The sequence below is a fragment of the Staphylococcus sp. Y174-1 genome (assembly GCF_049897865.1).
Classification (GTDB): Bacteria; Bacillota; Bacilli; order Staphylococcales; family Staphylococcaceae; genus Staphylococcus; species Staphylococcus saprophyticus.
This window is the reverse complement of sequence record NZ_JAFCXB010000001.1, coordinates 230,685-346,027: the sequence shown is the minus strand read 5'-3', so window position 1 is coordinate 346,027 and position 115,343 is coordinate 230,685. Positions and strand designations below refer to the sequence as shown.

Here is a 115,343-nt window from a genome sequence, read left to right as displayed (position 1 = left end):
AAATGTTCTTGTTATACATACCGGTGGAACGATAAGCATGTCACAAGATGAAGCTAACAAAGTGGTGACAAATAAAGATAATCCTATATCTAATCATCAAGATGTGATTGCGCAATATGCAAATGTGACAGAAATAACACCGTTCAATGTACCTTCACCGCATATGAATATTGAATATGTGGAAAAGTTGAAAGAAATTATTGAGGAAGCAACTAAAAATGAATCTTATGATGGATTTGTTATTACTCACGGTACAGATACGCTAGAAGAAACAGCTTATTTACTGGATTTAACAACAGATATTTCAAAACCTATTACGATTACTGGTGCTATGCGTTCTTCAAATGAAATAGGTTCAGATGGTTTATATAATTTCATATCTGCGATTCGTGTTGCAACAAGTGACGAGTCTTCAGATATGGGTGTCATGGTAGTGTTTAATGATGAAATTCATACTGCGCGTAACGTTACGAAAACACATACATCAAATACAAATACTTTTCAAAGCCCTAATCATGGCCCACTAGGTGTTGTCACTAAAAATAGCGTTCAATTTCACCATAAACCATATGAGCATCTTATCTTAAATGAAATAGACCATACTTTAAATATTCCATTAGTTAAGGCATATATGGGAATGAATAGTGATGTGTTAACGTTTCATAGTGATAATAATGTTGATGGCATCATCATTGAAGCGCTTGGACAAGGTAATTTACCACCAACAAGTTTGGAAGGACTAGACAAATGTTTAGATAAAAACATACCTATAATTTTAGTATCTAGATCATTTAACGGTATTGTAGGACCAATTTATGCTTATGAAGGTGGCGGTGCAACCTTAGCAGATAAAGGTGTTATTTTCTCAAATGGTTTAAATGGTCCTAAAGCTAGGTTAAAACTTCTAGTTGGATTAAGTAATGATTTAACATTTAAACAATTAAAACGATACTTTGAATCACAACTTTAAAATGATTAAGTATACTATTTGAATTATAAAAAGCTGAGACAATTTTTAGTTGTCTCAGCTTTTTATATCTTAGGAATTTAAGATTCTAAAGGTGTTTGTTTTTTTGATAAGATACTTTGTGTAATAATACCGCCATGGTATTTGCCATTTTCAATAAAAATTGTATTTGCATCATTACCAGCAGCTATGACACCAGCTATATAGCAATTTTCAACATTAGTTTCATATGTTTCTTTATTATATACAGGTGCAGTACCATATTCATTTTGATTAATTTCAATGCCGATAGATTGTAAGAATTCGTAATCTGGGTGATAACCAATCATGGCAAACACATAGTCATTGGCTATCTCAAATGTTTGGCCACCCTGTTCATAGAAAACACTATCCTCAGTAATTTTAGTGACATTTGCATTAAATGCCATATCGATTTTTTCATGTCGTACAAGCGATTCGAAATTAGGAAGTATCCATGGTTTGATCGCTTTTGGATATTCATTGCCACGATAAATAACTGTGACATTTGCGCCTGCTTTTTCAAGTTCTAAAGCAGCATCGACTGCTGAGTTTTTACCGCCTATGATGACAACATTTTGATCGAAGTAAGGATGCGCCTCTTTAAAATAATGCATTACTTTTGAAAGTTCTGCACCTTCGACTTCAAGTTGATTGTGATGTCCATAGTATCCTGTTGCTACAGTGAGAAATCTACATTGATAAACATCTTTCGTAGTTGTAATTGTGAAACGGTTATTGATTTTTTTTACAGTGAGGACTTCTTCGAAAGCATTGATTCGTAACTGATGGTGTTTAACTACAGCTCTATAATAAACCAGTGCTTGATTTCTATGCGGCTTGCTTTCTTCAACTATAAAAGGTATGTCCCCAATACTTAATTTGTCACTAGAAGAAAAGAATGTTTGGTGTGTAGGATAATTATAAATCGCGTCTACAACATTACCTTTTTCAATAACTAATGTATCTATTCCTTTTTTCTTTTGCTCAATGGCAGCACTTAATCCACAAGGACCGCCACCTATTATGATACTTTCAACTGTTTGCATACTTTATTCGTCCTCCTTTTACCACCCATACATTATACCAATAGTTTTAAAAATTCCAAATTAAAGAATTTGAAAACTTTATAACAATTGAATTCATAAGGTTTATGCTTGAAAGAAAATTATATTATTTAATATTTAACTCGATAAATAAACATAGATAAACCCTACGCAAATATGTGCGCAGGGTTTATCTATAATTTGATAGCTACTCTATTTAATAGTTATCCATAAAAATTATCAGTAGTAAAGAAAATTATTGTGGTATCACAAGACGTTGACCATTATGAATGTCGTTGCCTTGAATATTATTTGCTTCCCTGATTTTTTCTACATTTTCTGGAGTACCTTCACCATAGTATTGGATTGCAATTCTATATAAATTTTGTCCATTTACAACGTGAGTGCGTTGTCCAGAATTGCTATTTGAAGATTGATTATTTTGTTGGTTGCTATCGTTTGATGCATTTTGTGACTGGTCTGATGAACCATTTTGATTGCTATTAGCTTGATCATTTTGTTGTGATTGATCGCTTTGTTGATCTTGATTGTTTTGACTATTTTGTTCATCTTGTGTGCCTTGGTTTTGATCGCTGTTAGCTTGATCTTGTGAATCGTTGTTACCTTGGTCAGAATCAGAATTGGCATTATCAGAGCTATCACTACTATCAGAATCTGTTGTAGCTTGATTATTGTCATCATCTTTAGCTTTGTCTTTATCTTTAGCTGATTTACTGTCTTTATCAGAATCAGCATCTTTAGCTTTATCAGAATCTTTATCTTTGTTGTCAGCTACTTTTTTGTCATCGTCGCTGCCTTTATCATCGTTGTTACCTGTTAACGCCATACCACCAAAGATACCTATAGCGGCTAAGATTAAAATAGCTGCTATAATTGGGAGGAGTTTACCAAGTAAACCACCTTTTTTCTTGTTGTTATCTTCAGAATCATGGTTATTGTCACCATTATTACCATTTCCGCCGTTGCCACCATTACCATTACCACCATTGCCAGTACTTGATTTAGAATGTGAAGCAGCGGCAGCGCCAGTACCAGCAGCTGCTGCACCGCCTGCTACAGCAGCACCTTTTTTCTTAGAACCATGTTTTTCTTCGTTTTTAACGTCAGATTTGGATTCATTTTGTTCTGGTTCATTATCATTTTTATCTTTTTTGCCTTTATGCTTGCCAGCTGCATAAGCACCAGCTCCAGCAGCGGCAGCGCCACCTGCTACAGCAGCACCTTTTTTCTTAGAATCATGATTGTTTGTATTTTCATCTTGCGTTTCTGTCGAATCATTCGTTTGATTGGATTGTTCCCAATCTTGATTTTGTTGATGCGCTTTATCGTTATGGTCTTTAGAACTTGAAGCTGCATCGTTATGTTTACTAGCAGCATAAGCACCAGCGCCTGCAGCACCACTACTGGCGATAGCAGCACCTTTTTTATTATTGCTATCTTCGTCAGATTGAACTTTTTCATTATTTATATCATGACGATTTTCAGATTGCTGATCGTTTGATGATTCGTGAATCAAATTGTTATTTTGTGAAGGATCATTAGATTCTTTGTCTGCATTTGAATCTCTTGAAGAATTGTCTTCGTGTTGTAAACCATTATCACGATCACCAACATCATTATTTTCGTTGTGATGTTCTTGGTTAGACTGCTCATCTTCTCTTTGATTTGTTGCTGTGTCTCTTCGACGTTGTCTGCGTTGAGCATTTCTAGGAGGAAATTGTTCATCTGATTTATTAGACACTTCCTCTTTTACATTGTCAACTGAATCGTTAACCGAGTCTTGAGTATTTTCTTGGTGTTCTTTTGGATCAATGGATTGACGATTTTTTTCAAAATCATCTTTAAAATTGTTGTTAGACAAATTCATCATCCTTCCTTTTTTTATTTAAGTATATACTGTTTTACCCTGAAAGATTGTAAATATGTATAACTTTTTGAAGAAAAATTACTATTAAACAAGTGTATACACCGTATTATAGCTTGATTGAAAATATGAAGTAAAGTGATTGTCTATTATTTAAATAAATTTTGTATTTTTTCATTAAAATCCATTTTTCTTTTAACTTTTTTTCTATTTAATATATTTATTGCATTAATTTTAGAATCATTATCACAGCACTGGTTTGGTTTTTCGCTCAATTGTTCGTTAAAGAATTCTATCATATAAGCACGTCGACATTGATCAAGATGCTTATAGCCTAACATGCGCATATATCCTAAATGTTTACGTTTGTATGAAATCTCGAATATATTACGTAATTGTTGATATGTATAATAGCTATAAAGTATTTGTAGAACTTCTGATTTTTCAGGAGGCAAAAATTGACCGAGTTCGAATGTTTCAACATCCTCCATCGTTATCATATCGGTAAATAATAGTGTTTCTAATAAAAAGCGATCATCTGGTTGATAAAGACTAATGGCTTGACTTTGTCCCCCGTCACGACCAGCACGACCTATTTCTTGCATATAATTAGAAGGACTTGTAGATAAATGAAAATGGATAATTGTTCGGATGTCTTTTTTATTAATGCCCATACCAAATGCACTTGTAGCAACAATGATTGGGATTTCATTATTTAAAAATTGATGTTGTACCGTATGACGCTCCTGATAAGATAAGTCACCATGATAAATACCAGTTAAAAAGCCATAGTTGTATATTTGTTGCGCTAATAATAGACACATTTTTTTAGATGATACATAGATAATTGTTGGACCAGCGTGTTCTAATGAAGGTAGTAACCATTTCAACTTCTCATCATCATCAGCAAAGTTTTTATGCGATAACGAAATATTATCTCTATTCATGGTTGTCTTTACGATATGAAAAGATTTATTTAATATTTGCTCTAAATCAAATGTTAAATAGGATGGTGCTGTTGCTGTTAAAGCTAATACAGTAGCGTTATGAAAATGGTTGACGATTTTGCCAACTAAGGCGTAATGCGGTCGGAAATCATAACCCCATTCTGAGAGACAGTGTGCCTCATCTAATACGATGATTCCTAGATTTATATGTTTTATTAATTTAAAGTTATGAGGTTGTAGCAGAAATTCAGGACTTAAGAAAATAAAGCGACTTTTCGTCAATTGTTTAATGTTTTGAGCCCTTTCATGTTCATCCATTCCTGAGTGAATGCAAGCTACATGATGCTCACAATGTAGTTTAAGTTGCATGACTTGATCATCCATTAATGAGATTAATGGAGAGATGATTAGTGTTGGTTGTTGATTTATATATGTTGGCAATTGATAGCATAGGCTTTTGCCACTTCCAGTTGGTAAAATACCTAATGTATCTTTCTTTTCAAGTACATGCGTTATGATTTCTTTTTGTCCAGGTTTAAAAGTATCAAAACCAAAGTGTTTTTTTAACGCTTCATTAAGCATGCAAATCACCTCTTTCAATGCCAACAATGATTAATTTAATTTCAAAATAACTAAGATCTGGAAATATAGTTTTATAGTTTCTTAAACGTTCACTGCGGTTTGACAAGTAATGTGGAATAAATTGTTCATAAGTTTTATGTATTAAAAATGAATGATAATCTGTTAAATAACCTTTGATAAATAATTCTAAGATATGATCTTGTATCGTATTTTGTTTAACATTTTGTTGAGCTGCTAATTTATCAAAATGCATGCCTTGTTTTATACCTTCATAAGTTAATGTTGTCTTATGTAATAAAGCAGGTAATATAATAAGTTGATTTAATAAAGGATATTGTGAATCATCTTCTATTTCATACATTAAAGTAACTAAATCTCTTATTTCCAATTCATATAAGTGTTCTTGAGATACAGATTCAATTAAACTTACTTGTTGTCTAGTGTACATGCTTTCTTCAAAACCTTGTAAATAGTAATGGAGATAAACATGATTGTTTTTTTCTGATAACGTATGAAATAAGTTTGTAAGTTCTTCGATGAATCGAGATTTTAAATCTTCATCAGTTATTTTTTTATATAGTTGTTTAACTTGTTTTTGCACAGTACGATGTTGTGTGATCGGTATAAATTCATAAATAGCATGGCCAGTATTGGAAAGTGTCTGAGTTAACAATTGAATTGCATTAAACGTGTTCACAAGACTGTCGTATGTGTGTCGAGGATGATTAATGATACTTTGATATTGCGCTGTTTCAATGTTAAAATTATTATAATATCGCTCAAACGACGGATATTTTAAATTAGGTAAGCTATGATACAATGACAATAGTTGTTGACTACAGGCGTCAAAAAAGGTTTGATGAGACTTTTTCCCTGTGATAATATTAAATATACTTTTTTCGGTTTTGTAATTATGTGCATTTGTGTATGCAAAATGAATTATATTATACATAGACGCTCCCTCATCTTATAAATCGAAAACATTTGAAAAAACGATAAACTGTGATTACAATAATATTTGTGTAATTATTGTAGCATTTTTGTCAAAGGAGGCGAAGAAATTGGCTAAATATACAATTGTAGATATGGATACATGCATTGCATGTGGTGCTTGTGGTGCCGCTGCCCCTGATATTTATGACTATGATGACGAAGGTATTGCATATGTTATTCTAGATGATAATCAAGGTACTGCGGAAGTGCCAGAAGAACTATATGAAGACATGGAAGATGCATTAGATGGTTGTCCTACGGATTCAATTAAAATTGAAGAGGAATCATTTGATGGCGATGCATTAAAATTTGAATAATGCTATTATTGCAAAATAGTAATTATATACAACCATGTTAGTAACGTCATCACTGTGACATTTGCTAACTTTTTATTTTTTTAAAGCGATAGATAAAACGAGCCGTGATATCAATATATAATGGCTCGTTTTATCTATCTTTCTTTTATTAAATTTTATTTAGGTAAGACATTTTTTAGTCTGTTGTATAACAAAATAAATATGATAGAGATGACAATACCTTTAATGATATTAAAGGGAATCACACCAGATACAATGACGATTTTTACATTTTCAACAACGTCAGATAGATTCATAATCATGCCATACAGTGGGAGTAAAACGAAATAGTTCAGTATACTTAATACAATTGTCATAACTACTGTCGCAATACTTAGTCCAACAATTTGTGACTTAATTTTATCTTTATATTTCGTTACAAAATAAGCTGTTAATAAAAAGCTAGATGCTGCTAAAAAATTTGCAACTGGTCCAACTGGATCACCTATGTTAAATAAAAAGTTGAGTAAATTTTTTATGAATTCTACAATAAGACCTGCTACAGGTCCTAAAATAAATGTTGCTAATAACGCGGGAACATCACCAAAATCTAACGTTAAATAAGGTGGCAAAAATGGTATTGGAAATTTTATAAACATTAAAATGAAAGCCACCGCACTCAACATACTTATGGTAATGAGTCTTTTTGTTTGTTGATGCATATTTAATTGTCTCCTTCCATTCATCTTACATAGAATAGGAGGAATAAATTGCACAACAAATCATGTCCTCCATCTTCTCCCATCCAGACTTTACTGTCGGCTCTAGATTTTCACTAGATCAGCCATTTTATTATATATAATAAAATGGGTCGCAGGCTTTATTTACTGCCGGTTGGGAATTGCACCCTACCCCGAAGATGAATTTCTTAAATTTTATAAATTTATCATAGCTTATTAGTCAGATAAAAACAATAGAATTGCTTAAAATAACTCATTGCCTAGCCATTGTGTGTACTACACATGTGATAAAATGATTAAAAATAAAATTAAATTCAAGCTACCAACGAAAATAATCCGTCACAAGCCGTAGTAGTACCACGCTTGTAACGGATTTGTAATAGATTAGAATTATTAAAGATAAATCAGTTTGTTTTAGGTTTTGGTAAAGTGATGATAAATGTAGTCCCTTTACCAAGCGTACTTTTAACATCGATAGTACCACCATGCTCGTGTATAATCATGCGACATATGAACAATCCTAATCCTGTTCCTTGTTTACCTCTTTTACGAGCAGTGTCTACTTTATAGAATCTATCAAATACTTGTTGTAAATGTTCAGGTGCTATGCCTGATCCAGTGTCACTAATATAAAGGATATTTTCAGTTTGCGTTTCTCCATACTCAATCTTTATTTCGTCACCTGGTTCAGTATATCTTGAAGCATTGTCTATAAGATTGGTTAATACTTGTTCAATTCTATCAGAATCATAATACCACATCTGATTGTGAGTATTTGGACTTAAATTCATATTTAAACCTAAATCTTTAGCATGTTTTTGATACTTTTGTTGCACCTTATCAAGCAAATGATCAATGGGTTGAACAACTTTTTCTACAGTTAATCCTTCTGCGTCCATACGAGCAACATTTAATAACTCATTCACTAATCTGTTCAAGCGTTTTGTTTCATCTAACACAATTGAAAGTGACTCATGAATTTCTGCAGGTTCGGTGACGATACCATCAACGATGGATTCTGTATACCCTTGCAGTAAAGATATAGGCGTGCGTAATTCATGTGATACATTCGCAATAAAGTCTTTTTTCATTTGGTCCATATTATGTTCGTTAGTCATGTCACGAATGATAGCTACAATACCACTACGACCATCAGGTTGAATTTGTTCGATATAACTTGTAATAATTACAAAATAGCGCGTGTTAATTTCATAAACTTCAAATTGCGTTTTTTTATTTTTAAATGTAAGTTCATTTTGTTCATCAAGTTTTTCTAAAGCAAAATCATCTAACATTTGCAATGTAGTATTAGCCATTTTGTTTGAAATGATAATTTCTTTTTTATCATTAAAGCCTAATACGCCTTCTACCATTGAATTGATTAGACTATCGCGTATATTTTTAGATGAAGATAACGCGTCAATGTGTTGCTGTATTTCGGAACTCATTGTATTAAATGCGCGTGATAATTCCCCTATTTCATCTCGCGAATTGACTGGGACAACTTGCGCATAATCACCTTTAGATACTTTTAACGCTTGTGTTCTTAAATTTCTTAAAGGCTTTGTAATTCTAGAAGATAAGAAGAAGGCAAAGATAGTTGTTATCGCTAAAAAGATAATCGCAATAATTAAAATGATAACGGTAATGACATTGTTTGTGTCTTCAATCGTTTTTAGGTCTTGATAAATGAATACACCACTAAACTTATTTGTGTGATTATCCGCTGATGAAATGGCTTTTGTAGGATAACCGATTAATACATAAGTTCGTTGATTTCCATTCATATTTAAGGTGACATGTTCAGAAACTTGTTTACCATTATTAAATACTTGATTGTAATCATTGCTTTTTTTAATTTCTTTGACCATTTTGTTTTTCGTTTTATCTTTATCCTGTCTATCTATATGCTTATCATTCATTATGATAAGTCCAACTGGTCCTTCGATTAATTTTCTACTATGTTGAATTGCAGTTTCTCTATTATCTGCGCTTTCTAAAAGTTGACTAATTCGTTTTGCATCTTTTAATAATGAGTCTTCTGTTTCTTGCGTGAAATAAGATTGTATAAACGTTATAAGCGCTGCACTTAATAAAATTAAAACTGTAGTCACTATAAAAATAATAGTTAACCACAGTTTAATGACGACGCTATTGAGTTGATTCATTATTTGATTTGATTTCAAATTTATAACCAACACCCCATACAGTTTGTATCATATGTGCAGCGTCCTCTGATACACGATTTAATTTCTCTCTTAAACGTTTAACGTGAGTATCTACAGTTCGCAAGTCACCATAGAACTCATAATGCCATACTTCTTTTAGTAATTGTTCTCTATCAAATACTTTATTAGGTGTTTTTGCTAGGAAAATCAATAATTCATATTCTTTAGGTGTTAAATTCACTTGACTACCATCTGCCAACACTCTGTGTGCATCGTTATCAATCACTAAGTGATCAAATTCTATTAAATCACGTGCATGTGGTTCGCTTTGTTCGGCAGTTGCCACTTGTGTACGTCTTAATAATGCTTTAACACGTAGGACCACTTCTCTTGGAGAGAATGGTTTTACGATGTAGTCATCCGCACCAGATTCAAATCCTTCTACACGATTTGTTTCCTCACCTTTAGCAGTTAACATGATAATGGGTGTTTCCTTATGCTCTCTTAATTTAGACGCAACGGTAATGCCATCCATTTCAGGTAGCATCAAATCTAATAAAATGCAAGCATAGTCATGTTCCATTGCCATTCTATATGCTTCATTTCCATCATTTGCTTCATGTATTTCAAAAGATTCTCTTTCGAGATATAGTTTCAATAATCTTCTAATACGATCTTCATCGTCTACAATTAGTATTTCGTTTGACATACGTATATACCTCCCACACGACTAACTTTCTAATTCAACCATATTATATCATAGCTTTAAGGTTAAAAGTGGTTATGAAGAAAAAGTTTGTGAAAAAATTATCATAGTTGATAATTTAAATTCAGATTAATTACCGTGTTCTGCAATTTGGCGTATCATTTTAACTTCGTGTGGCGTAAGTACTCTACCTTCACCAGCATTTAAACCTTTCAAGTTTAATGGTCCAAATTCAATGCGTTGCAATTTGGTTACTTGATGTCCAAAATGTTCAAACATGCGACGCACTTGTCGATTACGTCCTTCAGTAATAGTGATTTCAACTAATGTTGTGTTTTTATCTTTATCTTGATTTTTCACTTTAATTATAGCAGGTTGAGTAACACCATCTTCTAGTTGGACACCTTGTTCAAGCGATTTCACTTCTTCACGCATGAGATAACCTTTTAATTTTACTACATATTTTTTCTTTATTTTATAACGTGGATGTGTCATAAGATTAGTGAATTCGCCGTCATTTGTCAGTAATAATAAACCAGATGTATCATAATCTAAACGGCCAACTGGATAAATTCTTGTTTTAATTTGTTTAAAGTAGTCAGTTACAACTTTACGCCCTCTGTCATCTGAAACACTGGTGATGACTTGTGCAGGTTTATAAAATAGTATATATAATTTGTCTTCTTGTTCTAATTTGATACCCTCTACTTCGATGCTATCAGAAGGTTTAACTTTAGTGCCTAATTCAGTTTCAACTGTGCCATTCACTTTTACTTTGCCTTCAGTAATTAAAGTTTCTGCTTTTCTACGTGAAGTATAGCCACTGTTGGCAATACGTTTTTGAAGTCTTTCTGTATCTTTATTCATGATTATCTCCTTTTTGATTAACTAAGTTACTAAAGAACGCTTCGATTTCTTCATCTTCTTCGTCTGTAGTAGGTAAATCGTCTAAATGTTCAATACCAAATACGTTTAAAAATAGTTCAGTGGTATAAAGTTGATGACTTCTAGAATCGGCTTCCTCTTTAGCTTCTACTAAACCGCGAGCGATTAATGTTTTAACAGCGCCGTCTGAATTAATACCTCTAATTAGTTCAATATCACTGCGTGATAAGGGCTGATTATATGCAATGATGGATAAAGATTCCATTGCAGCTTGTGATAATTTCATTTTTGATTTTTGTTCAATTAATTGTTCGATATAATCAGATGCTTCTTTCTTGGTAGTTAATACATAAGTATTACCGTAGTGTTGAATCGTTAAACCGGGTGAATCATACGCTTCAATTAATTCTGTTAATGTTGTTGGTTCAATTTCTAAAATTTCTAGTAGTTGCTGTTGATCCAAACCTTCGTCTCCGGCTGTGTATAGTAGTGCTTCTAATATGCCTTTATCTTGCAACGCCATAGTTTACTCCTCTTAAAATATTAATATCATCAAAACTTTTTGCTTGTTCAATATTTACTATACCGGATTTCGACATTTCAAGTATAGCTAAGAAATGTGTCACTACCATTTCTATCGGTTCTGTAAAATTAAATAAGCTAAAGAAGTTAAAGGACTCATGCTGCTTTAATTTATCAGTGACTTGTGAAGTTGCTTGTTGTATTGTGAATGTTTCTTTACGTATATCTACTGTTTTAGGTGTATGGAACTCAACTCTGTTTTTTACTTTTTGATAGGCAATGATTAATTCTGTTAAATCAATTGTATTATCTGGGCTCCATGTTTCATTGGATTCTAAATGGGATAAATCCGTTGGATGTTTAGAAAAATATAAAGCACGTTCGACTTTACGTTCATTTAAAAATTCAGTGTAGGCTTTATAATTTTGATATTCGATTAAACGACCCACCAATTCGTCTCGTGGATCATCATCTAAATCTTCCACTTCATTCGTTTGAGGTAGAAGCATTTTACTTTTTATCATCAATAATTCTGAAGCCATGACTAAGTATTCACTAGCAATATTAATTTCTAATTGATTCATCGTATGTATATATTGCATATACTGCTCAGTTAATGCTTTCATAGGAATATCATAAATATCAATTTCAATTTTTTGTATAAGATGCAATAATAAATCTAATGGTCCATTAAAGGCATCTAGTTTTACTTCGTACATTTTATCTACCTCATATCGCAAGTTAAGTGCGTAATTCACTAAAGTATTATAGCATGTTTAATGAAAACATTTAAATTTGGAGCGGTTTTTTATGGAAAATGCATTAAAGGAATTTTATTTTCAATTTCATACGAATCAACATTACTTTTTATGTCATGACATTTTAGAGGAAGCTTGGAAGGAAAATAAATCTTTCAGTAAGGATGACGCTGTCGTCAGTTTAATTTTATTTGCAACTGGATGTTATCACTTTCGTAGAGAAAATGATAAAGGTGCTATCAAATCTTTTAGAAAAGCATTAAAAGTTATTGAACCTTACAAAGAAGAAATCAATCTAGGTATTGATATCAAAGCATACCAAAAAGTGATTGCTGAATTAGTACATGCTATTGAAAATGGTCAACAATTTGCACCAGTACAGTTACCAATCACTTCACAAATGCAACAAAAAATTTTAACAACGTATCCAAACTATATCATGACGGAATATGTTATTAGAGATAGTTACATTGTTAATCATCATTTAGAAAGAGATAGAACAGAAGTGAATGAGGCTCGTTTAAACGCATTATATCAAAAACAACAAGATAGAAAATAAAAGTACTAAACCAATTGTTTGCATATAAAAACACAGGCGAGTTATTCAACGAATCAACTTGTCTGTGTTTATGCACGTGGATGAAATTCATTATACATTTTTCTAATTTGTGATTTGGATACATGTGTATACAATTGTGTGGTAGATATATCAGAATGTCCTAACATTTCTTGAACTGCACGTAAATCCGCCCCATTTTCTAGTAAATGCGTGGCAAATGAATGTCTCAATGTATGTGGTGTTAATGATTTTGTGATATTAGCTTTGATAGCGTTTTGTTTAATCATTTTCCATATAGCTTGTCTTGATAAAGGTTTGCCATGCATATTTAGAAATAAGGTATTCGTCACTGTTTTCTTCAACAATTGAGGACGAATGGTTTCTATGTACGTCTTTAAATATTCTATTACTGTGTCACCTAAAGGTACAATACGCTCTTTATTACCTTTTCCAAATACTTTGACAAAGCCCATAATTAAATTTACATCTTCTAACTCAATTTTGATGAGCTCAGAAACACGCATGCCTGTCGCATATAATAACTCTAGCATTGTGCGATCTCGATAGCCATTTATTTTAGCCAAATTGGGCGTTTCCAATAGTGCTAACACTTCATTTATTTCTAATACATCAGGTAATTTGCGATCATATTTGGGTGTCTCGATAAGTACAGTTGGATCTTTTGCAGCATACTTTTCTCTCAACGCAAATTGATGAAAGCTTCTAATTGTTGAAATAAACCGTGCTAACGATTTAGCAGAAGCGCCATTATCATGTAAATACCCCAGACATTGTTGAATGGATGCTCTATCAATAAAATCAATATGACTAATCTTTTGTAACTCTAAAAACGTATTATATTTTTTTAAATCTCTCCGATAAGCTCCTATTGTATTCGAGCTTAATCCTTTTTCTAATTGAATGAATTTCAAATATTCTTCAATAATCGTATCCAAGATACCACCTCTATCTTTAAAATGGTGTACGTAGCTGAGTTATTTACCCAATGCCTGGCAATCAGAACATACACCATGGAATGTCAAACGATGATCAGAAATTCTAAAATTAAAATCATTTTCGACACGTTCTTCAACTTGTGGCAATAAGTCTTCTTCAATTTCTTCTACTTTGCCACATTCCATACAAACAAGGTGGTGGTGAAAATGTTTTGCGCCTTCTTTACGTAAATCAAAACGAGCGACGCCATCTCCGAAATTAATTTTATCAACAACTTTTAATTCTGATAATAGCTCTAACGTACGATATACTGTTGCTAGACCTATTTCAGGTGCTTTGTCCTTCACTTTTAAATAAACATCTTCAGCACTTAAATGATCTTTTTCATTTTCAATTAAAACACGCAACGTAGCTTCACGTTGAGGTGTCAATTTATATGAAGATTGTTGTAATTGTTGCTTCACGCGATTTAAACGTTCTTCCACGGAAGCCTCACTCCCCTACTAATAATTATAATCATTTTAATTTACATAATGATTTATATATAAAATACCAGTAATTGATAAAATACGCAAGTCAACTTGCTTCTTATTTATAATCATTATAATTAAGGAGTAAATGTTGTAATGCAATAATCGTTTTAGCATCTTCGAAATACTTATTTTTTAACATATCTTTAATGTCGTCTACATCGTAATATACTAATTCAATAAATTCATCATCATCGAGATGCATTTCTCCAACTTTTAAACTATTAGCCATATATATGGAAATTTTCTCATTTGAAAAACCAGGAGAACCGTACATTTCTGTAATTAGTTCTAAATCTTCAGCTATATAACCTGTTTCTTCTTCTAATTCACGCTTAGCTGCAGAAAGTCGTTCTTCGCCTTTTTCTAATTTGCCTGCTGGAATTTCTAATAATGGCTTTTCAGCTGGTTTACGAAATTGTTTTACTAAGATGACTTTGTTATCAGGTGTCACCGGACAAACTGCGACTGCCCCATTATGATAAACTAATTCACGTTTAGATGTGTTGCCATCGGGTAATTCAACATCGTGGACTTCTAAATCAATAATTGCGCCTTTATAAATGGATTCTTTATGTATTGTTTTCTCATATAAATTCATTTTAATCACGTTCCTTTAATTTGATTTAAGTTACTGTTAAGATAAATACGTTAGTATATAGGGAGCAATTAAAATAAGTATTTCAAATGACAAATAAATCGTATTTAGTAAATTTATTTTTAATCCCTATGATTTGAGTGTATCGAAAGGAGAAACGACATGCAAAAAAATGTTTTAAAAAGTGGTATTGAACTCTCAGAATTAGGATTAGGTTGTATGAGTTTAGGCACAGATATTAACCAAGCTGAACCAATTATAGAACGTGCAATAGAACATGGTATTACTTACTTTGATACAGCAGATATATATGATAAAGGTGTAAATGAAGATATTGTAGGTAAAACACTTAAAAAATATCAAGATAGAAGTGACATCGTCATTGGTTCTAAAGTAGGAAATCATTTAGCTGATGATGGTTCTACATTTTGGGACCCTTCGAAAGCATACATTAAAGAAGCAGTAAAAGGTTCATTAAGTCGCTTAGGACTTGACCATTTAGACTTGTATCAATTACATGGTGGAACGATAGATGATCCCCTAGATGAAACGATTGCTGCATTCGATGAATTGAAACAAGAAGGCATCATCCGAGCATATGGTATTTCTTCAATTAGACCCAATGTTATCAATTATTATTTAAAACATAGTGATATTGAAACACTCATGTCTCAATTTAATTTAATAGATAACAGACCGGAAGCTTTATTAGATGATGTACATGCTAAAAAAGTAAAAGTTTTAGCTCGTGGTCCAGTTTTTAAAGGATTGTTAACTTCTAACAGTAATCAAGCCTTAGATCGTAAGTTTTCAGAAGGTATTTTTGATTACACATATCCTGAATTAGGCGAAACTGTTGCATCTATTAAAGAAATCGAAAGCAATCTCTCCAGTTTAACATTTAATTACTTAACCTCTCATGATGCGTTAGGTTCAATCATTGTAGGGGCAAGTAGTGTGAATCAACTGGATGAAAATGTTGAAAATTATAAACTGTCTAAAGATATCAGCTTAGAAAAATTGAAAGCAGCACGTGATCGCGTTAAAAATTTAGAATACACGCAACATTTAAAATAAGTTAACCAATTAAAGCGTATGAGTTATTTTAGATAGGAAAGTGAACTAAACTGTATCCTATTTAATCTTACTCATACGCTTTTAATATTGTATAACTACTCATATTGATTAAGATTTGTTATTAAATAAAAAAGTGAAGTGTTTTTCAATAAATCGAGGTGCTAACTGATAAATACGTAAGAGATGATGCATCCAACTGGGTGCATTAATTTCTTCTTTTTGAGTGATTATCGCATTAACAATACGTTGAGCTAATTTATCGGAGTTTAGCATGATTTTTTTATATTTTTTTGAATATGTTAATGAAGGATCTGCTTTTTCATGGAATGGTGTTGCTATCGGTCCTGTATTAACTGTTAGTACATGGTAATTGGGTTTTTCAATACGGAGTGCATTTAGTACTTGATTAAATGCAGCTTTACTAGCACCGTAATGGGCAGCTGAAGCTTGTGTCAAAAATGCAGACTGACTTCCAATGCCTACGATTGTAGGCATGCGACTGAAATGTGGTTGTAATGTAGTTAATAATGAATTAAAGCTAATTACATTTAACATATATGTTTCTTGCATTTCTTCTATTGTGTGTTGATCAATTGATTTGAAATAACCTAACCCAGAACTATAGATGATACCATCGATGGATTGTCCTTTAAAATGGTTGCTAAGTTGGACGATTTGCGATGTGGACTGTAAATCACATTGGATAATCTTTAAATGTGAGGAGCCATATTTTAATTGAAGCGGCTTTAGCTTATTAACGTCACGTACCAGTGCAGTCACATAGACCTGTTTTTGTAATAGAATGTGTAAGATAGATTTACCTAATCCACCTGATGCGCCTGTTAAGACATAATGTCTACCTATCATATGTATCCCTACCCTTTGTTAGTATATGGATAGTATATATGAAGTCATTACGTTATGCCATTTATTATGGAAATATTAGGCATATTGTGAAACTATGTTACTATAGATACATAAATGAAACATAAAAACTCAGAGGAAGTGAAATGTTCACATGAAACTAGTATTTTATGGTGCTGGTAATATGGCACATGCAATTTTTACAGGTATCGTTAATTCTAAAGTTATAGATTCCAATGATATTTATTTAACAAATCGTTCTAATGAAGTTGCACTTAAAGAATATGCTGAAAAGTTAGGTGTCAATTATAGTTATGATGATGAAGCGTTATTAAAAGCGGCAGATTATGTATTTTTAGGAACTAAACCTTATGATTTCGAATCATTAGCAGAAAGAATTAAACCATTTATAACAGACAAAAATAAATTTATCTCTATCATGGCTGGTTTACCTATTAGTTATATAAGAGAAAAATTGGAAGCGGACAATCCAATTGCACGTATTATGCCAAATACCAATGCACATGTAGGTCATTCAGTTACTGGAATTAGTTTTTCAAGTAATTTTGGTCCAAATTCTAAAGATGAAGTCGATGAATTAATTAATGCCTTTGGTTCAGCAATAGAGGTTCCAGAGGACAATTTACATCAAGTGACAGCCATTACAGGAAGTGGTCCAGCATTTTTATACCATGTATTCGAACAATATGTTACAGCTGGTACACGCTTAGGTTTGGAAAAAGCACAAGTCGAAGAATCGATTCGCAACTTAATTATTGGAACAAGTAAAATGATTGAACGTTCTGAATTAAGCATGGAACAACTTAGAAAAAACATCACATCTAAAGGTGGCACTACTCAAGCAGGGTTAAATGCCCTTTCACAACATGACTTAGAAAGTGTTTTTGAGGATTGTTTGAGAGCTGCAGTGGATCGTAGCGTTGAACTTTCAAGCCAGGATGAAGATTAAGGACTGACATTTTACAACAATAATAAATAGAAACATGTTTTTTCATAAAATTATAAATACCCTTTAAAGTAGAAGTTCTAAAAATTTCACTTTAAAGGGTATTTTATATATGAGATTTTAATTTCCACTATATTCATTATTATAAGCAAGTTTTAAAAAGACCACGAATCAAAATCTTTCACAAATTTAAATGGAGGTGTAGTGGGAAGTGATTTAAGTGATTTACTAATCGTTTCAACTTCTTCAATTGTGTAACGATTACTCATGTGTGTAATCAAGCTATAATCTACGTGGGCATTTTCTATTAGTGTAAATACATCCTCAATATGGCTATGATGATAATTGTTTGCTAATGATTTATCACCTTCTATATAAGTACTTTCATGAACCATAACATTAGCATGATCGGCGATGATTTCTTCATTTTGACACGGCATTGTATCACCAAATATAGCGATAACAGGTCCTTTCACAGCATCCCCTTTAAAATCTTTGGAATTATAAATAATGCCATTATATTCAAATGTTTCATTATTTTTTACATCTTGATATTTAGGCCCAGGCTCTAACCCAATTTCTTTAAGCGCCGATACATCTATTTTTCCAGATGTATAGGGTGCTTCGATACGATATCCGAAAGAAGGTATACCGTGATTTAACATATGCGCTTCTACATTAAAACCATTATTTTGATAGGATAAGTGGTTTTCGATTTCTATATATGTAATTGGATAATTTAATTTAGATTCAGATAAACGTAAAGTCGTTTCTATATATGCTTTAATTCCTTTAGGTCCAATGAGTGTTAGTGGCTTACCTTCACCACCTTGAAACGACCTACTCGTTAATAATCCTGGTAACCCAAAAATATGGTCGCCATGCATATGCGTTATAAAAATGTGATCTACCTTTCCTAATTTAATAGAATGATGCAATATTTGGTGTTGTGTACCTTCACCGACATCAAATAGCCAGATATTATTAGAATATGGTTCCAAGTTTAATGCAATTGCTTGTGTATTTCGTTCTTTTGTTGGTAGACCAGCACTCGTACCAAAAAATGTTATTTCCATGCATATGCCTCCTCTTCTTGTTCACATTTTATCATAGAAAAGAATAAAAAATATATTAAAATTTTCTTATCTCAAGCAAAAAGGTATGAACTAAACAGATTATTGTTCTATAATATAAAGAGATTTATAAAAAGAATTGAGGTTTTGATCTTGAATACTAAAAATAAAGACATTCCATGCTTAATAACAATATTCGGAGCAACGGGTGATTTAAGTCACAGAAAATTATTCCCATCATTATTCCATCTATATCAACAAGAAAATTTAAATGAACAAGTTGCTATAATTGGTATAGGTCGAAGAGAGTTAACAAATGATGATTTTCGTAGTCAAGTGAAATCATCTATTCAAGAACATGTTAAAGACACGAAGCATCTTGATAAATTTATGGAACATGTATTTTATCATAAACACGATGTAAGTGACGAAGCAAGCTATCAATCATTACTAGAAGTTAGTAATAAACTAGACACTGAATTTAATTTAAATGGTAATAGATTGTTCTATTTAGCTATGGCGCCAAAATTCTTTGGTGTAATTTCTGATTATTTAAAATCATCTGGATTAACAGAAACGACTGGTTTCAAACGTTTAGTCATCGAAAAACCATTTGGCTCTGATTTAGCCTCTGCTGAAGATTTAAATGAACAATTACGTCGTTCATTTAAAGAAGAAGAAATTTATCGTATTGATCATTACTTAGGTAAAGATATGGTACAAAATATCGAAGTGTTACGTTTTGCTAATGCAATGTTCGAACCACTATGGAATAACAAATATATTTCCAATATCCAAGTAACCTCTTCTGAAGTATTAGGTGTAGAAGATAGAGGTGGTTATTATGAATCAAGTGGTGCATTAAAAGATATGGTACAAAACCATATGCTACAAATGGTTGCCCTACTTGCTATGGAAGCGCCTATCAGTTTACACAGTGAAGATATTAGAGCAGAAAAAGTAAAAGCGCTTAAATCATTACGAAAATTAGAACCAGAAGAAGTGAGACAGAACTTTGTCCGTGGTCAATATGATGAAGGTGTAATCCAAGGTCAAAAAGTACCAAAATATAGAGATGAAGATCGTGTTGCTGAAAATTCAACTACCCCTACTTTCGTAGCAGGTAAATTAACGATCGATAACTTTAGATGGGCAGGCGTACCTTTTTATATTAGAACTGGTAAACGTATGAAGAGTAAAACAATACAAGTTGTTGTTGAATTTAAAGAAGTGCCAATGAACTTGTATTATGAAACTGATAAAAAATTAGACTCAAACTTACTTGTAATCAATATTCAGCCTAATGAAGGTGTGTCATTACACTTAAATGCTAAGAAAAATGTACAAGGCATAGAGACAGAACCTGTTCAATTATCATATGCAATGAGTGCACAAGATAAAATGAACACAGTCGATGCATATGAAAACTTATTGTTTGATTGTTTAAATGGTGATGCTACAAACTTTACACATTGGGAAGAATTAAAATCTACATGGAAGTTTGTAGATGCAATTCAAGAAGAATGGAATCAAAATGAACCAGAGTTCCCTAATTATGAGTCAGGTTCTAATGGTCCGCTTGATAGTGATTTATTATTAAGTAGAGATGGTTTCAAATGGTGGGACGATATTCATTAAATAATATATTGCTAATCATACGAGCATCAACATTTGTAACTTTACAATGTTGATGCTTTTTTGTTAACTATTTTTTTATGTTATGATTTAAGCTATTGAGTAAAAAAAGTGAATGCCAAATAACTTATTTACATTTTACCCTATTTAATATTTTTAAGATGTAAGCGGAATGAAAATGATGTAGAATATACTTAATCAGTTAAAAACATATTATATTATGTAGTCATTTTTTAAGAGTAGTAAAACACGGATCATATGTTTTTTGTGTTATTCAGTTGATACATCGGCTGATAAATATAGAGGGTTACTTCGTGAGAAAAGTGATTCGTTGTGAATTTGATTCGTGCTCTATCAGTAGATAGTTTATGGTTTGTTATTTGAATGGAAAATCTAGTTTAGGAGTGAAAGTTTTGGACGTTATCAAGCAAATACAACAGGCAATTGTTTATATAGAAGATCATTTATTAGTGCCTTTTCATTTGCAAGCACTCAGTGATTACGTTGGTCTTTCACCATATCACCTCGATCAATCGTTTAAAATGATTGTTGGTCAATCTCCGACAGAATATGCTAGGTCTCGTAGAATGACATTAGCAGCGAATGAAATTATAAGTGGATCTAGTCGATTAATGGATATTGCTAAAAAATATCATTACAGTGACACAAATGCTTTTGCAAATGATTTTAGTGACTTTCACGGGGTTTCACCTATTCAAGTCAACACAAAACGTGAAGAGCTAAAGATGCAACCACGTTTATATATTAAATTAACAACAACAGAAAAACCGCCCAATGCATATCGTTTAGAGGATACAGCGGGCATAGCTTTAGTTGGTTATGCACAATTTATCGATTCAGAACATTTAGAGAATCCTTTTAAGGTACCAGATTTTCTTGAGGACTTAATGGAAGATGGAAAAATCAAGGAGCTACAACGTTACAATGATATTAGTCCACATGAATTGTTTGTAGTAAATTGTCCGCTAGATGAAGGTATGGAAATATTTGTTGGTGTGCCTAGTGAAAGGTATCCGTCTCATTTAGAAAGTAGATATCTTCCAGAAAGGCAATATGCAAAATTTAATCTACAAGGTGAGTTAGACTATGTTGTGAATGAGGCATGGTATTATATAGAAACAAGCTTACAAATGACTTTACCTTATGAACACAATAGTCTTTACGTTGAAGTATATCCATTTGATATCTCATTTGATGATCCATTTTGTAAAATTCAATTATGGATGCCTGTAGATCAAGAACAATACTTAGATTATGATGAAACAAACCGATAAAATATAAATAGATAGACCCACCACTCATTATTGTGGTGGGTCTATCTATTGGCTAAGCTGAGACGTTTGTAGGCTCGGTTTATTTTTATTTGTTTGTTAAATCAAGGACAAATGCTTCAAAAGGTCGTAATGCATTCATGTTAATAGCGCGGTCTTTATAGTTATGAAGTAAAATATGATTGCTATGATTGGACATATAATCAGGCATATTTAAAGATGTTATTTGATCAGTAAGATTACCGACAATTAAGACCTGCTTATCATCTAATGTTCTTGTATATGCGAATACTTGTTCATTATTTGTATCAACAAGATCAAATTTACCATATGTGTAGACATCATCAGATTTTTTCAATTGAATCATTGCTTTATAAAAATTGAGTATTGAATTTGGATTATCTTGTTGTTCAGCAACATTGATTTGTTGATAATTAGGATTTACTGGGAACCACGGTTGATGATCAGAAAATCCAGCATTTTTATTTTGGTTCCATTGCATAGGCGTTCTTGAATTATCTCTATTTTCCATTTTATGTTTTTCTAATAATGCAGACGTATCACCATTTTGCGCTTTTACAATATTGTATTCATTAACTACGGCGACATCATTAAAAGTCTCGATGCTTTCAAATGGATAATTTGTCATACCTATTTCCTGTCCTTGATAAATAAATGGGGTGCCTTGTTGTAAGAAATAAACAATTGCATGGCTTGTTGCAGATTCATACCAATACGTTTTGTCATCTCCCCATGTAGATACACGTCTAGGTTGATCATGATTTTCTATAAATAACGCATTCCAACCTACATTTTCTAGTTTCTTTTGCCATCTATTTAATATAGTTTTGTATGATTTTACATCAAATTTTACGTCACCGGTGTTCCATAAACCTAAATGTTCGAATTGGAATATCATGTTAAATTTGCCTTTATCTTCCCCTACCCAATCCTCTGCATTATCTGGATTAACACCATTGGCTTCGCCTACAGTCATAATATTATACTGACTTAGTGATTTATCTTTCATTTCCTGTAACCATGTTTGAATGCCAGGTTGATTCATATCAACATCAAATGCCGGTGCATATGTTTTACCTTCAGGTACGGATAAATCTCCAGCCTCGAATGATTTTTTTATATGTGTAATTGCATCTACTCTAAAACCATCAATTCCTTTTTCAAACCACCAATTCATCATATCAAATATTTCATTACGAACTGCTGGATTATCCCAGTTTAAATCAGGTTGTTTTTTACTAAACAAATGGAAATAATATTCTTGAGTTTGCTCATCAAATTCCCAAGTTGAACCATTAAATATGCTTTCCCAATTATTTGGTTCAGAACCATCTGATTTTGGCTTTTTCCAGATGTACCAATCTCGCTTGGGGTTGTCTTTGCTTGATTTTGATTCAATGAACCAAGGATGTTCATCTGAAGTATGATTAACAACAAGATCAAGGATTAATTTCATGCCACGTTTATGTACACCTTCTAGTAATTGATTAAAATCATGCATCGTACCAAATTCATCCATAATATCTTTATAATCACTAATATCATATCCGTTATCATCATTTGGTGATTTATACATTGGGCTTAACCAAATAACATCGATACCTAAGTCCTTTAAATAATCCAACTTTTCTATAACACCCGGTAAGTCACCGATACCATCATTGTTTGAGTCATTAAAGCTTCTTGGATAAACTTGATATGCGACAGCTTCTTTCCACCATTGTTTATTCATAATGTTTCCTCCTAATATTTTTTGGTTGAGCAACGATTAATGATATGCGTTGGTATGATTTTATTCATATATTCAATGTGGCTATCTTTTACTAATTTAATAATACTTTCACCTGCAGCTTTACCTAGTAATTGAGGTTGAATATCTACAGCAGTTTGTGGTGGTGCTGCGTATGCTGATATATATGAGTCATTAAAAGTTGCAGTTTGTATGTCTTCAGGAATAGTAATATTCAATTCATATAGTGCACTTAAAACGAGTTGATTAAGCATAGTGTCGGAGGTAATAATGATAGTTGGTAAAGCGTTTTCAGTAACAAGCGCCTTTAAGTGATTTATAATTTGTTGGCGACTCAAATCTGTAAACATTATACTCGGTTTTAAATTAGCAACCTTCAATGTTTGTTTATAACCTTTAATGCGATCTTTCACTACCTCATAATCACCCATCTCCGCTAAAAATAGAAACGTTTTATGTCCTAAATCTATTAAATAGCGCGTTAATAATTGTGATGCCAAAATATTATCATTATCTATATGTACCACATTTTCATTGTTGATTGGTTTACCTATAACAACATAAGGTATGGCATGTTGTTTTAATAAATTAGCAATCTCGTCGTTTTCTTTTGAATAAAGCAATATAAATCCTTCAACTGCATGAGACTGAATCATATGTTTTACTTCAGCTATGATTTCACTAGTTTGCTCACCTGTTGTAGATATGGTTGCATAATCATAGTATTTACATTCAATATAAACACCAGACAATACTTCTATAATAAATGGATTTTGTCTTGTTGCTTTGTCACCTTGCTTTTGAATAATACCAATTGTTTTTGATTTTTTTGTTATGAGCGTTCTTGCAGCATGGTTTGGCTGGTAATTAAAATCAGCCATTATTTTTTTCACTTTTTCCTGTGTGGCTACACTTATGCGACTATTACCACTAATCACACGGGAAACAGTAGAAGGAGACACATTTGCTACATTTGCAATATCCTTTATAGTTACCAATATAACGACATCCTTTAATTAACTAATAAAGCGCTTTCTCTTGCTAAAATAAATAATAAAGAAAATATAAACCAAAGTCAAAAGATTTGTGCAAACGTTTGCGCAAAAATATTTTTTCTTTCTCTAAAATCTACTAGCATATAAAAAAAGAGCCAAGACATTATTATTTAAACAATAATGTCTTGGACTCCTCTATGATACAAATACAATTAGAATTTTAAAATCGTATTATTCTTCAATCCATTGTGTATGGAAGACACCCTCACGGTCTTTACGTTCATAAGTATGTGCTCCAAAATAATCACGTTGTGCTTGAATTAAGTTAGCTGGTAAGTTTTCTGAACGATAACTGTCATAATAGTTAATACTTGCAGAGAAACCAGGTGTTGGAACACCATTTTGTACACCAGTTGCAACAACATCACGTAATGCGTCTTGATAATTAGTTACAATATCTTTGAAATATGGATCTAATAATAAGTTTTGTAACTCAGTATCATTATCATAAGCTTCTTTAATTTTTTGTAAGAATTGCGCACGAATAATACAACCTTCACGCCAAATCATGGCTAATTCGCCTAATTTTAGGTTCCATTCGTTATCTTCACTTGCTTTTCTCATTTGAGCAAAACCTTGTGCATATGAACAAATTTTACTCATATATAGTGCTCTACGTATTTTTTCTAAGAATTCATCTTTATTACCTTCGAATTTAGCATTAGGTCCATTTAATTGTTTTGAAGCATTTACACGTTCTTCTTTAATTGATGAAATGAAACGCGCAAATACTGATTCAGTAATAATTGTTAATGGAATACCTAATTCTAAAGCGTTAATTGAAGTCCATTTACCAGTACCTTTTTGACCAGCTGTATCTAGTATTTTTTCAACTAAAGCATCATCAGCGTTATCGTCTAATTTTGTAAAGATATCACCAGTGATTTCAATTAGATAACTTGATAATTCGCCAGCGTTCCAATCTTTAAATGTTTGAGAAATTTCTTCATGAGACATACCAAGTAAATCTTTCATCATTGCATAACTTTCAGCAATTAATTGCATGTCTGCATATTCAATACCATTGTGAACCATTTTGACGTAGTGTCCAGCGCCATTTGGTCCAATGTAAGCTACACAAGCAGCACCATCATCTGCTTTGGCAGAGATAGATTCTAATATGTCACTTACTTTCTCAAAAGCAGCCTCTTGACCACCAGGCATTAATGAAGGACCAGTTAACGCGCCAACTTCTCCGCCTGATACACCCATGCCGATAAAGTTAACGCCACTTTCAGCAAGTGCTTTATTTCGTCTGATTGTATCTTGATAGTTTGTATTACCACCATCAATTAATATATCATCATTGTCTAATAATGGTAATAAGCTATCAATTGTTGCATCTGTTGCTGGACCAGCTTTAACCATTAATAAAATTTTACGTGGTTTTTCTAGAGAATTAACAAATTCTTCTATAGAGTATGTTGGATGTATGTTTTTTCCTTCAGATTCCTTAACCATTTCATCAGTTTTTTCTGAAGAACGATTAAATACTGAAACACTATATCCACGAGATTCAATATTCCAAGCAAGGTTTTTACCCATTACGGCTAAACCTACTACACCAATTTGTTGTGTCATTTAACTAACCTCTCTTATTAAAGTTTTCTATTATATTATATCACAAAGCGATAATAATAATCACTTAATCAGTTCGTAGATTGTTGAGTAATTATTTCTACAATTTTAAGTAATTGTTTTGTTAATAAATTTAAAGCATTTATTGGCATGCGTTCTTCAGTTGTGTGAATGTTTTCATAACCTACGCCTAAAATAACAGTAGGAATTCCCAATTGATTAATGATATTACCATCTGATCCTCCACCTGCCATCACAGTGTTAGGTTTTAAGCCTAATGCAGTTGCACTTGCCTTTGCTACTTGAGTTACTGTAGCTTCGTCATGAATTTTAAAACCAGGATAGCTCTTAATGATTTCAACTTCAGAAGTACATCCATATTTTTCTGTCGTTTCTTCAAACACTGTTTTCATATGCTGTACTTGAGATTCAATACTTTTATCTGAATGAGAGCGTGCTTCAGCTTTAAGTGTAACTTTATCTGCAACAATATTTGTAGCAGAGCCACCTTCAAATCGTCCAATATTTGCAGTAGTATAGTCGTCTATTTGTCCTAATTTCATTTCACTTACTGCTTTAGCTGCTATATTAATCGCGCTTACGCCTTTACTTGGGGTACTCGCATGTGCGGTCTTTCCATAGATTGTAGCATTTACTTTCATTTGAGTGGGGGCATGTGTCACAGTTGTACCTACGCCAACACTGGCATCAATAGCATATCCATAATTGGCATCTAATAAGGTTTGATCTAATGCTTTTGCACCCTCAAGTCCTGATTCTTCACTAACAGTAATAACGAATTGGATTTGACCATGAGGTATGTTTTGTTCTTTTAAAACGTTTATACATTCTAAAATAGCAGCTAACCCTGCTTTATCATCAGCACCTAAAATTGTAGTTCCATCAGAATATATGTATCCATCATCTTTAATTTGAGGTTTTACATTTAAACCGGGGACAACAGTATCCATATGACTAGTAAAATAAATTTTATCTATATGATCTAAATTTGATGTAGCAGGTAAAGTGCAAATCAAATTGTTAGCACCTAAATTTTCATTTTTACTAGCATTATCTTCTTGAACTAATAATCCTAATGATTCAAATTGTGATTTGAGATGTGATTGAATCATTTGTTCATTACCACTCTCAGAATTTATTTGGACTAATTCTAAGAATGTGTCTAAAAGTCGTTGTTCGTTAATCATCTATAATTCCCCATTCTAATATTTATATGTCTTATAGTTCAGTTTAACGAATTATATAGAGCAGTAAAACTAATATGATTCAACGTATGTAGATGCTATGTGATATAATATGTATATAAATATATATTGATGCGTATTTAACTATGTGCATGATATTGATGAAATTAGATAAGTTGGAGGAATAATTTTGAATAATAATAAAGTATTAAGAGTTATTATCGTAGTTATGTTAATAGCTGTCGTTCTTGCATTAATCTTGACGAGCGTCGTGCCATTAGTAAATTAATCGTTAATGTATTAATAAATGTGTGTAAGTAATATAATTTAATAATCGCATTTAAAATGACTGAAACATGAGTATAATCTTTACTCAAATCTCATTTGAATTATATGAGTGTAGTAATTTGCTATTAGAAAAGCATATTAAAAATATCATCAATTTAGTTACTTATACCTCAAATCAATGAAACAGGCCGAGACAAATTGTTGTCCCGGCCTGTTTCATTGATTTGTTTAAATGGTAACTTTTTAATCGCTATGTAACCTTAATGAACCGAATTGTGATTTAACAGCCAAATAGGCTTCTAATTCATTTAATAATTGTAATAAACTTGCTCTCGTTCTAAATGATTCGTGTGTTGTGGGTAACTCTGCCTCATTCAGTTCTAATCTTATTTCATATAAAGAATGTAAACGTAATGCAGTATAGTCATTGCTATTTACATTCGTAGCTACTTCGGCAAATAAATTAGAAATCTTAGTTAACATACAGTCCTTTGTTTCAATATTTTCTATAATTAAAGCCATACGATGCAATAATTCTAATTGTTCTTCTCTCATATCAAAATAATGATAATAAGAGTTTTCGTTTCTAACAAAATGGTTTTTAACATCTCTAAACGCAATAGATTTTGCTTTACGAATCGTGAATTTTAATTGTTTGAAAGAAATATCAATCGATATATTAGGTTTTTGACATGTTTTGCTAAATGTTTCAAAAATTGCTGTGAACTGTTGTTCAATTTGTTGTTTATAATGCTTTAAATTGCTATCTAAACTAGGCATAATACTATTCATTAAAAAAGCTATTCCTAATCCGACAACGAGCAATAAAATTTCATTTATAAATAAATGTAAATCGATTGTTTGAGCATTAAACACATGTAATAAAATAACACAACTTGTTACCACGCCTTCTTGAACTTTAAATACCACAGTTAGTGGTATAAAAAACAATACGATGATGCCTAATACGATTGCATGTTGCCCTAAAAGGCTGAAAGCAATAGAGCCAAATATTAAAATCATAAAGCAAGATACAAAGCGTGATACAATGGCTTGTAGTGAATGTACTTTCGTATGCTTAATGCATAAAACAACTAAAATAGCGCTTGAAGCAAAATTATCAAGGCCAATTAATTTGGCAATAATGATACCAAGCGCCATTCCAACAGCAGTTTTAATTGTTCTAAATCCAATTCTATAGGGATTTAAACTAATCATTTTTTACGCCTCTATTTTTCGACACAATAATTATCGAATAAATTTTGTAATTGTGTGATGACGTTCATTACGTCATGACCTTCTATTTGATGTCTTTCTATCATTTCAGTTACTTTACCATCTTTAATCAATGCGAATGAAGGACTTGATGGTGCATAACCTTCAAAGTAATCTCTAGCACGTTGAGTTGCTTCCTTATCTTGACCCGCAAATACTGTTACTAAACGATCAGGTAATTTATCATAATGTAAAGCATGTGTTGCTGCTGGTCTAGCAATACCGCCTGCGCAACCACATACAGAATTGACCATTACTAAAGAAGTGCCTTCTTGTTTTAATACATTATCCACTTCATCTGCACTAGTTAATTGTTCATAACCAGCTTCTTCAATTTCATTTCTAGCTTGATTAACAACGTCTGTCATATATAAATCAAAATTTAAGTCCATAATCAACTTCACCCTTCATTTCTAGATTAATACTTTTATTCTACTAATATATATAGAATACTTCAACAGGTGTGCGTTATATTGTATCATTTCCTAATATTTAAATAATCATTTTAAATCAAACCTGTTCATTTAATTAATGATATAAAAAAAGCACAATCACATGATATATAACATTAAGTTTGATATCACATGATTATACTCTTATCTAACATTGGTCAATTATTTTATATATTAATAAATGCTCGTATGTTCTATTGAATATTGTTCAATACGTGTTTTAACGAAATTCATAAATCTACCAGCTTGTAAGCCATCTAAGATACGGTGATCAATTGAAATACATAAATTGACCATATTACGAATAGCTATCATATCATCAATAACAACTGGTTTTTTAATAACTGATTCAATTTGTAGTATCGCCGCTTGAGGGTGATTGATGATACCCATTGATGAAACTGAACCAAATGTTCCAGTATTATTTACAGTGAATGTTCCACCTTGCATATCTTCTGAGCGTAATTTTTTATTTCTAGCTTTTTGTGCTAACTCATTTATTTCTCTAGCAATACCTTTAATTGATTTTTCATCAGCATTTTTAATCACTGGCACATATAATTTATCTTCATCTGCCACAGCAATCGAGATATTCACATCTTTATGCATAACGATTTCTGAATCTTGCCAACTACTATTAAGTAATGGATATGCTTTTAATCCTTCAGCCACAGCTTTAACGAAGAATGCGAAAAATGTTAAGTTGTAACCTTCACTTTCTTTAAAACTTTGCTTATGATAATTTCGCGTTTTTACTAAGTTAGTGGCATCTGCTTCTACCATCATCCATGCATGTGGTATTTCATTTACACTATTGACCATATTTTGCGCGATTTGTTTACGAACGCCATTTACAGGTATAGATGAACCAGGTGATGGTTCATTATATACTGCTTGTTTAGAAACTTTAGGCGAATCTTTAGGTGAAATGATATTAGAAGACGTTTTACTTGTACCTTCTTTGATTGCTTTTTCAATATCTTTTTTAGTTACACGACCTTCGAAACCAGTACCAACAACTTGTGATAAAGCGATATCATTTTCAGAAGCTAATTTAAATACAACTGGAGAATAACGACCATTATTTTTAGCTTCATTACTTTGAGCATTAGCAGATTGATTTGTTAATTCACTATCCTGATGATCTTTTTCAATATCTTCATTTGATGTATTATCTTGCGTTTCTGATTCTGTCTCATTTTCAGTGGCAGTTTCAAGTGTTTGGTCGTCTGCATCTAATATGCAAATGACTTCGTCAACAGCAACAGTAGTACCTTCATTTACGATTATTTCACGAATTGTGCCGGCGTATGATGAAGGTACTTCTGCAGTTACTTTATCAGTAATAACTTCGCATAGTGGATCATATTCTTCAACTTTATCGCCTACTGAAACTAACCACTGTTCTATTGTGCCTTCATGCACACTTTCACCGAGTTTAGGCATTTTTATTTCCATTATAGTGCCTCCTTAGAATTCTGCGAGTTCACGCATTTTAATTTTTATCTTATCTGGATTAATCATAAACTCATCTTCAAGTGGTGGTGCGAATGGCATAGAAGGAACATCAGGTCCAGCAAGTCTCATAATTGGTGCGTCTAAATCGAATAAACAATTTTCTGCAATAATGGCAGCAACTTCAGAAATGACACTACCTTCAAGATTATCTTCAGTAACTAACAACACTTTACCAGTTAATTTGGCTCTTTCAATAATCGTTTCTTTATCTAATGGATACACTGTACGTAAATCAACTACTTCAACATTGATATCATCTTCAGCAAGCATATCAGCTGCTTGAATACAATAATTCACACAAAGTCCATAAGTGAATACTGTAATATCATCACCTTCACGCTTAACATCAGCTTTACCAATTGGCACCGTATAATAAGATTCAGGTACTTCCTCTTTTAATAACCGATAAGCTTTTTTGTGTTCGAAATATAACACTGGGTCATTAGACTCTATTGATGACAGTAAAAGCCCTTTTGCATCGTAAGGTGTAGAAGGAATTACGATTGTTAGACCAGGTGTGTTAGCAAAAATAGATTCGACACTTTGTGAATGATAAAGCGCACCGTGTATGCCACCACCAAATGGAGAGCGAATCGTAATCGGACAATGCCAATCATTATTTGAACGGTATCTCATTTTTGCAGCTTCACTCATAATTTGATTTGTGGCTGGTAAAATATATTCAGCGAATTGAATCTCTGCAACTGGTCGTTTACCTAACATCGCCGCGCCAATACTAGTACCAACAATATTAGATTCTGCAAGTGGTGTATCTAAAACACGTGCTTCACCATATTTTTGTTGTAAACCTAAAGTAACACCAAATACACCGCCTTTTTTACCAACATCTTCACCTAAGACGAATACGTCATCATCCTTAGCCATGGCTTGATCTAATCCTTGTTGAATTGCTTCTAAATAGCTTAATTTAGGCATTGATTGAGCTCCCTTCTTCGTAAACGTGTGTGTAAGTTTCTTCTGGAGATGGATAAGGTGCTTTTTCAGCCTCTTTTGTTGCTTGGTTTACGATTTCTTTATGTTCCGTTTGGATTTTTTCTAACCATGCTTCATCGATAATACCTTCTTCAAGCAGAAATGTTTTAAATTTGAGGTTACAGTCTAAGGATTTTAAACCATCTCGTTCTTCTTGAGTACGATACTTGTCATCATCATCTGATGAGTGCGCAGTCATTCTAGTACACATAGCTTCAATAAGTGTTGAACCTTCACCATTCAATGCACGTTCACGCGCTTCTTTCATCACTTTGTACATTGCAATGGGATCATTACCGTCAACATGTTCCCCGTGCATACCATAACCAATGGCACGGTCAGATAATTTTTCAGCACCATATTGCAAAGAATCAGGAACAGATATGGCATATTTATTATTTTCTATTACACAAATAAAAGGAAGATTGTGGACGCCAGCAAAGTTAAGGCCTTCATGAAAATCACCTTGGTTCGAACTTCCTTCACCAACCGTTGCCATTGCAATATTTGGTTTTTTATCCATTTTTAAAGCTAACGCTGCACCTACAGCATGTACAATTTGTGTCCCGACAGGTGAACTCTGTGATAATATACCTTTTTCTCTTTTCCCAAAATGAGAAGGCATTTGTTTACCACCAGAGTTTATATCATCACGTTTACCAAATGCAGCCAACATTGAGTCTAATGCTGTCATACCCATATAAGTTACAAATGCTAAGTCTCTGTAATAAGGTGAAGATATATCACCTTCACGCATAGCATATGCCATCCCAATTTGAGTAGCTTCTTGTCCTTGACAACTAATGACAAATGGAATCTTCCCTGCGCGATTTAATAACCACATGCGCTCATCTATTTTACGACCTAAGTCCATCCATTTATACATCGTTTGTAAGTCGGACGCTTCAAGTCCAACTGATTTATAATCAAACATCTTATTTCCTCCTTAATTAAACGTGAATCGATCTGTTTTCAACTTTTAAGCCTAGTTCCATTAACACTTCTGAAAGTGATGGATGGGCATGTGTTGTTAATCCAAGTTCTAAAGTTGATCCATTCATAAATTGCAACAATGATACTTCGTTAATTAATTCTGTTACATGAGGCCCAATCATATTTAAGCCAAGTACAGTATCATTATCTTGATCGATTACGATTTCGCAAAAGCCATTTTGATTTGTAACATTTTCAATAACTGCCTTACCAATCGCTTTAAACGGCACTTTAAAAGCTTTTGCATTTAAGTTATTCGCTTTTGCTTGTTCTAGATTTTGTCCAATACTCGCTACTTCAGGTTGTGTGTACACACATTTTGGCATCTTATTATAATCCAATGGTAAAGGTGATTTATCAAACATATGTTCAATTGCTGTAGTACCTTCTTTAGAACCTACATGAGCAAGTTGTAACTTTCCAATGCAATCACCTGCTGCATATATATGTTTGTCCTCTGTTTGTTGGAATTCATTGACGATAATATGATTGCTATTAGACAATTTTATTTTTGTGTTATTTAAGCCAATATCTTCAGTATTTGGTTTGCGACCAATTGCCACTAAAGCTTTTTCAAAATGAGTGACTTCTTCATTTAATTTAATATCAATACCTGTTGCTTCAATTGTAATTTGCGATTCAGTAAGTTGTGTATTTTCATAAAACGAAACACCGCGTTGTGTTAATTCTTTCTTTAATGTATTGGCAATTGATTTACTTTCAGTTGGTAAAATACGTTCTCCTGCTTCGATGACCGTTATGTCTACCCCCAAATCAGTCATTAAAGACGCAAATTCTAAACCTATAACACCCCCGCCAATAATGGCTAGTGATTTAGGTAACGCTTCTAATTTTAAGATGTCATCACTAGATAAGACGATTTTATGATCAAACGGCAAAAATGGTAAGTTCATTGGTTGTGATCCAGTAGCGATAAGTACATTGTTATTAGGTATTAATTCTGATTCACCATTTTCAAATTCTACAGATACTGTACCACTTTGAGGTGAAAATATAGAAGGACCTAATATACGGCCAACGCCATTAAACACATCAATTTTATTATGTTCCATCAAATGTGTTACACCATTAAACATCTGATTGACGATATCATTTTTTCTTGATTGCATCTGAGAAAAGTTAACTTTAAAGTTATCCACATCCACACCATAATCAGTAGCATTGGATATTGTCCTCATAACTTCTGCGGATTTTAATAATGCTTTTGTCGGTATGCATCCTTTATGTAAACAAGTTCCACCTAAAAGCGATTGCTCTACAAGTGCCACTTTTTTTCCTAGCTGTGATGCTCTAATTGCAGATACATAACCTGCAGTGCCTCCACCTAGTATCACTAAATCATATTTTTCTTCTGACATTTTTTTGCTCCTAACTATAAACCTCAGCAATTTCAGCTATTGTTAATACTATTCATGTACCTATTGCCATAGTTGCCTTTGCGCTGTAACCTGGATAAATAGGTTCTATTGTAATCCAAGAAACTAAGATTTTTAATTTTTCTAAACCCTGTTCTTTAAATTTTAATGCCTCATGTAAACCATTCGACTCGTTTCAGCTTAATACGCCTATGTAGCTCCATGTAACGATTTTCACTTTTTGACTCACTCATATATCGAAAATATATTAATTATATGGCTTAGATAATTATTCAGTTAATTAGTAGTATTCAATCAATTGTTTAGAACACACTAATGAAACCACCTTTTTACTTAAAAAGTGATTCATTTCTTTAAGTGTAAAATTGTAATTGTATCATCTGGTTTTTGAACATTCCCGCTACATACATTTAAAAGTCATGTACTAGATAATTAATCATCGTTATCGAATATATTTTCAATTTTTTATGAACCAACTGTAATACAATTTCAAAAAAGTATGTCAATAACAGTGATATCAAGATTAAATCTTTAAATAAACATTACCTTTTAATCAAGCAAACACTTTTGAAATTAATACGTGAAAATGTCGGCATTCTTTTCCCTAAGATATCTTCCTATCGTTATAATCATTAATGCCTCAATGACTATAAGCGCATCGGTAAAAAACATCATTAATGAACATCTAAAACTATAAACAATAATACCACTCAGTTTCGCTACATGTACACCATATTTAAAAATTTTAGGCGAATGATCAACTTGCGTTAAATAGAATGTCAGGACGTCCCCATATCATAAACACAACTGTAATTTAATTTTTAATGTTATACGGAATACCTTGGTTCATTTAAAGTGAAAATATTGATTGATGCTACATGAATTCAAGTTTTAAGTTTTCAAAACTACGGTAATATTAACCAATTTATGATATCCATTTATATTTTACATCAATTAAAGGCATTATAAAATTAATAACCTATCCCGAAAAATATAATATGACACTTCAATAGAAAAATTACGTTAGTTTAACACTTTTAGCGCTAAAAGTAAGGAGTCTAATTTATTTTGCTTTGTATCTGAACGAGATGTTAATACGATTGGAAATTTTGCCCCTAATATTAAACTTGCAACGCGTGCTTCTCCGAAATAAGTGAATGATTTATACAATGCATCACCAACATCAATATGTGAAACGAGTAATGCGTCGGCGTCCCCTGCAACCGACGATTTAATATTTTTCTTAATCACGTTTTGCATACTAATTGCATTTTCAAATACAAAAGGACCATCAACGAATAAAAATTCCGATTGTTTCCGACTGAAAATTTGCTTTAATTTCACAGCATCCAAAGAAGATTGTATTTTTTTAATTGGTTTTTCTACAGACGAAAGCAAGGCAATTTTAAATTTTACATAACCCAGTGACATTGCAAATTTTGATAAATTATTAATTATTTGTTTCTTCTCTTCAACTGTAGGACTAATATTAAAAGCTGAATCGCTCAGCATAAGCGTTTTGTGATAATTAGGGACGTGAAAACATGCTACGTGATTTAAAAAACCATGATAATCAACAAAATTTTTATTGCCTAATACAAATGTTAATAAAGTTGAAGACGCAATATTTCCCTTCATTAATAAAGACACTTTACCAGTAGCTAAATCATGTGCACACTGTTGAAATAATTTGTTCTCATCCTCAAATGTTAGGATATGAATTCTATTTAATATTTGTACTTCGACGTCAAATGACCGGATAATTTCGGTAGGGTCTTGCGTATCATAGAGATAAACATCAATATCTGTTAGCGATAATGCATCTATAACGACAGATAACATTTTTTCATCGTTGGCAAATAAAATGGCAACATCACCTTTTAACACTTTTTTAGGCTCAATTAAATGTTGATATTGCATGAAAATCAACACCTTTCTTATTTTATAAAAATAATTTTTATAATAAATTAAGAAATTACATTTTGCTTATTCACGTAAACGTTGGTTTTGCTCAATCATTTCTTTCGCATTTTGACGTGTGAGTTCTGTAACGCTTGCGCCAGATATCATCCTTGCTATTTCCGTTACACGTTCATCGCCAGATAATTCATGTACATGTGTAGTTGTACGGTCATCTGTAGTGTCTTTGCTTATAAATAGATGGTGGTCGCTCATCGTTGCTACTTGTGGTAAATGTGAAATACATATAACTTGAATATAAGTAGCTAAGTCTTTCATTTTTTCTGCCATTTTTTGTGCAGCTTGACCAGAAACGCCAGAATCAACCTCATCAAATAATATTGCTGTTTGACCTCTTGTTTTGACAAAAATGGTTTTAAGCGCCAACATAATTCTAGATAATTCGCCTCCAGATGCGATTTTGTTTAAACTTTTAAGTGGCTCACCTTTATTAGGACTAATTAAAAATTCAACAAATTCAATACCTTCACGATTTGGAACATCTAGTGGTTTGAATGAAATTTCTAAGTTAGCATCTTTCATTTGTAAGTTTTGAATTTCTTCTACAATATGATTTCTTAATGTTTGTGCAACACTACGTCGCTCTTTAGATAATTGTTCACCTAAATTAATTACTTTATCGTATAACGTATCAATTTCTTGTCTTAATTGAGAGGTACTTTCTTCATAATTCTCAATTTTATCAATTTCATTAGCCAGTTTACTTTGATAAGTAATAAGTTCACTAATATCCTTGCCATATTTTCTTTTCAAATCGTTGAGTACATTCATTCTAGACTCTAGTTCATTTAAATATTGTTCATCAAACTCTGTATTCGTTAATTCATCATATAACTGATGTTTAGCGTCTTCTAAGGTGTAATAAAATTGATCCACCTCTTCTTTCAATGAATCATATTTTTCAGGTAATATATGACTAATTGATTGTAATTGATTACTTAATTCATATAATCGATCTGTTATTGCATGTTCATCAGTTAATGTGAGGTGTGCATTATTTAATGCTAAGTTTAGGTTTTCAGAATTTTGTATACGTTTAATATCAGTTTCGAGTTGCTTAACTTCACCTTCAACCAAATTTGCTTCTTGTAATTCTTCATGTTGAAATTTCAACAAATCTAAACGTTGTAATAAAGCCTGGTCCGCAGACTCTAAATCTTCTAGTTCTTTCTTTTTGGCTTTGTACTGGTCAAAAGTAGCCACATACGAATTTAGTAATTTCTTATATTTGTCTTCAGCATAATTATCAAGAAGTTGCAGATGATATTTTTGTTTTAATAGTGTCTGTGTTTCGTGCTGACCGTGAATATCTAGTAATTCTTGCATAATCTTACGTAAATCTTGTAGAGTTACGATTTGATTATTAACTCTGCACATACTCTTGCCAGTACTGAAAATTTCTCTTTTTACTAGAAGAAAATCTTCGTCGATATCAATATCTAGAGCTTCTAATATAGAAATTGCTTCCTTGCTCTCATCAATATCAAAAATACCTTCAATAATGGCTTTTTTTGCACCATGTCGTACATAGTTAGATGAAGCACGCATGCCAATTAATTGACCAATTGCATCAATTATAATTGATTTACCAGCACCTGTTTCACCACTTAGGACAGTTAATCCATCACCAAAATGAACTTCGAGTTCATCAATAATTGCAAATTGTTTTATAGATAGCGTTTGGAGCATCCTTTTAACACTTCCTTATACTTATAATAAATTAAAGATGCGTTTTTTAATCTTCTCGCTTGCAGCATCATCTCGACAAATAATTAAACAAGTATCGTCACCACAAATTGTACCTAATACCTCTTCCCAATCGATTTGGTCTAATATTGCACCAATAGATTGCGCATTACCTGGTAGTGTTTTTAATACTAATAAATTACCGGTTCCATCAATATTTACAAATGAGTCAATTAAATAACGACCCAATTTTTCTAAAGGATGATATTTTCTATCATTTGGTAAACTATAAACATATTGCCCCGCTGGCGTGGGAACTTTTATAAGTTGTAGTTCTTTAATGTCTCTAGAAACGGTCGCTTGGGTAACATTTAATTCATATTCATTTAATCGCTTTACTAATTCATCTTGTGTTTCAATTTTTTCATTTGAAATTATTTCTCTTATTTTTATATGTCTTACCGATTTTTTAGCCATATATAGCACCTCTATAAACGAATATTTATACATTGATTTTACCACAAGCCATAGCATTCGACTACTAAAGACGGTTTGTAATTTTACTTACTTAAATGGATATTCCGTTGTAATTATAGTCTTGACAATACTTTTTCAGTGATTCTAAATATGAAGCATTTCAATCATGACTTATATCATATTATGCGTATGCTGAATATTTATTGAATAGTACAAAACTAAATAAAACAAGGAAATAAAAAAACGGAGACCGTTATTTTTCGTTGTGATCAATATAATTCGGAGTCAGCGACATTACGATAATCACATTATTGATTATTACTATAAATTAAAAAGCAGCCTCATGAGAAAACTCATAAGACTGCCATGGTAGCTTGTATGAATCGCTTGTTAAAAACAATTCATTATTTAGTTACCAATAATAAGCAATATGACTATCAAATGTCCCCACATTAAAATAATCATAATTACAAATATAGATTAACACCTTATTTAAAAATATTAAATCATAAGGTTTATTTAGTATACTTAATTTACTATATAACCAGTTGACTAATCGTAGGAAAGAGTCCGAAACATCCATTTTTGTCCCAGACTCTTAAATAAACACATTTGATTTTATGATTCACGATTATTAAAAAGTTCTATAATATAAACTAAATTGTCAGTATTATATTGTTTTGGTAATTGATTTAAACATTTGTAAGCTTTGTCAGTATGATGTTTCAATTTGTCTTCAGCCCCTTGTTGGCCTAAAAGTGAAACATAGGTACTTTTATCATTTTCAATATCACTACCGACAGCTTTACCAAGTTTTGCTTCATCACCATAAATATCTAATAAATCATCTTTGATTTGGAACATTAATCCCAAATGTTCACTATATGATTCTAAAGCATTGGAAACTTCATTTTCTGGTTCAGCAATATCGACTGCTGCCATGACTGCAAATTTTAATAGTGCACCTGTTTTTGCATTATGAATTTTCTCTAAAGTGTCTAGATCAATATTTGTTTCTGCACCTTCGCTTTGCATATCAAGCGTTTGGCCACCTACCATACCCAGATGGCCGCTAGCAAAGGATAAACGTTTGATTAATTTAACTTTAGCAACATCATTAAGTGAATCATCGTTTACAATCATATCAAATGCTTTAGTTAGTAACGCATCACCTGCTAGTATCGCTTTCCACTCTCCAAATACTTTATGATTTGTTAATTTACCTCTACGATAATCATCATTATCCATTGGTGGTAAATCATCATGTATTAATGAATATGTGTGTATCATTTCTAGTGCAAGTGCTGATGAAAATCCTTTTTTATACTGATCTGTTAACATTTCTAAAGTTAACAGTAATAATACAGGTCTTATGCGTTTACCACCTGCTTCTAGTGAATAACGCATACTTTCTTCTAGATTAGTATTTAGTTTTGAATTTGGAATTGTTTCAGATAACAATTGATTAACTTCTTCAGTTAAATGTTCCATTTTTTTATTTATCATCACTATCTACCTTCTCAGTATCGTCATTATTGTCAGTATTTTCATCAGACATCAATTCATTTACTTTTTTCTCAGCATCTTTTAATGTTTCATCACAAGTAGCCGATAATTTCATACCACGTTGATATAGGTTTAAAGATTCTTCTAAAGAAACATTTTCATTGTCTAATTTTTGAACGATTGTTTCTAGTTCTTTCATCATTTCTTCAAAACTTTGTGTATTACTATTACTCATCATTACACCTTACTTTCTTTACTTGTGCATCAACAACGCCATCTTTCATTGTTAACACAATATTATCATTTTCAGCCAAGTCTTTCGTACTGGTAATAACTTTATCATCCTTATTTACGATTGTATAACCACGCAACATAGTATTAGTAGGACTTAAATTATTAAGATTTTCTAGTTTTCTAGCAAGATTGTTTTTTTGATTATCAAGTAAATTATGCATGACTTTACTTAATTCAACACGTTTTTGATTATTTGTTAATTGGTCTCTTTTAATACGTTGTTTAAACGTTTTTAAATTGAAATTGTTAAAGAGTAACTGTAATTGTTGTTGCTGATTTTTAATTTTCAAATTCAAAGACAACTTAAGTTGTTTCTCAAGATCATCACGTTTTTGTATTTGTTGATCATAAAGTAGTGAAGGCGTTTGGAATTTATAATAAGATGCAACATGTTCCAAATGTTTTCGTTGTTGCTGCATATATTGTTTGATAAATCGAGTCAATGATAAATTAGCTTGCTGTAAATATTGACGTAATTCATATTGGTCCGGCGTAGCCATTACTGCTGCTTGAGTTGGTGTTGCTGCTCTTACATCTGCCACAAAATCACTTAATGTAAAATCAGTTTCATGTCCTACTGCGGAAATAATCGGTGTTTGACAATTATAGATGGCTTTAACGACATCTTCTTCATTGAAATTCCATAAATCCTCGATAGAGCCTCCGCCACGACCGATAATAATTGTATCAACATTCAAAGCATCAGCTTGATTAATTTTTTCAATAATGTCGCTTTTAGCTTGTTCTCCTTGAACAAGTGTATTGATCTGAACTTGTTCTGCTAATGGATACCTACTATTAATAGTCGTATGAATATCTCGTATTGCAGCGCCAGTTCCGGCTGTTAGCATAGCTATTTTTTGGGGGAATTTAGGTATCACTTTCTTATGACTTTGATCAAAAAAGCCTTCTTTAGTTAATTTCTTTTTTAACTGCTCTAATTTTTGATAAAGATTACCTATTCCATCCATATGCATTTTATTAACGTATATTTGATAATTACCACGACGTTCATAGACAGAAACACGTGCTTCTAATAGCACTTCGTCCCCTTCTTTAGGTTCAAAATCAATTTTTGATGCATTTCCTTTAAACATCATTGCACTGATGACACTGTTTTTATCTTTTACATTAAAATACAGATGTCCACTACTATGCTTTTTAAAATTAGATAATTCGCCTTTAATCAATACGGATTGTAAATGAGGATCTTGATCAAATTTATATTTAATATATTTAGTTAACGAAGTTACACTTAAATATTCTGACATGTTATATCACTCTTCTATTCAATATTGCTCAATACACCGTTTATAAATTTGTAATGATCATCATCACTGAATTGTTTTGCTAATTCAACAGCTTCATTGATAATTACTTTTTGTGGTGTTGAACTATGTAACATTTCAAATGTAGACATTCTTAAGATAATTCGATCAGATTTTAACAATCGTGCTAAAGTCCAGTCCTTTAAATGAGGTTGGATTTTTTCATCTAGCACAACTTCGTGATCTTTAACGCCAGTTACTAACCAACTGATGAATTCGAATTCTAAATCTGGATTATCATCTTTAATAAAACTGATTGCTTCTTCAATTGTTAAATCGCTATTTTTCATTTCAAGTTGAAATAGAGTTTGAAAGGCTTGCGTTCTGGATTCTTTTCGACTCATTATAAACTCCTTCAAGCATAGTATTATAGTAAACCATTAACGAAAAGAGATGCTTAAAATAGAAGCAATCGCTTTTCGCAAAATGAATTTAAAGTAAATTTGCTTTTATAATTTTAATTTATTGGTTCTATATGTGTAATATGAATATTGATTTGACTAGGTTCAATTGTTGTCATCGTCGTTAACGAATTATAAATAGCTTGTTGAATTTTTTTAGCAGTTTCCGATATATTGATACCATACGCTAATGAACAATATACATCGATATAGATGCCTTCATCATTTGTATCTACTTTAACACCGCGACTAAGCTGTTTTTTGCTAATGTTTTCAATGCTGCCTTTTTTTAATTCTTTAAAATGCCCTTGTATACCTTTTACTTCTGAAGTGGCAATACTAGCTATGACTGTTAATACCTCGGGTGCTATTTCTATTTTACCTAATTGGGAATGTGAGGTTTCTGAAACTTTGACCATGTCAATTACCTCCTATTTAGATTGATCATCCATAATATTATGTGTTTCTAAAAACTTCGTATTAAATACGCCCCTTCTAAAAATATCATTATTTAGTAAACGAATATGGAATGGGATTGTTGTATCAATGCCAAGAACAAGATACTCACCTAGTGCGCGTAAACCTGTCATAATTGCTTCTTCTCGTGTTGGTTCATGAACAATGAGTTTCGCTACCATAGAATCATAATAAGGTGGAATCGTATAATTAGTATAACAAGCTGATTCAATTCTCACACCAAAACCGCCTGGAGCTAAATATTGAGTGATTTGACCTGGAGAAGGCATGAAATTTTTATATGGATTTTCAGCATTGATTCTGAATTCCATTGCATGTCCCTCGATTTTAATATCTTTTTGTTTGAAAGGAAGTTTTTCACCCATTGCAACCTTCAATTGTAGTTTAACTAAGTCTACACCCGTAACCATCTCTGTAACTGGATGTTCAACTTGAATTCGCGTGTTCATTTCCATAAAATAAAAGTCATTCGTATCTAAGTCATAAATGAATTCTATCGTCCCAGCATTTTCATAATTTACGGCTTTTGCTGCTCTGACTGCTGCATTTCCCATTTCTTGGCGTTTTTCTTCGGTAAGTATCGGTGAAGGAGCTTCCTCAACTAATTTTTGCATTCTTCGTTGAATTGTACAGTCACGCTCACCTAAATGTACAACATTACCAAAGCTATCACCCATAATTTGTATTTCAATATGACGGAAATTTTCAATGAATTTTTCTAGATATAAGCCATTATTGCCAAATGCAGTTTCTGCTTCTTGTTGTGTCATTTTAAAACCAGTTTCAAGTTCTTTTTCGTCACGTGCCACTCTAATCCCTTTACCACCGCCACCAGCAGTTGCTTTAATGATTACTGGATAGCCAATTTCAGTAGCGATTTTTTTAGCTTCATTGATATCTTGAACTAACCCCTCGCTACCAGGAACTACAGGTACTTCTGCACGTTTCATTTCTTCTTTAGCTACATCTTTAATCCCCATTTTTTGAATTGATTCATAGCTAGGTCCAATAAATTTTAACTGGCATGCTTCACATAATTCTGCGAAATCTCCATTTTCTGCTAAAAACCCGTACCCTGGATGAACACCGTCGCATCCAGTAGAAGTTGCTATTGATAAAATGTTTGGGATGTTTAAGTAAGAATCTTTAGATTGAGTTGGGCCAACGCAATATGCTTCATCAGCAATTTGAGTATGTAGTGCGTCTTTATCTCCTTCAGAGTATATTGCCACTGTTTGCAATCCAAGTTCATGACATGCACGAATGATTCTTACTGCAATTTCTCCTCTATTTGCTATTAAAATTTTATTCATTATTTCACCTTAAATAACGGTTGGCCATACTCTACCATTTGACCGTCTTCTACTAAAATTTCTGCAATTTCCCCAGTTACTTCGGCTTGAATTTCATTAAACAATTTCATCGCTTCTAATATACAGACAGTTGATTCGTTTGTAACAGAATCACCAACTTGTACGTAAGCACTTTCTTCTGGTGATGGCGATTTATAAAATGTACCTACCATTGGCGCATTAATAGTTTGTAGGTTATCGTCAGTTGTACTTGCATCGCTAGTAGTTTCTTCTGTACTACCTGTAGCTACTGGATTTGATGCTACACCTTGTTGCGGCGCTAATTGTTGCATCGGTTGTTGTGAAATTTGTGGTGTAATGATTTCAGTTTCTTTTTCTTTTTTTAAATTAACAACATTGCCCTTGTCTTCTATATTAATTTCAGTCAAACTTGATTGATCAAGAATTTCAATTAATTCTTTAATTTCTTTAAAATTCATAAATACTGACTCCTTCAGATTGTTTTCATTTACCTAGTTTATTTTACTTTAGAGATATGCTCAATTCAAGCATATACATACTCTCTATATTAAACTGATTCACTTTTGTAGTGTTCCATATAACTATACCTTATTTCAAAAGTAAACTATTAGTGCAATTTTAAATAATATTATTTGATTCTATCTATTTTAACACAATAAAAACCTTTCCAAAGTATAGCGCATTGGAAAGGTTTTTTTAAATGTAATTTCGATAAGTAAATACAAAATTAAACTATTATGCTCTTGAGATGTAACTACCGTCACCAGTATTAATCACAAGTACATCGCCTTCATTTACAAATAAAGGTACATTTAACGTATACCCTGTTTCTACTGTTGCTGATTTAGTTGCACCATTTGCAGTATCACCTTTGATACCAGGTTCTGTTTCAGTTACAGTAAGTTCAACTGTTTTAGGTAATTCAACACCTAATGTTTCATTTTCATAAGACTGAATTTGAACTTCCATGTTAGCTTTTAAGAAGTTAAGTTCATATTCTAAATAGTCAGCTGGTAATTCTGTTTGTTCAAACGTTTGATTATCCATGAAAACATGTGTATCACCATCTGCATATAAATACTGCATACGACGGTTTTCAATTAAAGCAGTTTCTACTTTCTCTCCGCCTCTAAATGTTTTCTCCTGGATTGCACCCGTTCTTAGATTACGTAACTTAGAACGTACAAAAGCAGAACCTTTGCCTGGTTTTACGTGTTGGAAATCTAATACTTTCCAAATACCATTATCTACTGATATTGTTAAGCCTGTTTTAAAATCATTAACCGAAATCATTCAGTTTCCTCCTCGATTATAAGGTCTTCTATAAAATAATAAGGTTTTTAGTGCATTTAGTAAAGCGTTCACAGCCATTTTCTTTAATTAAAATGTCATCTTCTATACGAACGCCACCTAGACCATCTATATAAATGCCAGGTTCAATTGTAACACAATTATTGACGTCTAATTCAGTTTCAGATTTTCTAGAAAGATTGGGACCTTCGTGAACATCTAACCCTATACCGTGACCTAACGAATGTCCAAAGGCATCTCCATACCCTTTTTCCGTAATGTAATCTCTTGCTACTGCATCTAGAGCTTTACCTGTAATGCCTTTTTTAGCTGCTTCTATTCCTTTTAAGTTCGCTTCTAAAACAATATTGTAGATTTCTTTAAGTTGTGGGTCTGGCTCACCGATTGCAAATGTTCGTGTAATGTCCGAACTATAGCCCTTGTAATAAGCACCAAAATCTAAGGTGATCATTTCACCATGATTAATTACTTTATCGCTAGCTACACCATGTGGTAAAGCTCCTCTTACGCCTGAAGCAACTATGGTATCAAACGATGTCCCTTCTGCGCCTAATTCTAACATTTTACTTTCTAACTTTGCTTTTAGTTGCTGTTCCGTCATACCAGCTTTTGCAACAGTTAATATATACTCAAATGTTTCATCAACAATGTCTGAAGCTTTTTGTATTAGCTGAATTTCTGCTTCATCTTTTACTTCACGAATTTTTTCAATTACACCACTAATACTAATTAAACTAATGTAGGCTTTACTCAATTGTAAGTAAGTATCATAACTAACTAGATTACCTTCAAATCCGACATTTTGCACACTTAAGTTTTCAAGTTGTTGCTTTATTTCATCAATTAAGGAACCTTGTTGTTTGATGATTTTAAAATCTGGTGCTTGCGCAGTGGCTTGCTCTATGTATCTAAAGTCAGTAATTAATAAATTTTGTTCTTTCGTTATTATTAATGCACCACTTGTACCTGTGAAACCGGATAAATATCTTCTGTTAAAATCTGATAATATGACTGCTGCTTCTAAATGTTTTGTTTCTAATGCAGAATTTAATTTTTCAATTCTAGTCATCTTTCTTCCTCCTATTCAATAAATTTGTACATTTTCCATTTATACATTAAAATGATAGCATAATTATTATATAAATTTATAGTTTTTGAATTAGGAGCGTATTATGAAGAAAAAAATTGTAGCTATTTTAGGTGCTTCATGTTTGTTAGTTGGTTGTGGTAGTCAAAATTTAGGGCCACTAGAAGAAAAGACCACGCAACTTCGCGATGAAAATCATAAGTTGAAAAGTAACATTCAGGATTTAAAACAACAAATTAGTAAAGAAAAAAGTAACATCACAGCTTTGGAAAAAGATAAAAAAAACATAGCTACAGCTAAAAATAACAATAAGAAAGTTACAAACTTAAAAGCATCTTCTACATATTATCAAGACATTGCTAAATCTATTAAACAGTACGATGAAATTGAAAGTGATGTCACGAAAAATAAAGGTGATAAAAAAATTCAAGAAAAACTTACCGATATCACTAATAAAATTGATACAGCCTTTACTACGTACAAAAACGATATAAATAAAGAAAAAATGAGTAGTGATGACAAGGAAAAAAATAAAGACATTACTAAACTTAATAAAAAATTAAGTGATGCAATGAGTGATATTAGAGAAGGTTACAATGGCAAAGATAAGAAAAAAATTCAAAAGGGACAAAATGCTTTATCAACTATAAGTATCAATAATAGTCAAAGTTAGAATCACATAGGAGTGTTTTAAGTGAAACAAGCGATATTTTATATTGTCATCGCTGTGGCAGTAGTTGGATTAATTCTTAATTTAGATGCATTTATTTTTAGTTTTGTAAGAATGGCAATTAGCTTAGCGATATTTGCTGGAATTATTTACGCAATTTATTATTTCTTCTTTTTGACAGAAGACCAACGTAAATATAAGCGTGCGCAACGTAAATATAAAAGACAAAATAGAAAGAAAAAATAAGTGCTATTTTAAAAGCGCAACGACATTGAATGTCGTTGCGCTTTTTAATACTTTTTCATTTATTTTCTATAATTCCATTCATCCGATTTATACTTTTCAATTAAGGTATTTATTTCTTCTTTTTGGTTTTGATTAAGCTCTAGTGGTTTGAAATTGATGTCTAAGCCTTTTTTAAATCCAATTTCAAAAGCTTCTTCCATCTCTTCTAGTGTAATATATCGATCTGAAATATCATTAATGGCGACTGCTTTGTCTACAAAGGCTTGTTTCATTTTATCTTTTAAACGCTCATTTTTGAATATAAACATGTCAAATAGATCGTCAATGTCCACATCTTGCAATAACGAACCGTGTTGTAAAATAACGCCTTTTTGTCTAACTTGGGCGCTACCTGCTATTTTTCTACCTTCTACTACTAATTCATACCAGCTCGGAGCATCGAAACATACAGCACTTCTTGGTTGTTTGAGTTTAGCTCTTTCTTCTTTCGAGCGAGGAATGGCAAATGAAGCATCAAAACCTAAATGCTTAAACCCTTCTAACAATCCCTCAGAAATTACTCTATAAGCCTCTGTAACCGTCGAGGGCATGTCTGGATGTGATTCTGGAACAATGACACTATAAGTTAATTCTTTGTCATGTAGCACACCTCTACCGCCTGTTTGACGTCTGACAAGTCCATATCCTTTTTCTTCAACTTTATCGATATCAATTTCTTTTGTAAGCCTTTGAAAGTAACCAATAGATAATGTTGCAGGATCCCAAGTATAAAATCTAATGACAGGATCTATTTCCCCTCTGGAAACAAAATTCAGTAAGGCTTCATCCATCGCCATATTAAAATAAGGATCTTTACTCCCAGTATTGATAAAATTCCATGTTTCTGTCACATTCAAAACTCCAATCGCTAAATTAAATTGTGATAACATATATTTTGTGTTATCGTTTTCAATAATTGTATAAGTTTGTCAGTCTTTCTTATTAATCAAAAGCAAAAATATTTTGATAAATTGGGCTAACAGTCTTATAATATATAATATCGGTTAATTAGGGAGGATGCAAGATGAGTAATTTTTGGTTTATAGCGTTAGCAGTTTTAATAATTATTATCGCTTACATGCTAATCAATTATCTTCTTAATAAAAGAGCAGTCACAGAATTAAACCAAAATGAATTCCATAATGGTTTGCGTAAAGCTCAAGTTATTGATGTAAGAGAAAAAGTAGATTATGATTACGGCCACATCAATGGTGCGCGTAACATACCAATTACTATGTTTAAACAAAGATATCAAGGTTTGAGAACAGATCAACCTATTTATCTGTGCGATGCTAATGGCATTGCCAGTTATCGTGCCGCTAGAACTTTAAAGAAAAATGGGTATAAAGATGTTTATATGCTTAAAGGCGGATACAAAAAATGGACTGGTAAAATCAAATCTAAAAAGTAGTTTAAATATTTCACTTAATAATAAGCGAGTAACTATATTTCATATATAGTTACTCGTTTTTTATTAAAATAGACAAAAATAAATCCGGATAATTAATTATCCGGATTTATTTAATATAATACTTATTCTTTTTCAGAACGAAGATTTTCAAATTTTAAAACAGGTTGTCTAGCTGCTTTAGTTTCATCTAATCTATCAATGATTGTTGTATGTGGTGCTTCTAAGACTTTATCTGGATCTTCTTTTGCTTCATTTGCAATTTCAATCATTTTATCACAGAAATAATCAAGGGTTTCTTTAGATTCTGTTTCAGTTGGTTCAATCATCATACCTTCCTCAACATTAAGTGGGAAGTAAATTGTTGGTGGATGAACACCGAAATCAAGTAATCGTTTAGCCATATCTAACGTTCTGACACCGTGTTCTTTTTGTTTTGAACCACTTAATACAAATTCATGTTTACAAAATTGTGGATAAGGGATTTCGAAATGATCCTTCAATCGAGCTTTAATATAATTTGCATTTAATACAGCTGCCTCAGAAACTTCTTCAAGTCCTTTATTCCCCATCGTACGAATATAAGTATAAGCTCTTAGATAGATACCAAAATTACCGTAAAAAGGTTTTACGCGTCCTATAGAATTTTCGATATCATTATCATATTTATATACATCGTCTTCTTTGACTACCATTGGTTTTGGTAAGAAACTAGCTAATTCTTTTTTCACACCGACTGGTCCAGAACCTGGTCCACCGCCACCATGAGGACCAGTAAATGTTTTATGCAAGTTAAGATGTACCGCATCAAACCCCATGTCTCCTGGTCTTACTTTGTCCATAATGGCATTTAAATTCGCACCATCATAATATAATAATCCGCCAGCTTCATGAACAATATTTCTTATATCCATAATATTTTTTTCAAATATACCTAATGTATTAGGATTTGTAAGCATAATTGCTGCAGTGTTTTCATTTACAACTCTTTTTAAGTCGTCAATATCAACTTCACCGCGTTCGTTCGATTTAACTGTAACCGCTTTGAAACCAGCAAATGCTGCAGAAGCTGGGTTAGTACCATGTGCGGAGTCAGGTACAATAACTTCATCACGATGTCCTTCACCATTTTTTTGATGGAATGCCTTGAATATCATCAATGCAGTCCATTCACCATGCGCACCGGCAGCTGGTTGCAACGTTACTTCATCCATACCGGTTATTTCTTTAAGTTCTTCCTGTAAACTATGAATTATTTCTAAAGAACCTTGAACTTGTGATTCATCTTGCAGTGGATGTGACTCGGCGAATCCTGGTATTCTTGCTATTTTTTCATTGATTTTTGGATTGTATTTCATTGTACATGAACCTAAAGGATAAAATCCTGAATCAACACCGAAGTTTTTATTTGAAAGCTCAGTATAATGACGTACTAAATCTAATTCAGCGACTTCAGGTAGTTCTGCTTTATTTTTTCTTATAAATTTGTCGTCTAATAATTTTTCTACTGCACCGTTATCTATTTCTTTTTTGGGTAACGAATATGCATAACGACCTTTTTTAGAACGTTCAAATATTAATGGACTAGATTTACTTACTACCATTTAATTCACCTGCTTTCTTAACAAATGTATCTATCTCATCTTTAGTTCTTAATTCTGTCACTGCTACTAACATTTGATTTTCATAATCCTTTGAGACTTCACTTAAATCAAAACCGCCAATAATATCTTGTTGTAGTAATGCATCATTAATATCTTTTACAGGTTTATTAAACTTCACGACAAATTCATTAAATGATGTGCCATTTGAAACTTCTAAACCAGCTTCTTTAAATTGTGCTTTTGCATAATTAGCATTTTCAAAGTTTTGTACTGAAATGTCATAAATACCTTGTTTACCTAATGCAGACATGCAAATTGAAGAAGCTAATGCATTTAACGCTTGGTTTGAACAAATGTTTGAAGTGGCTTTATCTCGACGAATATGTTGTTCACGTGCCTGTAGCGTTAAAACGAAACCACGATTTCCATCTCCATCTTCAGTCTGTCCAACCAAACGTCCCGGTATTTTTCTCATTAATTTTTTCGTTGTTGCGAAGAAACCACAATGCGGACCACCAAATTGCGCTGGTATACCAAATGGTTGTGTGTCTCCTACAACAATATCCGCTCCAAAACTACCTGGCGGTGTCAATAAACCTAAAGCAAGTGGATTGGCATAAACAATAAACAGTGCCTTTTTGTCTTCAATAAATGAATGTATTTTTTCTAAATCCTCAATAGATCCATAAAAGTTTGGATACTGCACAGCAACTGCCGCTGTATCATCGTCAATTGCATTTTCTAATTTTTCTAAATCTGTAATTGTACCATCAAGGTCTACTTCTACAACTTCAAATTCTTCTCGAGTTTTAACGTAAGTTTTTAATACTTGCAAAGCTTGATAATGTAGTCCTTTTGAAACAACTATTTTATTTTTACGCGTTTGATTAAATGCTAAAATACATGCTTCTGCGAAACTTGTAATACCATCATACATAGATGAGTTTGCAATATCCATATCTGTTAATTCGCAAATTAATGTTTGGAATTCAAAGATAGCTTGTAATTCACCTTGCGAAATTTCTGGTTGGTATGGAGTATAAGCAGTATAAAATTCAGAACGAGAAATCATTGCATCTACAACTGCTGGTGCGTAATGATCATAAACACCTGCGCCTAAAAATGAACTATGCGTTTCTTTAGTTACATTTTTGCTTGCAATTCTGCTTAAGCGTTTTGTCAATGTCGTTTCAGCTTCACCATCTGGTATGGCCAACTCTCTATTTAATAAAATATCTTTTGGAACATCTCCAAATAATTCACTTATAGAGCTTGCTCCGATTGTATCCAACATTTCTTTTTTATCTTGTTCAGTTAATGGAATATAACGATGACTCACAGTAACACCCCTTTGATTTATTTACTAATCTGATTTTTTTTAACAATTTTAGCTTTAACTTGTCTTTTTCTAACCTGTACAACAACTTCTTTTCCCATTTCAAAAGCATCTCGATTGATTAGGGCTAGTCCAATTGATTTACCAGTTAAAGGTGATTGCGTACCTGAAGTAATTTCTCCAATTTGATTACCGTCTAAATCATATACTTCATACCCTGTTCTTGGAATACCTTTGTCGATCATTTCTAATCCTACTGTTCTTCGTTTAGAACCATTCTCTTTTTGATCTTTTAGTACTGATTTACCAATAAAATCGGCTTCTATTAATGGTTTTGCAGCAAATGCTATACCCGCTTCATATGGTGTGATTTTTTCGCTTAAATCTTGACCGTGTAATGGCAGTCCAGCTTCTAATCTTAATGTGTCTCTAGCACCTAAACCGCATGGTGTCACATCATTTTTTAGAATTTCATCCCACAAATATGGTGCATCGTCTGCATTACAGTATATTTCAAATCCATCTTCACCTGTATATCCAGACTGTGACAGTATTACATTTTTACCAAAGAATTCAACGTTTTGTTCAAATTCAAATGGTTTCATTTCAGATACATCAATATTTACATGTTGTTGGACTAAATCACGTGCTTTTGGTCCTTGTATAGCTAGTTGGCCATATTCAGTTGATACATTAATAACTTCAGCATCAAATACTTTAGCTTTTTCGCACATCCACTCAAAATCTTTTTCAGTATTTCCAGCGTTAACAACTAAAAGATAAACATTTTCTTCTAATTTATAAGTAATTAAATCATCAATGATGCCACCTTGTTCATTACATAAAGCTGTATACTGCGCTTTATGCGTTGTTACATTGTCTGTATCATTTGAAAGCAAATATTGTACTAAATTAGAAGCATCTGAACCTTTTATGATAATTTCTCCCATATGACTTACGTCAAATAAACCTATTTCAGTTCTAACTGCATTATGTTCTTCTTTAATACTAGAAAATTGGACTGGCATTGCCCATCCACCAAATTCTACTATTTTAGCCCCACTATCTACAAAAGTTTGATATAGTGGTGTTTTTTTAAGTTCATTGGACATGAAGAAACCTCCTAAAAATTATATAATAAAAAAACAGGGTAGCCTAAACTACCCTGTTGTAATATTCCAGGAATGCGTTACAGTATTATCCTTTTGCCTGAGAGTTTCGTAAAAACTTGCACCTTCGGCGATGGACTAAAGTTAAGTTATATTAAGTATAACTACCATTCTCTCTAATACTGATCATTCGCAAACAATCGCTTCCATGATATCATTTTGTAAATCTGAAAGAGATTGACTACTATTTACTTTTATGAATGCGATTTCATTATATCTTGAAACCCTAGATGAATACAAGCTTTTTAATTCAAATAACGATTTATTATTTGCATTTGGTCTATTGCTGTCATTTTTAATTCTTTTGTAAAGAATTTCTATATCACAATCTAACCAGATTACTTTTGGCTGTTCTTTTAATATTCGGAATGATTCATCGCCTTCTATTATACCACCACCGGTTGAAATGATATCATAACGTTGAACACATTCTTGTAGATATTCATTTTCTAATTTTCTAAATCCTTGCTCACCAATGGCTTCGAAAATTTCAGGGATAGATTTATTTTCCTGTATTGCTATATGTTCATCTAAGTCAATATAGGAGAGTTGATTATTACTTGCTAGAAATTGACCCAAAGTTGTCTTACCTGTTCCCATAAATCCAATAAGTATGAGTGGTTCTATTTTATTATTCAAAACTAACTTCCTTTTTTATGTATGTGTTTATTTGATCTTTATAATACGATTCAATATTATCTAATGTTTTTAATTGTAATCCAATTTGAAATGTATAAATCGTAATTAAAGATAAATATAGCATAAATATGACTAGCATAAAAGGATACATATAAGCAGGATGATTAGAAAACAATTTTCTTTTCATAATAAATACCTTTCTCAAAAATTTTAAAATTAATTACTACAGATTTATCATTAATAATTTTGAACTTTGCACTAACAACATTATGTAATGTAGTAATGTTTCCTTTTCCATCTAACGTTTTAATTAATTTGTTATTTTTAAATTCATAAATGATGTTTCTCTGTTTATTTCTAATTACAATATGGTGTTCATCGGATTGATTTTTAAGAACATAAGCATTTTCTTTAATTAAATCTTGTGTCAAATCTCTTGAGAAAAATGCCAAGTCTACTTCTTGAGCATTCATAATTTGCTCATTGATGGTGCCTGTCGTTCTAATTAATGTGGGTAATATTGAAAAAATGAGTATAGTTATAAAAAGTGCAAACAAGACTTCTATATATGTAAAAGCTCTAAATTTATTTGAAGAAACATTTTTCATATGTTTCTCCCTTTTTGAAAATACAAATTTTGTCGTTACTCATTTTAACGCTATAATCTTCAATCATAATTCCACTTTTCAATTCCTGTCTTTTATAGTGGTAAAGTGAATTAAGTAATATTCTAGTTAGATCTATTTCATGGCTTTTGTGTTGAATATCCAACTTTAATTGCAATATCATAGGTATAAATAAGATACAAATCAGTGTGATAATTGAAAAAGATAAAAGACTATCCATCAATAACGAGGCATTAACATTAAATTTTCTCATATCTAATACGTCCTTTTTCAATATGAAATATGATTTTATAAAGATTTTTATTCGTTTTTAGGTAGACACTTCCAAATTTGTTTGTTTCTCCTTTTTTGTTAAATGTTATAAATTTCAAATTTGTTCTTGGATGTATAAAGCTATTTAAAGGGAGTATTATTGCTTTGGCCCTTTTATTAGAGGGGAATTGTTCATTAATAATAATTTTATTAGAGTAATCATTAAAGACCAGTGTAATTGATTGGTTATCTTTAATCGCTTTAGATTTAATATAGTTGAATTGCATAATTAAATTATTAATTTTACGCTGTTCTATTTTGTTATTATTAGTATCGAAAGCACTGATATTAGATAGTTGGAAATATAAGAGTAAACTAATAATACAGACCACAAAAAGCATTTCTATATAAGTAAATGCGCTTTTAATTTGCAACAGCTTCACCATTGTTAATAGTGATGGCTGCACCAGATTTACATGACTTTTGATTTTCTTTAATGTATCCTTCTGTAACTAAGTCTTCTATAGACGATGGCTTTTTATTAAACTTTAAAGCATACGCTTCAATTTGGCTATCAATCATTTTAAGTTGTGCCTCACATCCAGTATTTTGCAAGTGAGACGATTGTTTAGCTATATTGGGTATAATTAATATTAATAATAAGCTAATTATCAATAATACAAGTAACATTTCTATTAATGTAAAAGCTTTTCTATTAATTTTTAGTTTTTTCATAATTGATTTAACTTCCTCTATTCGTAATTATTTAATCGTTTGCATTAAATCAAACATAGGCAACATAATAACTAGATATAATGACACTATTAATATAGCAATTAAAGAGAAAACAATAGGTTGTATGAACTTTATGATTAAATGAATCAACTGTTCTATTTGAGACAGTATCATTTCACTATATAGTTTCATTTCTATCTCTAGCCTTCCTTTTTTCTCACCTTCTTCAACAAAAATAATCAAATTTTTTTCAAAACACTGTAAATGCTTTAATACTTCACTTAAATTTAATCCTTGTTGTATCCCTTTTGAAATTTCATTTGCTAAAAATATTAAATATTCATCTTGCTGTTTAGCGTATATTTCAACAATCTTTTGTAAAGTTATACCATTTTTATAGAATAAAGATAATTCAGAAGCTAAGCAAAATGTTTTATAATACTTGAAAAATTTCGAAATAATGGGTATTGATAAGAGGATTTTATGCTTTATTTCTATAGATGACTTTCTATATATGATGAAAATACCTAAAATGATTAGTATAAAAATTATTGAACTATATAGGAGATACGATGGGAGGTTTGTGATGAATAAAGATAGATAGAGTTGTAATGGGGAAATACTTACATCCATACTACTATATAAATTTTGAAACTCGGGGATGATTGTATGGTTTAAAATAATTAACATTATCAAAAAAACGATAAGTAACAACGCGGGGTATTGTATTGTTTTTAAAAAGCGTTGCTTCGATTTATAGTTTTTTACTAAATATTCATAAGCGTGTGGCAAAGTAATAGTTAAATCTCCAAATATTTCTGCAAAATTGATTAACGTTAAGATGGATTTAGGATAATTTAGTAACCTTAATATTTTTGCGCAGCCAGCACCATTATTTAATTCTGCTTCAATTTGCAACTTTAATTGGCGATTTTTAATGTTTGTATATTGAATTAAAAAAAGAAATGCTTCACTTAGCGTATAACCGCGGTCTAACAAATCTTTTAATTTTATCAATAACGTTATTTTGTTTTTTTCTGATAAATTGAAAATATTTTTAAATTTAAATATAGCGCTCCATAGTTTCCTCACAAATAACACCTGCTTTGGCTAATTGAGTTAATTGAGTAGACAAATTAGAAAATGAACTAGGTAATGTATAGTCATTGTCTATTAAATGATTTATTTGTGCTTTAGTAAGTTGTTCATATACAAGTTTTCTTTGATTATTATAAGTCGTAATTAGTCTTTGGTTTAAAACGGTTAATAAAGCTTGTTTCATTTCTTGCATCGTTAGTCCCATTTCTTTAAGCCTTAATAATGCGCCTTTACAGTTATTAGCGTGAATTGTTGTTAATACTAAATGACCACTTAGACTCGCATGCATTACTTGTTTAGCTATTATGGCATCTCTAATTTCACCAATCAAAATAATGTCAGGATCACATCTTAAAATCGCTTTAAAAGTATTTGCATAATTGATACCTGCTTTTTCATTAATCGATACTTGTGTAATTCCAGATACTAGCTGCTCCACTGGATCTTCAACTGTTATGATATTTAAATCTAACTGCTCTTTTGCATGCATGACCATTTGATACATTAAAGTGCTTTTTCCGGAACCAGTGGGTCCACTTAATAATATAAGCCCCTGTTTTTTATTCATTAATTTATATAATGTACCTAAATTACTTGTATCACTTCCTTTTTGAAAATACTGTGGAACAATTCTGATAACACAACTTTCTATTCCCAGAGATAAAGGTAGCGTGGATATTCTTAAAAAGTAAATTTGCTTGAATTTGTAAGTATATCTACCACTTTGAGCAACATTATGTTTAGACACATCTAAACCAGCTTGATATTTCATATAGGTTAATAATTTCAAATAAATATGTTGCTGTATGGATTCAATTGGTGCAAGCGTATCTTGAACTCTGAATTTAATATATATTTTGTCATTTGAAGGAATAAAGTGCACATCAGTGGCCTTTGTACTAATCGCTTTTTTAAGTATATTATTAAATAAAAGTTTCAAAAAATCCACCTCCTACTTATATACACGTAAGAGATGGATAAATTACTTCTAATCTACTTATAAAGTTTGCGTTAAATTGAAAGCTATTCACCCATGCAAATATGGGTTAAGTTGTTCATCTTCAACAGTTGTATATGGTCCATGTCCAGGGAATAATGGTAGGTCCTCTTCAAGCGTAAATAATTTATCAAGTATCGAATCTACTAAAGTTTCATAATCTCCTTTATATAAATCCGTTCTACCGATACCTTGTTTAAACAAGGTGTCTCCTACAACTGCAAAATCTTTAAATACAAAAGTTAAACTACCTGGTGAATGACCTGGCGTATGCAGGACATTGAAATCAAAGTTAACAATATTTGTCTGGCCTTCAGTTAATGATTGTGGTGTGACTGAACTAATAACTTGTGGAAGGCCATATTGTTTGAATTTTTCTGAACCGTTTTTTTGAGTATCTGTTAAAAAATCAAATTCTGCTTTATGCATGTACACGGGTACTTGATACTTTTCTACAATAGCATCTAATGCACCTATATGGTCAAAATGTGCATGCGTTAATAAAATTGCAGATAATGGCTTATTAATTTGATTTAATTTTTTAATAATCAAGTCGCTATCACTTGCAGGATCAACTAAAAGTACATTTGTCTCATTTTCTATAAAATAAGCATTTGTATCGACCAATCCTAAAGTTAAACTTGATATTTTCATTATGCTTGCCCTCCATTATTCAAATGGTTTTCCACAGATTTTAGTTTATCATTCATTTTACGTGATTTATCTCTTCTATCATCAATTCTAATATTTGTACAAACACGATCTAATCCTTTGTCAAAAGGTAACTCATGAATTGCTTGCACAACTTCGAATAAATCTTTCAAGTCACCTTCAATTAAAGTATTCATAGGTGTCAGTTGATAATCTATTTTCCCTTGATTTTTATACTCTTTTAATTTCGTTTGTATTTCAGCAATATATTTACTTACACTTGGCCCTTCTGTACCAACTGGTATAACGACTACATCTACAATTGCCATTATTTTGCACCTTCCTTTTCAATTACATAAGTATATATTAAACCTGCAGCACCTGTAATGCCTGCATCATTGCCAAGTTGCGCTTGTACGATTTCAGTATCTTTCTGTGCTGGAGTGAAAGCTAAATTATGATATTCCGTTTTAATGTTTTCAATCAAAATAAGTCCCGCAGTTGACATACCACCACCTAAAACAATGTATTTAGGGTTACTCGTTACACTTAAAATACTACATAAATAAGCAATATAATTAGCAACGCGTTCTGTGATAAATATGCAGAATTGATCTCCTGCTTTCGCCGCATCAAAAACAGCTTTTGCAGTTACATTATTTTCTTTTATTAATTGGAGTATAGATGACTTAAAAGTTAATTTTGGATAATAAAAGTTAACAAGATTAACTACGCCTGTAGCAGATGCAACTGTTTCAATACAACCCGATTTACCACAATTACATTTAAAACGTTGGTCATGGTCTACTCGGAAATGACCAATTTCAGCTCCTGAACCATTGTGTCCATGTACGATTTCGCCATTCGAAATAATACCTCCGCCAAGTCCTGTGCCAAGTGTAATTGCAACTACATCATCAGCACCATTACCTGCACCTTTATGTTTCTCTCCTAGTGCAGCTACGTTAGCGTCATTATCAACATAAACTGGACAATCAACAAATTGTTTGAAAATATTCCTAACATTTACTGGTTCCGTCCAATATAAATTGACTGCACCGTTAACTTCACCCGTTTCAAAATTAACAGGACCAGGAACTCCTATACCAACACCGATAACATCAGAAAAAGTATAATCAGATTGATCAATATATGCGACAAAAGTATCATAAATATTTTTCAACAATTGATAACCCGTTGTATCTGATGTATCCGTGTTAATTGACCATTTTGAAATACGATTTAAATTTTCATCAAAACAACCTAATTTACAAGTTGTACCACCTATATCTGCTGCTAGTATGATTTTATTCATATATTACTTACTCCTTCTCTGACTAATGATTAATCTGCATTTTAAATATTCATCTTTTGATATAAGATTATAATCATATAAAGATTTTATCTCTTGTTCCATCATTTCATACATATCCACTTTATCTTTAAAGTATATAATAAAGCCGAATTTTTTTAAAAGTTGCTGAACATCGTAAAATGAATTAATTTTCTGAATCACTATTATCGCTCAATTCTTTATTTAAATTAATATAGTCTCTATTATTTGGATCAGCTTTTAATGCATTTTTGATATACTTTTTAGCTTTATCATTATTATCCAATGATCTATTTGCAATTGCGAGTTGGTAATTTAAGATACCTGAATTAGGGAAATATCGTAAGCCACGTTCCCAAGATGCGATGCCCTCAGCTTTAGAATTTTGTGTTGTTTTAATCAATCCACTTAAATAATATGTTTCATCATCTGCATAGCTTTTATTGATTGTACGTTGAACCATATTTTTCGCTTCATCATAATTACCTTGTTTCATTTCTTTAGTAATAATGCTGTTATAGATATTATCTTCCTTAATGGTGAAAATTCTAACCTGAGCAGCTAAAAATAAAACAAGAATAGTAATTAAAATAATCCAAAAACGTGTTTTATTCATTTTGAAATAATATCCCATTAATGTAATCAATAATCCGCCAATAAATCCACCAATATGGGCCACGATATTTATATTTTGCATAAATAAAGATAAACCAATCATAATGACAAGTACAATTAATAATTGACCGATAAGCTTACGATTAAATTGTTTGCCTATATACATAAATGTGAAAATTGCACCAATAAGGCCAAAAATCGCACCGCTAGCACCTACCGAAACGGTATCAGTATTAAAAGATAAAGAAGCAAAGTTACCAAATAAACCAGCTACCAAATAGATAACGAACATACGCCAATGACCTACAATTGATTCAACTATTTTACCAAATATGAATAAACTCAACATATTCATTAATATATGTTCAAAATTATAATGTAAAAATATAGATATTATTAAACGATACCATTCACCATGAACAACATTAAAATGCACTAATCCACCAACATCTAAGAGCTTTAAATCTGAGAAACGATTTAAAAACAATACCATAAATAACCAAATCACAACATTTAATATGATTAAAGCATAGGTCACTGGTGAAAACTTCAACATGTGTTTTTCAATTGGATTCGTATTTAAAGCACGCTGTTTATAATACCCTTTTGTTTGCTTTGTATTTCTTTTATATAATTGTCTGATAAACACATTAGGGAGCAAGCGTTCCATATGATCTACTTCTCTAATTATCTTGACCTTAAATTTTACTGGATGATTTTCATTTAAATTTTCATCTGTAAAATGCTTATCAGTAAAAATAAACAATTCATAATTATTAGGTTCAAAACCTAGAAAAGTACTGATATCTTGCTGATTTTCTTGGATTCTGCTTTTATCAAATCTCACTTCTTGGGTTGAATTTGCTCCATATTTGAAAATAACGATACTACGCTTACGTTGATTCGCTAACCAAACTTCGTTAGTTTCTTGATTTTTATGTACAACATGATAATTTAGATATTTAATCCAAGTGTAAATACACTTCCAATAATGCTTTTCTGTAATCATTTTCCCCTCCATTATCTTGTTGTCGCTATGATTAGTTTTTCTACAGGTTGATCATGTGTTTCAACTTTAAAGTCACTTAATTGAAAATCATAAATTAAACTCATCGTTGGTTGATTATATGTACTGATAAATTTATCAAAGTAACCGCCACCATAACCAATTCTATAGCCACTATCATTAAAAGCTACCCCAGGAACAACTAATAAATCTAATTCATTGGATATTTCAGTCTTTGTATTTACATGATTCATCCCTTTAGCATCTTTACCAATATGCTTTAAATCGTCAATATGTTTAAAAGACATTTCACGCAATTGGTAATTTGTTTCAGGTACAAATACTTGTTTACCATCGTCTAGCATCTGTTGAATCAAAGTATATGTATTAACTTCGTGCGGCATGGATAATACAATACCTATACGAGAAGCAGTGCGGTATTCATCGGTATTAAAAAATTGATTAGCTAAAAACTGATCTGCTCGTTGTTTTTCCTGTTTGTTTAACATAAAAGATTTCATTAATTCAATATGTTTTTTTCTCAATAATTTTTTATCCATTTTGTACACCTTCCCGTAATTCATACTTTTATTATTATAACGTTAATAAATCATAATGTCATTAAACTGCAATTTGAATCACAATTTTTTTATAAGATTTAAGTTATGAAAATTTAAAATGTTAATTATAAATTGATTTATTCACTCATTTTAATAAACCACATAAAAATAACCAGATTCTAATAGAATCTGGTTTAAATAATATTAATTATTTTGTTTCACGGTGCATAGTGTGCTTATTATCACGTGCACAGTGTTTTTTCATTTCTATACGTTCAGGATTAGTACGTTTATTTTTTGTAGTGATGTAGTTTCTTTCTCCACATTCTGTACAAGCTAGAGTTACGTTTACGCGCATGCTAATTCCTCCTTACCTTTTCAAAATACGACTAATTAATCATACCATTTAGTTATAAAATTGAAAAGTATTATTTTTCAATAAAGGCGACTATACCAGTATTTTAAATAAAATTGATGCTAAAATATTAATCTTTTGACTTTTCTTTGAAATAGTAATTAATAACATCTCGTCCTAAATCGCCACCATTTAACCATGGCTCAGGTACTGGTTGGTTTGTATATACAATAGAAAATGCAAGCTGTGGATTTTTGATTGGCGCATAACCAATGTAAGTTGAATTAACTCTTGGTTCGCCATCTTGAAATACTTCCGCAGTTCCAGTTTTACCAGCTGATGGCACTTCTGTATCTTTGAAACTTTGATAACCAGTTCCATCTTTTTCGTTAAATGCCATTTTGAATCCTTCTTGTACTTCATTCACTTCATTTTGTGTATTATTAACTTTATTCAACACTTGACCTTTCACTTTTTCTTTAACTGGCCCAAGCGTTTCTTTGTTAGTCGCTTTTCTAATTTCTAAACCAACATGTGGTTGAACTCTATAACCATTATTACCGATTGTTGAAACGTATTGAGATAATTGCATAGGAGTGTAGGTATCATATTGTCCTATGGCTAAATCAAGGTAATTACCAGGATTGTCTGTTAATGGCTCAATTTGTCCGTTTGTTTCATTTGGTAAATCAATACCTGTTTTCACTCCTAAACCAACCTGATTTAAACCTTTACGCAATTTTTGTCCAGCACTCGTAATATCGGTTGGTAATGACATATTCGGAGTATAAGGTGATCCGGCTAATTTTAATGCTGTTTTGAACATATAAACGTTTGATGAATGCATGAGTGCTTCTTTATCGTCAATTCTTACTTTACCATCTTGGTTGAAATAAGAATGTTTTGTTAAACCACCAGCGAATTTAAGCGGCTCATCAATCATTTCTTCTCCAACTTTAATTGCATTATTTTGATAGCCAGCAAGTAGCGTGCCGCCTTTTACTGAGGAACCAACTGCATATTGAGAAGTAAATGTTCCAATATCATAATCTGTTAAATCACCATTTTTATCTATTTGCTTACCTGCCATTGCTAAGATATCACCATTATTTGGGTTTTGCACAACAATTAATGCATTGTCCATATCTTTAGCGCCTTCACTACGCAATTTTGAGATTTGCTTTTCTAAATATTCTTCAGTTTTCTTCTGTAAATCTACATCAATACTTAATACAAGATCATCGCCACGTGAACCTGGATTAATTACTTTAGAGTCTATAACTTCACCTGATTTATCAGTGGTATATTTCATTTCTTTTTTCTTACCTTTTAAAATATCATCATATTGATATTCTAAATATGATTTACCTACACGATCGTTTCGAGAATACCCTTTGGCTAAATACTGCTCAGTCAATTCTTTTGGAATACCTTCTTCAGTCGTAGAAACGTCACCGAAAATGCCTCTTAACGTATCACCATATGGATATTTTCTATCCCAATCCATAGTCGTATTTACACCCGGCATATCAGATAATTTTTGCGAAACGGCTGCATACTCTTCATCACTTACATCTTCATTTTTAATTGTTTGTGGATCAAGTGCAGAACCAGACATCATTTCTCTATAAATAGCAAGGATTTGTAAATCTTTATCATTTAGTGAGTTAATTTGATTTTTACCTACTTTTTTATATAAAGCATCATCATATTCATCTTGGGTAATATTACCGTCATCTAACAATACTTGCTCGTTTTTCATTAAACTTTTAGCTTTATTTGGATGAAGTTGTATCCAATAATCTTGTTTATCACGATCAGTAATTTTATCTGTATCCATTTTAATAAGTTTTGATAATTTTTCAGCAGTTTTCAATACTTCTGATTGTGAAGTTTTTCTTCCTCTTGCATATGTAATCGCTTTTTTAGAAGCATTGTCGACAAGGACTTTGCCATTCCTATCTAGAATACGACCTCTAGGAACAGCTTCGTTAACTGTCAGGTTTTCACTATTTTTAATAAGTTGCTTATAATGAGAACCTTGTGCAATTTGTAAATATCCTAATCTTAAAACAATTATCGCAAAAATGAATACAATGATTCCAAATATAAAGCTAATTCTTTTATTCATCGTATTTCTAATTTTTTCATCATTTGATTTTTCTTTTAATCTTTTTAGCAAAACAGCATACCTCTATTCAATAGTTCTCACTACAAATGATATATGAAATCAGTCAATATTTCTATTATTTTAGTTAAAAAAAATGACGACCTTTGAAAAGGCCGTCATAATCGTACGCGCAATTATTTTGCAGCGTTATATAATTCGTCAACTTTTTCCCAATTAACAACATTCCAGAAAGCACTAATATAGTCTGGACGTTTATTTTGGTATTTAAGGTAATATGCGTGTTCCCAAACATCTAATCCTAAGATTGGTGTTTTACCTTCAGTTAATGGGTTATCTTGGTTAGGTGTTGTAACGATTTCTAAGTTACCGTTATTCACAACTAGCCATGCCCAACCTGAACCGAAACGAGCTGCTGCTTTGTCAGCAAATTCTTCTTTAAATGCATCTAAAGAGCCCCATTGTTCTTTAATTTTATCAACAACAGTACCTTTTTCTTCTGAGTTTGGAGTTAATAATTCCCAGAATAGTGAGTGGTTTAAGTGTCCACCACCATTATTTCGAACAGCTGTTTGAATATTTTCTGGAACACTGTCTAAGTTTGCAACAATTTCTTCGATTGATTTAGATTCTAAATCAGTTCCTTCTACTGCTGCATTTAATTTAGTTACATAAGTGTTATGGTGTTTGTCATGGTGAATTTCCATTGTTTGTTTATCAATGTGTGGTTCCAATGCATCAAAACCATAAGGTAAATTTGGTAATTCAAAAGCCATAAATAATCATCCTCCTAATTAATCTTTAAATAAAGCATAACAATTATTAATGATGACAACAATTAATATGCTTAAACATTAATTGTAATGTCATAATATAGTATTTGTTATCTTTAGTTACTTTATTAGTATATCTCAAAAACAGCTTATTTAAACATGTTTAGCAAACAATTTTAAAAATTCACTTTAATTCATACTAATGACCTATGTTTAAAAAGAGATAAGCTTGTAGAAAGAATGAATTTTTCACGTTTTACAATAAATCAATTACTCATATATTATGCTTTTTGGCACGATTCGCATATGCCATAAACTTCTAATTTATGTGTGTGAATATCTACTTTTGGTAAAAATGCTTTAATTTGATCAATTGGACAAAAATCTATTACTTTTGTATCGCCACAGGATTCACAAATAAAGTGATGGTGATGATGATCAGTACATGCAATTCTGAATTTCATTTCTCCATCTAGTTCAGTACCTTCTACAATACCTAAATCTTTAAATAAATGTAAGTTTCTATAAATTGTATCGAATGAAATGCCAGGGTAATTTTTGTCCATTTTTTGTTGTATTATTTTTGCATTGATGTATTTATCTTCTTCTACAAAAATATCAATCATTTCACGTCTTTTATTTGTATATTTGTGTCCATGATTTTTAATAATGCCAATAGCTTCTTCAGTCTTCATCTTTAGCAACTCCTTTAATCGATTTTACTTTTAATCTTTGATACATCATCGTTATTGCTAAAATAAGTACAAGTAGTACTACTATTACACCGCCAGGAGATATATTCATATAAAATGCTAGAACAAGTCCAGCGATAACAGAAAACTCTCCAATAATCACGCTCAATATAATTAATTGTTTAAATCCTTTAGTTATTCGCATTGAAACTGCTACTGGTAACGTAATTAAAGCACTTACCAATAATATGCCTACAACACGCATAGAAGCAGAAATTACCATTGCAACGATAATTATAAATAAAAATTGTATCCATTTTGGAATTCCAATTACTTTACTATATTCCTCATCGAACGATAATATAAATAGTTCTTTATAAAATGAGAAAATAAATATGAGTACGATAACTACAATCACGATAATAGTTGATAAATCACTTAATGTAACAGCACTGATTGAACCAAATAATAGCCCAACTATTTCTTGGTTAAATCCATCAGCGAGTGATATAAAGATAGCACTTAATGCAATACCTGCGCTCATGATGATAGGAATCGCAATTTCCTGATAATTACTATAAGATGTTCTTAAATTCTCTATAAGTAAAGCGCCTATAATAGCAAATAAAATACCAAACCACATTGGGTTAATAAATACAAATGCAGGTATCACCGTTATAATGAACATGCCAAAGGAAATACCTCCCAGTGTAACATGACTGAGTGCATCGGCAATGAGTGACAATCTTCTAACAACGATAAAAGCACCAATAAGTGGTGCAATGAAACCAATTAATATACCACTGATAAGTGAATATCTCATAAAATCAAAATTCAGTAGGGCTTCTATCATGATGAACAACACTCCCTACTATGTTGATGATCAACAAATTGTATTGGATGACCATAAATTTTTGAAATTTCTACTTCGTCTAGAGATTTAAATGCTTCTGTTGTTCCATGGAAATGTATATGTTTATTGAGACATGCAACCTCTGTAGCTGTATCGGCAACCACACCAATATCATGCGTTACTAGTATAATTGTTACGCCTTCATTTTTGAGTCTTTCCAACGTTTCATAAAATTCACTAACATGTTTTGCATCAATACCACTTGTCGGTTCATCTAAAATTAATACCGAAGGCTCACTTATAAGTGCTCTAGCTATTAACACGCGTTGTTGTTGACCTCCGGATAATTCAGCAATGTTTTTATCTATTAAATGTTTTATATTCAGTCTTTTTAATACAATTTCTACTTTTCTCTCATCTTTTTTATTGAACCATTGAAACAGTCTTTTACGTTTAGTTAGACCACTTATCACAACTTCTTTAACACTTGCAGGGAACCCCGCTTTAAAGGCTTGTGCTTTTTGTGAGACGTAACTTATTTTTAACAATGATTGTTTGCCATTATAATCTTTTCCATCCACATATATTTGACCTTTTTGGATGGGTAATAACCCTAGGATAATTTTCAATAGTGTTGATTTTCCAGCACCATTGGGTCCTACAATTGCAACAAACTCTCCTCGATTAATTTTTATATTTATATTTTCAAGTACTTGTTTGTTATCAAAATAATAATCAATATTTTTTAATTCGAATACTGGTGTAGTCATGTTTTCACCTCATTCCATACTATACAACGTCCAATCCAATATGTAAATAGTAATGTTTCCGAATTAACAAAAAAAGAGTAAGCACAAGTACCCTATTTTATATCTAGGATACTTACGCTTACTCAATTCAATATATTAATTTAATTTTAAACAAACATTATTGTTGTAATATTTTATTTTTTAAATCTTCATCAAATTTTTGCTGTTTTAACATTTCAATTTCTAATTTATATGGTGGTTTTTTATTTTTTTTATCTTCACCTACATAAGGTGTTTCTAATATCTTAGGTATATCTTTAAATGTATCATGATGTACGACATAATTTAATGCATCAAAGCCAATATATCCAAAACCGATATTTTCGTGTCTATCTTTATGTGCACCAATATCATTTTTACTATCATTGACGTGTACTACTTTAATTCTATCTACACCGATAATTTTATCAAATTCATTTAGTACACCATCAAAATCTTCTTTAACATTATAGCCAGCATCATGTGTATGACATGTGTCGAAACAAACCGATAAACGATCATTATGGTTTACACCATCTATAATTCTTGCTAGCTCTTCAAAGTTTCTACCTACTTCAGAACCTTTTCCAGCCATCGTTTCTAATGCAATTCTTACATTATTATCGTTCGTTAAAACTTCGTTTAAACCTTCTATAATTTTTTTAATACCAGCATCTGTACCTTCTCCTACATGAGAGCCTGGGTGTAAAACAATATCTTGTGCACCAAGTGCTTGTGTTCTTTCGATTTCACTTTGAAGAAACTCTACCCCCAATTCAAAGACATGGGGTTTAACAGTATTTGCGATATTTATAATATAAGGTGCGTGAACAACAATATTGGAAAGACCATGTGCTTTCATTATCTCATGACCTTTTTCAATATTTAATTCTTCGATAGGTTTTCTTCTAGTATTTTGAGGTGCACCCGTGTAAATCATAAAAGTAGATTCGCCAAATTTATGTGCTTCTTCAGCTGAACCTTCTAACATTTTTTTACCATTCATAGATACATGTGATCCTACTAACATAAAATTCACCTATCCTTTTCTATTTTTTCTATCTTGACGACTTTTCTGTTTACTAAATTGTTTACGTTCCTTACGTTTTAAATCATCTAAATCTCTTTTGAATTTTTTCTTATAGCCTGGCTTTACTTTTTTCTTATTCGTTTTAACTTTATATTTCAATTGATTTGTTAAGTGATCGTCTTTATTTTTACGCGTTTGTCGCATATTATGCGCTTTTATTGGTTTTAATTCATCGTCTTTGATATCTACATTTTCGAATTTATAACCTCTTTGCTCAATTAATGCAATATTATGCTCTTCATCAGGACTGTACAATGTAATTGCTACACCTTTGTATTGACCACGTCCTGTACGTCCAACTCTATGTGTAAAGAAATCAATATCATTAGGCACATCGAAGTTAATTACATGGCTTACACCGTCAATATCTATACCACGTGAAGCTAAATCACTTGCAATCACAAATTGGAATTCTAAATTTCTAATTCTTTTCATTTGTTGTTTACGTTCTCTAGGTGTAAGACCACCGTGAATCATCCCTAATTTTAAACCAGCAGCATTTAATTGTTTTGCTAATTCATCTGCACTATCTCTACTGTTACAGAATATAATACATAAATATGGATTTAATATATCGATCAGTTTTAGTGTTTTTTCTATTTTTGCTTCACCTTTTGTAGGTATTAAATAAAATTCGATATTTTTCTTATTTTTTTCTGTGTTTTCAATTTCTACAAATTCTGGATTTTCTAGATATTTATTTAAAAATGGGTGCAATGACTTAGGAATAGTTGCACTAAATACTGCAATATGTGCATTTTCATCTAGTCTTGTTGCTACGTAATCCACTTCATCTATTAGTCCTAAATCAATCATTAAATCTGCTTCATCAATCACCAAATAAGAAGCTAAGTGTACATGTAAATCCCCATGTTTAGCTAAATCGTTAATTCGAGTTGGTGTGCCTATGATAAGTTGCGGTTGGTTCTTAACTCGGCTACGATCTTTTTCGATATCTGTGCCGCCAATGAAGAGTTTTACAGATACGTCTTCTTTGAATCTTGTTAAATGACTTGCTACATCAAATAGTTGTTGTGCTAGTTCACGTGTTGGTGCAACAACTATTGCTTGTGGTTCTTTATAGTCTGTATCGATTGAATTTAATAATGGTAATAAAAACGCATGTGATTTTCCTGTGCCTGTTTGTGATTGACCAATTAAATTCACTTGTTTAATTATCTTTGGTATGACACGTGTCTGTATTTCAGTTGGTTGATTAAAATTCAAATCTTTCACAGCATCTATAAGACCTGCTTCTAAATTAAATTTTTCAAATGGGTGATTTGCCATGTCTTGGCCTCCTTAAATCTTCATCTTGTCTATTATAAAGCAAAACACTATAATTTTGAACTAAATTATTGATTTGGAATCTGACTTTGAACCTTTAAGTAGTCTTTGTAGAGAAATACGCACCTTATCAAAATAATTTCGCAGAACAATCTTACTTTTTACTCTACAGCATTTAAAATGGTTGAGATACTTATTTATATCTCAACCACTTATTAACTTATTTAGTGTATCTACCATAAAAAAGTATCCCTAATAATTCATATAGTATTTTACTATTTGTTGTTTCTATTGATTCAGGCATATTTTGGTTTAAGATAACCTATAAATTTTTAAAATTTTAATTATAGATAGTTGAAGGGATCTGTATTAAGTTTTGACGCTATAATTTTAAAATCTTCTGTTTCATTATTTAACCAATCTACTAATAACTCACATAAACCTTCTTTCATTACATATTCGCTGTAATGATTAATATCTAATAGATTCATACCTGCGATTTTTGCATCTAAAGCATCATGGTGTTTTATGTCTCCTGTTACAAATATATCTGCACCTTTATTTATAGCGTCAAATTCAAATCCAATACCTGAACCACCAATAATTGCTACTGTTTTAATGTCTGCATCTAAATTACCTGTAAATCTAACACTAGGCATTTTCAAATTCGTTTTCACATGGTTTACAAATGCCATTGTATTCATCGTTTCTTCCAATTCACCAAGCATTCCCAAGCCATAATCAGCTTCTTTTTGTAATTCTATAAAATCAAATACAGGTGTTTCATATGGATGGTGTTGCATTATAAGTTGTTGAGCTAGTTGTTTCTGATTATAATCAATCATAAATTCTAATTTATATTCTTCAACAGATGAAATTTGGTCTAATTCACCAATGTGCGGATTGGCACCCTCAATCGGTTTGAATTGTCCATTTCCTGGGGTTTCAAAGAAACAATATTGATAATCCCCTTCTTCTGCTAATCCTGCTTCACTTAATTTATTTTTAAAGTCTATTAAATTTTCTTTAGGAATAAAGACTTGAACTTTATAATAGGAGCGTAACTCAGGATTTAAAATACGTTGATGATTTAACTTAAGTTTATTGGCAAGCATTGCATTAACGCCTTTAGGGTAAACATCTAAATTTGTATGTAGTGCAATGACATTTATATCATGTTTAATTAATTTTCTTAAAATTGCACCATAACCATCATCTTGTGTTATTTGTTTGATTCCTTTGAAAATAAGTGGATGGTGGCAAATAATGGTATTACAGTGATTTTTTAATGCGTCATCTACTACTTCTTCCGTACAATCAAGTGCAGTCATAATGCCTGAAATCGTTGCGTTTTTATTGCCAATTAACAATCCTACATTATCCCAAGATTCAGCAGAAGCAAATGGAACATGCTTATTAATGATATTCAGTAAATTTTCTATGTTCATTTAAATCACCTCATTAATTAAATTAATATCCTTATCAATTTCTCTTAAACGTTCTGTATGTACATTTGGATTCAAATTACTTTTTATTTTTAACAATGCGTCATGTTCGCGTTTCCATTTTTTATAAAATAATGGGGTTTTATTTTGGAGTAATTTTGGGCCAAATTTTATTTCTTGTTCAGTCATAGGTTCACAATGATTATTATAATCAGCAACAAGTATTTCATAGATGTGACCTTTTTCTTCCAAAATTTCTTCTGCGATTATAGTGTAGTTTAACTTTAATAGTTGCTCACGTATTGCGCTAGATTGAATATTACTTTGTAATATCAGTCTAGGTTTGTTTTCTAATTTTTCAGTGCCTTCATTTAATATTTTAGCGATTAATGGACCACCCATGCCACAAATTGATACAGAAGTGACATGGTCTTCGGGTCTTATAACAGTTAAGCCATCTCCGAGCCTAACATCAATTTCATGACTCAGTTTATAATCTCGTACATTGCGAATAGACGCATCAAATGGTCCTTTAATCACTTCCCCAGCAATTGCAAAATCAATTAAATGATTTTCAATGGCATAAATTGGTAGGTATGCGTGATCTGATCCAATGTCAGCTAAACAATTACCTTGAATAAAAGTACTTACTTTTTTTAATCTCTGATTTAATGGAATCATATTGTTACTCCTCTGATATATGTAAAAAAGGAGCGGGATTGAAATCTAAAAATGTAATTAGATTTCGTATGCCCGCCCCCTACAAAGATAAATTGATTTCAAAATACTTAGCGTGAGTGAATTTAGAAATCAGTCAGTCATTGCTTTAACAATTTATACACAATAACGTGTGGTTTCCAATTTATGTTTATATTACTTGTTAGTCCATAAAGTCTTTTAGACGTTTACTTCTGCTTGGGTGTCTTAGTTTTCTAAGCGCTTTTGCTTCTATTTGACGAATACGTTCTCTAGTAACGCCAAATACTTTACCTACTTCTTCTAATGTGCGCGTACGTCCATCATCCAAACCAAAACGTAAGCGTAGTACATTTTCTTCACGGTCCGTCAATGTGTCTAAGACATCTTCTAATTGTTCTTTTAACAATTCATAGGCCGCATGATCAGAAGGACTTTGAGCCTCTTGGTCCTCAATAAAATCACCTAAATGACTATCATCTTCTTCACCAATTGGTGTTTCAAGTGATACAGGTTCTTGAGCAATTTTTAAGATTTCTCTTACTTTTTCTGGTGGTAAATCCATTTCTTCCCCTATTTCTTCAGGTGCAGGATCTCTACCTAAATCTTGTAATAATTGTCTTTGAACACGAATTAATTTGTTAATTGTTTCTACCATGTGTACTGGTATACGAATTGTACGTGCTTGGTCAGCAATCGCACGAGTGATTGCTTGACGAATCCACCAAGTTGCATAAGTTGAAAATTTAAATCCTTTATTAAAATCGAACTTTTCTACTGCTTTGATTAAACCCATATTACCTTCTTGAATAAGGTCAAGGAAAAGCATGCCACGACCTACATATCTTTTAGCAATACTTACTACAAGTCGTAAATTGGCTTCAGCTAATCGAGATTTCGCAACTTCATCGCCCTGCTCAATTTTTTTCGCCAATTCAATTTCTTCTTGAGCGTTTAATAAATTTACTCGTCCGATTTCTTTTAAATACATACGCACTGGATCATTTATTTTTACGCCTGGAGGTGCACTTAAATCATTTGGATTTAATTTAAAATCTTTATCTGAACTATCTTTTTCATTAACTAAACTTATGTCATTATCAGTTAATTGATCAAATAATTCGTCCATTTGATCAGAATCCATTTCGAAATTTTGCAGTTTTTCTGCAATTTCTTCATGACTAAGGTGCCCTTCTTTTTTACCTTTTTCAATTAATTGTTTTTTTACATCTTCTAAAGTTAGAGATGGATCAATCGTTTGTTTTTTAACTTTAACGTTATTTCCAGACATGAAATGGCCTCCCGAATATAATATCAAATTGATATCAAAATATTTTATAGATAAAATTAGTGAAATCTACTCAAAATATTTACTTAGTATACATTTTAGCAACCCCATATAAATAAATATACAGACAAATACATAAAAAATTAATTCATTCTATTTTTATTGTGATTTACAATTTTTTCTAAATAATATTTTTGCAGTTCTAAATCACCTAACCTGGAAGCTTCCCGCAACTTTTGATTAAGCGATTCAATCGTTTCTTCATTTCTATTAGATGTCAGTGTATTTATATAATCGTCAATCTCATATTCATAAGGTTCTTCATTTATCATATAATTATCTAATGATATAAATGCTTCTTTGATTTCATTGATATCGATATACTGTAACACATCACTAATATTAAACGTATCATTTTCAGAGTAAAACTCATGTAAAACATTAAATATACGCTTAAAATATTGATTTGTAAAGTCTTCTGTTTGAAGTAATTTATGATAATTCAAGAAAGTGTCTTTATCGTTCATAAAATGTTTTAATAAAGCACGTTCTGCTTTTTCATGTTTGCTCAAATTATTAAATTCAGGAACAGTGGGTATTTGATAATTGTGTGGCTGATAATAATCTTGTTGCTGTCCTACTTCATTATTTAGACTATCCAAGCTAACTTTAAACAATTCAGATACTTCTTGCAATATTTTTTTGCGTAAAATCGTTGATTGCATAAATGAAATATCATTAGTTATCTCTTTTAAATATCTTTCATATGCTAGATCATTGTTTTCTATTTCGTCTTGATGCGTGTGAATTTTGTAAATGATGAATGACTTCTTCTCATGTTCAACAAAATAATTAAAAGCGTCTGCGCCATGTTTAACAATATATTCATCAGGGTCCATATTTTTAGGAAGTTGTACTACAAAGACGTTAAAGCCTTGTTGTAATAGAGCCTGTCCTGATTTCAAAGTAGCTTCAGTACCCGCAAAATCACCGTCGAACATCAAAGTGACATTTGTTGTTAATTTCTTTATAAAGGCAATATGTTCATTTGAAATCTGTGTACCCATACTAGCAACAACTTGTTTCAATCCTGCTTGATCTGATTTGATTACATCCATAAAGCCTTCTAATAAAATAATTTCATCATTTTTACGTATTGATTTTCTTGCTTTATCTACATTGTAAAGTAATCTTCGCTTTTGAAATATGGGTGTTTCTGGACTATTTAAATATTTTGGTTCTTGATTTGTATATGTTCTACCAGAATAACCAACAGTTCTTCCTTGTGCATTATTTAATGGAAACATGACACGATCACGAAATCGATCATAATAACTAAAATTCTCTTCATTTCGTGACAACAAACCAGATTCATAAGCTAGTTCAATGTCATATTCTTTTTTCTTTAAAAAATCATGACAGAAATGCGCATTATTAGGTGCATAACCAATTTTTCTTGCATCTATTAATTCATCTGTAAAACCACGTTCTTTTAAATAATTTAATGCCGCTTCACCTTCAACAGTTTTCTTCAGTGCGTAATGGTAATAATCTTGCATTAATTCATGCATTTCAATCATTTTTAAATCATCTGAAGCGACTTGATGCCCATTGTCTTGATTAGCATAACTTTGATCGGTTTCAACTTTAATATTTACACGTTCACCTAATTCTTTTACTGCTTCTGTAAATGGGATATCTTTAATTTCTTGTGTGAATTGAAAAACATTACCACCTTTTTTACAACCGAAGCAGTGACAAATTTGTTTATCTTCAGAAACAGTAAATGAGGGTGTTTTTTCATCATGAAAAGGACACAAACCTATATAATTGCGTCCTCTCTTCTCTAACTTCACATACTCACTAACTAAATCAAGTATATCCGTTTTATCTTTTATTTCATTTATCGTGGATTGATCGATTCTCAATATTATCACCTATTAAACATTAGTCATACTATTATAATTGTTTTCGTTAATTTTTGAAATTATTTTGCTCAATAAGACTGATAATATCATTTGCTGTTTCTTCAATAGCCTTATCTGAAACATCAATTACAGGACAACCAATTTTATCAACTAATTCATGGAAATAATTCAGCTCTTCTTCTATGCGTTGTTCAGTAGCATATCTTGCACTTTCACCTAAGCCAAGTTGTCTGAGTCTTTCTTTACGAATTCTATTTAATTTTTCTTCACTAATTTTTAAAGCGATACATTTAGAAGAATCTATATCAAATAAATCATCTGGAGGTGTTACTTCAGGTACGATTGGAATATTCATAACTTTGTAACTTTTATGTGCTAGATATTGTGATAACGGCGTCTTAGACGTTCTTGAAATCCCTAACAATACAATGTCAGCCTTGAATAAACCTTTTGGATCTTTACCATCGTCATATTTAACTGCAAATTCAATTGCATCAATTTTTTTGAAATAAGCTTCATCTAGTTGATGGACTAAACCTGGTTCAAAATACGGCTTTTCATCTATTTGATCTAATAAAATATTCATTAGTGGCCCCATAATATCCACTGCTTTAATTTTAAATTCTGCTAATTTCGCTTCCATGTATTTTCTAATTTCTGGTTTAACTAGTGTATATACCACTATCGCTTCGGTATCTTTCGCTACTGAAATCACTTCATCCACATTTTCTAGTGCTTCTATATAGGGATACCTACTTATTTCACTTTCACATTGTTTAGGATTAAATTGTGAAATACAAGCTCTTGCTACAAGTTCGGCTGTTTCACCTACCGAGTCGGACGCCACGATTATTTTAATATTTTTCATTTACTTAAAACCACCTATTCATTTAGTAAGGATACAAAGATTTTAGTGATCGTAGTTTTAGAAATACGACCTTTAACTTCATATTTATCATTATCTTTCTTTACTACAATTGGTAATGAATCAATTTCTTTTTCGATCATAAGATTTGCTGCATGTATGACTTTCTCACCTTCAAGTACAAAACTCAAATTCGGCATTCGTGTCATAATAATATTAACTGGCATTGTATGTATATCATCACCAATCATAGAAGCTCTCAGTAAATCTTTACGAGAACAAACACCCATAAAGTCACCATCACTATTAATAACAAACAATGTGCTGACATCTTCTAAAAATATGGTGCAAATTGCATCATAAACTGACGTCTCACTTTTAACGACGACAGGGTGAGACGCATAATCTTTCACAACATATTGCTTCAATTCATCCGCAATTAATTTATTCTGAGGTTTGCCAGAATAATAATAACCTACACGTGGTCGAGCTTCTAATATGCCAGACATTGTTAATATGGCTAAATCCGGTCGCAATGTAGCTCTAGTCAAGCTCAGACGATCAGCAATATGTTCTCCTGTAATAGGCCCATTACTCTTTACTATTTCAATTATTTGTTGTTGCCTTTTACTTAGTTCTATAACACTCACCCCTTTATTCATTCTTCTTAATTATACATTGAATTTTTAATTGCTACAAATACATATATTTACTTGCTTATAAACTATCAATACATTAAAATTAGACTTAAAGCGAGTTAAGGATGGTGAAAGCTTAACAAGTAACAATGGCTACAATTAAATGATAGTTAAAAGCGAGTGTACACACTAATTTGGGTGGAACCGCGGGTTAACATGAATCTAGTAAATAAACACATATATTACATATGTGATTAAAAAGATTAACTCGTCCCAAGATATAGATTAAACTTTTTGGCTTATTCTGTGTCTTGGGGCGTTTTCATGTAAAAAAGGAGAGTTATATTTAATGACAAAAGATATGGAAACAATCGTCTCATTAGCAAAACATAGAGGTTTTGTATTCCCTGGTAGTGACATTTATGGTGGTCTATCAAATACATGGGACTACGGCCCACTTGGTGTCGAATTAAAAAATAATGTTAAAAAAGCATGGTGGCAAAAATTCATTACACAATCACCATATAATGTTGGTATTGATGCTGCAATTTTAATGAACCCTAAAACTTGGGAAGCATCAGGTCATTTAGGTAATTTTAATGATCCGATGATCGATAACAAAGATAGTAAAATTCGTTATCGTGCAGATAAAATCATTGAAGACTACATGTTAAATGAAAAAGGTGACGAAAACTTTGTCGCTGACGGTTTAAGCTTTGATGAAATGAAACGCATTATTGATGAAGAAGGTATCGTTTGTCCTGTAAGTGGCACAGCGAATTGGACTGATATTCGTCAATTCAACCTTATGTTTAAGACTTTCCAAGGGGTTACTGAAGATTCTACTAACGAAATTTTCCTACGCCCTGAAACTGCACAAGGTATTTTTGTTAACTATAAAAATGTACAACGTACTATGCGTAAAAAATTACCTTTTGGTATAGGACAAATCGGTAAATCATTCCGTAATGAAATTACGCCTGGTAACTTTATCTTTAGAACACGTGAATTCGAACAAATGGAATTGGAATTCTTCTGTAAACCTGGTGAAGAAATTGAATGGCAAAATTATTGGAAAACATTCGCGAGTCAATGGCTTAAAGATTTAAATTTAAGCGAAGAAGCAACGCGTTTACGTGATCACGATGCAGATGAATTGTCTCACTATTCAAATGCGACTACTGATATCGAATATCGTTTCCCATTTGGTTGGGGTGAACTTTGGGGTATCGCGAGTCGTACAGATTTTGACTTGAAAAAACATAGTGAACATTCTGGTGAAGATTTCCAATATCACGATCAAGAAACAGGAGAAAAATATATCCCTTACTGTATAGAGCCTTCATTAGGTGCTGACCGTGTTACTTTAGCATTTTTATGTGATGCTTATGATGAAGAAGGAGTTGAAGGAAGCAAAGATTCAAGAACAGTACTTCACTTCCACCCTGCACTTGCACCATATAAAGCAGCTGTATTACCATTAAGTAAAAAATTATCAGGCGATGCAATTAAAGTGTTCGAAGAATTAAGCGCTGATTTTGCAATTGATTTTGATGAATCACAATCAATTGGTAAACGTTACCGTCGTCAAGATGAAATTGGAACACCATACTGTATCACTTTTGATTTTGATTCTTTAGAAGATGAAAAAGTTACAGTTCGTGACCGTGATACAATGGAGCAAGTTCGTATGCCAATCACTGAATTAAAATCATTCTTAGCTGAAAAAGTTAAATTTTAATTTTAAGAATGATATATTCAAAATCAAATAAAACTTAAATAGCAATTTAAATATTTATGGGACAAGAAACTAAGATTATTTCATTGTAATGGATTAATTTTTCTTGTCCCATTTTTTTATATAAAAAAAACAAACCTATGGTCTGGGCCAATAGGTTTGAATATAAATAATTATTATAAGTTATCTAATCGATATAATTGATTAATTAGTTTTTGACTTTTGAAATACATACCCGCATACTCTTTATACAATAAGATAACAAGTTCTGACATTTCATCGACAATTGTTTCGTGTATGCTCAATGAACTCATTTGATTAATTGGTAACTTCTGAAGGATATCTAATAAATACAACGTTTTGTTTGATAACTGAAATGCGTGTGTATCTTTATATGCAACATTTTCAGAAATTGCACCATCATATTTAAAACTATAACCGACTAATTTTGATTGATCTTCACTTTGAGTTATCACACATCTGTCAAATACTGCATTAAATCCAAATTTTGTCATACATTTTAACAATACAACAACTGACATGAGTTGTGCTGAAATCCCCTGCCTAATCTTATCTAATACAAAATGCAATAATTCGTAACTATTTTTAGAGATTTCATCTGTTTCCATGGAACGGTCGATCGTTTCAGTACACAAACTTGCATAGCTACTTTCATATATATCTAGTCGCAGATGGTAATTTTGGTCAATGACATCAACTGAACTTAAGGTGCCCATACCTTTCCACTTTGAATAAATAAACAAGCCATACACAAATAATTGCGTATTAGCCTGCAAGCCGCTCTTACTTTTCTTGGCTCTTCTTACCATAAGTGGGACTTTAGCACCATATTCATTTAAGATAGTTATAATTTTATCGGATTCGCCATAATCAATGGTTTTTATAATAATCCCTTTTTGTTTGATTAACACACGAATTCACCGACTTTCAACTTTAACTTAATCTCTATCTTCTAAATAACCCATTTGGCGAATGAAATTAACTTTATTTCGCCAGTCTTTTTGTACTTTAACCCATAGTTCCAAGTAAACTTTCGAGCCTAATAAACGCTCTATATCTTGACGCGCACGTTTACCAACCTCTTTTAATTTTTTACCGCCTTTACCAATGACAATCCCTTTTTGAGAATCTCTTTCTACGTAAATAGTAGCTTCAATTCTCACTCTATCTTCATCTTCTTTAATCATACGGTCTACATTAACACCAATCGCATGAGGAATTTCTTCACTTGTTAAATGTAAAATTTTCTCTCTTATCAGTTCTCCAACAACAAATTGTTCTGGATGATCTGATATTTGATCATCAGGATAATATTTAGGGCCTTCTGGTAAATATGATTTTATAACATTAATAAAATGATCTACATTTAAGCCTTCAAGTGCAGAAATAGGTACGATTTCTGTAAAATCCATATATTTTTTATATTTTTCAATTCTAGGCATTAATTCATCGGGATGAACCAAGTCAATCTTATTTAACACTAAAAATACTGGCGTTTTGATTGTTTTTAGCATATCCATAATATATTCGTCGCCTCTACCAATATCCTCATTGACGTTTACCATAAACATAATGGCATCTATTTCAGATAGTGTATTCGTCGCAACGCGCATCATATAATCTCCTAATTTGTGCTTAGGTTTATGAATACCTGGTGTATCTAGGAAAATAATTTGCGCATCTTCTTGTGTCATGACACCTTGAATTTTGTTTCTAGTTGTTTGTGCTTTATCGGACATTATCGCAATCTTATGTCCTATTACACGATTTACAAAGGTTGATTTACCAACATTGGGTCTACCAATGATAGATATAAAGCCTGATTTGTGTTCTGTCATTAATTTAAATCCTTTCCTGAAAATCCTAAAGGCAATAACTCGCCTACTGATAATTCTGTCATATCACCTTTATGATTGGTCATATAAACTGGCATTTCGTCATCACAAAGCTCTTTCATTACTTGTCGACATGCGCCACATGGTGAGGACGGTTCATCTGCATCTACAGTTACAGTAATTGATTCAAAATCTCCTGGGCGGTATCCATCAGCAATTGCCGCAACTAAACTTGATCTTTCAGCACAAATCGCCATTGGATAAGCTGCATTTTCAACATTACCACCGTAATAAGCTTTGCCATCTTTCGTTCTTAAATACGCACCAACTTTAAAATTACTGTAGGGTGCGTACGCATTTGCCTGTGCTTTTCTTACTTCTGAAAAATAATGTGGTTGGTATGCCATTGCTTCATCTCTCCTGTTCAATATTCAACACCATGGAAATGGGTGTATAACTATATTTTATTAAAAGCTTTATTCATTAAGTATAAACAACTTTTGTGAATTTGCACTATTATTTAAAAATATACGGTAAAAAAACAATCAGCCCAATTAAGACAGCTATAATAGACGCAATAATCACGCTAAAAGCAGCAACGTCTTTCGCTTTCTTAGCTAAAATATGATAATCCGTTGTTACCAAATCGACTACATATTCAATAGCTGTATTTATCGTTTCAAATGCTAGCACAAGTCCAATCGCTAACAATATAAAAAGCCATTCCACTTTTGTAATATGAAATATAAATCCACAAACAATGACTATCAAACCAAAAATAAGATGAAGTAAGAAATTCTTATCTTTTTTTAATAAAACTATCATGCCTTGAAATGCATATTTAAATCTATCCATACGCGCCTCTAATCTCTAGTTAAGCCGTATGCATTAAGAATTTGATCTTGGCGTCCGAACATTTGTTTCTCATCTTGCTCATTCATATGATCATAACCTAATAAATGTAAAAAGCCGTGTAATGCAAGGAAGCCCAATTCTCTTTCAAATGAATGTCCGTACGAGTCTGCTTGTTCTTGAGCAACATCAGTACAAATAATAATATCGCCTAAAACTCTCGGCATTTCTATACCAGTTATTTCAGGTTCATCTTCCTCTAATGCAAAAGATATAACATCTGTGACTTTGTCTTTATCTCGATACATTTTATTAATTTCTTGAATCTCATCTTTATCTACAAAAGTAACTGACAATTCAGCCTCTTCTTCGATATTTTCTTGTTCCTTTGCAAACGTTAGCAGCTTGTCAATTTGTGTAAACCAATCCTCTTTCACTAAATTAGTATGGTCACTAAAATCTATCGTAAACATTTATTCATCTCCCTCATAACGATCAATAATTTTACTTACTAATGGATGACGTACCACATCTGTTTGGTCTAAATGATGAATACTTAAACCTTTAACGTTTTCTAATTTTTTAATCGCTTCTTTCAAACCACTCTTTACACCTTTTGGTAAATCTACTTGTGTTTTGTCACCAGTGACTACCATTTTTGATCCAAATCCTAATCTAGTTAAGAACATTTTCATTTGTGCATGTGTAGTATTTTGAGCTTCATCTAAAATGACAAACGCATCATCTAATGTTCTACCTCTCATATAAGCTAATGGGGCAACTTCAATGATACCTCTTTCTATAAATCTAGCAGTTTGTTCTCTACCTAAAACAGTATTTAACCCGTCATAAAGCGGTCTTAGATAAGGATCTACTTTTTCTTTTAAATCTCCTGGTAGAAATCCTAAAGATTCGCCAGCTTCAACTGCAGGTCTTGTCAAAACAATGCGTTTTACTGACCCTTTACGTAACTGTTTAGCAGCATAGACTACAGCTAAAAATGTTTTACCTGTACCAGCTGGTCCCACACCAAAAACTAAATCATTATGGTGCATCGCATTTACGTATAAACGTTGTCCCATTGTTTTAGCACGAATCGTCTTGCCAAATGCATCTTTAGTAATTTCATCTTCATATAAATCTAATAAGTATTGAATCGTACCATTTTGTGCCATTTTCACTGCTGCTTCAACATCTTTAATCGATATTGTTACACCTTGTTGTATGACTTTTAATAAATTAATTAGTACGGATTCCGCTTTTTCAACATGCTCAACTTGCTCTCCTTTTACAGCAATTTCTTGACCACGAGCATGTATAATGACATCAAATCCTTCCTCAATTGATTTAAGGTGTTCATCATTATTACCAATGAGTGCTTGCGCTTCATTGATGTCATTTATTTGAATAATTCCAGGCATATAGGTGCTCCTTTACAAATATATTCGTTTCTTTTATTTTATCCTATTAGATTTTAAGTTACAAAATGATTGTTAACAAATAAATAATCAGCTTGTATAAAAATATACAATTACTGTTTAAAACTATTGATTATACATCTCTATTATATCACGAATACTCAATATATTATTTTAAAGTGAATTGAATAGGACAGAATTTCATTAATTTTAACAGAAGATTTACATTCTATCTAATTTTATAATAAAACGAAAGCTTTATAATGTATAAATATGATTGTGATAATCAGATAAATAAAAGTTCTTACTACGATTATAATATTAAAAACGCCTTATAACATCAAATTACATTGATTTATAAGGCGTTAACTTAAAACATTATATTATAATTGTTTCGGTCTTTCTAATACTTCTGACCAAATAATACCATTAACAACTTCGTCCTCAGCAAACCTGAATTGTTCATTTGTGGCTGTTCCTTGTATCGCATGAGCATTCATAAGTTGTTTTAAACGAAAACGCTTTGTTCTTTCTGATAAATATTTATCAGCTATAATTGCACGTGCTTTTCGTTCAGTTCGTTGCAACTTCTTCTCAGTTTCGCGATCAATTTCACTACGTACATCTTGCATTTGTCCTATTAAATCGGATTCTAATTCTTGTTGTAATTTATCATCTTGCTGTTGTTGTGAACGTTTTGCTTTTTCAGCTTCAGTTTCATTATCCGTTCTCATCGTTCTTGATGAGCGCTCAGGACTCGGTGTTTCCATTTTTTCTGCACGTGTTTCAACCGGTTCTGCTTGTGTCTTAGTAGGTTGAGGAGCGCGTGGTTTTTCACGTTCTTGCGACATAGGGTCTTCATTTAATTGTTTCTCTATTTCTTTAAATGTTTTTCCTATTTCATCAAAAAAGCCACGTTTCTGTGGTTCTCCTCCATGGTCATTTGACCGTTTGTTGACTGGTGGTTTTTGGTTTTGTCTTTCTTTATGGCTATTATCACTAATAGCACCAATTATTGTCACAATCACAGATATTACAAAGATAATAATACCTATACTCATTTAATCACCCCTAATTATTTATCCGGTGATTCATCATCTTTTTGATTCGTACGTTGATTAATAGAATTTCTCATGCCTGTGTCAGCTTCAACATTTTTTAAATTGTAATAATCTTTTACGCCTAAGTTGCCAGAACGTAAAGCTTCAGCCATAGCCAATGGTACTTCTGCTTCTGCTTCAACCACTTTAGAACGCATTTCTTGTACTTTTGCTTTCATTTCTTGTTCTTGAGCTACAGCCATCGCACGACGTTCTTCTGCTTTAGCTTGTGCAATATTCTTGTCTGCAAGCGCTTGTTCAGTTTGTAAATCTGCACCAATATTTTTGCTAATATCAACATCAGCAATATCAATTGATAAAATTTCAAATGCTGTACCAGAATCTAATCCTTTACTTAAAACAGTTTTAGAAATATTATCTGGATTTTCAAGAACTTGTGTATGGTGTTCACTTGAACCTATTGTTGAAACAATACCTTCACCAACACGTGCGATAATTGTTTCTTCACCTGCACCACCAACTAAACGAGCAATGTTGGCACGAACTGTAATACGTGCTTTTGCTTTAACTTCGATACCGTTCATTGCTACACCAGCAATAAATGGTGTTTCAATGACTTTAGGATTAACTGACATTTGTACAGCTTCTAATACGTCACGACCCGCTAAATCTATAGCAGCCCCACGTTCGAATGGTAAGTTGATATCAGCTCTTTGCGCTGCAATATTAGCATCAACAACGCGATCAACATTACCTCCAGCTAAATAATGCGATTCAAGTTGATTTGTAGTTAAATGCAATCCAGCTTTGTGCGCTTTAATTAGCGGTGAAATCACTTTACGTGGAGATACTCTACGTAATCTCATACCTACTAAAGTACCGATGCCTACTTTAACACCAGCAGCAATTGCTGAAATCCATAATCCTACTGGAACAAATGAAAATAGCAACAACAATGCTACTAATACAATAACGACGATTATAATTAATCCGATCATACTTTCTCTCCTTTATGATTCGATTTCTCTTACAACAACTCGTGTACCTTCAACTTCTAAGATGGTAACCTGTTTATTCCTTAAAATAAATGAACCATCTGAAACAGCATCGATTCTTTCATTATCAAATGTAATAATCCCTGCTGGTCTTAAGTCCGTTGATGTTGTTGCAGTTTTTCCAACTAAATGAGAGCGATCTTCATGTGAAGTGTAACCTGCCTCTGCATTTGTAGAATCTTTCAGTACAACTTTGTCTAAAAATGGAATTTTGCGTTTAAATCCTTTCACAAGTATCACCCACTCAATAATAGATAAGATTAATGCAAAGACAACATTAGCAATCATGAAGATAAAATTGTCTCCTAAAGTAATAATACTGAAAATAATAAACCCCATACCAATGATGCCAATAACCGCACCGACAACAAATAACTCAATGATAACTAATATGACTCCTACTCCAAAAAGTATCACAGAATAGAAATTAACGTCGCCTTTCACAAAAAATCCTAAGAAAAATATCAATAACGCTATCGTTGATATGATACCAACAACATTAATCTTATTAGAATATAATTGATATAGAAAACCAAGAAAGATAATACAAGTTAAAATCAAAGCGCCAATTGGATGTACTATAAAGTTAGCTATATTATCAATCCAATTTCCATCCTCGACTAAATTGGAAGGAAAAATTGTATGTAAACTACTTGAAAGAATCACTCTATCACCTCGCTCTCAATTTGATTATACATGAAACTAATATGCGATTATACCGTTTACACTATAAAAATCTATTATCTTCAAAGAAATTTTCATTATTACTTTTTACTTTAATAATGATTAAGTACTACATGGTTTGTATAATAAAAAATATATTGATTTAAAAAGTACAATGGTTTTTTATAAAAAAATAATAGCCTTAGCTGTATATAACAACTAAGGCTATTATGGTTTATAATTAATGTTGGTGTTGAGGGAGTCAACGAAACTATTAATTATTTGAATTTACGTTTACGTGCAGCTTCTGATTTCTTTTTACGTTTAACGCTAGGTTTTTCGTAAAATTCACGTTTACGTACTTCTTGAATAGTACCGCTTTTAGAAACTGTACGTTTGAAACGACGTAACGCATCTTCAAGTGATTCGTTCTTTTTGACTACTGTTTTAGACATGTGTATTTCCCTCCCTCCAAATATCAACGAAACTTTATTATCAATACACGGTATCAACCATGTATAATCTAGTATAATATATCTGATTAATGTGGTCAATTACTAAAATTCAGATTTTGTTATTTTGAATAAATTCTATTAATACATGAATAAATTTATCCGGGTATGGATTTTTATCGTTGTATCACCTTATTCTTTATAATTCATATAACACGCTATTAGCACACATCAATACATTAAACTAATTGTGTAAATCCTTTTCGAAACTCAAAGCACTCAAAACATATAAAGGTGCTGTTTCAGCCCTTAAAATTCTAGGACCTAAGCCAATTTGGTAACCAACATCTTGTAACAGTGAGACTTCATCCTCATCAAGTCCACCTTCAGGTCCAAATATAATTAATACTTTATCATTTGGTTTGAATTGTTGAACTAACGATTTAAATTGACTTACTTCACCACTTTTAGCGGCATCCTCATAGGCAATTAGAATGTAATCATACGCTTTGGCACTTTTAAGTACATCGTTTAATGTTGCTTGATATTGAATCGTTGGAATAGCTAATCTATAACTTTGTTCTGCAGCTTCCTTGATAATCTTCTGCCAACGTTCTAATTTCTTTGCAATTTTATTTTCTGTAAGCTTGACAACAGAACGTTTCATATCTACAGCAATAAATTCACTTGCACCTAATTCCGTTGACTTTTGTAGCATCCATTCATATTTATCAGACTTGATTAGTCCGCTACATATCGTTACATTTTGTGGTAATTCTGTATCCACATCAATACGTTCTTCTAACGAAACCATGATACCATCTGCACCAATATTATCCAGTTTACATTTATAAACATAATGATCAGCAAATGTAATAATGATATAATCATCAACTTGATGTCTCATGACATTTGAAATATGATGTATATCACCTTGATCAGTTATACAAAAACGCTGATTTACATCAGCGTTTTGATCTATAAAATATCTTTGCATGTCAATCGCTCACTTTCTGTCCGACGATACAAACCCAACTATTGTCATGATTAATAGAAACTATTTCAAATCCACTGCGTTTCATATGTTCAACAATAGCCTCGTGTTTTTCTTCTATAATACCAGAAGTTATAAAATAACCGTCTTTATTAAGTGTATTATAAGCATCATCTATCATTTCTTCAATAATATGAGCTAAAATATTAGCGATAACAACATCAAATTTTTCAGTTTCTTCTTTTAATAAATTACCTGGGACTGCTTCAATAGCATATTCACAGTTGTTTTTTTGAAAGTTTTCTTTAGCTACTCTAACAGCCATTTCATCTACATCAAGTGCTTTTATACGTTTAACGCCTAACAAATGTGCCGCAATGCTCAGTATACCTGAGCCTGTGCCGACATCTATAACTGAATCACTAGACTTAACATATGCTTCAATTGCTTTTAGACACATACTCGTTGTCGGATGATCACCTGTTCCAAATGCCATACCTGGATCTAACTCAATGCATAATTCACTATCATCTTCCTGTTGGTATGTTTCCCAACTCGGAACAATTGTGAATTTTTCAGATGCGCGAAATGGATGAAAGTAATGCTTCCACTCATTCTCCCAATCTTGCTCTCTAATTGTTTGCTCATCAAAGCTAAACAAATCTAAATCAAGACCTTCAATGTCTTTTAATGATTGAATTAATTTTTCTTGAAAATCTTTTGTATACTTAATTTCGTTAAAATATGCTTTAACTCTCACACCTTGTGTAGGATAATCTTCTGCATTTAATGCATATATTTCACCATACTTATCTTCGAAATCATGTGTTAAATCTTCTGAATCTTCTATAACAACACCATTAGAGCCATAATCTTCGAGTAAATTGGTTATGATTGGTGATACCTCATGGTTAGCAACGATTGCAACTTCAGTCCAGTTCATAAGTTATTCTCCTTTGAAGAACCTTTTTGCTTTATCTCTAAAATTTGATGGCTGCTCAGAAAGCTCCTCGCCATCTATTTCAGCAAATTCTCTAAGTAATTCTTTTTGGCGATCACTAATTTTTGTAGGCGTAACTACATTGATGTTAATAAATAAATCGCCATAACCGTAACCATGAACATTTTTAATGCCTTTTTCTTTCAGACGGAATTGTTTTTCAGTTTGTGTACCGGCAGGAATTGTTAGCATGACACTACCTTTAAGCGTTGGTACTTTAACTTCATCACCTAAAGTAGCTTGAGCAATACTGATATCTAATGAATAGTATATATCGTCGCCGTCCCTTTCAAATTTTTCAGATGGTTTGACTCTAAACACAATATATAAATCACCTTGTGGTCCACCGTTTTCTCCTGGAGCACCTTCACCAGCTAATCTAATTTGTTGTTCATTGTCTACACCTTCAGGAATCGTCACACTAATTTTAACATTTTTATTTTCAGTACCTTTACCATGACAAGTTGGACAAGGTTCTTCAAATTCTTGGCCTGAACCACTACATACTGGACATACTTTTTCAGTTCTTACTCTACCAAGAATAGTATTTTGTTCAACTGAAACATGACCAGAACCATTACAGTAATGACAAGTTTTTTTCTTAGTTCCAGGTTTAGCACCTTCACCATCACATGTGTGACAAGCAACATCTTTGCGAATAGAAATTTCTTTTTCGCTACCGAAAACAGCTTCATCAAATGTGACAGTCATCGTATATTGTAAATCGTCACCTTTTCTTGGGGCATTTGGATCTCGTTGCTGTCTGCCACCACCAAAGAATGAACTAAAGATATCTTCGAATCCGCCACCGCCGAATCCACTAAAGTCTTGGCCACCGAATCCTTGGCCGCCAAAGCCACCTTGTGGTCCATCGTGTCCGAATTGGTCATAATTTGCACGTTTATTTTCGTCACTTAATACTTCATATGCTTCTGAGATTTCTTTAAACTTCTCATCAGCGCCCTCTTCTTTATTTATATCTGGATGGTATTGTTTTGATAATTTACGATAAGCCTTTTTAATTTCATCTTTAGAAGCGCTTTTGCTAACACCTAAAACTTCATAATAATCTCTTTTGGCCACTCATACCTCTCCTTTCACGGTTTTATTAAATCTATTATAAAAAGGAAAAAGTCAAAGCCAATGTTCAATTGACTTTGACTTAATTTGGCTAAGCAATTGTGTCATATATTTCTGTTAATAACAATTATTTAGTCAATGACTCGACTTATTTTTGGTTATCTTGGTTGTCATCATCTTTAACTTCTTTGAAATCAGCGTCTTCAACATTACTATCTTGAGAAGCATTTGCATCTTCACCTTGAGCTTGTTGTTGAGCTTGAGCTGCTTGTTCATAAGCTTTTGTAGACAAGTCTTGAACTACTTTTTCTAAGTCTTCTTTTTTAGCTTTGATATCATCAATATCTTCGCCTTCTAGTGCTGATTTAAGTGCTTCTTTTTTGTCTTCAGCATTTTGTTTATCTTCTTCACTGATGTTTTCGCCTAAATCAGTGATTGTTTTTTCAACTTGGAATACTAAGCTATCTGCTTCGTTTCTCAAGTCACTTTCTTCGCGACGTTTTTTATCTGCTTCAGCATTTTCTTCAGCGTCTTTAACCATACGATCAATTTCGTCGTCTGAAAGTGCAGAGCTAGATTGTATTGTAATATTTTGTTCTTTGTTTGTACCTAAATCTTTTGCAGTAACGTTTACAATACCGTTTTTGTCGATATCAAATGTCACTTCGATTTGAGGTACGCCACGTGGAGCTGCTGGAATATCAGTTAATTGGAATCTACCAAGTGTTTTGTTATCTGCAGCCATTGGGCGTTCACCTTGTAATACATGGATATCAACTGCAGGTTGGTTGTCTGCTGCTGTTGAATAAACTTGAGATTTAGATGTTGGGATTGTAGTATTTCTTTCGATAAGCGTATTCATACGTCCACCCATAATTTCAATACCTAATGATAATGGTGTTACGTCTAATAATACGACATCTTTAACATCACCAGTGATAACGCCACCTTGAATTGCTGCGCCCATTGCAACTACTTCATCTGGGTTCACACCTTTATGAGGATCTTTTCCAACTTCTTTTTTAACAGCTTCTTGAACTGCTGGGATTCTAGTAGAACCACCAACTAAGATAACTTCGTCAATGTCAGAACTTGATAAACCAGCATCTTTCATTGCTTGACGCGTAGGTTCCATAGTTCTTCTGATTAATGAATCTGCTAACTCTTCAAATTTAGAACGAGTTAAAGTTAATTCTAAGTGTAATGGACCGTTCTCTCCTGCAGAGATAAATGGTAATGAAATTTGTGTTTGAGATACACCAGATAAATCTTTTTTAGCTTTTTCTGCAGCGTCTTTAAGACGTTGTAACGCCATTTTGTCTTTAGATAAATCTACACTGTTTTCTTTTTTGAATTCTGCAACTAAGTGATCAATAATTACTTGGTCAAAGTCATCCCCACCAAGTTTGTTGTCACCTGCTGTAGAAAGCACTTCAAATACACCGTCACCTAATTCAAGGATTGATACGTCAAAAGTACCGCCACCTAAGTCGAATACAAGTACTTTTTGATCTTGTTCAGTTTTGTCTAAACCATATGCTAAAGCAGCTGCTGTTGGCTCATTAATAATACGTTCAACTTCTAAGCCAGCAATTTTACCAGCATCTTTAGTAGCTTGACGTTCACTATCATTGAAATAAGCTGGAACAGTAATGACTGCTTTATCTACACTTTCACCTAAATAATCTTCAGCTGTACTTTTAAGATTTTGTAAAACCATTGCTGAAATTTCTTGTGGTGTATATGATTTTCCATCAACATCAACTTTATAATCAGTACCCATGTGACGTTTGATAGATTGTATTGTATTTGGGTTAGTAATTGCTTGGCGTTTTGCAACTTCACCTACTTGAGTTTCATCATTTTTGAATGCTACTACAGATGGTGTAGTTCTAGCGCCTTCAGGGTTTTGAATTACTTTTGGCTCATCGCCTTCTAAAATTGCAATACATGAATTTGTTGTACCTAAGTCAATACCTATTACTTTACTCATAAATAAATTCCTCCTGATATATTTAAAAATTTGGTGTTTTCAACAATAAAACGAATTATTGATTTACTTTAACCATTGAAGGTCTTAAAACTCTTTCTTTCAATTTGTATCCACTTTGTAGTTCTTGAGTGATTTGACCTGATTCAAAATCAGGATTGTCATCTTGAACTACTGCTTGATGTACATTCGGATCAAATTGTTGACCTTCTGTCTCAATTTTTTCTAAACCATTATTTTTTAATGCATTTAATAGACTTTCATGAACCATTTCTACACCTTTTTTAAGTGATTTAAATTGTTCATCTTCGCCATCTATTTGTAAAGCACGTTCAATGTTATCTATTGTTGGTAAGATATCATTTAGTACATCTTGTGCTTTATATGCTTTCATTGTTTGATTTTCTTTTTGGATTCTACGTTTATAGTTTTCAAACTCAGCGTATAATCTTAAATATTTTTCTTCATTTTCTTGAACATCTTTTTTTAATTGTTGAATTTCTTCATCTTTAGGATCTACGTCTTCTGCAATTTCTTGTGAATCGTCCTCCTGCAGATTATCTTGTGATGTTTCTGTAGTTTCATCATTGTTTTCAACTGAATCGGTTTGTGAAGTTTCTTCATTAACTTCTTCATTTTCGTTGAAAGCTGATTCGTTTTGCTCTGTCATAGTCTGCCCTCCAATACAATTCTTAATTACCAAATCGTATTTAGTAATCGAATTACGTTCTGATAATTCATTGCTGTTGGTCCGATAACCGCAATTTGACCTTTCAGCCTATCATCAATATGATACTCACTTGTTACGATAGAAATATCACTTAAACTTGATTCAATTTCATGTCCAATTTTCACATTGATGGAAGTATTGGACATTTCATCAAGTAGTTGTGTGATTTTGTTCGATTCTATATACTGTAGAATCGGTTGAATAGATGATACGTTTGATTCATTCAACGCATCTATGAGTTTAACCTTTCCGCCCATAAAAATGCCATTACTTTGATTATCAAAATGAATATCAATCATATTTAGCATGTCTTTTATAAAATCTTTTTCAGTATCAGATTTTACAAAAGCATTTAATTCATTTTCAAAACGGTGGTTATTCCATTCATTATATTTAGCAGTAACAAAATTTGATATTTTGGTTAATTCGTCATTAGATAAAGGTACTTCAGATGCTAAATGTAAATGTTCAACATGACCTGATGTAAACACAACCACCATAATAACCAAATAAGCATTTGCTCTAATCAAATGAATATTATTGATTATATCTTGTTTATGATTTGGACGCATTACCAGCGTTGTGTATTGTGATGCAATTGAAAGTTCATTAGCAAAATCACTCAATGTAGAGGAAATATCATAATGATTTTCAATTACCAAATCTTTTAAACGCTGCATTTTAGTTTGTTGTTGATGAGATGTTTCTTGTAATAATTGATTCACATAATATCTGATACCTGATTCTGATGGATATCTTCCTGATGAAGTATGTGTTTTTTCTATTAGTTCGAGATCTTCTAATTGTTTCATCTCATTTCTAATAGTAGCAGGGCTAACATTTAATTTATGTCGTTCAATCAGTGTTTTAGAACCAATTGGCTGACCTAAATCAACATAATCTTCAACAATTGCATTTAATATGCTTAATTGTCTATCACTAATCATGTTTTCACCTCATTAGCACTCTTTTGTTTCAAGTGCTAATTATAATTTATCAAATTGGTCAAAGTAAGTCAATGTTAAAGCCTCGGTTTTTAATAAAAACTTATACATTTAGTAAAAAAGACTCAAATACAAGGTTTCCGATGACTTTCCCTCTCTCAGTCATTGAAATAAAGCCTTGGTTATCTACAATAAGTTCTCTTTTAAGTAAATCCTCAATTGTTGTGCCATATACTTCATCTATAGATAAATCAAACTTTTCTTTAAATCTAGCTTTATTGACACCTTGGTTCATTCTTAAACCTAAAAACATTTCTTCTTCCATTTGTTCATTTTTTGTTGGTCTCGTGGACTCTAACAAAGGTCTTTCATTGTTCTTTATTTTCTTTATATAGTGATTTACAGGATTAACGTTACTGTACCTTTCACCGTCAACATAGCCGCTTGCACCTGCGCCAAAGCCATAGTAACCTTCATTTTTCCAATAAACTTTATTATGCTCTGATTCGTGACCCATTTTTCCAAAATTAGAAATCTCATATTGATGTAACTCAGACCTTTGCATGCGTTCTAAAAGATATTCATACATTTCTTCCCCGATATCTTCATTAGGTATTTTCAATTTGCCTTTTTTATACATATTATAAAATTGAGTTTTAGGTTCTAAAATAAGACCATAACTAGAAATATGATCAATATCCATCGCCAATGCTTTTTCTAAACTATCTTTAAAATCATCGATGGTCTGTTTTGGTAAGTGATACATTAAATCTAAACTAATAGAAGGAATACCTACGGCTCTCGCATTTGTAACTGCTTGGTATATATCAGATGTATTATGTGTTCTTCCTAATATTTCAAGCAACTCTGGTTTAAAAGTTTGAACGCCCATAGATAATCTATTCACACCAAAATCCTTTAATAATTGAACTTTTTCCAAAGTCAATTCATCTGGATTTGCTTCAAAACTAAATTCTCCTTTGATTTCGAAAATATCAGTAATAGCTTTAAGTAAACGTTTAAGTTGTTCATAACTAAGTGCCGTTGGCGTTCCTCCACCAACAAAAACAGTTTCTAACACTTTCGTTTTACTATATTGCATTTCTTTAATTAAACAATCTAAGTATTCATCAACTGGTTGGTTATGAATAAAATATTTATTGAAATCACAATACGTACATATTCTTACACAGAAGGGGATATGTATATATGCACTTTTCACTTCCATATTGTGTTCACCTACTTCCCTATTTAAAAACATGATGTTTCATAAAAAACTGGGGCATAAATCGTTCGGATTTAAGGCCCCAAGTTTAAAGTATTATTAATCTTCATCCATTTTGAGTACTGCAAGGAAAGCATCTTGTGGAATTTCTACATTTCCCACTGCTTTCATTTTAGCTTTACCCGCTTTTTGTTTTTCTAATAATTTTCTCTTACGTGTAATGTCCCCACCATAACATTTAGACAATACATTTTTCCCCATAGATTTAATGTTTGTTCTTGCGACAATTTTTTGTCCTACAGCAGCTTGTACTGGTACTTCAAATTGTTGTCTTGGTATTAATGTTTTCAACTTATCGACAAGAGTTTTACCACGTTCGTATGCAAATTCTTTATGCACGATAAAGCTAAGAGCATCGACTTTTTCACCATTTAATAAAATATCCATCTTAACCAGGTCACTTTCTTTATTATCAATAAATTCATAATCAAAAGAAGCATAGCCTTTAGTATTAGATTTTAATTGATCGAAGAAATCGAATACTACTTCTGATAACGGAATTTCATAAATAATATTCACTCGAATATCATCCATGTATTCCATATTAATAAATTGACCACGTTTACGTTGACATAATTCCATTACAGCACCGACATAATCATTTGGTACCATCATAGTCGCACGTACAAACGGCTCATAAATGGTTTCTATTTTATCGCGATCTGGCATATTCGCTGGATTATCTACAGATACTTCCTCACCAGATTTTAATATACATTGGTAAATTACCGATGGCGCAGTTGCGATTAATTCAATACCGAATTCACGTTCAATTCTTTCTTGAATAATTTCCATGTGTAACATACCTAAAAAACCAGTACGGTAGCCAAAACCTAATGCTTGAGAAGATTCTGGTTCAAATTCTAATGAGGCATCGTTTAATTGCAGCTTCTCTAAAGCTTCTCTTAAATCGTTATAGTCTTTGTTATCAATAGGGAATAATCCACAGAATACCATTGGATTCATTTTTTTATAACCTTGTAGTGGCGCTTCAGCAGGTCTCTCTGCATGCGTGATTGTATCACCTACACGGGAATCATCAACATTTTTAATACTAGCAATGATATAACCTACATCACCCACTGTTAATTCATCTACTGATAATTGTTTTGGGGTGTTAATACCTACTTCAGTTACTTCAAATTCTTTTCCAGTAGCCATCATTTTGATACGATCTCCAGCTTTAACAACGCCTTCCATAACACGTATGGATGAAATGACACCTCTATATGGATCATACTCAGAATCAAATATTAAAGCTTTTAAAGGTGCTTCTGGATCACCTTCAGGTGGTGGTACTACCTCAACTATTTTTTCCAATATATCTTCAATACCTAAGTTTGATTTTGCACTTGCAAGTACGACATCCTCTTTATCAATACCAATAACGTCTTCAAGTTCTTGTTTAACGCGTTCTGGCTCAGCTGCAGGCAAATCAATTTTATTGATAACAGGTAGAAGCTCTAAATCATTATCCAGTGCTAAATAGACATTCGCTAGTGTTTGTGCCTCAATACCTTGTGCTGCGTCCACTACTAAAATAGCACCCTCACACGCCGCAAGTGATCTAGATACTTCATATGTAAAATCTACGTGTCCCGGTGTATCAATCAAATGGAACGTGTATGTTTCTCCATCCTTCGCTTCGTATTTCAATCGTACTGCGTTTAGTTTTATAGTAATACCGCGTTCTCTCTCTAAATCCATAGAATCTAGCAACTGTGATTGCATGTCTCTTGTTTCAACTGATTTAGTATTTTCTAAAATTCTATCAGCTAAAGTAGATTTACCATGGTCTATATGTGCGATAATAGAAAAGTTTCTTATATTTTTGCGTCGATTATAACGATCTTGTTTATCCATGTATTATCCTTCTCACTTTCATAATTCTAGCCCGTTTGTATGTATGACATTCTTTGATATAATAACGTTTTTACAAGTCAATTGCAAACTTGCAAAGCCATTCGTTTATAATAATTCAAAATATTAATTCACTTGTTAACACTTTATCAGAATATTTTATAGAATAAGTGTTTCATAACTTTATACATTATTGTATCATTTATATTGAATTTACGGGCGGCTCATAAATAAATGATTGCAGAAAGTCGCTTGTTTTGATAAAATATTTCTTGTTGTAATCAAATTCATTTTGATAGCGAAGATCACTTTTAGGAGGTGACACACATGCCAAACATCAAATCTGCAATTAAACGTGTTAATACAACACATACTGCTGAAGAACGTAATATTTCTCAAAAAAATGAAATGCGTACAGCAGTTAAAAGAGCTCATTCAGCTTTAGAATCAAATGCTGATAACAAAGCTGACTTATTGAGTTTTGCTTTGAAAAAAGTAGATAAAGCTGCACAACGCAACTTAATCCACGACAACAAAGCTGCTCGTATTAAGTCATCATTAATGACAGCTGCTAAATAATATTAAAGTTCAAGCAATTGCTTGAACTTTTTTTATATCTTTTTTAAATAAGTATCCTTTTAAAATACGCCCAATTTAATGTATGCACAACGGGATAATATTGCTTTGTTTAAAACTACAGCGATAAAATAAATAACTCTAATATGAGATGTTTATCCATATAAGATGATTTTAATTTATAATCCGTTTCAGCACAGTAATCTATAATATTTAGCAAACTTTCAAGTTGGTAGTTTCTTGCTTGATTAAGCGCTAATTTTACTCTGTATTGGTGTACATTTATTGTCTTGGCAATTTGTTGACCACTATAACCCTTTTGACTTAATATTTTAGACTGATAAAAAAGTCGATAATTACTGGTAATTAATGCTAATAACTTAATTGGTTCTTCTTTCATTGCAATCAGATCATTAACCAATTGAATTGCATTTGATTTTTTATTTTTTTGAATATAATCTGTTAGTAAAAACACATTTTGTTCTAAACTTCTATTAACAATTTGGTACACATCTTGTTTATTAATTGTTGATCTGTCACCTAAGAAAAGGATTAATTTTTCGAGTTCTTGTTTAACAATATTAAAATTAACGCCTGTTAATTCTATAAATAGGTCAAGTGCATCTTGTTTGATATCTTTAAAATTTTCATGAAGCTCTTTTTTCATCCACTGCATAATTCCTTCTTCTGACATTTGCTCTATTTTTTTTAATTGGGCATTCTTTTTTAATGTTTTCACCAATTTCTTACGCTCATCTAATTTACTATGATATACCTCAAAAATAATCAACGTATCTCCATCATATTTTTCAATAAATTCAATGAGTTGATCTATGTTGTGATTCAAATCTTTAGGAGGTTTTTCACCAGTGAATAGGTATGCATTTTGAACAAGTACTACTTTTTTATCAGAGAAAAAGGGCATGGTCAATGATTCTTCTATTACGGGTGCCAAATCATGTTCGTATAAATTATATTTCACGAAATTAAAATCATCTTTAGGTGCATTTAAATAGTTATTTATTTCTTCTGCTGACTTTTTTTCTATAAGTTCCGGTACTTCTCCGTAAATTGTTATTATATTGTTGCTCATATATAGCACCCTTTCATCTCTATTACACATTAAATTATTATATCACGCAGTATTTGTTCTCTCTACCCAAATCATTTACCAAATTGTGATTTAATTTGTATCGAATTTGATAAAGTAATTGTAACTTCCCCAGAGAGACTCGTCATATATATTTTAGATCCTATTGCTTTCAATCTAGTAATAACTTCGGTACTAGGTAATTTATATATATTATTTTGTCCAACTGAAATTAAGCTGATTTTAGGATGCATTATATTGACAAAGTTAGAACTAGAACTTGTTTTACTTCCATGATGACCTACTTTTAATACATCCAAATTATTAAGTTTGTACTTATTAAGTAAAAGAGATTCATTATGTTTTGAAGCATCGCCCATAAATAACATTTTATATTTATTATATTGTATGTAGGTAATAATAGAATGTTCATTTAGATCGTCTGAATTTTGTATTGTAGCATCTAATAAACGAATATCTGCTTTGCTAAGTACGATATGATTAAAAGTTTTAAAATCTAATAATTTAACCTTATGTTTTTTACATTGTAACGTTAGCGCTTTTAATTGTTCTAAGCTAAAGCTATTTGCATTTATTATTATATGATCTATTTGATATTTTCCTATTAGATAGCTTAATTCTCCCATATGATCAACATGTGGGTGTGTAATAATCAAATAATTAATTTTAGGTAAACCATGCTTTTTTAAAGTGGGCAGAATCTTTCGTTTTGATAGCATGTGGTTGTCTTTCATACTTTTTTTAATCAATACACCCCCAGTATCTATAAGCATAGATTCCTGTTTATCCGTTTCAAATAATATAGCATCTCCTTGGTTCACGTTTAACATAGTTAATCTGTAATCATTTGATTTCGGTAAAATGGTTAAAATGAAAAATATGCTTATTAGAATCAATAAAAAAAGAAAATAATGCTTATGAACGAATAAAATAAGTGCAACAATGATAAGAAACACAGCAATCGCAATAAAAAATGAAGATAATTCGGGGGTGAACCATTTTAAAGTAGAGAATTTCATAAAAATAGAAACAAAGTAATCATGAATCAAGAGCAATATATTTAGGCATTTTGTAAAAATTGTAACTTTAATAGGAAAATGAAGCGAAGCAAAATAAATTAACGAGGCAGGAAATAAAATAAATGTGTAAAACGGAACAAAGAATAAATTAGCTAAGATACCTATCCATTGGATTTGATTAAAATGGGCTGCACTAATAATGGAAGATGAAAGTTGTGCTATAACACTGACAAAAATCATGCTTTTGGCGATATTAGCGTCTTTTAAAATCGGGAGTGCAAAAAGAATACAAAAAGTTATAAAAAATGAAAACTGAAATCCAATATTATATATTAATTGTGGAGAAATTAGTGTGATTAAAATAAAAACACCAAAAAGAACATTCATAGAATGTTTGTACAACTTTTTCGGAAGTAATAGAAGAATAAGCGCAACTAACACTGCACGAATAGCACTTGGAGCCATACCAGTGTAAATAGTATAAATGGGTAACAAAATAAAAATAATAGCTTTTATCAAAAATAAGGGACATCTGACTTTAGTCAAAGTATAAAAAATAATACTAACTAAAGCTGTGATATGTGTCCCACTTATTGCTAGTAAATGATAAATACCAATTTCTCTAATTTGATCTAATTGGTGGTCTTTTATCCTGGAAGTATCTCCCGTAATCAATGCAATTATTTTACCTGGATCATCGTTGTGTTCTGTAACAAGACGCTTATAAATATATTGCTTATGTAAATCGACCAGAGACATCCAACCCATTGATATTGACTTACAACTTGATAAATCGACGCTTTTTATATTGATATATAATTTTCTACTTATTCCTTCCCCATTATATTTAAAAGCACCATGGATTTTACAATCGCGTCGGTATAATTCAGACGAATCCGAAGATTTAACTTTACTGTTCGGCTTAAAATAATATTGATAATAATCGCTATCAATTTGGAGTTTACCACTTAGAGTATTGTCGCTAATGACAGGTTTAGTGATAAATTTTGCATTAGCAATTAAAGATTTACTTAACATATCATTTTGAAATTCTAACGTTTGATGATAATACCTATAAAATAATCCAAAAGCTATAAAAGGAACAATTATAATCATAATAACTTGCTGCCATTTGAACTGCTTTATTTTAAGTAAAAATATAAGGAATATAAAAAGAAGTATTGAAAGAAATTTGAGATGTAGCCAAAGAATGCCAACTAAATATGCTATGCCATAATAAACCGTGGCTATTTATTTAATAAGTATTGTGCTACATGCTCTTGATCAAATGAAATTTTTTTATACTCAATACCTGCTTGTTTCAATAACTCCAATGCATATGTATGGTTATGATAATCTTCGGCATAATATATTGTATCAATACCAGATTGTATGATTGATTTTGTACAGTTCAAACAAGGGAAATGAGTAACATAGATTGTAGCGCCATCTGTAGAAACACCTTGTTTAGCACATTGAAGTAAAGCGTTCATCTCAGCGTGTATTGTTCTGATACAATGGCCATCCTCTAATAAACACCCTTCATCAATACAATGAACTTCACCTGAAACCGAACCGTTATAGCCCCCTGCAATGATTCTATTATCTTTCACTATAGTAGCACCAACTGACAAACGTTCACACGTAGAACGCAAAGCCAAAAGATGACTTTGAGCCATAAAGTATTCTTCCCATTTGATACGATCCATGATGATTTACCTCCATATATGTATTATATTTTTTGATTAATTATAGATTAATTTGAATTGAACCATAATGCAACTAAAAGTTATATAGTCAGCTTTGAACCGATTTTTTCTAAAGTCTTAGCTCCAATACCTTTTACGTCTTTTAATTGCTCTACAGACTCAAAAGGGCCATGTTGTTGTCTATATTCTATAATAGCCTTAGCTTTAGTCGGTCCAATCCCATTTATCGTTAATAACTGAGATTCTGTTGCATCATTAATATTTATTTGTTCTGAGTTTATTGTACTATTACCTTTTTTACTATCTTCTGTGTGGTTATTCTTTAAAGCAAAATGATTCATATTAATGTCTTTTTGATCTTTGTCACCAATTTTCGGAATATAAATGACTTTCTGATCTTGTAATTTTTCAGCTAAATTCACACTTGAAAGATCAGCATCTTTTAATAAAATTGCTTTGTCCACTAATTGCTTAACCCTATCCGTATCTTTCATCTTATAAATATCAGGATGCTGTACAGCACCTTTAATATCAACAAAAATAAAGCTACCCTTTTTATCATTTTTTACTGATTTTGCATTATCATTATTAGTAGCAATTGTTTTACTATTGGTATTTTGTTCATTAATTAATGTGGAATCATCATTTGTACTTAAGTTTGCATTGCTGTTGTCATCTGTATTGCTGACATTTAAAAATTTATAACAACAAATAGCAAGCAATAGTACTAACGCGCATCCAACTATGATTACTAATTTATTTTTCTCAAAAATTACTTTCCATTTTGACCAGTCTAATTGCAAAAAATCACTCCTTTATACTTAACACGTATAAGGGAGTGATTTTACTTTTATTTTTTAGCTATGAAAAATAATCTATAACCATTTTCAGTGTGATTGTTTATGTCAAAGTCAACAAAAGTCTGTATATGGTTAAAACCTACTTCTTTTAACATCGCTGTATATTCATTTTCAGTATAAGTTTGCTGATAATGTGATTCATCAAACCTAGTATAATGCGTACTATCTTGTTTAATAAAAAACGACATATCGTGCCAAACACTCAGAGGTTCTTCGCCTTGGACAGCTTCCCACCCTAAGAAAACATCTTCGGATTCGTCAATATAACTTTGATTATTAAACAATGTATTCATTTTATAAGCTGTGTGAACATCAAACATAAAAACACCATCTTGAGATAAATGTCGATAAACATTTTTAAATGTATCTGAAACATTTTCTCTTTCAGGTAAATAATTCAAAGAATCACAAAATATTGTAATGACATCAAAATGTTGTTCAAGCTCAAAATCAGTCATATCTGCTTCAATCCAATTAACAACATTAGATTTTTGAGCAGCTATGGCTAACATATCAACACTAAGATCCATTCCTGTCACTTGCTCAAATTCAGTGAACAGCGATGTTAAACTACCGGTTCCACAACCAATATCTAAAATAGAATGCTTTTTACCTGCAAAATGATTAACAATGCTTAGCCAATCTTCATACGGTTGATCTAAGGTTAGCTGATCATAAAACAAGCTCATTTCTTCATATTGTGCCATTTTTAATAAACAGCCTGTCTGTATGATTCAAGAGGTGCATCTCTATATAGTTTTTCAATATTATAATAATCTCTTTCATCTTTATGGAATACGTGTACGACTACATTTGCCAAATCAATAAGGATCCATCTCGCATCATTAAAGCCTTCCATTCGTTTAACTTCAATTTCCGCTTCATTAGCTGCATCTTTGACTGCACGTGCGATAGACTGAACTTGTTTTTCATTATTTCCGTGGCAAACCACAAAATAGTCTGTCATATCACTAATACCTTGCATATTTAAAGAAATAATATCTTCTGCTTTTTTATTCTCAGTTGCTTCCACAGCTAATTTTAATAATTGATCTGATTTCATTTAATCATCCTTTACTCTTTCGTCACTGTAATTGTAATAATTCAAGCATGCAATCGTCGCGTCATAGACATTAATATCTTTATTAATTAAATATAAAACGGTACGCTTAGATATTTCATATATTGTTTTATCTAAGCTACCTTTATTGTATGCTAAATCTCTAATTTCTTCAACGCCTGGGGTTTGACGCCCAGGTTCTATATAGTCTGCAATAAAGACAAGTTTCTCTGTTTTTGTCATTTGAGCACGACCTGTCGTATGGTTTTTTATCGCTAATAATACTTCTTCATCATCGATACCATACTTCTCTTTCATAATAACCGCACAAACAGGTCCGTGTAAAATTTCCGAACCATAACTTAATAAATTGCTATCTAAATCATGTTGCGTAACAACTTGATACATCGTTCCTAAATCATCATATTTAGAATAATCGTGTAATACACCCGCAAGTTCTGCTTTATCTTTATCACCATCATAAATATCTGCTAATTTAACCGCAGTTTCAGCCACTCTTAATGAATGGTTAAACCGCTTTTCAGGCAATTTCTCTTTGACAATTTCTATTGCTTCATTAACTTTCATATAATCCTTCCTCTCGGATATATTGTTCAACACTTGGAGAAACGAGTGCTTGAATATTCTCTTTATTCTTCACTCTTTTTCTAATTAATGTTGAGCTTATATCAATACGTGGAATTGTTATCGATAGCATATCTGATTCGACTTCTTGTGTCGTTTTATCTCTATTGACGATTACAAAAGTAATGTACGATTTTAATTCATTAATCTTATACCACTTATGCAGTTGATTATATTGGTCTGTCCCTATCACAAGATAAAGTTTTGCATCAGGATGCTTATCTAAAATATACATCACTGTATCATAGGTATAACTTTGTCCTCGTCTTTCTATTTCATTTAAACAGATACGACCAAAACCCAGATCATCTATAACAGATTGAATCATATCAACTCTATATCGACCTTCCAAATAATCTGTATGTTCTTTTAGCGGAGATATAAAACTAGGTATAAAATAAAATACGTCCGGTTTTATAAATGCGTTAACTTCACTAGCTACGACCATGTGGGCGATATGAATCGGGTTAAATTGCCCACCATATAAGACAATCGATTTAGCCATTATGGTAACTGAATTTGTTTATTATCTTGTGATTCTTTGTAAAGTACAATCATCGACCCGATTACTTGTACAATATCACTACGTGTTGCATCACTTAATGATTGTGCTAAGTCATTTTTATCTTCAAAGTTGTTTTGCAATACATGTATTTTAATTAACTCTCTATTTTCTAGAATATCTTGTATTTGCGCTACCATATTGTCATTAATACCAGCTTTCCCTATTTGAAAAGTTGGATCTACGTTATGAGCTTTACTTCGTAAAAATCTTTTTTGTTTACCTGTTAACATAATTCAATCTCCTTTTATAAATATTTTAAAACAGTGTCTTTCATTATTTGAATTTGTGGTAATTCACCTGTCCAAATTCTATAACTTTCAGCACCTTGGTATACGAACATATCTAATCCATTATGAATAGGATTTCCTTTAGCTTCTGCAATTTCTAAAATAGGTGTCTTAAATGGTACATAAACGATATCACTCACTAACGTGTGACTATCCAAATTATCAAGGTTAATAATAACCTCTTTATTTTGATTCATACCTGCTGGCGTTGTATTGATAATAATATCAAATTCTGATAATGCTGCTTCAGCTTCTTGTAAACTAATTTTATTCACTTCTAATTGCCAACTTTCAAATCGATCCATAGATCTATTGGCTACTGTAAGTTTGGGTCTAACGAATTTTTTTAGTTCATTAGCGAGCCCTTTACTCGCACCACCAGCGCCTAAAATTAATATATATGCATCTTCTAAATCTGGATATACTTGTCTTAAACCTGTTACATAGCCAATACCATCCGTATTGTAACCAATCCATTTACCGTCCACAATTTTCACCGTATTAACTGCTCCAACTGTTTTTGATTGTTCATCGATTTCATCCAGATAGGGTATAATACGCTCTTTATGTGGTATTGTAACGTTAAATCCAGAAAGTGCTTTGTCATTAATTATATCTTTGATACGATGAAAGTCTTCGTTTCTAATATTAATCGCTTCATAAGATGATAAATCATTTAAAGCTGCAAAATTTGCATTATGCATAACTGGTGATAAAGAGTGATCAATAGGATTGCCTATCACTGCGTACTTCACATTAAACCCGCCTTACATTATAGAATTTCGTAATACGACATCGACATTTTTAGGTACACGAACAATGATTTTAGCACCTTCATCAATGGTAATAAAACCTAATCCAGAAATCATAACATCACGCTTTTCTTTACCTGTTTCTAGGCGTACGGCTTTAACATTTTGCAAATCAAAATGATCTGGGTTATTAGGGGGCGACAATACATCCCCTAATTGATTACGCCACAATTTATTTGCATTTTCCGTTTTAGTTCTATGGATATTAAGATCATTTGAAAAATAACATACTAATGGTCGTTTACCACCACTTATATAATCAATACGTGCTAAACCACCGAAAAATAATGTTTGTCCTTCATTTAATTGATATACACGTTGTTTAACCTCTTTTTTAGGCATGATTGTTTTTAATTCTTTTTCCGTTACGTAATGCGTCATTTGATGTTCTTGAATCACACCAGGTGTATCATACATGAACGAAGTGTCATCAAGTGGTATATCAATCATATCTAAAGTTGTACCAGGGAATCGAGAAGTGGTAACTACATTCTTTTCACCCACACTGCGCTCTATCAATTTATTAATCAGTGTAGATTTACCTACATTTGTAGTCCCTACAATATAGACATCGTCATTATTTCTCAAAGTATTAATAGCATTCAATAAATCTTCGATACCCTCATTTTTTTCAGCAGAAATTAAAATGACATCTTCTGCATCTAAGCCGTATTTTCTCGCTGTTTTCTTCAACCATTCTTTTACACGGCGTTTATTAATTTGTTTCGGTAATAAGTCTAGTTTATTACCTACTAAAATGATTTGTTTATTTCCAACAATGCGTTTGATTGCATTAATAAAAGATCCTTCAAAGTCAAAAACATCCACAACATTTACAACAATACCTTTTTTGTCTGCTAAGCCATTAAGTAAATTTAAAAAATCTTCACTATCCAAGCCTACATCTTGCACTTCGTTGTAATTTTTTAACCTAAAACATCTTTTACAAATAACGTCTTCTTTATAAAGACTACTTTCTGGAACATATCCAGGCGCATCTGAATCTTCAGATTGTAAGGGTGCGCCACAACCGATACATTTTAATATCTCAGTTTCTGCCAATCAATTTTCCTCCCATTTAATATAACCTTTTTCTCTAAAATGCTGTAGTAATCTACGTTCAATCATGCGATTAAACTTCGTTATAAATCCATCTGTTTTTTTCACTGGGACAACCATAATTGTGAATAATCCGCGTCTATTTCCGCCAAACACATCTGTTAGCATTTGGTCTCCAATGACAACTATTTCTTCTGGATTCAAATTCATTAATTTAGATGCTTGATTAAAGGCGCGACCTCTGGGTTTTTTTGCTTTAAATATATAGTCCACATTTAATGATTTTGAAAAATTGCCTACGCGTTGTTCGTTGTTATTTGAAACAATTGTTACAGTTATGCCGAGTTCTTTTGCTCTATCGAACCATTCTTTTACTGCTTCTGTTGGATCAGCTACATCCCATCCTACAAGTGTGTTATCTAAATCTGTAATTATACCTTTTACGCCTGAATTTGCGAGTTTTTCTATATCAATTTGAAAAATAGATTGTACATATTCGTTTGGCATAAAATAGTGCTTTATCATACCCATGTTTTATTTCACCTTTTTATATAGTTTTAATTAAACGATCAACAATTTGACTTGAAGCAATTGCTGCTTTTTCTAAGAATGCTTCGAATGTTATACCTGCATCACCATCTGCTAAATCAGAAATAGCACGTGTAATTATGAATGGTAGGTTAAACTGATAACATGTCTGGGCAATCGCTGTTGCTTCCATTTCTGCTGCCATGGCTTGTGGAAAGTTTGTTTTGATATCTGCGCGTTGTTCTGCAGTGCCAATAAAACTATCTCCACTTACAATTAAACCAGATTTAGCAACCCATTTTTGATCATTTATTGCTTCTTTTGCTAATTCAATTAAATGGCTATCCGCAACAAATTGTGCAGGCATTTGAGGAATTTGACCCAATTGATAACCAAATGCTCTTGCATCTGCATCGTGATAAGCTACCATGTCACTTACTACAATATCTCCGACACCAAGTGATTTGTCTAATGCACCCGCCGAACCTGTATTAATAATTAAATCTGGGTGAAAACGATTTATTAATAAAGTAGTAGAAATTGCAACATTTACTTTTCCAATACCACTTTGAGTCAAGATAACTTCTTTATCATGTAAACGCCCTTTATAAAAAACAACATGAGCAACATTAATTATTTCTAAGTTAACAATTTTATCTTTTAAGATAGCTACTTCTTCTTCCATAGCACCTATAATACCTATCATTATATTTCACCTCATCTTAAAATCCTAGCCTCTGTTATTCTACCATATTTGAACACATAGCTCGATAATAGTTCAATGTTTTTGCATAAAATAATAATTATTGAAATTATTTAAACTTTTTAATTATATTAACTATCATAAATTCGTTTGTTTTAAAAACTTAACATGAAAAATACCCTGAACTTAATGTATTGTAACCATAAGTCAGGGTATTATCTATTTTCATTTAGCTACCAAATAATTCAGTTAAACCTTGAAGCGAGAAGATACCAGTTACAATCGTTACGACTACTGCAACAATCCCGAACCAAAGCATCCATGTCGGGTGTTTGTAATCTCCTACGATTGATTTACGTTTACTAGCAATTAATATCGTACCTAATGTAATAGGTAAAATCAAACCATTTAGTGCACCTGCTACAATAAGTAGCGTGACAGGTTTGCCTAAGAATAAAAATACTAACGTTGACACTAGAATGAAACTAATTACAATAATATTCGTTTTATTATAAACAGATTTATGTAATGTTTTTAAGAATGTTGCACTTGTATATGCAGAGCCAATAACTGAAGACATTGCAGCCGCAAATAGTACAATACCGAAAATATTTCGTCCTATAGGCCCTAACACATGTTCAAATACAGAAGCAGGTGGATTATCAGCATTCAATGTAACGCCCGTTACTACTACACCTAATACAGCTAAGAATAATAATGTTCTTAGTACACCAGTTGTTAATATACCTGAAATCGCAGCCTTATTTACAAATGGTAAATAATCTTTACCTTTAATTCCAGAATCTAATATTCTATGTGCGCCAGCAAAAGTAATGTATCCGCCAACCGTACCACCAACTAATGTGATAATTGGTAAAACAAGCGCTAGTGGTTGCTCTGGCATCACTAAATGTTTTGCAGCCTCAGCATAGGGTGGATTGGCTTTAAACATAACAAAAGCGACAACGATAATCATCAATACACCTAAAAACATTGTTACGACGTCCATTATCTTTTGTCCACTTTTACTAATAAATATTGCAATTGAAAGAACAGCAGTAATTGCTGCACCTATTTTAACATCTAACCCAAATATCGCATTCAAACCTAATCCAGCACCGGCTATGTTACCAATATTAAAAGCTAGACCACCAACTGCAATGAGGATTGATATAAATGTACCCAGTCCATTAAAAATCTCATTAGCTACTTCTTGTCCACGTTTACCTGTAACAACGAGTACACGCCAAATATTAATCTGTGCACCAATATCAATTAATATAGATAGTAAAATTGCAAATGCAAAACTAGATGTAAATTGTGCTGTAAATACAGCAGTTTGTGTTAAAAATGCTGGTCCTATCGCGGATGTTGCCATTAAAAACACAGAACCTAATAATAACCTTTTGTGATTTTTAGTAAACTGGAAATCTTTCTCGCTTGACCTTAATTTTTCTCCCATTGCTTAGCCCCCTAGCCTTGTAATTGAAATGCCTTCTTTCGTTAATTGTTCTCTAATTTGTGTTACAAATTCAATTGCATGTGCCCCATCGCCGTGCACACAAATAGTATCTGCTTTAATATCTATTGTATTGTTATTTTTTGTAATTACTTTTTGAAATTTAACCATATTTATCACTTGTTTAATCGCTTCATCTGTATTGGTAATCAATGCATCAGCTTCTTTTCTGCTTACTAACTGTCCATCGTCTTCATAACGTCTGTCGGCAAAAACCTCAGAAGCTGTGGACAATCCTAAAGCCTGTGCTTCTGAAATTAATAAAGTATTAGAAAGTCCCACATAGATTAAAGTCGGATCAAAGTCATAAACTGCTTTTGCAATAGCATGCGCAATAACTTTATCTCTTGCTCCCATTTGATAAAGTGCACCATGCGGTTTAACATGATTAATCTTAACGTCATGAATTCTACAAAAACCATTCAATGCACCTAATTGATAAACAACAATATCATAAACTTCTGCAGGAGATAAATCCATATTTCTTCTGCCAAAGCCTTGTAAATCAGGAAGTCCTGGGTGTGCGCCGATACCTATACCGTTGTCTTTTGCAAGTTTAATGGTATCGTTCATCACATGTTGATCGCCAGCATGAAAGCCACATGCAATATTTGCTGATGTTATTAAAGGAATAATTTGATTGTCACTACCAAATGAATAGTTACCAAACGCTTCTCCTAAATCACAATTCAAATCTACTTTCATTTATACTTCCTCCTTTAAAATTTGATGTCTATCTAAAAATTTAATGTCTACTTGGCTTGCATCACCATCAGCATATTCAGGATAAGATAATACAGCATACAGAAAATCAGCAGTTGTCGTAAAACCATCGATGACCATTTCATCAAGTGTTACTTTTAATTTATTAATAGCAAGTTGTCTAGTGGAAGACTTCACAATCACCTTTGCAACTAATGAATCATAATATGGTGAAACTTTATATCCGTGATATAACAAACTATCAACACGTATATTAAAGCCCTGTGGCAGATGTAAAGCTTCTACAGTGCCTGGTGTAGGTTGAAATTGTTTCTCTGGATTTTCTGCATTGATTCTTGCCTCAATGACATGACCATCAAAAGTAATGTCTTCTTGTGTGAATGGTAGTTCATTATGTTGCATGAGATACAATTGTGCTTGTAATAAGTCTCTGTTTGCTCTCATCTCTGTTACTGTGTGTTCAACTTGGATGCGTGCATTCATTTCTATAAAGTAATACGCATCATCCGTAACTAAATATTCAATGGTGCCTGCACTGCGATAATGAGATGCACGCGCCACTTTAACAGCATCATTACACATTGCTTCTCGCATCGACTCAGAAATTGCAGCGCATGGTGATTCTTCAATTAACTTTTGATTTTTCCTTTGTACAGAACAATCTCTTTCACCTAAGTGAATAAAATTATTTTTGCCATCACCGATAACTTGAACTTCCACATGTTTTGCAATAGGGATGAAAGCTTCAACATAAATACGGTCATCATCAAAATACTTTTTACCCTCACTTTTAGCTTCTTTAAAAGCTTTTTCGAGTGACGCTTCTTCTTTGACAATACGTATACCTTTACCGCCACCACCACTCGCTGCTTTTAACACAAGTGGATAACCAGTATCTTGAGCAATAGATTTCACTTCACTTATCGAATCAACATCACTTGTAGAACCCGGAATAATAGGAACACCGACATTATCAACTGTTTGTCTAGCAGTGATTTTATCCCCCATCATTTCCATAGTTGTCTTAGTAGGACCAATAAAATAAATCTCGTTCTCTTCAACTTTTTGGGCAAACGATGCACTCTCCGATAAAAAGCCGTACCCTGGATGAATCGCGTTAGCTTGTGTTATTTTGGCTGCGCTAATAATTCTGTCTTGGTTTAAATAACTTTCAATTGGATTTGCCTCACCTATACAAACAGCTTGATCTGCTAAACTTACATGCAAACTTGATTCATCACCTATCGCATAGATTGCAACAGTTTCAATATTTAGTTCTCTGCACGCTCTTATAATACGTACAGCAATTTCTCCTCTATTTGCTATCAGACAACGATACAATGCAAACACCCCTTTATTTGACTTATTTTACGTTAACAATCAGTTGATTGTATTCTACGCTCGAACCGTGCTCAACTAAAATTTCTTCTACAACGCCTGAAACATCGCTTGTTACTTCATTAAGCACTTTCATCGCTTCAATATATCCGACTGTATCTCCTTTTTTAATTTCGTCACCCACTTGTATAATAGGGTTTGTTAACTCTTTTTCGTCTTGTAAGAAAAATGTGCCTACCATTTGAGATTTAATTTGTTGATATGTATGCTCATTTGTTGAATCATTCTCTTCATTTTTAGCATTATCTATTTTATTACTATCATTTTTTTCTGCTTGGTTTGATGTAATATGATTTGCATCATTCTCAGTAAAATCAAGTTCGATTTCGTTTTCATAGTCTTTATATTTAAATTTTTTAACGTCGTTCTCTTTAACTAATTTAATTAACTGTTCTATTTTTTCAAAATTCATTATAATTCCCCTTTTAATAAATTTTTGATTCGTGACGCTGTTGGTCGAAGTTGTTTTATTTTAAAAATTGGATTTTTTATTATTTCTTTTCTTTTTTCAGAAAAACATTTTTCTTTTTGCTTTAGTGTCTTGATTGCATCTTCGACTGATATCCATTGGAATCGTATGGTTTCACCTGGCTGTTTTTGTGCCAGTATCGATAAATCAGCTGCACAAACTGTTGCAATTTTAGTATAGCCTCCCACAGTTTGCTTATCATTCAGTAAGATAATGGGATTACCATCGTTAGGCACTTGAATACTACCAAGTGCTACTGGTTCTGAAATGATATCTGCAGAATTGGTTGGCGCAATATTTTCGCCTTGTAAGCGGAATCCCATACGGTCAGATTTTTCTGAAATTTTAAACGATTCAGATGTTAATTTTGCTTTTACTTCTTCTGAAAACTGCTCTATTTGTGGCCCTTCTATAATATGAATCGTGTGTTGTTCATCGTTTTCATTTTCAATACGCGCACTTATACCTATCTGAGATAAATAGTGATCGTTTTGTTGAATAGTCAATACATCACCTTTTTTTAAAGCTCGTCCTTTATAGCCGCCAATTTGACTACGGGTGTGTGTGGCATAACTATTAGCTATCAAAGGTACATTGATAGGTTGTCCAAAAGCTATGTATCCTCTGGCACCATGTAACGCTGAATTTAACTTTAATATATCGCCTTTTTGTGCTTTAATAACCGTTTGATGAGATATAGGTTCATCATTAATAGTAGCGTCAAACTGAGCACCTGTTATAACAAAGGTATTATCTGCTAAAAATTGAATGGACGGGCCGATAATTGTAACTTCTATTGCAGATCCTTCATTATTAATTAATGTTTGTGCAAGTCTATACGCATAGATGTCTAATGCACCAGCTGTTGAAAACCCTTGATTTTGATAACCAATTCGCCCTTTGTCTTGGATTGTACTAAACAAACCGGGCGTTAATATTTTAATACTCATTACTTACTGTCACCCACTTTTCAATATCAAATTGATTACTTTTTTGTTCCTCTTCAATCTGATTTAAGGTTTGTTCATTAATAGCATAAAACTTAATATAATCTCCTGAGTTGTATAAACACATTGGATCTCGATTTATATCAAACACTTGTATAGGTGTTTGTCCGATAATTTGCCAACCACCTGGAGAAGATTTTGGATATAATCCTGTTTGGTTATTTGCAATACCAACAGAACCCGCAGGAATACTTGTCCTCGGTTCCTCTCTTCTGGGTGTATGTAATTGTTTATTTAACCCTCCTAAAAATGGGAAACCTGGCATAAAGCCCAGCATATATATTAGGTAGGTATTTTCAGTATGTAATTTAATAACTTCTTCTGAAGTTAATTGATTATGTTTCGCGACTGTTTCTATGTCTGGGCCACGGTCACCACCATAGTATACGGGTATATGTAAAATTTTAGATTGTGAGTTTGATGTCAGTCCTGCATCAACATCAACATTGCCTAAGTCCAAGCTGTTTATGATTTCTGTCGCATCGCTTTGAGTGATATCGATAGTCAACATAATTGCGCGATACGAAGGTATTATTTCTAAAATAGCTTTATTACTTTGATCCTTAATATACTGTTCTATTCGCTGTACTTCTTTAAAAGTATCAGGATCAATCTGTTCATCAAAATAAATCATGATGGTTTGTTCATTAATGATTTTATATTCCAGAAACGTTGCCCCCTTTGTTAATTATCACAACTTATTATAAAAACAAACTAAGTTGTACATTCAACATTTCTATTATATCATTTATTATAAATTTCTGTTTAATAGCAAATAATTATCATAGATTATAATAAATAATGAATTCGGCTTATATGAAAAGAATCAATATAGATAGCCTAAATAATTTTATAATTGTTATCAATTTATCAGAATATAGTCTGCAAGTATAGAAATATTTTAGCAAAGTGTAAAATCCCCCCAGACATTTAACATGTGTGGGGGGATTTGCACTAAAACTTATTTGATATTTACGATTTTAACATTTATTTCTCCACCATTTGGTAGTGGAACACGTACTTCATCGTCTAATTTTTTGCCAATTAAACTTTTGGCCATAGGTGATTCGTTAGAAATTTTACCTTTAAATGCGTCTGACTCTGCAGAACCAACAATTTGATATTCTTCTTCTTCTTCACCAGGTAATTCAACAATCGTAACTGTTTTACCTAATTGTACTTCGTTATTATTACCTGTATCTTCGATAATAAGTGCATTACGTAACATGTTTTCTACACGTTGGATATCTTGCTCAATAAAACCTTGTTCATCTTTTGCCGCATCATACTCTGAGTTCTCTGATAAGTCACCAAAAGAACGGGCAATTTTAATTTTTTCAACGACTTCAGGTCGTTTAACAGTTTTTAATTCTTCAAGCTCATGTTCTAATTTCTCAAAACCTTCTTGCGTCATTGGATATTGCTTTTGGTTTTCCATTATGTCATCTTCCTTTACTTATAAATACTATTGTTTACTAACTAAAGTTTGAATCTTCGTCGTCATTATATCGATAGCTACTTTATTACTTCCGCCTTCTGGTATGATAATATCTGCGTATCTCTTAGTTGGTTCTATGAATTGATTATGCATAGGCCGAACTACATTCAGATATTGATTAATAACAGATTCCATTGTACGTCCTCTTTCTTCGGTATCACGAAGCAGACGTCTTAATATGCGCAGATCAGCATCTGTATCAACATAAATTTTGACATCCATTAAATCTCTTAATGTTTTGTTTTCAAGTGCAAATATACCTTCTACGATGATAACATCTTTTGGCTCAAATGCAATCGTTTCCTTACTTCTCGTATGATTTGAGTAGTCATATGTTGGCACTTCAACCTGCTTACCATTCCTCAAGTCATTCAAATTGTCAATTAATAAATCATTATCAAATGCAAATGGATGATCGTAATTGGTTTCTAAACGTTCATCAAAAGTTAAATGTGATTGGTCTTTATAATAATAGTCTTGAGCCAATAGTGCAACACTATGACCTTCTAAATTTTTCATTATTTCGTTTGTAACGGATGTTTTCCCCGATCCTGAACCACCGGCAATGCCTATTATTGTTGTACTTTTCATTATCCAATTTCCTTTCTCATCATGTTATTCGCATAAATTGGATGATCGACTTTAATTTGAACTATCTGCAACGGATGGCGTGCAGCATCAAGTTCATTTCCCTCTTCATCATAAATTGTTTCCACAACTTGTCGAAAAGTATCAATTTCTGGTCCAAAAAATTCAATTTCCTGTCCAGGTTCAAATTTATTGCGTTGTTGTACTGTAGCAATTTTAGTCGCTTTATCATAATCTAACACTAACCCACAGAAATCATAAGCAGAATTTTTCTTATTTTGTTGACCAAACATTTGCTCTTCATAACCTGGTGTACCTTCTATAAATGCAGATGCAGTATCTCTATTAGCGCATTTGTCTAGTTCAATCAACCATTCTGGCTTAATCTTAAAGTTCTCTGGATCACTTGCATATGCGTCTATAACTTTTCTATAAATTGAGACTACTGTCGCAATATAATGTATGGATTTCATGCGTCCTTCAATTTTTAAAGAATCTACACCAATATCCATCATATTGGGAATCGATTCTATTAATTTCAAATCTTTAGGGCTCATTGCAAAAGGTGCAACCTCATGATCACCATAATATAAATCTAATTCCCCATCAGATTCAATATGTAATAAATCATAATCCCATCGACAACTTTGACAACACCCACCACGATTTGAGTCACGCGCAGTCATATGATTACTTAATGTACATCTTCCTGAATAAGCAATACACATTGCACCATGTATAAAAGATTCAATTTCAATATCAACTTTTTCTTTCATCTCTTTCATTTCCATAGCACCTGTCTCACGTGCTAAAACAACCCTATCTAAACCTTCTTCTTTCCAAAACTCAACTGCTTTGTAATTAGAAAGTGATTGCTGTGTTGAAAGGTGGATTTCCAATTCTGGCGCTACTTTTTTACAAGTTTCAATTATAAGCGGATCAGCAACGATAATACCAGTTGCACCTGTTAATGCTAAATCGCGTAAATAGGTGTCTAAGCCGTCTATATTTTCATCATGAGCAATTATATTAGTGGTTACGTATATTTTAGCACCATAACGCTTTGCAAATGCAACACCCTCTTGGATTTCTGGCATTGTAAAGTTATCTGCATTAGATCTCAAACCATATTCTTGTCCACCGAGAAAAACAGCATCTGCACCATAATGTATAGCTATTTTAAGTTTCTCTAAATTACCAGCAGGTGCAAGAAGTTCAGGCTTTTTCATTTTAGGTTTGTTTTGAACATTAATTTCTTCTAAAATTTTCACGAGTTAACCTCCATTAGTATACTGTTTGTTTATATAAGAAGCCTTCGTCAAACGGGCGATGTTCCGGTTGTATTGCTTCTATTGGATCGACAAGCATGAATTTTTCATCTTCATATGCATCTGGGTCCTCATTATACAGATCTATTGCTTCTCTGTATTGTTCAGTACAAACATTGATATAACTTTCTGACTGTAAGATGCCGTCTATTTTCAGTGAATCTATACCCGCTTCAAGTAATGGTTCCAATTCTTCTATTAAGCAAATATCGTTTGGTGACATAATATGTGTTCCATTATAATCTTCATAAACTGGGTATTTATTATCACGTTCTTCGTCATATAATAATAAATCATTCGTTTCATCGTTACGGGAGATCTTCATTTGACGTTCTTGGAAAGTGTAATAATTACCTAACAACATACGCTTAGATTGGAACATGCAAGTCATACCATGAACTTGAACTTCAATTTCAACATTCGCATGGGCTTTGATATTAAGGATTTCGTCCAAACTCAATTCTCTAGCAAGTTGTGCACGTGCAGCTCCTTTTGCTCCCCAATAATTACATTGAAAATAATTAGTCACCAGTGCTTCTGCATCCCAATGTAAAGGAATTGGATCTGTGTGTTGTTTAACATACATAACAACAGCTGGGTCTCCAAAGATAATTCGATCA

The 115,343-nt window shown here is 32.1% G+C and carries 121 protein-coding genes, 1 pseudogene and 2 riboswitches (2 of these 124 cut by a window edge); of the genes and pseudogenes, 14 read left to right on the top strand and 108 right to left on the bottom strand.

Annotated features, from left to right (window positions below):
- On the top strand, window positions 1–970 hold the 3' portion of the coding sequence (locus ACP7BT_RS01825; RefSeq protein ID WP_041080660.1) for an asparaginase. 5 nt of this gene lie to the left of the window's left edge; only the last 970 of its 975 coding nucleotides appear in the window; its start codon lies beyond the left edge, outside the window; the stop codon is at window positions 968–970.
- A gap of 77 nt (window positions 971–1,047) precedes the next feature.
- Here ACP7BT_RS01825 and ypdA read toward each other — a convergent pair whose 3' ends face one another.
- From ypdA to ACP7BT_RS01805, 4 genes are all read right to left on the bottom strand, one after another.
- A complete protein-coding gene (ypdA, locus tag ACP7BT_RS01820) occupies window positions 1,048–2,034 on the bottom strand; it encodes a bacillithiol disulfide reductase YpdA (RefSeq protein ID WP_002483242.1) in 987 nt (328 codons plus the stop codon).
- A gap of 253 nt (window positions 2,035–2,287) precedes the next feature.
- On the bottom strand, window positions 2,288–3,919 hold the full coding sequence (gene ebpS, locus ACP7BT_RS01815) for an elastin-binding protein EbpS (protein ID WP_052463702.1): 1,632 nt from the start codon (window positions 3,917–3,919) through the stop codon (window positions 2,288–2,290).
- A 146-nt stretch (window positions 3,920–4,065) separates the two neighbouring features.
- A complete protein-coding gene (locus ACP7BT_RS01810) occupies window positions 4,066–5,445 on the bottom strand; it encodes a RecQ family ATP-dependent DNA helicase (RefSeq protein ID WP_426303716.1) in 1,380 nt (459 codons plus the stop codon).
- A complete protein-coding gene (locus tag ACP7BT_RS01805) occupies window positions 5,438–6,397 on the bottom strand; it encodes a helix-turn-helix domain-containing protein (protein ID WP_041080658.1) in 960 nt (319 codons plus the stop codon). The genes ACP7BT_RS01810 and ACP7BT_RS01805 overlap by 8 nt, the downstream gene beginning before the upstream one ends.
- A gap of 109 nt (window positions 6,398–6,506) precedes the next feature.
- Between ACP7BT_RS01805 and ACP7BT_RS01800 the strand changes: the two genes are divergently transcribed.
- Window positions 6,507–6,755, top strand: coding sequence for a ferredoxin (locus ACP7BT_RS01800; RefSeq protein WP_002483238.1), 249 nt, complete (start codon window positions 6,507–6,509; stop codon window positions 6,753–6,755).
- 155 nt (window positions 6,756–6,910) lie between these two features.
- On the opposite strand, the gene ACP7BT_RS01795 is transcribed toward ACP7BT_RS01800, so the two are convergent.
- The 6 genes from ACP7BT_RS01795 to ACP7BT_RS01770 form a co-directional block, all read right to left on the bottom strand.
- Window positions 6,911–7,456, bottom strand: coding sequence for an ECF transporter S component (locus ACP7BT_RS01795; RefSeq protein ID WP_037538408.1), 546 nt, complete (start codon window positions 7,454–7,456; stop codon window positions 6,911–6,913).
- 67 nt (window positions 7,457–7,523) lie between these two features.
- A riboswitch (FMN riboswitch) is annotated at window positions 7,524–7,659 on the bottom strand.
- Window positions 7,660–7,878: 219 nt separating this feature from the next.
- Window positions 7,879–9,642, bottom strand: a complete 1,764-nt coding sequence (locus ACP7BT_RS01790) for an ATP-binding protein (protein ID WP_037538600.1) — start codon at window positions 9,640–9,642, stop codon at window positions 7,879–7,881.
- On the bottom strand, window positions 9,626–10,351 hold the full coding sequence (locus tag ACP7BT_RS01785; protein ID WP_011303060.1) for a response regulator: 726 nt from the start codon (window positions 10,349–10,351) through the stop codon (window positions 9,626–9,628). The genes ACP7BT_RS01790 and ACP7BT_RS01785 overlap by 17 nt, the downstream gene beginning before the upstream one ends.
- Before the next feature lie 126 nt (window positions 10,352–10,477).
- The gene (locus ACP7BT_RS01780; protein ID WP_002483234.1) at window positions 10,478–11,215 is read right to left on the bottom strand and encodes a pseudouridine synthase; all 738 of its coding nucleotides are present in this window, start codon (window positions 11,213–11,215) and stop codon (window positions 10,478–10,480) included.
- Window positions 11,208–11,756, bottom strand: a complete 549-nt coding sequence (gene scpB / locus ACP7BT_RS01775; RefSeq protein WP_002483233.1) for an SMC-Scp complex subunit ScpB — start codon at window positions 11,754–11,756, stop codon at window positions 11,208–11,210. Before scpB ends, ACP7BT_RS01780 begins: the two co-directional genes overlap by 8 nt.
- A complete protein-coding gene (locus ACP7BT_RS01770) occupies window positions 11,740–12,474 on the bottom strand; it encodes a segregation and condensation protein A (protein WP_041080657.1) in 735 nt (244 codons plus the stop codon). The genes scpB and ACP7BT_RS01770 overlap by 17 nt, the downstream gene beginning before the upstream one ends.
- A 91-nt stretch (window positions 12,475–12,565) precedes the next feature.
- Between ACP7BT_RS01770 and ACP7BT_RS01765 the strand changes: the two genes are divergently transcribed.
- A complete protein-coding gene (locus ACP7BT_RS01765; protein WP_002483231.1) occupies window positions 12,566–13,072 on the top strand; it encodes a DUF309 domain-containing protein in 507 nt (168 codons plus the stop codon).
- Window positions 13,073–13,140: 68 nt separating this feature from the next.
- Here ACP7BT_RS01765 and xerD read toward each other — a convergent pair whose 3' ends face one another.
- From xerD to ACP7BT_RS01750, 3 genes are all read right to left on the bottom strand, one after another.
- A complete protein-coding gene (gene xerD, locus ACP7BT_RS01760; RefSeq protein WP_426303715.1) occupies window positions 13,141–14,028 on the bottom strand; it encodes a site-specific tyrosine recombinase XerD in 888 nt (295 codons plus the stop codon).
- Between the two features lie 39 nt (window positions 14,029–14,067).
- Window positions 14,068–14,514 (bottom strand): Fur family transcriptional regulator, encoded by a 447-nt coding sequence (locus ACP7BT_RS01755; protein ID WP_002483229.1) that lies wholly within the window; start codon window positions 14,512–14,514, stop codon window positions 14,068–14,070.
- A gap of 103 nt (window positions 14,515–14,617) precedes the next feature.
- Complete coding sequence (locus ACP7BT_RS01750) at window positions 14,618–15,160, bottom strand: NUDIX hydrolase (RefSeq protein ID WP_037538405.1); 543 nt, start codon at window positions 15,158–15,160, stop codon at window positions 14,618–14,620.
- Window positions 15,161–15,319: 159 nt separating this feature from the next.
- Here ACP7BT_RS01750 and ACP7BT_RS01745 point away from each other — a divergent pair, with 159 nt between their 5' ends.
- Entirely contained in the window at window positions 15,320–16,234 is a 915-nt protein-coding gene (locus ACP7BT_RS01745; protein ID WP_002483227.1) for an aldo/keto reductase, read from the top strand.
- A gap of 108 nt (window positions 16,235–16,342) precedes the next feature.
- Here the strand turns inward: ACP7BT_RS01745 and ACP7BT_RS01740 are convergent, their stop codons facing one another.
- On the bottom strand, window positions 16,343–17,101 hold the full coding sequence (locus ACP7BT_RS01740; RefSeq protein ID WP_002483226.1) for an SDR family NAD(P)-dependent oxidoreductase: 759 nt from the start codon (window positions 17,099–17,101) through the stop codon (window positions 16,343–16,345).
- Between the two features lie 151 nt (window positions 17,102–17,252).
- On the opposite strand from ACP7BT_RS01740, the gene proC reads away from it, so the two are divergent.
- Window positions 17,253–18,068: a pyrroline-5-carboxylate reductase gene (proC, locus tag ACP7BT_RS01735; RefSeq protein WP_011303054.1), complete on the top strand. Its 816-nt coding sequence runs from the start codon at window positions 17,253–17,255 to the stop codon at window positions 18,066–18,068.
- Between the two features lie 152 nt (window positions 18,069–18,220).
- Here proC and rnz read toward each other — a convergent pair whose 3' ends face one another.
- Complete coding sequence (gene rnz / locus ACP7BT_RS01730) at window positions 18,221–19,141, bottom strand: ribonuclease Z (RefSeq protein WP_002483224.1); 921 nt, start codon at window positions 19,139–19,141, stop codon at window positions 18,221–18,223.
- A 150-nt stretch (window positions 19,142–19,291) separates the two neighbouring features.
- Here rnz and zwf point away from each other — a divergent pair, with 150 nt between their 5' ends.
- Window positions 19,292–20,776, top strand: a complete 1,485-nt coding sequence (zwf, locus tag ACP7BT_RS01725; protein ID WP_037538404.1) for a glucose-6-phosphate dehydrogenase — start codon at window positions 19,292–19,294, stop codon at window positions 20,774–20,776.
- Between the two features lie 410 nt (window positions 20,777–21,186).
- On the top strand, window positions 21,187–22,068 hold the full coding sequence (locus ACP7BT_RS01720) for an AraC family transcriptional regulator (protein ID WP_041080655.1): 882 nt from the start codon (window positions 21,187–21,189) through the stop codon (window positions 22,066–22,068).
- 85 nt (window positions 22,069–22,153) lie between these two features.
- Here ACP7BT_RS01720 and ACP7BT_RS01715 read toward each other — a convergent pair whose 3' ends face one another.
- The 4 genes from ACP7BT_RS01715 to ACP7BT_RS01700 all read right to left on the bottom strand — a co-directional run bounded on the left by ACP7BT_RS01715 (window position 22,154) and on the right by ACP7BT_RS01700 (window position 27,677).
- Complete coding sequence (locus ACP7BT_RS01715) at window positions 22,154–23,818, bottom strand: glycoside hydrolase family 13 protein (RefSeq protein WP_041080653.1); 1,665 nt, start codon at window positions 23,816–23,818, stop codon at window positions 22,154–22,156.
- Between the two features lie 11 nt (window positions 23,819–23,829).
- Window positions 23,830–24,834: a LacI family DNA-binding transcriptional regulator gene (locus ACP7BT_RS01710; protein WP_041080651.1), complete on the bottom strand. Its 1,005-nt coding sequence runs from the start codon at window positions 24,832–24,834 to the stop codon at window positions 23,830–23,832.
- A gap of 228 nt (window positions 24,835–25,062) precedes the next feature.
- On the bottom strand, window positions 25,063–26,472 hold the full coding sequence (gene gndA, locus ACP7BT_RS01705; protein ID WP_041080650.1) for an NADP-dependent phosphogluconate dehydrogenase: 1,410 nt from the start codon (window positions 26,470–26,472) through the stop codon (window positions 25,063–25,065).
- 68 nt (window positions 26,473–26,540) lie between these two features.
- On the bottom strand, window positions 26,541–27,677 hold the full coding sequence (locus ACP7BT_RS01700; protein ID WP_002483218.1) for a M20/M25/M40 family metallo-hydrolase: 1,137 nt from the start codon (window positions 27,675–27,677) through the stop codon (window positions 26,541–26,543).
- Between the two features lie 187 nt (window positions 27,678–27,864).
- Between ACP7BT_RS01700 and prli42 the strand changes: the two genes are divergently transcribed.
- A complete protein-coding gene (gene prli42, locus ACP7BT_RS01695; protein WP_150873476.1) occupies window positions 27,865–27,963 on the top strand; it encodes a stressosome-associated protein Prli42 in 99 nt (32 codons plus the stop codon).
- A 242-nt stretch (window positions 27,964–28,205) separates the two neighbouring features.
- Here the strand turns inward: prli42 and ACP7BT_RS01690 are convergent, their stop codons facing one another.
- The 9 genes from ACP7BT_RS01690 to ahrC form a co-directional block, all read right to left on the bottom strand.
- Window positions 28,206–29,180: an aromatic acid exporter family protein gene (locus tag ACP7BT_RS01690; protein ID WP_041080648.1), complete on the bottom strand. Its 975-nt coding sequence runs from the start codon at window positions 29,178–29,180 to the stop codon at window positions 28,206–28,208.
- 11 nt (window positions 29,181–29,191) lie between these two features.
- A complete protein-coding gene (gene brxB / locus ACP7BT_RS01685) occupies window positions 29,192–29,629 on the bottom strand; it encodes a bacilliredoxin BrxB (protein WP_002483216.1) in 438 nt (145 codons plus the stop codon).
- A 234-nt stretch (window positions 29,630–29,863) separates the two neighbouring features.
- A complete protein-coding gene (locus ACP7BT_RS01680) occupies window positions 29,864–31,147 on the bottom strand; it encodes a dihydrolipoamide acetyltransferase family protein (RefSeq protein WP_041080646.1) in 1,284 nt (427 codons plus the stop codon).
- 12 nt (window positions 31,148–31,159) lie between these two features.
- A complete protein-coding gene (locus ACP7BT_RS01675; RefSeq protein WP_002483214.1) occupies window positions 31,160–32,143 on the bottom strand; it encodes an alpha-ketoacid dehydrogenase subunit beta in 984 nt (327 codons plus the stop codon).
- Window positions 32,136–33,134, bottom strand: a complete 999-nt coding sequence (locus tag ACP7BT_RS01670) for a thiamine pyrophosphate-dependent dehydrogenase E1 component subunit alpha (RefSeq protein ID WP_041080645.1) — start codon at window positions 33,132–33,134, stop codon at window positions 32,136–32,138. Before ACP7BT_RS01670 ends, ACP7BT_RS01675 begins: the two co-directional genes overlap by 8 nt.
- A gap of 16 nt (window positions 33,135–33,150) precedes the next feature.
- The gene (gene lpdA / locus ACP7BT_RS01665) at window positions 33,151–34,572 is read right to left on the bottom strand and encodes a dihydrolipoyl dehydrogenase (RefSeq protein ID WP_002483212.1); all 1,422 of its coding nucleotides are present in this window, start codon (window positions 34,570–34,572) and stop codon (window positions 33,151–33,153) included.
- 1,041 nt (window positions 34,573–35,613) lie between these two features.
- Window positions 35,614–36,510, bottom strand: a complete 897-nt coding sequence (locus ACP7BT_RS01660) for a phosphate acyltransferase (RefSeq protein ID WP_041080643.1) — start codon at window positions 36,508–36,510, stop codon at window positions 35,614–35,616.
- A 66-nt stretch (window positions 36,511–36,576) separates the two neighbouring features.
- Window positions 36,577–38,259 (bottom strand): DNA repair protein RecN, encoded by a 1,683-nt coding sequence (gene recN / locus ACP7BT_RS01655; RefSeq protein ID WP_041080642.1) that lies wholly within the window; start codon window positions 38,257–38,259, stop codon window positions 36,577–36,579.
- 21 nt (window positions 38,260–38,280) lie between these two features.
- Entirely contained in the window at window positions 38,281–38,733 is a 453-nt protein-coding gene (gene ahrC, locus ACP7BT_RS01650) for a transcriptional regulator AhrC/ArgR (RefSeq protein WP_037538396.1), read from the bottom strand.
- A gap of 225 nt (window positions 38,734–38,958) precedes the next feature.
- Here ahrC and ACP7BT_RS01645 point away from each other — a divergent pair.
- Window positions 38,959–39,189 (top strand): annotated as a pseudogene (locus tag ACP7BT_RS01645) (IS110 family transposase); the annotation flags it as partial.
- Between the two features lie 162 nt (window positions 39,190–39,351).
- Here ACP7BT_RS01645 and ACP7BT_RS01640 read toward each other — a convergent pair.
- The 9 genes from ACP7BT_RS01640 to ACP7BT_RS01600 form a co-directional block, all read right to left on the bottom strand.
- A complete protein-coding gene (locus ACP7BT_RS01640) occupies window positions 39,352–40,239 on the bottom strand; it encodes a polyprenyl synthetase family protein (RefSeq protein WP_041080640.1) in 888 nt (295 codons plus the stop codon).
- Entirely contained in the window at window positions 40,229–40,474 is a 246-nt protein-coding gene (locus ACP7BT_RS01635; protein ID WP_041080639.1) for an exodeoxyribonuclease VII small subunit, read from the bottom strand. The genes ACP7BT_RS01640 and ACP7BT_RS01635 overlap by 11 nt, the downstream gene beginning before the upstream one ends.
- The gene (xseA, locus tag ACP7BT_RS01630) at window positions 40,467–41,804 is read right to left on the bottom strand and encodes an exodeoxyribonuclease VII large subunit (protein ID WP_041080637.1); all 1,338 of its coding nucleotides are present in this window, start codon (window positions 41,802–41,804) and stop codon (window positions 40,467–40,469) included. The genes ACP7BT_RS01635 and xseA overlap by 8 nt, the downstream gene beginning before the upstream one ends.
- Before the next feature lie 14 nt (window positions 41,805–41,818).
- Window positions 41,819–42,205, bottom strand: coding sequence for a transcription antitermination factor NusB (gene nusB, locus ACP7BT_RS01625; RefSeq protein WP_011303036.1), 387 nt, complete (start codon window positions 42,203–42,205; stop codon window positions 41,819–41,821).
- 113 nt (window positions 42,206–42,318) lie between these two features.
- Window positions 42,319–42,681 carry an Asp23/Gls24 family envelope stress response protein gene (locus ACP7BT_RS01620; protein WP_002483204.1) on the bottom strand — a complete coding sequence of 121 codons (363 nt, stop codon included), beginning with the start codon at window positions 42,679–42,681 and terminating at the stop codon, window positions 42,319–42,321.
- A 12-nt stretch (window positions 42,682–42,693) separates the two neighbouring features.
- Window positions 42,694–44,052: an acetyl-CoA carboxylase biotin carboxylase subunit gene (gene accC, locus ACP7BT_RS01615; protein ID WP_426303714.1), complete on the bottom strand. Its 1,359-nt coding sequence runs from the start codon at window positions 44,050–44,052 to the stop codon at window positions 42,694–42,696.
- Window positions 44,052–44,531, bottom strand: coding sequence for an acetyl-CoA carboxylase biotin carboxyl carrier protein (gene accB, locus ACP7BT_RS01610; protein WP_002483202.1), 480 nt, complete (start codon window positions 44,529–44,531; stop codon window positions 44,052–44,054). Before accB ends, accC begins: the two co-directional genes overlap by 1 nt.
- A gap of 277 nt (window positions 44,532–44,808) precedes the next feature.
- Window positions 44,809–45,366 carry an elongation factor P gene (gene efp, locus ACP7BT_RS01605; protein ID WP_002483201.1) on the bottom strand — a complete coding sequence of 186 codons (558 nt, stop codon included), beginning with the start codon at window positions 45,364–45,366 and terminating at the stop codon, window positions 44,809–44,811.
- Between the two features lie 28 nt (window positions 45,367–45,394).
- On the bottom strand, window positions 45,395–46,453 hold the full coding sequence (locus ACP7BT_RS01600) for a M24 family metallopeptidase (RefSeq protein WP_041080635.1): 1,059 nt from the start codon (window positions 46,451–46,453) through the stop codon (window positions 45,395–45,397).
- A 103-nt stretch (window positions 46,454–46,556) separates the two neighbouring features.
- Here ACP7BT_RS01600 and ACP7BT_RS01595 point away from each other — a divergent pair, with 103 nt between their 5' ends.
- Window positions 46,557–47,144 carry a hypothetical protein gene (locus tag ACP7BT_RS01595; RefSeq protein ID WP_002483199.1) on the top strand — a complete coding sequence of 196 codons (588 nt, stop codon included), beginning with the start codon at window positions 46,557–46,559 and terminating at the stop codon, window positions 47,142–47,144.
- Window positions 47,145–47,165: 21 nt separating this feature from the next.
- On the top strand, window positions 47,166–47,387 hold the full coding sequence (locus ACP7BT_RS01590) for an SA1362 family protein (protein ID WP_002483198.1): 222 nt from the start codon (window positions 47,166–47,168) through the stop codon (window positions 47,385–47,387).
- Between the two features lie 59 nt (window positions 47,388–47,446).
- Here ACP7BT_RS01590 and ACP7BT_RS01585 read toward each other — a convergent pair whose 3' ends face one another.
- Window positions 47,447–48,277: a lipoate--protein ligase family protein gene (locus ACP7BT_RS01585; protein ID WP_011303031.1), complete on the bottom strand. Its 831-nt coding sequence runs from the start codon at window positions 48,275–48,277 to the stop codon at window positions 47,447–47,449.
- A 173-nt stretch (window positions 48,278–48,450) separates the two neighbouring features.
- Here ACP7BT_RS01585 and ACP7BT_RS01580 point away from each other — a divergent pair, with 173 nt between their 5' ends.
- Window positions 48,451–48,837 (top strand): rhodanese-like domain-containing protein, encoded by a 387-nt coding sequence (locus ACP7BT_RS01580; protein ID WP_011303030.1) that lies wholly within the window; start codon window positions 48,451–48,453, stop codon window positions 48,835–48,837.
- Between the two features lie 122 nt (window positions 48,838–48,959).
- Here ACP7BT_RS01580 and gcvPB read toward each other — a convergent pair whose 3' ends face one another.
- The 29 genes from gcvPB to ACP7BT_RS01435 form a co-directional block, all read right to left on the bottom strand.
- Complete coding sequence (gene gcvPB / locus ACP7BT_RS01575; RefSeq protein WP_041080631.1) at window positions 48,960–50,438, bottom strand: aminomethyl-transferring glycine dehydrogenase subunit GcvPB; 1,479 nt, start codon at window positions 50,436–50,438, stop codon at window positions 48,960–48,962.
- Window positions 50,425–51,777, bottom strand: coding sequence for an aminomethyl-transferring glycine dehydrogenase subunit GcvPA (gcvPA, locus tag ACP7BT_RS01570; protein WP_011303028.1), 1,353 nt, complete (start codon window positions 51,775–51,777; stop codon window positions 50,425–50,427). Before gcvPA ends, gcvPB begins: the two co-directional genes overlap by 14 nt.
- 17 nt (window positions 51,778–51,794) lie before the next feature.
- A complete protein-coding gene (gcvT, locus tag ACP7BT_RS01565) occupies window positions 51,795–52,886 on the bottom strand; it encodes a glycine cleavage system aminomethyltransferase GcvT (protein ID WP_041080630.1) in 1,092 nt (363 codons plus the stop codon).
- A gap of 75 nt (window positions 52,887–52,961) precedes the next feature.
- A riboswitch (glycine riboswitch) is annotated at window positions 52,962–53,073 on the bottom strand.
- Window positions 53,070–53,543 carry a shikimate kinase gene (locus ACP7BT_RS01560; RefSeq protein WP_002483192.1) on the bottom strand — a complete coding sequence of 158 codons (474 nt, stop codon included), beginning with the start codon at window positions 53,541–53,543 and terminating at the stop codon, window positions 53,070–53,072. (Overlaps the previous riboswitch by 4 nt.)
- A gap of 203 nt (window positions 53,544–53,746) precedes the next feature.
- Complete coding sequence (gene comGF / locus ACP7BT_RS01555; protein WP_002483191.1) at window positions 53,747–54,190, bottom strand: competence type IV pilus minor pilin ComGF; 444 nt, start codon at window positions 54,188–54,190, stop codon at window positions 53,747–53,749.
- Between the two features lie 257 nt (window positions 54,191–54,447).
- Window positions 54,448–54,903 (bottom strand): competence type IV pilus minor pilin ComGD, encoded by a 456-nt coding sequence (gene comGD / locus ACP7BT_RS01550; protein ID WP_232334845.1) that lies wholly within the window; start codon window positions 54,901–54,903, stop codon window positions 54,448–54,450.
- Complete coding sequence (gene comGC / locus ACP7BT_RS01545) at window positions 54,884–55,195, bottom strand: competence type IV pilus major pilin ComGC (protein ID WP_037538386.1); 312 nt, start codon at window positions 55,193–55,195, stop codon at window positions 54,884–54,886. The genes comGD and comGC overlap by 20 nt, the downstream gene beginning before the upstream one ends.
- A gap of 27 nt (window positions 55,196–55,222) precedes the next feature.
- Window positions 55,223–56,287 carry a competence type IV pilus assembly protein ComGB gene (gene comGB, locus ACP7BT_RS01540; protein WP_041080625.1) on the bottom strand — a complete coding sequence of 355 codons (1,065 nt, stop codon included), beginning with the start codon at window positions 56,285–56,287 and terminating at the stop codon, window positions 55,223–55,225.
- Complete coding sequence (gene comGA, locus ACP7BT_RS01535; RefSeq protein ID WP_011303021.1) at window positions 56,259–57,233, bottom strand: competence type IV pilus ATPase ComGA; 975 nt, start codon at window positions 57,231–57,233, stop codon at window positions 56,259–56,261. The genes comGB and comGA overlap by 29 nt, the downstream gene beginning before the upstream one ends.
- Before the next feature lie 87 nt (window positions 57,234–57,320).
- A complete protein-coding gene (locus ACP7BT_RS01530; RefSeq protein ID WP_041080623.1) occupies window positions 57,321–57,944 on the bottom strand; it encodes an MBL fold metallo-hydrolase in 624 nt (207 codons plus the stop codon).
- Window positions 57,944–58,270 (bottom strand): MTH1187 family thiamine-binding protein, encoded by a 327-nt coding sequence (locus ACP7BT_RS01525; RefSeq protein ID WP_002483185.1) that lies wholly within the window; start codon window positions 58,268–58,270, stop codon window positions 57,944–57,946. Before ACP7BT_RS01525 ends, ACP7BT_RS01530 begins: the two co-directional genes overlap by 1 nt.
- Window positions 58,270–59,256, bottom strand: a complete 987-nt coding sequence (locus ACP7BT_RS01520) for a glucokinase (protein ID WP_041080621.1) — start codon at window positions 59,254–59,256, stop codon at window positions 58,270–58,272. Before ACP7BT_RS01520 ends, ACP7BT_RS01525 begins: the two co-directional genes overlap by 1 nt.
- A 3-nt stretch (window positions 59,257–59,259) precedes the next feature.
- Window positions 59,260–59,457, bottom strand: coding sequence for a YqgQ family protein (locus ACP7BT_RS01515; RefSeq protein ID WP_041080619.1), 198 nt, complete (start codon window positions 59,455–59,457; stop codon window positions 59,260–59,262).
- Window positions 59,441–60,898, bottom strand: a complete 1,458-nt coding sequence (locus tag ACP7BT_RS01510) for a rhomboid family intramembrane serine protease (RefSeq protein ID WP_041080618.1) — start codon at window positions 60,896–60,898, stop codon at window positions 59,441–59,443. The genes ACP7BT_RS01515 and ACP7BT_RS01510 overlap by 17 nt, the downstream gene beginning before the upstream one ends.
- 11 nt (window positions 60,899–60,909) lie before the next feature.
- Window positions 60,910–61,455: a 5-formyltetrahydrofolate cyclo-ligase gene (locus ACP7BT_RS01505; protein ID WP_041080616.1), complete on the bottom strand. Its 546-nt coding sequence runs from the start codon at window positions 61,453–61,455 to the stop codon at window positions 60,910–60,912.
- A gap of 208 nt (window positions 61,456–61,663) precedes the next feature.
- Entirely contained in the window at window positions 61,664–61,813 is a 150-nt protein-coding gene (gene rpmG / locus ACP7BT_RS01500) for a 50S ribosomal protein L33 (protein WP_002483181.1), read from the bottom strand.
- 127 nt (window positions 61,814–61,940) lie between these two features.
- On the bottom strand, window positions 61,941–63,992 hold the full coding sequence (locus ACP7BT_RS01495; protein ID WP_041080611.1) for a peptidoglycan D,D-transpeptidase FtsI family protein: 2,052 nt from the start codon (window positions 63,990–63,992) through the stop codon (window positions 61,941–61,943).
- 122 nt (window positions 63,993–64,114) lie between these two features.
- Window positions 64,115–64,714 (bottom strand): superoxide dismutase, encoded by a 600-nt coding sequence (locus ACP7BT_RS01490; RefSeq protein ID WP_011303014.1) that lies wholly within the window; start codon window positions 64,712–64,714, stop codon window positions 64,115–64,117.
- Window positions 64,715–64,992: 278 nt separating this feature from the next.
- Window positions 64,993–65,406, bottom strand: a complete 414-nt coding sequence (locus tag ACP7BT_RS01485) for a Fur family transcriptional regulator (protein ID WP_002483178.1) — start codon at window positions 65,404–65,406, stop codon at window positions 64,993–64,995.
- Window positions 65,396–66,256, bottom strand: a complete 861-nt coding sequence (locus ACP7BT_RS01480) for a metal ABC transporter permease (RefSeq protein ID WP_041080610.1) — start codon at window positions 66,254–66,256, stop codon at window positions 65,396–65,398. The genes ACP7BT_RS01485 and ACP7BT_RS01480 overlap by 11 nt, the downstream gene beginning before the upstream one ends.
- Entirely contained in the window at window positions 66,253–67,026 is a 774-nt protein-coding gene (locus ACP7BT_RS01475) for a metal ABC transporter ATP-binding protein (RefSeq protein ID WP_041080608.1), read from the bottom strand. Before ACP7BT_RS01475 ends, ACP7BT_RS01480 begins: the two co-directional genes overlap by 4 nt.
- Before the next feature lie 157 nt (window positions 67,027–67,183).
- Window positions 67,184–68,074 (bottom strand): deoxyribonuclease IV, encoded by an 891-nt coding sequence (locus ACP7BT_RS01470; RefSeq protein ID WP_041080606.1) that lies wholly within the window; start codon window positions 68,072–68,074, stop codon window positions 67,184–67,186.
- A gap of 9 nt (window positions 68,075–68,083) precedes the next feature.
- Window positions 68,084–69,424, bottom strand: coding sequence for a DEAD/DEAH box helicase (locus tag ACP7BT_RS01465; RefSeq protein WP_011303010.1), 1,341 nt, complete (start codon window positions 69,422–69,424; stop codon window positions 68,084–68,086).
- A gap of 341 nt (window positions 69,425–69,765) precedes the next feature.
- Window positions 69,766–70,869 (bottom strand): Nif3-like dinuclear metal center hexameric protein, encoded by a 1,104-nt coding sequence (locus tag ACP7BT_RS01460; protein ID WP_041080605.1) that lies wholly within the window; start codon window positions 70,867–70,869, stop codon window positions 69,766–69,768.
- Window positions 70,870–71,547, bottom strand: coding sequence for a tRNA (adenine(22)-N(1))-methyltransferase (locus tag ACP7BT_RS01455; protein WP_002483172.1), 678 nt, complete (start codon window positions 71,545–71,547; stop codon window positions 70,870–70,872).
- A 199-nt stretch (window positions 71,548–71,746) separates the two neighbouring features.
- Window positions 71,747–72,853 (bottom strand): RNA polymerase sigma factor RpoD, encoded by a 1,107-nt coding sequence (gene rpoD / locus ACP7BT_RS01450; protein WP_002483171.1) that lies wholly within the window; start codon window positions 72,851–72,853, stop codon window positions 71,747–71,749.
- 140 nt (window positions 72,854–72,993) lie between these two features.
- On the bottom strand, window positions 72,994–74,778 hold the full coding sequence (gene dnaG / locus ACP7BT_RS01445) for a DNA primase (protein ID WP_041080604.1): 1,785 nt from the start codon (window positions 74,776–74,778) through the stop codon (window positions 72,994–72,996).
- Between the two features lie 46 nt (window positions 74,779–74,824).
- Window positions 74,825–75,646 (bottom strand): pyruvate, water dikinase regulatory protein, encoded by an 822-nt coding sequence (locus ACP7BT_RS01440; protein ID WP_041080603.1) that lies wholly within the window; start codon window positions 75,644–75,646, stop codon window positions 74,825–74,827.
- A gap of 14 nt (window positions 75,647–75,660) precedes the next feature.
- Window positions 75,661–76,305, bottom strand: a complete 645-nt coding sequence (locus ACP7BT_RS01435; protein WP_075345136.1) for a helix-turn-helix transcriptional regulator — start codon at window positions 76,303–76,305, stop codon at window positions 75,661–75,663.
- A gap of 325 nt (window positions 76,306–76,630) precedes the next feature.
- On the opposite strand from ACP7BT_RS01435, the gene ACP7BT_RS01430 reads away from it, so the two are divergent.
- Window positions 76,631–78,022, top strand: coding sequence for a glycine--tRNA ligase (locus ACP7BT_RS01430; protein WP_002483167.1), 1,392 nt, complete (start codon window positions 76,631–76,633; stop codon window positions 78,020–78,022).
- Window positions 78,023–78,195: 173 nt separating this feature from the next.
- On the opposite strand, the gene recO is transcribed toward ACP7BT_RS01430, so the two are convergent.
- The 18 genes from recO to lepA form a co-directional block, all read right to left on the bottom strand.
- The gene (recO, locus tag ACP7BT_RS01425) at window positions 78,196–78,951 is read right to left on the bottom strand and encodes a DNA repair protein RecO (protein ID WP_002483166.1); all 756 of its coding nucleotides are present in this window, start codon (window positions 78,949–78,951) and stop codon (window positions 78,196–78,198) included.
- Window positions 78,952–78,978: 27 nt separating this feature from the next.
- Window positions 78,979–79,878, bottom strand: a complete 900-nt coding sequence (gene era, locus ACP7BT_RS01420; RefSeq protein WP_041080602.1) for a GTPase Era — start codon at window positions 79,876–79,878, stop codon at window positions 78,979–78,981.
- On the bottom strand, window positions 79,878–80,282 hold the full coding sequence (gene cdd / locus ACP7BT_RS01415) for a cytidine deaminase (RefSeq protein WP_002483164.1): 405 nt from the start codon (window positions 80,280–80,282) through the stop codon (window positions 79,878–79,880). Before cdd ends, era begins: the two co-directional genes overlap by 1 nt.
- A gap of 109 nt (window positions 80,283–80,391) precedes the next feature.
- Window positions 80,392–80,730, bottom strand: a complete 339-nt coding sequence (locus ACP7BT_RS01410; RefSeq protein WP_011303000.1) for a diacylglycerol kinase family protein — start codon at window positions 80,728–80,730, stop codon at window positions 80,392–80,394.
- An 8-nt stretch (window positions 80,731–80,738) separates the two neighbouring features.
- Complete coding sequence (gene ybeY / locus ACP7BT_RS01405) at window positions 80,739–81,200, bottom strand: rRNA maturation RNase YbeY (protein WP_011302999.1); 462 nt, start codon at window positions 81,198–81,200, stop codon at window positions 80,739–80,741.
- A complete protein-coding gene (locus ACP7BT_RS01400) occupies window positions 81,201–82,148 on the bottom strand; it encodes a PhoH family protein (protein ID WP_002483161.1) in 948 nt (315 codons plus the stop codon). It lies immediately after the preceding gene.
- 380 nt (window positions 82,149–82,528) lie between these two features.
- Complete coding sequence (locus ACP7BT_RS01395; protein ID WP_037538372.1) at window positions 82,529–83,206, bottom strand: hypothetical protein; 678 nt, start codon at window positions 83,204–83,206, stop codon at window positions 82,529–82,531.
- 14 nt (window positions 83,207–83,220) lie between these two features.
- Entirely contained in the window at window positions 83,221–84,204 is a 984-nt protein-coding gene (gene floA, locus ACP7BT_RS01390) for a flotillin-like protein FloA (protein ID WP_011302997.1), read from the bottom strand.
- 12 nt (window positions 84,205–84,216) lie between these two features.
- Window positions 84,217–84,927: an NfeD family protein gene (locus ACP7BT_RS01385; protein WP_041080599.1), complete on the bottom strand. Its 711-nt coding sequence runs from the start codon at window positions 84,925–84,927 to the stop codon at window positions 84,217–84,219.
- Window positions 84,928–85,202: 275 nt separating this feature from the next.
- On the bottom strand, window positions 85,203–85,379 hold the full coding sequence (gene rpsU, locus ACP7BT_RS01380; protein WP_002483157.1) for a 30S ribosomal protein S21: 177 nt from the start codon (window positions 85,377–85,379) through the stop codon (window positions 85,203–85,205).
- A 241-nt stretch (window positions 85,380–85,620) separates the two neighbouring features.
- Entirely contained in the window at window positions 85,621–86,373 is a 753-nt protein-coding gene (locus ACP7BT_RS01375; protein ID WP_041080597.1) for a 16S rRNA (uracil(1498)-N(3))-methyltransferase, read from the bottom strand.
- A 1-nt stretch (window position 86,374) separates the two neighbouring features.
- The gene (gene prmA / locus ACP7BT_RS01370; RefSeq protein WP_002483155.1) at window positions 86,375–87,313 is read right to left on the bottom strand and encodes a 50S ribosomal protein L11 methyltransferase; all 939 of its coding nucleotides are present in this window, start codon (window positions 87,311–87,313) and stop codon (window positions 86,375–86,377) included.
- A gap of 3 nt (window positions 87,314–87,316) precedes the next feature.
- Complete coding sequence (gene dnaJ, locus ACP7BT_RS01365; protein ID WP_011302993.1) at window positions 87,317–88,453, bottom strand: molecular chaperone DnaJ; 1,137 nt, start codon at window positions 88,451–88,453, stop codon at window positions 87,317–87,319.
- Window positions 88,454–88,598: 145 nt separating this feature from the next.
- Entirely contained in the window at window positions 88,599–90,443 is a 1,845-nt protein-coding gene (gene dnaK / locus ACP7BT_RS01360) for a molecular chaperone DnaK (RefSeq protein ID WP_041080595.1), read from the bottom strand.
- A 55-nt stretch (window positions 90,444–90,498) separates the two neighbouring features.
- On the bottom strand, window positions 90,499–91,110 hold the full coding sequence (gene grpE / locus ACP7BT_RS01355; RefSeq protein ID WP_002483152.1) for a nucleotide exchange factor GrpE: 612 nt from the start codon (window positions 91,108–91,110) through the stop codon (window positions 90,499–90,501).
- A 26-nt stretch (window positions 91,111–91,136) separates the two neighbouring features.
- Window positions 91,137–92,117: a heat-inducible transcriptional repressor HrcA gene (gene hrcA, locus ACP7BT_RS01350; protein ID WP_069820175.1), complete on the bottom strand. Its 981-nt coding sequence runs from the start codon at window positions 92,115–92,117 to the stop codon at window positions 91,137–91,139.
- Window positions 92,118–92,217: 100 nt separating this feature from the next.
- Complete coding sequence (gene hemW / locus ACP7BT_RS01345) at window positions 92,218–93,342, bottom strand: radical SAM family heme chaperone HemW (protein WP_011302991.1); 1,125 nt, start codon at window positions 93,340–93,342, stop codon at window positions 92,218–92,220.
- Between the two features lie 96 nt (window positions 93,343–93,438).
- Window positions 93,439–95,262 carry a translation elongation factor 4 gene (gene lepA, locus ACP7BT_RS01340; RefSeq protein ID WP_002483149.1) on the bottom strand — a complete coding sequence of 608 codons (1,824 nt, stop codon included), beginning with the start codon at window positions 95,260–95,262 and terminating at the stop codon, window positions 93,439–93,441.
- A gap of 324 nt (window positions 95,263–95,586) precedes the next feature.
- Between lepA and rpsT the strand changes: the two genes are divergently transcribed.
- Window positions 95,587–95,838, top strand: a complete 252-nt coding sequence (rpsT, locus tag ACP7BT_RS01335; protein ID WP_002483148.1) for a 30S ribosomal protein S20 — start codon at window positions 95,587–95,589, stop codon at window positions 95,836–95,838.
- A 115-nt stretch (window positions 95,839–95,953) separates the two neighbouring features.
- Here rpsT and holA read toward each other — a convergent pair whose 3' ends face one another.
- From holA to ACP7BT_RS01220, 23 genes are all read right to left on the bottom strand, one after another.
- A complete protein-coding gene (gene holA, locus ACP7BT_RS01330) occupies window positions 95,954–96,928 on the bottom strand; it encodes a DNA polymerase III subunit delta (RefSeq protein ID WP_041080592.1) in 975 nt (324 codons plus the stop codon).
- A 71-nt stretch (window positions 96,929–96,999) separates the two neighbouring features.
- Entirely contained in the window at window positions 97,000–99,081 is a 2,082-nt protein-coding gene (locus ACP7BT_RS01325) for a DNA internalization-related competence protein ComEC/Rec2 (protein WP_041080590.1), read from the bottom strand.
- A 131-nt stretch (window positions 99,082–99,212) separates the two neighbouring features.
- Window positions 99,213–99,674, bottom strand: coding sequence for a ComE operon protein 2 (locus ACP7BT_RS01320; protein ID WP_002483145.1), 462 nt, complete (start codon window positions 99,672–99,674; stop codon window positions 99,213–99,215).
- Window positions 99,675–99,754: 80 nt separating this feature from the next.
- Window positions 99,755–100,477 carry a helix-hairpin-helix domain-containing protein gene (locus ACP7BT_RS01315; protein ID WP_037538367.1) on the bottom strand — a complete coding sequence of 241 codons (723 nt, stop codon included), beginning with the start codon at window positions 100,475–100,477 and terminating at the stop codon, window positions 99,755–99,757.
- 47 nt (window positions 100,478–100,524) lie between these two features.
- On the bottom strand, window positions 100,525–101,241 hold the full coding sequence (locus ACP7BT_RS01310) for a class I SAM-dependent DNA methyltransferase (RefSeq protein WP_002483143.1): 717 nt from the start codon (window positions 101,239–101,241) through the stop codon (window positions 100,525–100,527).
- 2 nt (window positions 101,242–101,243) lie between these two features.
- The gene (gene rsfS, locus ACP7BT_RS01305; RefSeq protein ID WP_011302986.1) at window positions 101,244–101,597 is read right to left on the bottom strand and encodes a ribosome silencing factor; all 354 of its coding nucleotides are present in this window, start codon (window positions 101,595–101,597) and stop codon (window positions 101,244–101,246) included.
- Window positions 101,598–102,182: a bis(5'-nucleosyl)-tetraphosphatase (symmetrical) YqeK gene (gene yqeK, locus ACP7BT_RS01300; protein ID WP_041080588.1), complete on the bottom strand. Its 585-nt coding sequence runs from the start codon at window positions 102,180–102,182 to the stop codon at window positions 101,598–101,600. It abuts the gene before it with no gap.
- Window positions 102,172–102,744 (bottom strand): nicotinate (nicotinamide) nucleotide adenylyltransferase, encoded by a 573-nt coding sequence (gene nadD, locus ACP7BT_RS01295; protein ID WP_041080586.1) that lies wholly within the window; start codon window positions 102,742–102,744, stop codon window positions 102,172–102,174. Before nadD ends, yqeK begins: the two co-directional genes overlap by 11 nt.
- Window positions 102,744–103,034 carry a ribosome assembly RNA-binding protein YhbY gene (gene yhbY, locus ACP7BT_RS01290; RefSeq protein ID WP_002483139.1) on the bottom strand — a complete coding sequence of 97 codons (291 nt, stop codon included), beginning with the start codon at window positions 103,032–103,034 and terminating at the stop codon, window positions 102,744–102,746. Before yhbY ends, nadD begins: the two co-directional genes overlap by 1 nt.
- A gap of 14 nt (window positions 103,035–103,048) precedes the next feature.
- Window positions 103,049–103,846, bottom strand: coding sequence for a shikimate dehydrogenase (gene aroE / locus ACP7BT_RS01285; protein WP_041080585.1), 798 nt, complete (start codon window positions 103,844–103,846; stop codon window positions 103,049–103,051).
- A gap of 12 nt (window positions 103,847–103,858) precedes the next feature.
- Window positions 103,859–104,965, bottom strand: coding sequence for a ribosome biogenesis GTPase YqeH (yqeH, locus tag ACP7BT_RS01280; RefSeq protein WP_041080584.1), 1,107 nt, complete (start codon window positions 104,963–104,965; stop codon window positions 103,859–103,861).
- Window positions 104,966–105,493, bottom strand: a complete 528-nt coding sequence (locus ACP7BT_RS01275; protein WP_041080583.1) for a YqeG family HAD IIIA-type phosphatase — start codon at window positions 105,491–105,493, stop codon at window positions 104,966–104,968.
- Between the two features lie 16 nt (window positions 105,494–105,509).
- Window positions 105,510–106,196, bottom strand: coding sequence for a 5'-methylthioadenosine/S-adenosylhomocysteine nucleosidase (mtnN, locus tag ACP7BT_RS01270; protein WP_002483135.1), 687 nt, complete (start codon window positions 106,194–106,196; stop codon window positions 105,510–105,512).
- 226 nt (window positions 106,197–106,422) lie between these two features.
- Window positions 106,423–107,655, bottom strand: a complete 1,233-nt coding sequence (locus ACP7BT_RS01265) for an NRAMP family divalent metal transporter (protein WP_041080582.1) — start codon at window positions 107,653–107,655, stop codon at window positions 106,423–106,425.
- Window positions 107,656–107,658: 3 nt separating this feature from the next.
- On the bottom strand, window positions 107,659–108,417 hold the full coding sequence (gene pxpA, locus ACP7BT_RS01260; protein WP_041080581.1) for a 5-oxoprolinase subunit PxpA: 759 nt from the start codon (window positions 108,415–108,417) through the stop codon (window positions 107,659–107,661).
- Window positions 108,418–109,776 carry an acetyl-CoA carboxylase biotin carboxylase subunit gene (locus tag ACP7BT_RS01255; protein ID WP_041080580.1) on the bottom strand — a complete coding sequence of 453 codons (1,359 nt, stop codon included), beginning with the start codon at window positions 109,774–109,776 and terminating at the stop codon, window positions 108,418–108,420.
- Window positions 109,777–109,798: 22 nt separating this feature from the next.
- Window positions 109,799–110,245, bottom strand: coding sequence for an acetyl-CoA carboxylase biotin carboxyl carrier protein (locus ACP7BT_RS01250; RefSeq protein WP_041080579.1), 447 nt, complete (start codon window positions 110,243–110,245; stop codon window positions 109,799–109,801).
- Window positions 110,245–111,252 carry a biotin-dependent carboxyltransferase family protein gene (locus ACP7BT_RS01245; protein ID WP_041080577.1) on the bottom strand — a complete coding sequence of 336 codons (1,008 nt, stop codon included), beginning with the start codon at window positions 111,250–111,252 and terminating at the stop codon, window positions 110,245–110,247. The genes ACP7BT_RS01250 and ACP7BT_RS01245 overlap by 1 nt, the downstream gene beginning before the upstream one ends.
- A complete protein-coding gene (gene pxpB / locus ACP7BT_RS01240) occupies window positions 111,242–111,976 on the bottom strand; it encodes a 5-oxoprolinase subunit PxpB (RefSeq protein WP_075339786.1) in 735 nt (244 codons plus the stop codon). The genes ACP7BT_RS01245 and pxpB overlap by 11 nt, the downstream gene beginning before the upstream one ends.
- A gap of 294 nt (window positions 111,977–112,270) precedes the next feature.
- The gene (gene greA, locus ACP7BT_RS01235; protein ID WP_002483128.1) at window positions 112,271–112,747 is read right to left on the bottom strand and encodes a transcription elongation factor GreA; all 477 of its coding nucleotides are present in this window, start codon (window positions 112,745–112,747) and stop codon (window positions 112,271–112,273) included.
- Between the two features lie 27 nt (window positions 112,748–112,774).
- Entirely contained in the window at window positions 112,775–113,398 is a 624-nt protein-coding gene (udk, locus tag ACP7BT_RS01230; RefSeq protein WP_011302972.1) for a uridine kinase, read from the bottom strand.
- Complete coding sequence (locus ACP7BT_RS01225) at window positions 113,398–114,666, bottom strand: peptidase U32 family protein (RefSeq protein WP_011302971.1); 1,269 nt, start codon at window positions 114,664–114,666, stop codon at window positions 113,398–113,400. Before ACP7BT_RS01225 ends, udk begins: the two co-directional genes overlap by 1 nt.
- A gap of 13 nt (window positions 114,667–114,679) precedes the next feature.
- Window positions 114,680–115,343 carry the 3' portion of a peptidase U32 family protein gene (locus ACP7BT_RS01220; protein WP_002483125.1) on the bottom strand. Its footprint extends 260 nt past the window's final position, so only the last 664 of its 924 coding nucleotides appear in the window; its start codon lies off the right edge, out of view; it ends in the stop codon at window positions 114,680–114,682.

What these genes read in the sequence shown, in the direction of transcription:
- cdd (WP_002483164.1), bottom strand. Translation starts at nt 80,282, where the DNA reads ATGGCATACCAACCACATTATTTTTCAGAAGTAAGAAAAGCACAGGCA.
- dnaK (WP_041080595.1), bottom strand. Translation starts at nt 90,443, where the DNA reads ATGAGTAAAGTAATAGGTATTGACTTAGGTACAACAAATTCATGTATT.
- ACP7BT_RS01265 (WP_041080582.1), bottom strand. Translation starts at nt 107,655, where the DNA reads ATGGGAGAAAAATTAAGGTCAAGCGAGAAAGATTTCCAGTTTACTAAA.
- ACP7BT_RS01455 (WP_002483172.1), bottom strand. Translation starts at nt 71,547, where the DNA reads ATGATTCCATTAAATCAGAGATTAAAAAAAGTAAGTACTTTTATTCAA.
- ACP7BT_RS01745 (WP_002483227.1), top strand. Translation starts at nt 15,320, where the DNA reads ATGCAAAAAAATGTTTTAAAAAGTGGTATTGAACTCTCAGAATTAGGA.
- holA (WP_041080592.1), bottom strand. Translation starts at nt 96,928, where the DNA reads ATGAGCAACAATATAATAACAATTTACGGAGAAGTACCGGAACTTATA.
- ACP7BT_RS01245 (WP_041080577.1), bottom strand. Translation starts at nt 111,252, where the DNA reads ATGAGTATTAAAATATTAACGCCCGGTTTGTTTAGTACAATCCAAGAC.
- rnz (WP_002483224.1), bottom strand. Translation starts at nt 19,141, where the DNA reads ATGGAAATAACATTTTTTGGTACGAGTGCTGGTCTACCAACAAAAGAA.
- efp (WP_002483201.1), bottom strand. Translation starts at nt 45,366, where the DNA reads ATGATTTCGGTTAATGATTTTAAAACAGGCTTAACAATATCAGTAGAT.
- ACP7BT_RS01470 (WP_041080606.1), bottom strand. Translation starts at nt 68,074, where the DNA reads ATGTTAGTAGGATCACATGTATCTATGAATGGTAAAAAAATGTTAGAA.
- ACP7BT_RS01660 (WP_041080643.1), bottom strand. Translation starts at nt 36,510, where the DNA reads ATGCAATATCAACATTTAATTGAGCCTAAAAAAGTGTTAAAAGGTGAT.
- greA (WP_002483128.1), bottom strand. Translation starts at nt 112,747, where the DNA reads ATGGAAAACCAAAAGCAATATCCAATGACGCAAGAAGGTTTTGAGAAA.
- grpE (WP_002483152.1), bottom strand. Translation starts at nt 91,110, where the DNA reads ATGACAGAGCAAAACGAATCAGCTTTCAACGAAAATGAAGAAGTTAAT.
- ACP7BT_RS01400 (WP_002483161.1), bottom strand. Translation starts at nt 82,148, where the DNA reads ATGCCTGGAATTATTCAAATAAATGACATCAATGAAGCGCAAGCACTC.
- ACP7BT_RS01780 (WP_002483234.1), bottom strand. Translation starts at nt 11,215, where the DNA reads ATGAATAAAGATACAGAAAGACTTCAAAAACGTATTGCCAACAGTGGC.
- ACP7BT_RS01430 (WP_002483167.1), top strand. Translation starts at nt 76,631, where the DNA reads ATGACAAAAGATATGGAAACAATCGTCTCATTAGCAAAACATAGAGGT.
- yqeK (WP_041080588.1), bottom strand. Translation starts at nt 102,182, where the DNA reads ATGAAAGTTAATGAAGCAATAGAAATTGTCAAAGAGAAATTGCCTGAA.
- ahrC (WP_037538396.1), bottom strand. Translation starts at nt 38,733, where the DNA reads ATGGCTAAAAAATCGGTAAGACATATAAAAATAAGAGAAATAATTTCA.
- hrcA (WP_069820175.1), bottom strand. Translation starts at nt 92,117, where the DNA reads ATGATTAGTGATAGACAATTAAGCATATTAAATGCAATTGTTGAAGAT.
- ACP7BT_RS01250 (WP_041080579.1), bottom strand. Translation starts at nt 110,245, where the DNA reads ATGAATTTTGAAAAAATAGAACAGTTAATTAAATTAGTTAAAGAGAAC.
- ACP7BT_RS01395 (WP_037538372.1), bottom strand. Translation starts at nt 83,206, where the DNA reads ATGAGTATAGGTATTATTATCTTTGTAATATCTGTGATTGTGACAATA.
- scpB (WP_002483233.1), bottom strand. Translation starts at nt 11,756, where the DNA reads ATGGCGTTGCAAGATAAAGGCATATTAGAAGCACTACTATACACAGCC.
- rpoD (WP_002483171.1), bottom strand. Translation starts at nt 72,853, where the DNA reads ATGTCTGGAAATAACGTTAAAGTTAAAAAACAAACGATTGATCCATCT.
- rpmG (WP_002483181.1), bottom strand. Translation starts at nt 61,813, where the DNA reads ATGCGCGTAAACGTAACTCTAGCTTGTACAGAATGTGGAGAAAGAAAC.
- ACP7BT_RS01485 (WP_002483178.1), bottom strand. Translation starts at nt 65,406, where the DNA reads ATGAAGACTGAAGAAGCTATTGGCATTATTAAAAATCATGGACACAAA.
- ACP7BT_RS01320 (WP_002483145.1), bottom strand. Translation starts at nt 99,674, where the DNA reads ATGGATCGTATCAAATGGGAAGAATACTTTATGGCTCAAAGTCATCTT.
- comGC (WP_037538386.1), bottom strand. Translation starts at nt 55,195, where the DNA reads ATGAAAAAACTAAAAATTAATAGAAAAGCTTTTACATTAATAGAAATG.
- lepA (WP_002483149.1), bottom strand. Translation starts at nt 95,262, where the DNA reads ATGGATAAACAAGATCGTTATAATCGACGCAAAAATATAAGAAACTTT.
- ACP7BT_RS01805 (WP_041080658.1), bottom strand. Translation starts at nt 6,397, where the DNA reads ATGTATAATATAATTCATTTTGCATACACAAATGCACATAATTACAAA.
- ACP7BT_RS01700 (WP_002483218.1), bottom strand. Translation starts at nt 27,677, where the DNA reads ATGATTAACGAACAACGACTTTTAGACACATTCTTAGAATTAGTCCAA.
- ACP7BT_RS01675 (WP_002483214.1), bottom strand. Translation starts at nt 32,143, where the DNA reads ATGCCTAAATTAAGCTATTTAGAAGCAATTCAACAAGGATTAGATCAA.
- prmA (WP_002483155.1), bottom strand. Translation starts at nt 87,313, where the DNA reads ATGAACTGGACTGAAGTTGCAATCGTTGCTAACCATGAGGTATCACCA.
- lpdA (WP_002483212.1), bottom strand. Translation starts at nt 34,572, where the DNA reads ATGTCAGAAGAAAAATATGATTTAGTGATACTAGGTGGAGGCACTGCA.
- ACP7BT_RS01560 (WP_002483192.1), bottom strand. Translation starts at nt 53,543, where the DNA reads ATGGGAACAGGTAAGACAACTTTGGGTCAATTTCTAGCAAGTAATAAT.
- gcvT (WP_041080630.1), bottom strand. Translation starts at nt 52,886, where the DNA reads ATGTCCAATGAACTTAAAAAAACACCACTATATCAAACTTTTGTAGAT.
- ACP7BT_RS01375 (WP_041080597.1), bottom strand. Translation starts at nt 86,373, where the DNA reads ATGCAAAGATATTTTATAGATCAAAACGCTGATGTAAATCAGCGTTTT.
- ACP7BT_RS01790 (WP_037538600.1), bottom strand. Translation starts at nt 9,642, where the DNA reads ATGAATCAACTCAATAGCGTCGTCATTAAACTGTGGTTAACTATTATT.
- ebpS (WP_052463702.1), bottom strand. Translation starts at nt 3,919, where the DNA reads ATGAATTTGTCTAACAACAATTTTAAAGATGATTTTGAAAAAAATCGT.
- comGF (WP_002483191.1), bottom strand. Translation starts at nt 54,190, where the DNA reads ATGAAAAATGTTTCTTCAAATAAATTTAGAGCTTTTACATATATAGAA.
- ACP7BT_RS01600 (WP_041080635.1), bottom strand. Translation starts at nt 46,453, where the DNA reads ATGACTAGAATTGAAAAATTAAATTCTGCATTAGAAACAAAACATTTA.
- ACP7BT_RS01435 (WP_075345136.1), bottom strand. Translation starts at nt 76,305, where the DNA reads ATGAATAAAGGGGTGAGTGTTATAGAACTAAGTAAAAGGCAACAACAA.
- proC (WP_011303054.1), top strand. Translation starts at nt 17,253, where the DNA reads ATGAAACTAGTATTTTATGGTGCTGGTAATATGGCACATGCAATTTTT.
- ACP7BT_RS01465 (WP_011303010.1), bottom strand. Translation starts at nt 69,424, where the DNA reads ATGGCAAATCACCCATTTGAAAAATTTAATTTAGAAGCAGGTCTTATA.
- ACP7BT_RS01505 (WP_041080616.1), bottom strand. Translation starts at nt 61,455, where the DNA reads ATGGATAAAAAATTATTGAGAAAAAAACATATTGAATTAATGAAATCT.
- yhbY (WP_002483139.1), bottom strand. Translation starts at nt 103,034, where the DNA reads ATGTTAACAGGTAAACAAAAAAGATTTTTACGAAGTAAAGCTCATAAC.
- ACP7BT_RS01520 (WP_041080621.1), bottom strand. Translation starts at nt 59,256, where the DNA reads ATGAATAAAATCATACTAGCAGCAGATATAGGTGGTACAACTTGTAAA.
- floA (WP_011302997.1), bottom strand. Translation starts at nt 84,204, where the DNA reads ATGATCGGATTAATTATAATCGTCGTTATTGTATTAGTAGCATTGTTG.
- rpsU (WP_002483157.1), bottom strand. Translation starts at nt 85,379, where the DNA reads ATGTCTAAAACAGTAGTCAAAAAGAACGAATCACTTGAAGATGCGTTA.
- ACP7BT_RS01640 (WP_041080640.1), bottom strand. Translation starts at nt 40,239, where the DNA reads ATGATAAATAAAAAAATGGAACATTTAACTGAAGAAGTTAATCAATTG.
- gndA (WP_041080650.1), bottom strand. Translation starts at nt 26,472, where the DNA reads ATGACACAACAAATTGGTGTAGTAGGTTTAGCCGTAATGGGTAAAAAC.
- recN (WP_041080642.1), bottom strand. Translation starts at nt 38,259, where the DNA reads ATGCTCCAAACGCTATCTATAAAACAATTTGCAATTATTGATGAACTC.
- ACP7BT_RS01410 (WP_011303000.1), bottom strand. Translation starts at nt 80,730, where the DNA reads ATGGATAGATTTAAATATGCATTTCAAGGCATGATAGTTTTATTAAAA.
- ACP7BT_RS01795 (WP_037538408.1), bottom strand. Translation starts at nt 7,456, where the DNA reads ATGCATCAACAAACAAAAAGACTCATTACCATAAGTATGTTGAGTGCG.
- ACP7BT_RS01810 (WP_426303716.1), bottom strand. Translation starts at nt 5,445, where the DNA reads ATGCTTAATGAAGCGTTAAAAAAACACTTTGGTTTTGATACTTTTAAA.
- ACP7BT_RS01490 (WP_011303014.1), bottom strand. Translation starts at nt 64,714, where the DNA reads ATGGCTTTTGAATTACCAAATTTACCTTATGGTTTTGATGCATTGGAA.
- ACP7BT_RS01440 (WP_041080603.1), bottom strand. Translation starts at nt 75,646, where the DNA reads ATGAAAAATATTAAAATAATCGTGGCGTCCGACTCGGTAGGTGAAACA.
- mtnN (WP_002483135.1), bottom strand. Translation starts at nt 106,196, where the DNA reads ATGATAGGTATTATAGGTGCTATGGAAGAAGAAGTAGCTATCTTAAAA.
- ACP7BT_RS01530 (WP_041080623.1), bottom strand. Translation starts at nt 57,944, where the DNA reads ATGAAAATATCAAGTTTAACTTTAGGATTGGTCGATACAAATGCTTAT.
- udk (WP_011302972.1), bottom strand. Translation starts at nt 113,398, where the DNA reads ATGAAAAGTACAACAATAATAGGCATTGCCGGTGGTTCAGGATCGGGG.
- nusB (WP_011303036.1), bottom strand. Translation starts at nt 42,205, where the DNA reads ATGAGTCGAAAAGAATCCAGAACGCAAGCCTTTCAAACTCTATTTCAA.
- ACP7BT_RS01580 (WP_011303030.1), top strand. Translation starts at nt 48,451, where the DNA reads ATGAGTAATTTTTGGTTTATAGCGTTAGCAGTTTTAATAATTATTATC.
- rsfS (WP_011302986.1), bottom strand. Translation starts at nt 101,597, where the DNA reads ATGAAATCAGATCAATTATTAAAATTAGCTGTGGAAGCAACTGAGAAT.
- ACP7BT_RS01620 (WP_002483204.1), bottom strand. Translation starts at nt 42,681, where the DNA reads ATGGTCAAAGTTTCAGAAACCTCACATTCCCAATTAGGTAAAATAGAA.
- ACP7BT_RS01475 (WP_041080608.1), bottom strand. Translation starts at nt 67,026, where the DNA reads ATGACTACACCAGTATTCGAATTAAAAAATATTGATTATTATTTTGAT.
- pxpA (WP_041080581.1), bottom strand. Translation starts at nt 108,417, where the DNA reads ATGAAAGTAGATTTGAATTGTGATTTAGGAGAAGCGTTTGGTAACTAT.
- ybeY (WP_011302999.1), bottom strand. Translation starts at nt 81,200, where the DNA reads ATGTTTACGATAGATTTTAGTGACCATACTAATTTAGTGAAAGAGGAT.
- ypdA (WP_002483242.1), bottom strand. Translation starts at nt 2,034, where the DNA reads ATGCAAACAGTTGAAAGTATCATAATAGGTGGCGGTCCTTGTGGATTA.
- rpsT (WP_002483148.1), top strand. Translation starts at nt 95,587, where the DNA reads ATGCCAAACATCAAATCTGCAATTAAACGTGTTAATACAACACATACT.
- nadD (WP_041080586.1), bottom strand. Translation starts at nt 102,744, where the DNA reads ATGGCTAAATCGATTGTCTTATATGGTGGGCAATTTAACCCGATTCAT.
- ACP7BT_RS01740 (WP_002483226.1), bottom strand. Translation starts at nt 17,101, where the DNA reads ATGATAGGTAGACATTATGTCTTAACAGGCGCATCAGGTGGATTAGGT.
- ACP7BT_RS01275 (WP_041080583.1), bottom strand. Translation starts at nt 105,493, where the DNA reads ATGGGTATGATAAAGCACTATTTTATGCCAAACGAATATGTACAATCT.
- xseA (WP_041080637.1), bottom strand. Translation starts at nt 41,804, where the DNA reads ATGTCAGAATATTTAAGTGTAACTTCGTTAACTAAATATATTAAATAT.
- hemW (WP_011302991.1), bottom strand. Translation starts at nt 93,342, where the DNA reads ATGGAAGTGAAAAGTGCATATATACATATCCCCTTCTGTGTAAGAATA.
- ACP7BT_RS01595 (WP_002483199.1), top strand. Translation starts at nt 46,557, where the DNA reads ATGAAGAAAAAAATTGTAGCTATTTTAGGTGCTTCATGTTTGTTAGTT.
- ACP7BT_RS01670 (WP_041080645.1), bottom strand. Translation starts at nt 33,134, where the DNA reads ATGTTTGATTATAAATCAGTTGGACTTGAAGCGTCCGACTTACAAACG.
- era (WP_041080602.1), bottom strand. Translation starts at nt 79,878, where the DNA reads ATGACAGAACACAAATCAGGCTTTATATCTATCATTGGTAGACCCAAT.
- accC (WP_426303714.1), bottom strand. Translation starts at nt 44,052, where the DNA reads ATGAATAAAATTTTAATAGCAAATAGAGGAGAAATTGCAGTAAGAATC.
- ACP7BT_RS01325 (WP_041080590.1), bottom strand. Translation starts at nt 99,081, where the DNA reads ATGATTATAATTGTTCCTTTTATAGCTTTTGGATTATTTTATAGGTAT.
- brxB (WP_002483216.1), bottom strand. Translation starts at nt 29,629, where the DNA reads ATGGACTTAAATTTTGATTTATATATGACAGACGTTGTTAATCAAGCT.
- ACP7BT_RS01690 (WP_041080648.1), bottom strand. Translation starts at nt 29,180, where the DNA reads ATGATTAGTTTAAATCCCTATAGAATTGGATTTAGAACAATTAAAACT.
- ACP7BT_RS01510 (WP_041080618.1), bottom strand. Translation starts at nt 60,898, where the DNA reads ATGATTACAGAAAAGCATTATTGGAAGTGTATTTACACTTGGATTAAA.
- ACP7BT_RS01765 (WP_002483231.1), top strand. Translation starts at nt 12,566, where the DNA reads ATGGAAAATGCATTAAAGGAATTTTATTTTCAATTTCATACGAATCAA.
- accB (WP_002483202.1), bottom strand. Translation starts at nt 44,531, where the DNA reads ATGAATTTTAAAGAAATTAAAGAATTAATTGAAATTCTTGATCAATCA.
- ACP7BT_RS01770 (WP_041080657.1), bottom strand. Translation starts at nt 12,474, where the DNA reads ATGTACGAAGTAAAACTAGATGCCTTTAATGGACCATTAGATTTATTA.
- ACP7BT_RS01750 (WP_037538405.1), bottom strand. Translation starts at nt 15,160, where the DNA reads ATGAATTTATATGAGAAAACAATACATAAAGAATCCATTTATAAAGGC.
- ACP7BT_RS01680 (WP_041080646.1), bottom strand. Translation starts at nt 31,147, where the DNA reads ATGGAAATAAAAATGCCTAAACTCGGTGAAAGTGTGCATGAAGGCACA.
- ACP7BT_RS01310 (WP_002483143.1), bottom strand. Translation starts at nt 101,241, where the DNA reads ATGGCACAATATGAAGAAATGAGCTTGTTTTATGATCAGCTAACCTTA.
- ACP7BT_RS01715 (WP_041080653.1), bottom strand. Translation starts at nt 23,818, where the DNA reads ATGAATAAACAATGGTGGAAAGAAGCTGTCGCATATCAAGTTTATCCA.
- ACP7BT_RS01460 (WP_041080605.1), bottom strand. Translation starts at nt 70,869, where the DNA reads ATGAACATAGAAAATTTACTGAATATCATTAATAAGCATGTTCCATTT.
- ACP7BT_RS01785 (WP_011303060.1), bottom strand. Translation starts at nt 10,351, where the DNA reads ATGTCAAACGAAATACTAATTGTAGACGATGAAGATCGTATTAGAAGA.
- ACP7BT_RS01635 (WP_041080639.1), bottom strand. Translation starts at nt 40,474, where the DNA reads ATGAGTAATAGTAATACACAAAGTTTTGAAGAAATGATGAAAGAACTA.
- ACP7BT_RS01525 (WP_002483185.1), bottom strand. Translation starts at nt 58,270, where the DNA reads ATGGCAATTGTAGATGTAGTCGTTATACCAGTTGGTACAGAAGGGCCA.
- gcvPB (WP_041080631.1), bottom strand. Translation starts at nt 50,438, where the DNA reads ATGGTAGTAAGTAAATCTAGTCCATTAATATTTGAACGTTCTAAAAAA.
- ACP7BT_RS01480 (WP_041080610.1), bottom strand. Translation starts at nt 66,256, where the DNA reads ATGATAGAAGCCCTACTGAATTTTGATTTTATGAGATATTCACTTATC.